The sequence below is a fragment of the Bradyrhizobium sp. LeoB3 genome, assembly GCF_055456055.1.
In genome coordinates this window covers 1-113,624 of record NZ_JBVBEF010000011.1, presented here as the reverse complement: position 1 = coordinate 113,624, position 113,624 = coordinate 1, and the positions used below count along the sequence as shown (strand labels likewise).

The 113,624-nt window shown below is 63.0% G+C and carries 107 protein-coding genes (1 of these 107 running past the window's edge); 72 read left to right on the top strand and 35 right to left on the bottom strand.

The features are described from left to right. Both ACZXDY_RS11340 and ACZXDY_RS11335 read right to left on the bottom strand, forming a co-directional pair. Positions 1-756: the 5' portion of a M56 family metallopeptidase gene (locus ACZXDY_RS11340; protein WP_464345535.1), read on the bottom strand. 72 nt of this gene lie to the left of the window's left edge; 756 of the gene's 828 nt are visible here — the first part of the coding sequence; the start codon lies at positions 754-756; the stop codon falls past the left edge of the window. Beyond that, positions 756-1,136: a BlaI/MecI/CopY family transcriptional regulator gene (locus ACZXDY_RS11335; protein ID WP_028168118.1), complete on the bottom strand. Its 381-nt coding sequence runs from the start codon at positions 1,134-1,136 to the stop codon at positions 756-758. The genes ACZXDY_RS11340 and ACZXDY_RS11335 overlap by 1 nt, the downstream gene beginning before the upstream one ends. A gap of 203 nt (positions 1,137-1,339) precedes the next feature. On the opposite strand from ACZXDY_RS11335, the gene ACZXDY_RS11330 reads away from it, so the two are divergent. Further along, positions 1,340-1,777, top strand: coding sequence for an acyl-CoA thioesterase (locus tag ACZXDY_RS11330; RefSeq protein WP_464345534.1), 438 nt, complete (start codon positions 1,340-1,342; stop codon positions 1,775-1,777). Between the two features lie 71 nt (positions 1,778-1,848). Here ACZXDY_RS11330 and ACZXDY_RS11325 read toward each other — a convergent pair whose 3' ends face one another. Further along, entirely contained in the window at positions 1,849-2,985 is a 1,137-nt protein-coding gene (locus ACZXDY_RS11325; protein WP_464345533.1) for a cupin domain-containing protein, read from the bottom strand. 243 nt (positions 2,986-3,228) lie between these two features. On the opposite strand from ACZXDY_RS11325, the gene ACZXDY_RS11320 reads away from it, so the two are divergent. Both ACZXDY_RS11320 and ACZXDY_RS11315 read left to right on the top strand, forming a co-directional pair. After that, positions 3,229-4,539, top strand: a complete 1,311-nt coding sequence (locus ACZXDY_RS11320; RefSeq protein WP_464345532.1) for a threonine/serine exporter family protein — start codon at positions 3,229-3,231, stop codon at positions 4,537-4,539. 97 nt (positions 4,540-4,636) lie between these two features. Then, on the top strand, positions 4,637-5,068 hold the full coding sequence (locus ACZXDY_RS11315; RefSeq protein WP_464345531.1) for a hypothetical protein: 432 nt from the start codon (positions 4,637-4,639) through the stop codon (positions 5,066-5,068). Positions 5,069-5,349: 281 nt separating this feature from the next. On the opposite strand, the gene ACZXDY_RS11310 is transcribed toward ACZXDY_RS11315, so the two are convergent. Continuing rightward, positions 5,350-6,606: a Spy/CpxP family protein refolding chaperone gene (locus tag ACZXDY_RS11310; protein WP_464345550.1), complete on the bottom strand. Its 1,257-nt coding sequence runs from the start codon at positions 6,604-6,606 to the stop codon at positions 5,350-5,352. 568 nt (positions 6,607-7,174) lie between these two features. Between ACZXDY_RS11310 and ACZXDY_RS11305 the strand changes: the two genes are divergently transcribed. Beyond that, positions 7,175-7,996: an alpha/beta fold hydrolase gene (locus tag ACZXDY_RS11305; protein WP_464345530.1), complete on the top strand. Its 822-nt coding sequence runs from the start codon at positions 7,175-7,177 to the stop codon at positions 7,994-7,996. A 108-nt stretch (positions 7,997-8,104) separates the two neighbouring features. Here ACZXDY_RS11305 and ACZXDY_RS11300 read toward each other — a convergent pair whose 3' ends face one another. After that, positions 8,105-8,842 carry a winged helix-turn-helix transcriptional regulator gene (locus tag ACZXDY_RS11300; protein WP_464345529.1) on the bottom strand — a complete coding sequence of 246 codons (738 nt, stop codon included), beginning with the start codon at positions 8,840-8,842 and terminating at the stop codon, positions 8,105-8,107. Between the two features lie 121 nt (positions 8,843-8,963). Here ACZXDY_RS11300 and ACZXDY_RS11295 point away from each other — a divergent pair, with 121 nt between their 5' ends. After that, positions 8,964-9,440 (top strand): cupin domain-containing protein, encoded by a 477-nt coding sequence (locus ACZXDY_RS11295; RefSeq protein ID WP_464345528.1) that lies wholly within the window; start codon positions 8,964-8,966, stop codon positions 9,438-9,440. A gap of 102 nt (positions 9,441-9,542) precedes the next feature. Here ACZXDY_RS11295 and ACZXDY_RS11290 read toward each other — a convergent pair whose 3' ends face one another. Further along, on the bottom strand, positions 9,543-10,505 hold the full coding sequence (locus ACZXDY_RS11290; protein WP_028165234.1) for an AraC family transcriptional regulator: 963 nt from the start codon (positions 10,503-10,505) through the stop codon (positions 9,543-9,545). A gap of 215 nt (positions 10,506-10,720) precedes the next feature. On the opposite strand from ACZXDY_RS11290, the gene ACZXDY_RS11285 reads away from it, so the two are divergent. From ACZXDY_RS11285 to ACZXDY_RS11270, 4 genes are all read left to right on the top strand, one after another. Further along, the gene (locus ACZXDY_RS11285; RefSeq protein ID WP_464345527.1) at positions 10,721-11,491 is read left to right on the top strand and encodes an alpha/beta fold hydrolase; all 771 of its coding nucleotides are present in this window, start codon (positions 10,721-10,723) and stop codon (positions 11,489-11,491) included. 108 nt (positions 11,492-11,599) lie between these two features. Then, a complete protein-coding gene (locus tag ACZXDY_RS11280) occupies positions 11,600-12,475 on the top strand; it encodes an alpha/beta fold hydrolase (protein WP_464345526.1) in 876 nt (291 codons plus the stop codon). Positions 12,476-12,538: 63 nt separating this feature from the next. Continuing rightward, positions 12,539-13,033, top strand: a complete 495-nt coding sequence (locus tag ACZXDY_RS11275; protein ID WP_464345525.1) for a DUF302 domain-containing protein — start codon at positions 12,539-12,541, stop codon at positions 13,031-13,033. 108 nt (positions 13,034-13,141) lie between these two features. Continuing rightward, positions 13,142-13,669, top strand: coding sequence for a hypothetical protein (locus ACZXDY_RS11270; protein WP_464345524.1), 528 nt, complete (start codon positions 13,142-13,144; stop codon positions 13,667-13,669). A 330-nt stretch (positions 13,670-13,999) separates the two neighbouring features. Here the strand turns inward: ACZXDY_RS11270 and ACZXDY_RS11265 are convergent, their stop codons facing one another. Further along, entirely contained in the window at positions 14,000-14,209 is a 210-nt protein-coding gene (locus ACZXDY_RS11265) for a hypothetical protein (RefSeq protein ID WP_028165239.1), read from the bottom strand. A 358-nt stretch (positions 14,210-14,567) separates the two neighbouring features. Here ACZXDY_RS11265 and glsA point away from each other — a divergent pair, with 358 nt between their 5' ends. From glsA to ACZXDY_RS11230, 7 genes are all read left to right on the top strand, one after another. Continuing rightward, a complete protein-coding gene (gene glsA, locus ACZXDY_RS11260) occupies positions 14,568-15,560 on the top strand; it encodes a glutaminase A (protein ID WP_464345523.1) in 993 nt (330 codons plus the stop codon). Between the two features lie 73 nt (positions 15,561-15,633). Beyond that, positions 15,634-17,283 (top strand): MFS transporter, encoded by a 1,650-nt coding sequence (locus tag ACZXDY_RS11255; RefSeq protein WP_464345522.1) that lies wholly within the window; start codon positions 15,634-15,636, stop codon positions 17,281-17,283. Between the two features lie 42 nt (positions 17,284-17,325). Next, entirely contained in the window at positions 17,326-17,889 is a 564-nt protein-coding gene (locus ACZXDY_RS11250; protein WP_028165242.1) for an HdeD family acid-resistance protein, read from the top strand. Between the two features lie 181 nt (positions 17,890-18,070). After that, positions 18,071-19,381: a metal-dependent hydrolase family protein gene (locus ACZXDY_RS11245; protein ID WP_464345549.1), complete on the top strand. Its 1,311-nt coding sequence runs from the start codon at positions 18,071-18,073 to the stop codon at positions 19,379-19,381. Between the two features lie 270 nt (positions 19,382-19,651). Continuing rightward, the gene (locus tag ACZXDY_RS11240) at positions 19,652-20,683 is read left to right on the top strand and encodes a peptidylprolyl isomerase (RefSeq protein WP_464345521.1); all 1,032 of its coding nucleotides are present in this window, start codon (positions 19,652-19,654) and stop codon (positions 20,681-20,683) included. 20 nt (positions 20,684-20,703) lie between these two features. After that, on the top strand, positions 20,704-21,162 hold the full coding sequence (locus tag ACZXDY_RS11235; RefSeq protein ID WP_464345520.1) for a hypothetical protein: 459 nt from the start codon (positions 20,704-20,706) through the stop codon (positions 21,160-21,162). A gap of 37 nt (positions 21,163-21,199) precedes the next feature. After that, positions 21,200-22,033, top strand: a complete 834-nt coding sequence (locus ACZXDY_RS11230) for a lytic transglycosylase domain-containing protein (protein ID WP_464345519.1) — start codon at positions 21,200-21,202, stop codon at positions 22,031-22,033. Positions 22,034-22,247: 214 nt separating this feature from the next. Here the strand turns inward: ACZXDY_RS11230 and ACZXDY_RS11225 are convergent, their stop codons facing one another. Then, the gene (locus ACZXDY_RS11225; protein WP_464345518.1) at positions 22,248-23,495 is read right to left on the bottom strand and encodes a multidrug effflux MFS transporter; all 1,248 of its coding nucleotides are present in this window, start codon (positions 23,493-23,495) and stop codon (positions 22,248-22,250) included. Positions 23,496-23,727: 232 nt separating this feature from the next. On the opposite strand from ACZXDY_RS11225, the gene ACZXDY_RS11220 reads away from it, so the two are divergent. Continuing rightward, the gene (locus ACZXDY_RS11220; RefSeq protein ID WP_464345517.1) at positions 23,728-24,561 is read left to right on the top strand and encodes a DUF1194 domain-containing protein; all 834 of its coding nucleotides are present in this window, start codon (positions 23,728-23,730) and stop codon (positions 24,559-24,561) included. Between the two features lie 251 nt (positions 24,562-24,812). Here ACZXDY_RS11220 and ACZXDY_RS11215 read toward each other — a convergent pair whose 3' ends face one another. Further along, complete coding sequence (locus tag ACZXDY_RS11215) at positions 24,813-26,549, bottom strand: ABC transporter permease (RefSeq protein WP_464345516.1); 1,737 nt, start codon at positions 26,547-26,549, stop codon at positions 24,813-24,815. A gap of 1,017 nt (positions 26,550-27,566) precedes the next feature. Between ACZXDY_RS11215 and ACZXDY_RS11210 the strand changes: the two genes are divergently transcribed. The 4 genes from ACZXDY_RS11210 to ACZXDY_RS11195 all read left to right on the top strand — a co-directional run bounded on the left by ACZXDY_RS11210 (position 27,567) and on the right by ACZXDY_RS11195 (position 32,405). Next, entirely contained in the window at positions 27,567-28,490 is a 924-nt protein-coding gene (locus ACZXDY_RS11210; protein WP_464345515.1) for a helix-turn-helix domain-containing protein, read from the top strand. Positions 28,491-28,701: 211 nt separating this feature from the next. Beyond that, a complete protein-coding gene (locus ACZXDY_RS11205; protein ID WP_464345514.1) occupies positions 28,702-31,038 on the top strand; it encodes a TonB-dependent siderophore receptor in 2,337 nt (778 codons plus the stop codon). Between the two features lie 9 nt (positions 31,039-31,047). Next, complete coding sequence (locus ACZXDY_RS11200; protein WP_464345513.1) at positions 31,048-32,211, top strand: PepSY-associated TM helix domain-containing protein; 1,164 nt, start codon at positions 31,048-31,050, stop codon at positions 32,209-32,211. Beyond that, a complete protein-coding gene (locus ACZXDY_RS11195; RefSeq protein WP_028165250.1) occupies positions 32,211-32,405 on the top strand; it encodes a hypothetical protein in 195 nt (64 codons plus the stop codon). Before ACZXDY_RS11200 ends, ACZXDY_RS11195 begins: the two co-directional genes overlap by 1 nt. Before the next feature lie 12 nt (positions 32,406-32,417). Here ACZXDY_RS11195 and ACZXDY_RS11190 read toward each other — a convergent pair whose 3' ends face one another. Then, positions 32,418-33,827: an aminotransferase-like domain-containing protein gene (locus ACZXDY_RS11190; RefSeq protein WP_245287354.1), complete on the bottom strand. Its 1,410-nt coding sequence runs from the start codon at positions 33,825-33,827 to the stop codon at positions 32,418-32,420. Between the two features lie 15 nt (positions 33,828-33,842). Here ACZXDY_RS11190 and ACZXDY_RS11185 point away from each other — a divergent pair, with 15 nt between their 5' ends. Then, positions 33,843-34,319 (top strand): DUF983 domain-containing protein, encoded by a 477-nt coding sequence (locus ACZXDY_RS11185; RefSeq protein ID WP_464345512.1) that lies wholly within the window; start codon positions 33,843-33,845, stop codon positions 34,317-34,319. A 500-nt stretch (positions 34,320-34,819) separates the two neighbouring features. Continuing rightward, positions 34,820-35,641: a class I SAM-dependent methyltransferase gene (locus ACZXDY_RS11180; protein ID WP_464345511.1), complete on the top strand. Its 822-nt coding sequence runs from the start codon at positions 34,820-34,822 to the stop codon at positions 35,639-35,641. 4 nt (positions 35,642-35,645) lie between these two features. Here ACZXDY_RS11180 and ACZXDY_RS11175 read toward each other — a convergent pair whose 3' ends face one another. Genes ACZXDY_RS11175 through ACZXDY_RS11160 form a run of 4 tightly spaced genes read right to left on the bottom strand, consistent with a single transcriptional unit; the run spans position 35,646 to position 39,309 of the window. Further along, on the bottom strand, positions 35,646-36,059 hold the full coding sequence (locus ACZXDY_RS11175; protein WP_464345510.1) for a hypothetical protein: 414 nt from the start codon (positions 36,057-36,059) through the stop codon (positions 35,646-35,648). Further along, a complete protein-coding gene (locus ACZXDY_RS11170; RefSeq protein WP_464345509.1) occupies positions 36,056-37,231 on the bottom strand; it encodes a glycosyltransferase family 4 protein in 1,176 nt (391 codons plus the stop codon). The genes ACZXDY_RS11175 and ACZXDY_RS11170 overlap by 4 nt, the downstream gene beginning before the upstream one ends. Before the next feature lie 9 nt (positions 37,232-37,240). Then, the gene (locus tag ACZXDY_RS11165; protein WP_464345508.1) at positions 37,241-38,515 is read right to left on the bottom strand and encodes a glycosyltransferase; all 1,275 of its coding nucleotides are present in this window, start codon (positions 38,513-38,515) and stop codon (positions 37,241-37,243) included. Then, the gene (locus ACZXDY_RS11160; RefSeq protein WP_028165254.1) at positions 38,512-39,309 is read right to left on the bottom strand and encodes a WecB/TagA/CpsF family glycosyltransferase; all 798 of its coding nucleotides are present in this window, start codon (positions 39,307-39,309) and stop codon (positions 38,512-38,514) included. The genes ACZXDY_RS11165 and ACZXDY_RS11160 overlap by 4 nt, the downstream gene beginning before the upstream one ends. A 141-nt stretch (positions 39,310-39,450) precedes the next feature. On the opposite strand from ACZXDY_RS11160, the gene ACZXDY_RS11155 reads away from it, so the two are divergent. After that, on the top strand, positions 39,451-39,672 hold the full coding sequence (locus tag ACZXDY_RS11155; protein WP_464345553.1) for a hypothetical protein: 222 nt from the start codon (positions 39,451-39,453) through the stop codon (positions 39,670-39,672). Next, positions 39,669-40,619: an endo-1,4-beta-xylanase gene (locus ACZXDY_RS11150; protein ID WP_464345548.1), complete on the top strand. Its 951-nt coding sequence runs from the start codon at positions 39,669-39,671 to the stop codon at positions 40,617-40,619. Before ACZXDY_RS11155 ends, ACZXDY_RS11150 begins: the two co-directional genes overlap by 4 nt. 8 nt (positions 40,620-40,627) lie before the next feature. Here ACZXDY_RS11150 and ACZXDY_RS11145 read toward each other — a convergent pair whose 3' ends face one another. The 10 genes from ACZXDY_RS11145 to ACZXDY_RS11100 all read right to left on the bottom strand — a co-directional run bounded on the left by ACZXDY_RS11145 (position 40,628) and on the right by ACZXDY_RS11100 (position 52,418). Further along, complete coding sequence (locus tag ACZXDY_RS11145) at positions 40,628-42,064, bottom strand: lipopolysaccharide biosynthesis protein (protein WP_028165256.1); 1,437 nt, start codon at positions 42,062-42,064, stop codon at positions 40,628-40,630. Between the two features lie 2 nt (positions 42,065-42,066). Further along, positions 42,067-43,116, bottom strand: a complete 1,050-nt coding sequence (locus tag ACZXDY_RS11140) for an acyltransferase family protein (RefSeq protein WP_464345507.1) — start codon at positions 43,114-43,116, stop codon at positions 42,067-42,069. Further along, positions 43,116-44,225, bottom strand: a complete 1,110-nt coding sequence (locus tag ACZXDY_RS11135) for an acyltransferase family protein (RefSeq protein ID WP_464345506.1) — start codon at positions 44,223-44,225, stop codon at positions 43,116-43,118. The genes ACZXDY_RS11140 and ACZXDY_RS11135 overlap by 1 nt, the downstream gene beginning before the upstream one ends. 4 nt (positions 44,226-44,229) lie before the next feature. Next, on the bottom strand, positions 44,230-45,303 hold the full coding sequence (locus tag ACZXDY_RS11130) for a glycosyltransferase (RefSeq protein WP_464345505.1): 1,074 nt from the start codon (positions 45,301-45,303) through the stop codon (positions 44,230-44,232). 20 nt (positions 45,304-45,323) lie between these two features. After that, positions 45,324-46,616: a VpsF family polysaccharide biosynthesis protein gene (locus tag ACZXDY_RS11125; RefSeq protein WP_051396845.1), complete on the bottom strand. Its 1,293-nt coding sequence runs from the start codon at positions 46,614-46,616 to the stop codon at positions 45,324-45,326. 80 nt (positions 46,617-46,696) lie between these two features. Beyond that, on the bottom strand, positions 46,697-49,015 hold the full coding sequence (locus tag ACZXDY_RS11120; protein WP_464345504.1) for a polysaccharide biosynthesis tyrosine autokinase: 2,319 nt from the start codon (positions 49,013-49,015) through the stop codon (positions 46,697-46,699). After that, positions 48,996-50,267: an outer membrane beta-barrel protein gene (locus tag ACZXDY_RS11115; protein WP_245287355.1), complete on the bottom strand. Its 1,272-nt coding sequence runs from the start codon at positions 50,265-50,267 to the stop codon at positions 48,996-48,998. Before ACZXDY_RS11115 ends, ACZXDY_RS11120 begins: the two co-directional genes overlap by 20 nt. Before the next feature lie 457 nt (positions 50,268-50,724). Further along, a complete protein-coding gene (locus ACZXDY_RS11110; protein ID WP_051396847.1) occupies positions 50,725-51,318 on the bottom strand; it encodes a polysaccharide biosynthesis/export family protein in 594 nt (197 codons plus the stop codon). 138 nt (positions 51,319-51,456) lie between these two features. Further along, positions 51,457-52,191 (bottom strand): metallophosphoesterase family protein, encoded by a 735-nt coding sequence (locus ACZXDY_RS11105; RefSeq protein WP_464345503.1) that lies wholly within the window; start codon positions 52,189-52,191, stop codon positions 51,457-51,459. A gap of 89 nt (positions 52,192-52,280) precedes the next feature. Continuing rightward, positions 52,281-52,418, bottom strand: coding sequence for a hypothetical protein (locus ACZXDY_RS11100; RefSeq protein WP_155255278.1), 138 nt, complete (start codon positions 52,416-52,418; stop codon positions 52,281-52,283). 560 nt (positions 52,419-52,978) lie between these two features. Here ACZXDY_RS11100 and ACZXDY_RS11095 point away from each other — a divergent pair. The 9 genes from ACZXDY_RS11095 to ACZXDY_RS11055 all read left to right on the top strand — a co-directional run bounded on the left by ACZXDY_RS11095 (position 52,979) and on the right by ACZXDY_RS11055 (position 63,704). After that, positions 52,979-53,740, top strand: a complete 762-nt coding sequence (locus ACZXDY_RS11095; protein WP_028165262.1) for a sugar transferase — start codon at positions 52,979-52,981, stop codon at positions 53,738-53,740. A 40-nt stretch (positions 53,741-53,780) separates the two neighbouring features. Next, positions 53,781-55,214: a mannose-1-phosphate guanylyltransferase/mannose-6-phosphate isomerase gene (locus ACZXDY_RS11090; protein ID WP_464345502.1), complete on the top strand. Its 1,434-nt coding sequence runs from the start codon at positions 53,781-53,783 to the stop codon at positions 55,212-55,214. 79 nt (positions 55,215-55,293) lie between these two features. Continuing rightward, positions 55,294-56,085 carry an FkbM family methyltransferase gene (locus tag ACZXDY_RS11085; RefSeq protein WP_464345501.1) on the top strand — a complete coding sequence of 264 codons (792 nt, stop codon included), beginning with the start codon at positions 55,294-55,296 and terminating at the stop codon, positions 56,083-56,085. Between the two features lie 45 nt (positions 56,086-56,130). After that, complete coding sequence (locus ACZXDY_RS11080; RefSeq protein ID WP_130227821.1) at positions 56,131-57,450, top strand: UDP-glucose dehydrogenase family protein; 1,320 nt, start codon at positions 56,131-56,133, stop codon at positions 57,448-57,450. Between the two features lie 434 nt (positions 57,451-57,884). Then, positions 57,885-60,200: a bifunctional salicylyl-CoA 5-hydroxylase/oxidoreductase gene (locus ACZXDY_RS11075; RefSeq protein WP_464345500.1), complete on the top strand. Its 2,316-nt coding sequence runs from the start codon at positions 57,885-57,887 to the stop codon at positions 60,198-60,200. Continuing rightward, positions 60,197-60,979, top strand: coding sequence for an SDR family NAD(P)-dependent oxidoreductase (locus tag ACZXDY_RS11070; RefSeq protein WP_464345499.1), 783 nt, complete (start codon positions 60,197-60,199; stop codon positions 60,977-60,979). The genes ACZXDY_RS11075 and ACZXDY_RS11070 overlap by 4 nt, the downstream gene beginning before the upstream one ends. Before the next feature lie 23 nt (positions 60,980-61,002). Next, on the top strand, positions 61,003-61,842 hold the full coding sequence (locus tag ACZXDY_RS11065; RefSeq protein WP_464345498.1) for an enoyl-CoA hydratase family protein: 840 nt from the start codon (positions 61,003-61,005) through the stop codon (positions 61,840-61,842). Positions 61,843-61,863: 21 nt separating this feature from the next. Further along, a complete protein-coding gene (locus ACZXDY_RS11060) occupies positions 61,864-62,259 on the top strand; it encodes a RidA family protein (protein ID WP_028165269.1) in 396 nt (131 codons plus the stop codon). Between the two features lie 203 nt (positions 62,260-62,462). Continuing rightward, the gene (locus tag ACZXDY_RS11055) at positions 62,463-63,704 is read left to right on the top strand and encodes a flavin-dependent oxidoreductase (RefSeq protein ID WP_464345497.1); all 1,242 of its coding nucleotides are present in this window, start codon (positions 62,463-62,465) and stop codon (positions 63,702-63,704) included. Positions 63,705-63,872: 168 nt separating this feature from the next. Here ACZXDY_RS11055 and ACZXDY_RS11050 read toward each other — a convergent pair whose 3' ends face one another. Then, positions 63,873-64,328 carry a cupin domain-containing protein gene (locus ACZXDY_RS11050; RefSeq protein WP_464345496.1) on the bottom strand — a complete coding sequence of 152 codons (456 nt, stop codon included), beginning with the start codon at positions 64,326-64,328 and terminating at the stop codon, positions 63,873-63,875. A gap of 16 nt (positions 64,329-64,344) precedes the next feature. After that, positions 64,345-65,511, bottom strand: a complete 1,167-nt coding sequence (locus ACZXDY_RS11045) for an ABC transporter substrate-binding protein (protein WP_464345495.1) — start codon at positions 65,509-65,511, stop codon at positions 64,345-64,347. 267 nt (positions 65,512-65,778) lie between these two features. Here ACZXDY_RS11045 and ACZXDY_RS11040 point away from each other — a divergent pair, with 267 nt between their 5' ends. From ACZXDY_RS11040 to ACZXDY_RS11030, 3 genes are all read left to right on the top strand, one after another. Next, complete coding sequence (locus ACZXDY_RS11040) at positions 65,779-66,273, top strand: MarR family winged helix-turn-helix transcriptional regulator (protein WP_028165273.1); 495 nt, start codon at positions 65,779-65,781, stop codon at positions 66,271-66,273. Beyond that, on the top strand, positions 66,270-67,082 hold the full coding sequence (locus ACZXDY_RS11035; RefSeq protein ID WP_464345494.1) for an alpha/beta hydrolase: 813 nt from the start codon (positions 66,270-66,272) through the stop codon (positions 67,080-67,082). The genes ACZXDY_RS11040 and ACZXDY_RS11035 overlap by 4 nt, the downstream gene beginning before the upstream one ends. Positions 67,083-67,214: 132 nt before the next feature. Further along, entirely contained in the window at positions 67,215-68,858 is a 1,644-nt protein-coding gene (locus ACZXDY_RS11030; RefSeq protein WP_464345493.1) for a benzoate-CoA ligase family protein, read from the top strand. 11 nt (positions 68,859-68,869) lie between these two features. On the opposite strand, the gene ACZXDY_RS11025 is transcribed toward ACZXDY_RS11030, so the two are convergent. Then, the gene (locus ACZXDY_RS11025; RefSeq protein WP_464345492.1) at positions 68,870-69,772 is read right to left on the bottom strand and encodes a LysR family transcriptional regulator; all 903 of its coding nucleotides are present in this window, start codon (positions 69,770-69,772) and stop codon (positions 68,870-68,872) included. 158 nt (positions 69,773-69,930) lie between these two features. Between ACZXDY_RS11025 and ACZXDY_RS11020 the strand changes: the two genes are divergently transcribed. The 9 genes from ACZXDY_RS11020 to ACZXDY_RS10980 all read left to right on the top strand — a co-directional run bounded on the left by ACZXDY_RS11020 (position 69,931) and on the right by ACZXDY_RS10980 (position 77,979). Continuing rightward, positions 69,931-71,151 carry an amino acid ABC transporter substrate-binding protein gene (locus ACZXDY_RS11020; RefSeq protein ID WP_464345491.1) on the top strand — a complete coding sequence of 407 codons (1,221 nt, stop codon included), beginning with the start codon at positions 69,931-69,933 and terminating at the stop codon, positions 71,149-71,151. 35 nt (positions 71,152-71,186) lie between these two features. Beyond that, positions 71,187-72,053, top strand: coding sequence for a branched-chain amino acid ABC transporter permease (locus tag ACZXDY_RS11015; protein WP_463327819.1), 867 nt, complete (start codon positions 71,187-71,189; stop codon positions 72,051-72,053). Beyond that, a complete protein-coding gene (locus tag ACZXDY_RS11010; RefSeq protein ID WP_464345490.1) occupies positions 72,050-72,985 on the top strand; it encodes a branched-chain amino acid ABC transporter permease in 936 nt (311 codons plus the stop codon). The genes ACZXDY_RS11015 and ACZXDY_RS11010 overlap by 4 nt, the downstream gene beginning before the upstream one ends. Next, the gene (locus ACZXDY_RS11005) at positions 72,978-73,727 is read left to right on the top strand and encodes an ABC transporter ATP-binding protein (protein ID WP_464345489.1); all 750 of its coding nucleotides are present in this window, start codon (positions 72,978-72,980) and stop codon (positions 73,725-73,727) included. The genes ACZXDY_RS11010 and ACZXDY_RS11005 overlap by 8 nt, the downstream gene beginning before the upstream one ends. Further along, on the top strand, positions 73,720-74,451 hold the full coding sequence (locus ACZXDY_RS11000; protein WP_464345488.1) for an ABC transporter ATP-binding protein: 732 nt from the start codon (positions 73,720-73,722) through the stop codon (positions 74,449-74,451). The genes ACZXDY_RS11005 and ACZXDY_RS11000 overlap by 8 nt, the downstream gene beginning before the upstream one ends. Before the next feature lie 45 nt (positions 74,452-74,496). Beyond that, a complete protein-coding gene (cnbZ, locus tag ACZXDY_RS10995) occupies positions 74,497-75,255 on the top strand; it encodes a 2-amino-5-chloromuconate deaminase CnbZ (RefSeq protein ID WP_464345487.1) in 759 nt (252 codons plus the stop codon). A gap of 191 nt (positions 75,256-75,446) precedes the next feature. Then, positions 75,447-77,042 (top strand): flavin monoamine oxidase family protein, encoded by a 1,596-nt coding sequence (locus tag ACZXDY_RS10990; RefSeq protein WP_464345486.1) that lies wholly within the window; start codon positions 75,447-75,449, stop codon positions 77,040-77,042. Next, on the top strand, positions 77,039-77,464 hold the full coding sequence (locus tag ACZXDY_RS10985; protein ID WP_464345485.1) for a c-type cytochrome: 426 nt from the start codon (positions 77,039-77,041) through the stop codon (positions 77,462-77,464). Before ACZXDY_RS10990 ends, ACZXDY_RS10985 begins: the two co-directional genes overlap by 4 nt. 23 nt (positions 77,465-77,487) lie before the next feature. Then, on the top strand, positions 77,488-77,979 hold the full coding sequence (locus tag ACZXDY_RS10980) for a RidA family protein (protein ID WP_464345484.1): 492 nt from the start codon (positions 77,488-77,490) through the stop codon (positions 77,977-77,979). Positions 77,980-77,995: 16 nt separating this feature from the next. Here ACZXDY_RS10980 and ACZXDY_RS10975 read toward each other — a convergent pair whose 3' ends face one another. The 3 genes from ACZXDY_RS10975 to ACZXDY_RS10965 all read right to left on the bottom strand — a co-directional run bounded on the left by ACZXDY_RS10975 (position 77,996) and on the right by ACZXDY_RS10965 (position 82,787). After that, positions 77,996-79,165: a PepSY-associated TM helix domain-containing protein gene (locus ACZXDY_RS10975; protein WP_464345547.1), complete on the bottom strand. Its 1,170-nt coding sequence runs from the start codon at positions 79,163-79,165 to the stop codon at positions 77,996-77,998. Positions 79,166-79,383: 218 nt separating this feature from the next. Continuing rightward, entirely contained in the window at positions 79,384-80,475 is a 1,092-nt protein-coding gene (locus tag ACZXDY_RS10970; protein ID WP_464345483.1) for a substrate-binding domain-containing protein, read from the bottom strand. 2 nt (positions 80,476-80,477) lie between these two features. Next, positions 80,478-82,787 (bottom strand): TonB-dependent siderophore receptor, encoded by a 2,310-nt coding sequence (locus tag ACZXDY_RS10965; protein ID WP_464345546.1) that lies wholly within the window; start codon positions 82,785-82,787, stop codon positions 80,478-80,480. Positions 82,788-83,121: 334 nt separating this feature from the next. Here ACZXDY_RS10965 and ACZXDY_RS10960 point away from each other — a divergent pair, with 334 nt between their 5' ends. The 10 genes from ACZXDY_RS10960 to hemC all read left to right on the top strand — a co-directional run bounded on the left by ACZXDY_RS10960 (position 83,122) and on the right by hemC (position 94,056). Further along, positions 83,122-84,546: a M20/M25/M40 family metallo-hydrolase gene (locus ACZXDY_RS10960; protein ID WP_464345482.1), complete on the top strand. Its 1,425-nt coding sequence runs from the start codon at positions 83,122-83,124 to the stop codon at positions 84,544-84,546. Between the two features lie 219 nt (positions 84,547-84,765). Further along, positions 84,766-85,638, top strand: coding sequence for an FAD binding domain-containing protein (locus ACZXDY_RS10955; protein ID WP_464345481.1), 873 nt, complete (start codon positions 84,766-84,768; stop codon positions 85,636-85,638). Further along, positions 85,628-86,119 (top strand): (2Fe-2S)-binding protein, encoded by a 492-nt coding sequence (locus ACZXDY_RS10950; RefSeq protein ID WP_464345480.1) that lies wholly within the window; start codon positions 85,628-85,630, stop codon positions 86,117-86,119. Before ACZXDY_RS10955 ends, ACZXDY_RS10950 begins: the two co-directional genes overlap by 11 nt. Continuing rightward, a complete protein-coding gene (locus tag ACZXDY_RS10945; RefSeq protein WP_464345479.1) occupies positions 86,116-88,458 on the top strand; it encodes a molybdopterin cofactor-binding domain-containing protein in 2,343 nt (780 codons plus the stop codon). The genes ACZXDY_RS10950 and ACZXDY_RS10945 overlap by 4 nt, the downstream gene beginning before the upstream one ends. Before the next feature lie 2 nt (positions 88,459-88,460). Further along, positions 88,461-89,573 (top strand): cyanuric acid amidohydrolase, encoded by a 1,113-nt coding sequence (gene atzD, locus ACZXDY_RS10940; RefSeq protein ID WP_464345478.1) that lies wholly within the window; start codon positions 88,461-88,463, stop codon positions 89,571-89,573. Next, positions 89,573-90,787, top strand: a complete 1,215-nt coding sequence (locus tag ACZXDY_RS10935; RefSeq protein WP_464345477.1) for an FAD-dependent oxidoreductase — start codon at positions 89,573-89,575, stop codon at positions 90,785-90,787. The genes atzD and ACZXDY_RS10935 overlap by 1 nt, the downstream gene beginning before the upstream one ends. Before the next feature lie 55 nt (positions 90,788-90,842). Next, a complete protein-coding gene (locus tag ACZXDY_RS10930) occupies positions 90,843-91,361 on the top strand; it encodes a VOC family protein (protein WP_130226190.1) in 519 nt (172 codons plus the stop codon). 72 nt (positions 91,362-91,433) lie between these two features. Beyond that, entirely contained in the window at positions 91,434-92,261 is an 828-nt protein-coding gene (locus ACZXDY_RS10925) for an aspartate dehydrogenase (RefSeq protein ID WP_464345476.1), read from the top strand. Between the two features lie 65 nt (positions 92,262-92,326). Then, positions 92,327-92,947, top strand: a complete 621-nt coding sequence (pncA, locus tag ACZXDY_RS10920) for a bifunctional nicotinamidase/pyrazinamidase (RefSeq protein WP_464345475.1) — start codon at positions 92,327-92,329, stop codon at positions 92,945-92,947. Between the two features lie 113 nt (positions 92,948-93,060). Then, on the top strand, positions 93,061-94,056 hold the full coding sequence (gene hemC, locus ACZXDY_RS10915) for a hydroxymethylbilane synthase (RefSeq protein WP_464345474.1): 996 nt from the start codon (positions 93,061-93,063) through the stop codon (positions 94,054-94,056). 343 nt (positions 94,057-94,399) lie between these two features. On the opposite strand, the gene ACZXDY_RS10910 is transcribed toward hemC, so the two are convergent. The 3 genes from ACZXDY_RS10910 to ACZXDY_RS10900 are packed head-to-tail and all read right to left on the bottom strand — an operon-like array spanning position 94,400 to position 96,959. Next, positions 94,400-95,092, bottom strand: a complete 693-nt coding sequence (locus ACZXDY_RS10910; RefSeq protein ID WP_464345473.1) for a DUF1045 domain-containing protein — start codon at positions 95,090-95,092, stop codon at positions 94,400-94,402. A gap of 20 nt (positions 95,093-95,112) precedes the next feature. Next, a complete protein-coding gene (locus tag ACZXDY_RS10905; RefSeq protein ID WP_464345472.1) occupies positions 95,113-96,306 on the bottom strand; it encodes an alpha-D-ribose 1-methylphosphonate 5-triphosphate diphosphatase in 1,194 nt (397 codons plus the stop codon). Continuing rightward, on the bottom strand, positions 96,303-96,959 hold the full coding sequence (locus ACZXDY_RS10900) for an LbetaH domain-containing protein (RefSeq protein ID WP_464345471.1): 657 nt from the start codon (positions 96,957-96,959) through the stop codon (positions 96,303-96,305). The genes ACZXDY_RS10905 and ACZXDY_RS10900 overlap by 4 nt, the downstream gene beginning before the upstream one ends. Before the next feature lie 186 nt (positions 96,960-97,145). Here ACZXDY_RS10900 and phnC point away from each other — a divergent pair, with 186 nt between their 5' ends. The 4 genes from phnC to phnE (ACZXDY_RS10880) all read left to right on the top strand — a co-directional run bounded on the left by phnC (position 97,146) and on the right by phnE (ACZXDY_RS10880) (position 100,865). Further along, positions 97,146-97,961, top strand: coding sequence for a phosphonate ABC transporter ATP-binding protein (gene phnC, locus ACZXDY_RS10895; RefSeq protein ID WP_028165301.1), 816 nt, complete (start codon positions 97,146-97,148; stop codon positions 97,959-97,961). A 162-nt stretch (positions 97,962-98,123) separates the two neighbouring features. Continuing rightward, a complete protein-coding gene (gene phnD / locus ACZXDY_RS10890) occupies positions 98,124-99,059 on the top strand; it encodes a phosphonate ABC transporter substrate-binding protein (protein WP_464345470.1) in 936 nt (311 codons plus the stop codon). Between the two features lie 76 nt (positions 99,060-99,135). After that, positions 99,136-100,020 (top strand): phosphonate ABC transporter, permease protein PhnE, encoded by an 885-nt coding sequence (gene phnE, locus ACZXDY_RS10885; protein ID WP_028165303.1) that lies wholly within the window; start codon positions 99,136-99,138, stop codon positions 100,018-100,020. Then, positions 100,017-100,865 carry a phosphonate ABC transporter, permease protein PhnE gene (gene phnE / locus ACZXDY_RS10880; protein WP_464345469.1) on the top strand — a complete coding sequence of 283 codons (849 nt, stop codon included), beginning with the start codon at positions 100,017-100,019 and terminating at the stop codon, positions 100,863-100,865. Before phnE (ACZXDY_RS10885) ends, phnE (ACZXDY_RS10880) begins: the two co-directional genes overlap by 4 nt. 173 nt (positions 100,866-101,038) lie before the next feature. On the opposite strand, the gene phnF is transcribed toward phnE (ACZXDY_RS10880), so the two are convergent. Beyond that, positions 101,039-101,770, bottom strand: coding sequence for a phosphonate metabolism transcriptional regulator PhnF (gene phnF / locus ACZXDY_RS10875; protein ID WP_464345468.1), 732 nt, complete (start codon positions 101,768-101,770; stop codon positions 101,039-101,041). 161 nt (positions 101,771-101,931) lie between these two features. Between phnF and phnG the strand changes: the two genes are divergently transcribed. The 10 genes from phnG to ACZXDY_RS10825 all read left to right on the top strand — a co-directional run bounded on the left by phnG (position 101,932) and on the right by ACZXDY_RS10825 (position 110,248). After that, positions 101,932-102,345 carry a phosphonate C-P lyase system protein PhnG gene (gene phnG / locus ACZXDY_RS10870; RefSeq protein WP_051396855.1) on the top strand — a complete coding sequence of 138 codons (414 nt, stop codon included), beginning with the start codon at positions 101,932-101,934 and terminating at the stop codon, positions 102,343-102,345. A 4-nt stretch (positions 102,346-102,349) separates the two neighbouring features. Next, positions 102,350-102,955: a phosphonate C-P lyase system protein PhnH gene (phnH, locus tag ACZXDY_RS10865; protein ID WP_464345467.1), complete on the top strand. Its 606-nt coding sequence runs from the start codon at positions 102,350-102,352 to the stop codon at positions 102,953-102,955. 2 nt (positions 102,956-102,957) lie between these two features. Continuing rightward, positions 102,958-104,061: a carbon-phosphorus lyase complex subunit gene (locus ACZXDY_RS10860; RefSeq protein WP_464345466.1), complete on the top strand. Its 1,104-nt coding sequence runs from the start codon at positions 102,958-102,960 to the stop codon at positions 104,059-104,061. Beyond that, positions 104,058-104,942, top strand: a complete 885-nt coding sequence (locus tag ACZXDY_RS10855) for an alpha-D-ribose 1-methylphosphonate 5-phosphate C-P-lyase PhnJ (protein WP_028165309.1) — start codon at positions 104,058-104,060, stop codon at positions 104,940-104,942. Before ACZXDY_RS10860 ends, ACZXDY_RS10855 begins: the two co-directional genes overlap by 4 nt. Beyond that, positions 104,935-105,732, top strand: a complete 798-nt coding sequence (phnK, locus tag ACZXDY_RS10850; protein WP_464345465.1) for a phosphonate C-P lyase system protein PhnK — start codon at positions 104,935-104,937, stop codon at positions 105,730-105,732. The genes ACZXDY_RS10855 and phnK overlap by 8 nt, the downstream gene beginning before the upstream one ends. 8 nt (positions 105,733-105,740) lie before the next feature. Next, positions 105,741-106,439: a phosphonate C-P lyase system protein PhnL gene (phnL, locus tag ACZXDY_RS10845; RefSeq protein ID WP_464345464.1), complete on the top strand. Its 699-nt coding sequence runs from the start codon at positions 105,741-105,743 to the stop codon at positions 106,437-106,439. Between the two features lie 10 nt (positions 106,440-106,449). After that, positions 106,450-107,601: an alpha-D-ribose 1-methylphosphonate 5-triphosphate diphosphatase gene (locus ACZXDY_RS10840; protein ID WP_464345463.1), complete on the top strand. Its 1,152-nt coding sequence runs from the start codon at positions 106,450-106,452 to the stop codon at positions 107,599-107,601. After that, positions 107,598-108,194: a phosphonate metabolism protein/1,5-bisphosphokinase (PRPP-forming) PhnN gene (phnN, locus tag ACZXDY_RS10835; protein WP_464345462.1), complete on the top strand. Its 597-nt coding sequence runs from the start codon at positions 107,598-107,600 to the stop codon at positions 108,192-108,194. The genes ACZXDY_RS10840 and phnN overlap by 4 nt, the downstream gene beginning before the upstream one ends. A 13-nt stretch (positions 108,195-108,207) precedes the next feature. Beyond that, positions 108,208-108,819 carry a pyridoxamine 5'-phosphate oxidase family protein gene (locus ACZXDY_RS10830; RefSeq protein WP_464345461.1) on the top strand — a complete coding sequence of 204 codons (612 nt, stop codon included), beginning with the start codon at positions 108,208-108,210 and terminating at the stop codon, positions 108,817-108,819. Positions 108,820-109,114: 295 nt separating this feature from the next. Further along, positions 109,115-110,248 carry a diguanylate cyclase domain-containing protein gene (locus ACZXDY_RS10825; RefSeq protein WP_464345460.1) on the top strand — a complete coding sequence of 378 codons (1,134 nt, stop codon included), beginning with the start codon at positions 109,115-109,117 and terminating at the stop codon, positions 110,246-110,248. Between the two features lie 328 nt (positions 110,249-110,576). Here ACZXDY_RS10825 and ACZXDY_RS10820 read toward each other — a convergent pair whose 3' ends face one another. Next, on the bottom strand, positions 110,577-111,761 hold the full coding sequence (locus ACZXDY_RS10820; RefSeq protein WP_464345459.1) for a helix-turn-helix transcriptional regulator: 1,185 nt from the start codon (positions 111,759-111,761) through the stop codon (positions 110,577-110,579). 318 nt (positions 111,762-112,079) lie between these two features. On the opposite strand from ACZXDY_RS10820, the gene ACZXDY_RS10815 reads away from it, so the two are divergent. Both ACZXDY_RS10815 and ACZXDY_RS10810 read left to right on the top strand, forming a co-directional pair. Further along, positions 112,080-112,439 carry a DUF1127 domain-containing protein gene (locus tag ACZXDY_RS10815; protein WP_464345458.1) on the top strand — a complete coding sequence of 120 codons (360 nt, stop codon included), beginning with the start codon at positions 112,080-112,082 and terminating at the stop codon, positions 112,437-112,439. 179 nt (positions 112,440-112,618) lie between these two features. After that, on the top strand, positions 112,619-113,209 hold the full coding sequence (locus ACZXDY_RS10810; protein WP_080663809.1) for an LGFP repeat-containing protein: 591 nt from the start codon (positions 112,619-112,621) through the stop codon (positions 113,207-113,209). Positions 113,210-113,624 lie beyond the last annotated feature (415 nt).

Genomic DNA, 113,624 nt, shown 5'->3' with positions numbered 1-113,624 from the left:
GCAGAACGCAGGCGATGATCGCCGCGCGCACCTTCCAGTCGATCTTTCTCGGCACACGCGTTTCCGCCAGGAGCTGTTCAACCCGCCGCGCGACGGTCTCCGCTCTCGCCTGTTGAGCCACCAGGCCAGCGGATTGAACCAGAACACGGCCTTGTTGATCGCCGCCAGCAGCACAAAATAGAAATCGCGTTGGCGCACATGCGATTCCTCGTGGACTATGATCGCGCGCCGGTCCAGGACATCCCAGGTGCCGTAATGCTCGGGCAGGAGGATGGTCGAGCCGAACGTTCCGGGCGCCTTGATCGCAGGGCTCGAGCGCACGTCCTTGCCTGCGGTCCAATCCTCATAAACCGGATCACCCGATATCTGCAGCCGCCAACCGAGCGCGGTGCCAACCGCCAGTCGTAGCAGAAGCCAGCCAGCAACCAACAGATAGATCGAGGCGGCAAGCAAACGCCAGTCGAAGTGCGGCGATATCGCGCCATGCTGCCCGGCGGAAGCGGGAGCAAGGTCGGAAGCGAGGGAAGAGATCGACATATCTCCCGTCAGGACAAGGAGAGCCGGTGGGATGTCAGCCCCGAGGGTGAACATCGGCCGGCCGACCATGAGAGGTGACGCAAGAGAGGCGATCAGCACCAGCCGCCATGTCGACATCTGGATATGCGGATTAAAGATGCGCAGCGCCTTCAGTCCGATCCAGATCGCCAGGATCAGCACGGACGAGCGGATCGCGGCTTCAATGACGATTGCCAACATCACTTCCTCTCGCTTTTTGCCTGTCCAATCTTCTTCGATAGTTGCTCGAGCTGCTTCTTGTTCAGCATCTTGGCGTCGACGATGCCAACGAGCACATCTTCGATCGAGCCGTTGCAGAACCAGTCGGCGATGCGCCGGACCGCCTTCGCCGCCACCTTCCGACGGTCCTCAACGGGACGAAACAGAAATGTTCGCCCCTCGACGTCGTGCGTGACGAAGCCCTTCTCCTCCAGCCTGCGCAGCACCGTGCGGACGGTGGATTCCTTCAGCGGCCGATCCAGCCGCTCCCGCACCGATTCCGCGGTGATCGGCGCGTGAGCCCAGACGAGCTGCATCACCTCGCGTTCGAGCTCGCCGAGCTCCGGCAGATCATCATCCATCATATTGCGACCTTTGATAACGTTACATCGTGTAGCATATAGCGACCGGATGGTCAACGATCGCGCCGAACCGTGCCGCGGCGCCGAGGCCTATGTCTCCGCCACACGCGCGCCAGAGCCATCACCGCAGATTGTCACGGGCAGCTCACATCCGTCGCGATCGTGATATCAGGGATGGACGATACTTCGTGGAAGGAGAAAGCATGCGCCAGGATTTCTGGTTCCATCATCCGTTTCGGGTGCGCTATTCCGAGGTCGATGCGCAGGCCGTGGTGTTCAACGCGCACTACCTGACCTATTTCGATACCGCGATCACCGAGTATTTTCGCGCGCTCGGCTATGATTATCTCGGCGAGGTCGCCAAGACCGGCATCGATTTTCACCTTGTACGGTCGGTCGTCGAATACAAGGCGCCGATCCGGTTCGACGAGGAGATCGATGTCTGCGTGCGCGTCGCGAGGATCGGTCGGTCCTCGATCACGCTGGCGCTCGCCATTTTCGCCAAGGGCAGCGATGATCTGCGCTCCACCGGCGAAATCGTGTGGGTGTGCACGGACCAGCGGACCCACAGCTCGGTTGCAGTCGCAGAGCCGTTGCGGGCTCTGATTGCAAGCCGCGAAAAGGCCCTCGCTCAGGCGTGATCCATAGAGGCCGGCTGACGCGCCAGCCGGCCAATCTCGCCGCCCGCTCTCAGGCGAAAGCTGATCTCGGATCAGCGCACGACCGCGCAGCGCTCGCGCTTCAGCGCCTTCATCGCGGTGTCGTCGAGGTTGAGATGGCCCTTGACGAGGTCAGGCGGAGTCAGCGCCATCCAGTTGTTGAGCGAGATGTCCTTGTAGCGCGGCCTGTTGAAGACGTTGATCAGCCGCAGCGTGGTCGGACCGATGTTCTCGATGTAGTGGCCCATGGTCCTCGGCACGAAGCCGACGTCTCCGGAAGTGTAGTTGAACGTCCGCGCCTTCGATGTGGCATCGAACACCGTCATCCGCGCCTGTCCTTCCAGATAATATTGCCACTCGTCGGCATCGGGATGCCAGTGCAATTCGCGCAGCGCGCCAGGCTCGATCTCCATGATCAGCGCCGACAGGGTGGTTTCAGGGAAGTTGGTGACGTCGATCATTTTCACCGATCCGCCCTTGTACGGGGTCGCTGGATGTTCGGAGGCGTGCCAGACATAGGGAAGCTTCGGCGGGCTGTCGGGAAGCTGCTTGCGCACGATCTCGAGCGGCGCCGGCACCGGGAGGCGGAAGATGTACTTCTCGGATTTCGGAATGTCGGCGAAGTGCTCGACACCGATACCGAAATTCTTGGCGAGGATGCCGGGCGGCGTATGCGCCATGAATTCGGTGATCAGCAATGTCTCGTTCTCGGAGAAATTGCCGTCGTCGAACACCAGCAGGAATTCGCAGCCGCCATCGAGGCCCTGGATCGAGTGGGGGATTCCGGCCGGCACCAGCCAGACGTCGCCCGGTTTGAGATCGTCCACCGCGACATTGCGGTCCTCGTCGACGACGGTCAGCCGGACATTGCCCTGCAGGATGTAGGCCCACTCGGCTTCCTTGTGCCAATGCAGTTCGCGCACCACGCGGGAATCGAGTCGCATGTTGACGCCGGCCATCGACTTGGCGACCGGCAGTTCGCGCACCGTCACCTCGCGCGCCCAACCGCCGTCCTCGAGGCGGTTGTGGGCCATACCGAAGGAGAATTTGAGGTTCGGGAGCGAACCGTTGTCGGTTTCCGGCGGCGTGAGGATGTCGGGGTTCTGGCTGTCGAGCAGGGCGTTGCGGGGACCCGGATCGGTTGCGCCTTTGGCGCCACGGATAGGCTGCCTCAGATGGCTGTCGGACATGAGCTAATCCCTGATGTGATGAACGATGACGTGCGAAATGCACTCGCTTCGCGGCGAGCGTCGCAAGCTACGCCGGGCAAGCAGGGAAATATTTCCGCGATGCACGCCTTTTGTTGAAACGCCACAATCGTGGCGTCGGGCCATTCGGAAAAACGGCTATGGAAATCGGAAAGACCATCCGCGAGGCGGGCGGTATCGCACTTTTGATACGCGTTCGATCGGAGATTGGGTTTTGTTGATGCGATGAGCCAGCCGCTTGATAGGGCAGCCGCCGCCCGAAGCCCGGATTGCGATCCGGCGCGCGCGCTCGACGTGTTGGTGACGGCTGCGATATTGCTGTTCACGAACGGCCAGACGAGCGAGCGCACGACCGAGTATGTCGAGCGGCTGGCGACAGCGCTCGGCTTTTCTGCGCGGGTCCTTCTGCGCTGGGACGGACTGACCATCGCGATCGAGAATGGCGGCGGAGTGGTGAGCACGACCGTCGAGGCGAGGCCGGTCGGCATCGAGATGGGAAAGGTCGCTGTCGCAACCAAGTTGATTGACGACTTCTGCGATCACCCCTCCACGCCAGAGCTGCTGCGCTCCGCGCTTGCCAGGGTGCAGGCCCGCCCGCCCGTCTCGCTCATTCGCTTCGCATCCTTCGCCGCCATCGGCGCCGCTGCGCTCGGCATCATCTTCGGCGCCGCGCATGTGGCAAGCCTGATCGTCATCGCTGTCAGCGCCGGCCTCGGCGCCTGCCTGCGCCGCTGGATTGCAGGGCGGAGCCATAACCCGTTCGCCCAGCCGCTCGCCGCCGCGCTGCTCGCCGGCGCGATCGGCGCGCTGGTCGTCGATCTCCAGTTCTCCTCCAGCCTGCAGCGGCTCGTTGCCGTCTGTCCCTGCATGGTGCTGGTGCCAGGCCCGCATGTCCTCAACGGCACGATCGACCTTGCGCGTGGACGCCTGGCGCTCGGGATCTGCCGGGTGGTCTATGCCAGCCTGATCATCTTTGCGATCTGCATCGGGCTGCTCGCCGGACTGTCGTTCGGCGGGACCAACCTGCCGGCAGCGGCGCCGTCGCCGCCGGTCCCGTTGATCTATGACGTGATCGCCGCGGGCGCTGCGGTGGCTGCCTATGGTACCTTTTTCTCCATGCCGTGGCGGATGCTGCCAGTCCCGATCCTGATCGGGATGTTCGCCCATGGCGTGCGTTGGGCCCTCTTGGCCAAGGCCGGCGTCAGCCTGGCGGGCGCCGCCTTCATCGCCTGCCTCATTGTCGGAGCGATCACCACGCCTGTGGCAGAACGTCTCAGGTTGCCCTATGCGGGGCTTGCCTTTGCATCCGTGGTTTCGCTGATCCCGGGGGTGTTCCTGTTCCGGATGGCGGATGGGCTCCTCGAACTCGTCGCGAGCGGAGGTAACGTTTCCTCAGGCTTGCTGCAGGCAACGCTCGCGGATGGAATCAATGCCTTTCTGATCACTCTTGCGATCACCCTGGGGTTGATCTTGCCGAAGATGCTGATTGGGTATCGTTTCAACAAACGGTTTACCGGGAACGGTCGGAGCGCGTAGAATTTGAATCGCATCCCTGCGCAAGACATACGCATTTGCAATCTGTGCATTATATTCAAGGGATGCCGCTATCGTAACGGTCGAGCAGGTGATTGGGATGCGCCTATTATTGCTTATCAATTTGACGGCTGTTGCCGTGGCGGGAGTCGCTATGGCTCAGACCGAAGAGCCGCCGATGTCCCTTCCGCCCGTAAGCGCCGATCCGCAGCGGAATAATTTGCCGCCGGCTCTCGACCTCGGGCCGCAGCAGGGTTCAGGAAACAACAGCGTCGCTCGCGGCAATTCCGGCAGCGCTGGCAATGCCAAAGGCGGCTATGACGATCTCAACAAACGCTTGATGGGCGAGGTCAACAAGGTCAATCCTCCGATCACGAATCAGCCGCCGCTCGATGCGCGATCGCCGGACACCCGCATTGGCGTTATCAACATACCGGGGGTTCGGCAGCAGTACGGGCAGAATTTCGGCATTTCGGCCCAGCCGTACCGCCCGCCGCCGCTTGTCTACTCGGCCCCTTTGGGACGTCACTAAACATTCACGCAGAAGGCGCCTGAGCGGCGCGGGTTGCTGCCGCTCAGGCTCGCCGGACATTCGGCCGGACGCCTAAGCTGAGAAGAGCCAGTAGCAGTCCGTTTCGTCCAGATCAGCGAGTGCTGCCGTCGCCAACGAGATGCTCGCGGAAGAATCTGAAGATGCTTGCGTTGAAGTCACGATGAAACGCTGTTCTGTCGAAGCCCGGTGGATCGGCGCAAATGCGACAGGGGATGCGAAATGCTGCCTTAGCCGATCAGCGCCGCTTGGGGATGGAAGAATCACATCCCCCGCTTCTTCGGCCCGAGCCCCTCGAACTGCGTCTTCTGCTCGTCACTCAGGTACCAATAGAAATCGTCGACCGCGTCGTTCACGCTTCCGATCGCCTCTCGCATCGCTTCCAACCGCGCCTTTGCGGCCTTAAGGCGGGCCGGCGGGGTGAGCGCGTCCTTTGGCGGGCATGCGTTTAAGGCTTCCATCGTGCCCATCGTGGTGTCCTGCACCAATTCGAGCGCGGCGCGCTCGGTATCGTTCAATTTTAAGGTGGCAGCGATGTCGTCGAGGGGCCATTGCTGGGCGACGAGCTGGCGGTATTGCTTTTCGGCCTGTTGCTCGTCCTGCGGTTCGCGGCTCGCCTGGCAGGCGGCGTCCTGCATCTCCTTCAGCTTCGCGACCGCGGCGTTAGCGCGGCGGTCGCGTTGGGGCGCGTTGAGCCGCGCCTTCTGCTCATCGTTCAGGAGATCGTAGAATTTTTGGAATGGCGGCTGAACGGCCTCAACTGCGCTCAGCATCGCGTTGACGCGGCTCTGCATGGCCGCGAGCCGTTCGAGCGCGGTAGTTGCGGCCTGTGCTGGACAAGAGGCCCGGATGGTGTCGCCGGCGGAAGTCCAGGCGCTTGCGAGCTCGTCGAAGGCTGTGCGTTGCGCCTCGTTCGCCGCGACCGCCCGGCCGATCCGTTCGAGGGGAAAGCCGGTCGTCTCGGCGGTGTCGCCGCCACAGAGCTCCTCCTGTACGGAGGGCGCTTTGCGATGCCGCCTCCCGGCGGGGCGCTCGGCCGCAAACGCTGAGAGATCGCTCGCAGCGTAAGGCGAGAAGATCGCGGCGTAGAGATCGCCGTAGCCATAGCCCCAGAAGCCGCTGCCATCACTGAGAAGCGCGTAGTCATAGAGATCGCTATAGGCGAACGGCCAGAACAGCGGACCGACCCAGCCGTATGAACCGTCGGCGTGCTGCCACCAGCCTTGCGCAGCTCGGCCGCCCTGCCAGCCGGCCAGCGCCGCGATGGCGGTGAGCTGCGCGCGCTCGCTCGGGCGGATCGACTCGGCGGCGGGGCGAAGATCTTGCGGTCTTAAGGCAGCCATTCGGACGCGGCTGTGGCGCGCCGCCATACGTGCGCGACGGAGACCTGCGACCGACAGCATGCCGGCCATCGCGAAGCGCGCGACACCGACGGGGCCGCCAACGCGCAGGCGCAAGCCCGCCTCGGCCGCATTCGGCAGCGCTCCTAGAACGACCAGGGCAAGGCCAGCCGCAGCCATTCCAAGGCGGGACGTTGGCATGATCACTCCCTTGGCTTCCCTCCTCCGCGGGCGGGCCGCACCCCGTCACAAATATGACTCGGAGCGAAACCGAAAGTTCCACCCGCGGTCGTTTTCCTTCGAGTGAACCTGCGGTCAGGTCACGGTGTCAAACCACCGAAGTTACATCGCGGCGCAATTTTCAACGGATGTCTTCTTAGAAATCGCTGATGCATTTTACGCGGGCGACGCGAGGGACGTTTCATCACGGACGTCCGTAGTGGCAATGAAAAGCTACGCAGAAGCAGAGAAGTCCAGAGATCACCTATCGCAAGAGGGTTATTCGATTTTCGAGTCTTACAACAATATCCCTCCTATAGCGGCACAAGACGGAAAATCGCCTGATGTCTGGGTCGGGTGAACACGACATCTCACGTAGAGGGTAGCTTCCGGAGCAAACCGGACATTCGGCCAAACCCGCATGTCTCAGAAGGGCTACATGCAGACCTTGGCCGCGAACCGATGCTTTGGTATCCTGCGATCGTAATCCGCCAAAGTCATATTTTCCTTATGCAAAAGGGAATTTGTCATGACAAAAAGTGGAATTAGTCGCCGCCGCATGCTTTGCAGTGCTTCAGCCGGTGGTCTCTTGGTAGCGACCGCTTCTGGCGCGATCAGGACCGCCCGCGCGCAATCGGCGCGGAAGACCTTCGTACTTGTCAGCGGCTCATTTTGCGGCGGCTGGATCTGGCGCCGGGTCGCTGACCGGCTTGAACAGGGCGGTCACAAAGTATTCGCTCCGTCACTCACGGGTTTGGGCGAGCGCTCGCATCTGCTTACCAAGGACGTCAATCTGGACACCCACATCGCAGATGTCGTCAACCTCATTCAATGGGAAAGCCTCGAGAACGTCCGTCTCGTGGCGTGGTCCTATGCAGGCTTCGTATGCTCGGGCGCACTCGAAAGCATCGGCGACAGAGTCTCATCGGTTGTATGGCTTGATGCCTTCATTCCGGCCGACGGACAAAGGGTGGCAGACTTCGCGGCCGAGGGGGTTCGCAAGTCCATACAAGCGGCCATCGACAAGGGCGAGGCTGGCGTTCGTGGATTAACGAAGATCTCGACCGCCGCTATCGTTGCCGAACCGGATCGGGCATTCGCCGAATCCAAAGCCACTCCTCATCCGGTAGGCACCTATCTCCAGCAGATCAAGGTTTCCGGGGCGCTCCAGAAGGTTTCGAAGAAGACATACATCCGCCTCCCCAAATTTCCGCAGCCGGCCTTTGACAAGGCACTTGCAGACTGCAAGAGCGATAAATCCTGGACCACATTCGAACTGCCGGACGTTGGGCACATGGCTATGCTCGATGCACCAGAAGGCGTCAGTGAGCTGATACTGCAAGCCGCCTGAGATCGATCTCCCTCAAGTGACATCACGCTGAAAAAATGCGTTATGTCCGCTGTGGGTAAAGCGGACATCTAAACGCTGACTGACTTGCCTGGGCAGCTAGTCTTGGACTCAGCCCGCGCGACGCATAATCCTGGTGACAGGTAGGGATTTTTTTGCAGCCACCCGCCTATCTGCGAACGTGCGGCGCACCGCATTTGCCATCGGACTCCAGGCAAACCAACCCGGAAAAGAACGCGCGTCCGCCGGTGCCGCATCCAGCCTTACCAGCTCTTTACACAAAGCTTCGGAAAAGCTCATGCGTCCCAGCCAAACTTGATAAAACGCCCCGATATCGGCCGAGACGATTACGTCGATCTCGAAGCCGGGATCCTTGAGACATACCGAAACGTCCCTACGTTCGATCAACAGCCAATAGCCCTGCCTGAGTCTGAAGTCGAACTGGATCACCACTCGACGTTTGCCTATGGCCTCGATGCAGACGCGGCGTCGCATCCACCATAGCAAGATGATGGGATCGAGCTCACTCTGCCGCGGATCGCCGAAAGCCCAGCGCGCTCCCCATTCTCCGAACTGATCGATGATGGGTTGCAGTTCGCGGCCAGCCGCGGTCAGGCGATATTCGGCTTGTTTACCTCGCGAGGCGATGCGTCGCTCCAGCACACGGAATCGCTCCAGGCGCCGCAGTCGCTCGGCAAGCAGTGTGCGGGACATGTGTGGAAGACCGCGTTGAAGCTCATTGAAGTGACCAACGTCAGCAAGAGGCTCGCGGACAATAAGCACAGTCCAGCGGTCGGCAAGGATTTCTGCCGCTCTCGCCACCGGACAATATTGCCCGTAGAGATGCATGACTGAACATATCATGCTGTGCGCCCGCAAAGTAGTCCGAACTTTGTACTAGTCCTGCCCTCGGTAGCGGATCAAATGGGGCTTCGATGCCAATCCAAAGTCCATAACGGGGGGACCCGTCATGACGAACGATGAACCTATCAGGCGCGACGTTCTGCAAACGATCGCGGCGGTGCCCCTTTTGGCGCTGCTTGCGCGGGCGGGCGTAGCTCGCGCGCAGACTGGAACAAGTCCGGTGAAGGTCGATACCAAGGGTTTGGTAGCCAAGATTAGGTTCGAGGCACCTCTTGAGGGGTTCCTCAAGGAAATCAACGGAAAGTACAAGCTCCGCGTAACCGAATTGACGCTCGGCCCCGGCGGATATGTGGGCGAGCACAATCATGAGGGCCCGGGCATCCGCCAAGTCACCTCGGGTTACATGACTTATGTGTTGCCGGACAAGACCGTCGTTTACGGCCCCGGCGAGTTCTTCTTCGAATCTGGCGACGTCAACCACACCGTCTTCAACAAGACGGACGCGCCCATGGTTCATGTGCTCTTTGAAATACTTCCTGTCAGCCTGGGTGGCCCCTCGTTGATCCCCGTCAGGCATCATTGAGGCGGACGGCTGTGCGAGCCTATGTGCCCCGTTTGGTGGAAAAGGAGTGCGATGTCCGATTCGGGGCCATAAGCGGACCTGCCGTAGATGGCCGCTACAAACCTAATCGGCGACCGCTGCTTCCTGAAAGTCGCCTTGCCTTTCGCCGCTGTCAGAGCGACGGGATATTCGGTACCGGCCAGGCGATACGCCGTGATGTCGATGGAATAACTTCGAAAACGCCGCCGCTGTCTCGTAACCGACCTTGCCGGCAATCCGTGCGATGGGCTCATCGCTGGTTTCCAGCAGGAACGCCGCTTCCGCCATCCGGCGTTCGATCACATAACGGTGCATGGACTGGCCGACGAGTTTGGTAAAGCGCGCCGAAAATACCGAGCGGCCGAGCCCCACGCGCTGGCCAAGGTCGCTCAGGGTCCAGGGCCGCTCCGGATTTTCGTGGATCAGCTTAAGCGCCGGTCCGATATGCGGGTCAGATATGGCCCCGAGCCAGCCGCCTTGCCCGGGACTGAGAGACGCGATCCAGCTTCGGAGCACCTCGACAAAGAGCACTTCCGTCAGTCGTGAAAGCGCGACGCGTTGGCCAGGACGCTCGAGCGCGAACTCGGTGACCATGCGGCGCAGGATTGCTTCAAGCCAACCACCGTCCGCCGTCGGCTTCAGGAGGAGCACGGGCGGAAGTAGCTCCAGCACACTGCCAAGCCGCGGCCGTGACACCGTGAAATTGCCGCAAATCATGGTCGAGAGCGGCTTCGCACGGCTGCCGTGACGGACGACGCCAAGACGCGGCGACAATCGATCGATATCCATAATCCGCAAAGGCTTGGCCCGGCGATCCGAATAAAACGCATGGGGCTGTCCGCGCGTGATGACGACAAAATCGCCCTCGGTCATCTGGATTTCCTGTCCATGTCCGAGCGCGAGGGTCGCCGAGCCTCGGCTGACATAGTGAAACAGAGCGTAGGGGCGCACCGGCAACTCAAGACGCCAGGGATGGCCGAGCTCGAAGTGAAAGAGCAGCGTCCCGCCGAGACGAACCCGATCGAGCACTTGGGCGAGTATGTCCATGCCGCCGAAATTAAACCGGTGGACGATCGGACACAACATCCGGACGATTGATCCCTACTGTCCGAAAGGTCCGCGCAATACGTCATGTCGCGGCGGGCCGACGTTACGAGCGGCAACCATTTCGCCAACGGCAGATGGAAGAACCGCGACCTTGTTGGAAACGCCTGTCCATTCCCCCGGACTGTGTTCGTCCGACATGCCAACAGGAACAATCGATGCGCAATATCCTTCTCTCAGCCGCCACCGTACTCCTGGCCGGAACGACTTTGGTCGGCTCCGCTCATTCAGCCGAACTGCCCAAGGGAGCTGTTCACAATATCGTCCTCGTTCACGGGGCTTTCGTCGACCAGTCAAGCTGGCAGCCCGTTGCCGACATCCTCACTAAGAAGGGCTACAACGTCACGCTCGTCGAAAATCCGCTCACCTCCCTTGCCGCTGACGTCGATGCCACCAAACAGGCGCTGGCGAAGCAGGACGGCAAGACCGTTCTCGTCGGCCATTCCTGGGGCGGCGTGGTGATCACGGAAGCCGGCAAGGATCCCAAGGTCTCGGCGCTGGTCTACGTCTCCGCTTTCGCGCCGGACGTCGGACAATCCCTCGCGACCCTCGCCAACAGCGGTCCTCCGACCGAAGGTGCCGCGGCGATACATCCTGACGACAAGGGCAACCTCTACATCGATCCCAAGGTATTTCCCTCGGCGGTCGCGGCTGACCTGGCCCCGAAGATTGCCGAATCCCTTGCGAACCATCAGATGCCGTTGAGCGTCAAGGCGTTCGAGACTCCGGTCGATACGGCCGCCTGGCGGGACAAGCCAACGTTCTACGTGATCACCACCAAGGACAGAGTGATCGCACCCGAGGCCCAGAAGTTTTTCGCCGACAGGATGAAGGCCCAGATAACGGACGTCGCCGGCAGTCATGCTTCGCTCGTCGTTCATGCCAAGGAAGTCGCCGAGGTGATCGAGAAGGCCACACTCGCGAAGTGACAGTACCGCTCCCGGCGTTTTCGCGCCGGGAGCGGGTCGCTCAAAGCATCGCTGTGCCGCACTTATCCCCCCACTCGATTATTTCATGCCAAGCATCCGGAGGATGACATGACTCAACTCGACATCGTGCGCCAGGACGTCGCCACGCTCGAAACCGCGCCGACCCGTTACGTCGAAGGCAACGGAATGCGCTTCGCCTATCGCCGGCTCGGCCCAGCTACCGGAACGCCGCTGGTTCTTCTGCAGCACTTCTCGGGCAACATCGATGCGTGGGATCCCGCCGTCGTCAACGCTCTCGCCACCGATCGCCCCGTCATCGCCTTCGACAACGCCGGGGTCGGTCGCTCGACCGGCCAAACGCCTGACAATATCGCAGCGATGGCGAAAGATGCAGTCGCCTTCATCAATCTGCTCGGCCTTTCCGAGGTCGACCTGCTGGGCTTTTCTCTTGGCGGCTGCGTCGCCCAACAGATCGCTGCCGAGCACGAACAACTGGTCCGCAAGCTCATCCTCGTCGGCACAGCGCCGAAAGGCGGAGAGGAACACCTGTTAGCGGTTCTGAAGCAGGCGTTTTCGCAAACCGATGCTCCGGACCCACGCCTGCCGCTCTTCTTCACGAAGTCGTCCGCCAGCCGGTCGTCCGGCTTGGCCTTCCTGAAGCGGACGAAGTTGCGTAAGGACGATCGCGACACCGACAATGGCAACGCGGTCACCGATCCACAGGCCAAGGCTCTGATCACCTGGTGCGCCACACCTGATCCCGAGCACGCCATTCTGCGCGCCATCCGCCAGCCCGCTCTTGTGGTCAGTGGCAGCCACGACACCATGCTGCCCGCGAACAACGCCTACGCAATGTTCAAGGAACTCAGTAGCGCTCAGTTGATCCTCTATCCCGATTCAGGGCACGGCGCCCTGTTTCAGTACCACGAGATATTCGTCAGCCACGTCCGCACCTTCCTGGATGCAAGGCCCTCGGCTGCGTGATCCCCCGGCGCGTTCTGATGCGATCGAGCCACTTCATCCATGAGAGTTGGTAAGGAAGATAAAATGACAATCGAAAACGTCGAAGTTGAGCGATTCCGCCTCACGAGTTCAAAGCCGTTCGACGCTGTCGTCGCTGCGCTCAAGTCGGCGATCGGTCAGCCTGACATTGTCGAATTTTTCAAGGCGACGAGGGCAGCAAAATCCTTCCCAGATTTAAAGCGCATTGTAGAAAGCGGCGTGGGCCGCACCGACCTTATGCTCTTCGCGGAGTTCGACTTGGGCGACATCTTGCGTCGCGAAACTGGATCCAAGACGCCTAAGATCATACGGCTTGTGGTTGGCAATCCACTCATCATGAAAGAAATGGTCAGGCACGTGCCCGATGCTGGATCTTACGTGCCGGTCACAATCCTCATTGATGAGCGTCCCGATGGCGTGCACATCTCTTATGACAAAATGGAGAGTTATCTGCTGCAGTATGGCAGCTCGGAAGCCCTTGCCGTCGCCCGAGCACTCGATACGAAAATCACAACCTTGCTACGCGAATGTGCGAGCTAAGACGTCCCGATGACGTCTTCGGCCGACGGAAGTGGGTAACTCATACCAATGCGGAATGCGACGGGCGTTGTCATGACGCGAGCCAGACGTTGGAAGGGAAATTCCTGTATGTACAAGACACTTGTCGTCACTCTCACTGCCTGGACTCTTTCCGCCGGGGCTGTCGCGGCTGCTCCTGCCGTCAGGAAAGAGCCACTGGATGCTGCGACCCTCAGCGCGATAAAATCGAAGTTCGGTACGCTGATGGAATTGGCCAACAAGCACGATTTCAAGGCTCTGCATGAGATGTTCTGGCAATCGCCCTCGACCTTGTTGGTGGCCAAGAGCGCGATCCAGTCCGAGGGGAACTGGGCCGGTTATTGGGGCAACGAGGCGATTGATCAGAAGCTGCATGATATTGGCAGCTCCGGTCCGGTCGTGCTCGAGCCAGATTATTCGAAGCTCAAGGTTGTCGGCCTGACCCGCGACGTCGCCGAGTCCTATGTGCCGATGAACATCACGGTCTCGTATGCGGGGCAGGATGGAACGGCCAGGCCGTTTCTGATGATCCTCAATTGGCTTCGCGTCGGGAAAGATTGGAAGATCGCTTCCGAAATCATTCTGCCGGTGCCGCCCGTACCGGCCGCGAAGGACTAGGCGCAAGGCTTCGACTGTTCGGCACCGACGCCTCCGGCAGCAGGTTCGCTCGGGGTCAAAATGCGACTTACATCCTGCATCTGCTCTTGGGGCAAAGCGGACTTCAAGGTCAGCAAGTCGAGAGCGGGTAGGCGGGGAGGGTCCTAGATTTGATTGACTCGCTATCGGCTTAAGCGACTCGCTCTTACCTTTAGGGCACATGTGCGGAGGCACGCGCCTGGTAACGCGGACTGCCGATCGTCAACAACCGCCCATTGTCCGAAGTGGCGAACGAAATGAACCGCTATCGCTGCGGGCTCATCCTTATTCTCAACGCCAACCGCAAGCCAGCTATCCGAGCGGGCTTCCTTGATTCCGTCTGATGATCTTGAGGGTGAGCAGGACGGCGCCAAGAACAAGAAAGAGAACGCCGACAGTCGTCGTGCTGGTGGATTCGAACGTCACGCCAACTGCCGTCAGCAGGCATCCGATGATAACCGCGACCAACCCACCAAGCTTCTTCACCAGCAGAAAGTGTCCGTCACTCGTACTTGCCACCATGATCAGCCTCGCTGTTCAGATGATGTCCCGCCTTCTCCAGTTTCTCGTCGCGTCCTTTTTTCTCAGGTCAGCGGCAGGCTCGCGTGAGTGACGCAATCGTACACTCAGGCGGCCACCTTGCAAATTTCCCGGCGTTCGGATTCTGCAGTCAATGGCTGCGCTTTGATTCAATTGCGTGCGTCGATTGCGACAGCGTGACTTACCTAACGAGTGTTGGAGCCTTGCGCGCGTGTGAGAGAACTCGAGCAGCCGGCACATTTGCTGGTCTATCAGCAAATTGCTGCATCGGTTGCAGATTGACTCGCATTAAACGTGGGCGTTAGATCAATGACATAGCCCGGTTCGGCGGAGTGGTGCGATGGTGTCACCATCGGCGATCGATGAACGGCCTTACGTTTCGACCGGTCATCTACCTAATCCCGAGATGGTGCAGTCGCTGGTGGAAGACGCGCACCGGCGTATTAAATCGAACGCCGAGGGCCACAATTCGCAGGTCTACCCGGCGCTCGCCCGAGTGCCCAGCGAGTTGTTCGGCGTTTGTGTCGTTGGAACCGATGGGCATGTCTACGGCGCGGGCGACATAGACTACGAATTCTCCATCATGAGCGTGTCGAAGCCATTTGTGTTCGCATTGATCTGCGAGACGATTGGCCCCGAAGAGGCACGCGCAAAGCTTGGCGCCAACGCCACCGGATTCCCATTCAACTCGCTTGCTGCGATCGAGCGCGGGGAGGGGCGTACCAATCCGATGGTGAATGCGGGCGCCATCGCGACGACGAGCCTCGCGCCGGGAACGTCCGCCGAGGCAAAGTGGGAATTCATCCACGGCGGGCTGTCGCGCTTCGCGGGCCGCAAGCTCCCACTCAACGAAGAGGTGTACGCCTCCGCGTCAGAGACCAATTTTCGCAATCGCAGCATCGCGCGGCTGCTCGAGAGCTACGACCGGATCTATTGCGATGCCAAGCGGGCAACCGATCTCTACACGCGGCAGTGTTCGCTGAACGTGACCGCCAAAGATCTCGCCGTGATGGGCGCGACGCTGGCGGACGGTGGGGTGAACCCGATCACGAAGCAACGCGTGGTCGACGCTGCGGTCTGTCATTACGCCTTGGCCGTGATGATCACGGCCGGATTGTATGAGACGTCAGGCGACTGGCTTTACGACATCGGCCTGCCGGGAAAGAGCGGGATCGGCGGCGGCATTGTCGCGGTTTCTCCCGGAAAAGGCGGCTTCGGCACGTTCGCTCCGCCGCTGGATGCGGCCGGCAACAGCGTGAGAGGGCAACTCGCCGCGAAATTCCTGTCGCAGCGATTGGGCATGGATCTGTTCGTTTCGCAACCGGAAGACTGACCAATGTTCACTGGACCGGCGTCCTATCCAGCTAGCCGATCCTGAAAGCCCGGGCAAATCGGAGGACGCCAGAGTGACACAGACAATCTCGATCGGCGGCATCCACGAGGAGGAACGCGCATCATGGATTCCCATGATCGCGATCGCGCTCGGCCAGATGATCATGTCGTTCAACGTCGCTTCGCTGCCGGTGGCGATGGGGGGAATGGTCAAAAGCTTCGGCGTTCCTCCGACCACGGTCGCGACCGGCATCGTGGCCTATTCCATGCTGGTCGCCGGCTTCGTCATGCTGGGTGCCAAGCTCGCGCAGCGCTACGGCGCGCTGCAGGTGTTCCGTGCGGCCGTCGTGCTGTTCTTCATATCTCAGGTCATGATGACGTTCAGCCCGACGGCAGTCGTGATGATCACGGCGCAGGCGCTGTGCGGCGCCGCCGGCGCCGTCATCGTGCCCTCGCTGGTGGCCCTCATTGCCGAGAACTACACCGGACGCCAGCAGGCAACCGCGGTGGGTGCGCTTGGTTCAGCACGTGCAGCGGCCGGCGTGCTCGCCTTCATCATCGGCGGCGTACTCGGCACCTATATCGGCTGGCGGCCGGTGTTCGGAATTCTCATCGCCGTTTCCGCGATCGTGTTTTTCCTCAGCTTCCGGCTCAGGCGCGATCACGGCCGGCCGGATGTGGAGATTGATCTCGTCGGCGTCATACTTGCAGCAGCCGCGATCATTCTCATCAGCTTCGGCTTCAATAATCTGAACAGATGGGGGCTCGTGTTGGCGAGCCCGAACGCGCCGTTCAGCTTTCTTGGCTTGTCTCCCGCCCCGATCCTGATCGTGGTGGGCATCGTGCTCGGCCAGGCGTTCCTGATGTGGACACACAGACGCCAGGAGGCAGGCAAGACTCCTCTGCTTGCGCTTCAGGTGATCGATTCGCCGGAAGAACGAGCGGCCGTCTACGCGATGTTCGCCGTCGTCGCGCTGGAGGCCGCGCTCAACTTCTCCGTCCCGCTCTACATTCAGATCGTGCAGGGTCGCAGCCCGATCGCCACTGCGGTGGCGATGATGCCGTTCAACCTTACAGTATTCTTTGCCGCGATGCTGATCGTGCATGTCTATGACAGGCTGACGCCGCGGCAGATCGGGCGAGCCGGCTTCATCCTTTGCACAGTCGCGCTGTTGTGGCTCGCATTCGTTGTGCGCAACGACTGGAGCGAGGTGCCGGTGCTGCTCGGGCTCGTTGTCTTTGGTATCGGGCAAGGCGCGCTCGTCACGCTGCTGTTCAACGTGCTGGTCACGGCTTCTCCCAAGGAACTCGCGGGCGATGTCGGATCGCTGCGCGGCACCACCAACAACCTCGCTGCCGCTGTCGGAACGGCAGTGGCGGGTGCGCTCCTTGTCGGTCTGTTGAGTTCGATCGCGCTGACCAGCATCGCCGCGAGCCCCAAGCTCACGCCCGAACTTCAAGCGCAGGTCGATCTCGACAACATCAATTTCGTCAGCAATGACCGGCTTCAGACTGTCCTTGCCGATACCAGTGCATCCCCGGCAGAGGTCGCCGAGGCGGTGCGCGTCAACACGGAGGCGCGTCTGCGCGCCTTGAAAATCGGCCTGCTGGTCATGGCTGCGCTGGCACTTGTGTCGATCATTCCGGCCGGGCGGCTGCCGAACTATCGACCGGGAGAGATTCCGAGCGACGAGACGGCGAGCGAAAGCGGGCGAACCGCCTGATGCGCAACGGGGTCGAGTGCTCTTGAAATCGAGGAGAATGACATGACCACCTATGACAATGGTTCTACGATGCGCCTGACCGGGCTGCCGACACCGCCTTTATGGGTGTGCATCCTGCTCGGAATCGTCATGATCGTCGCGGGCCTGCTGGTCCTGGGAGATCTCGCGCTGTTCACCGTGATCAGCACCATCTTCATCGGCTGGATGGCGATTTTCGCCGGTGGATTCGAGATCATTCACGCTTTCTGGACCAAGGGTTGGGGGGGATTCGTGTGGCAACTGCTGCTCGGCGCGCTCTATCTTGCATTCGGCATCGTGCTGGTGACCCAGCCGCTGACCAGCGCGCTGATCCTGACCCTTGTCCTCGGTCTGCTGCTTCTGATCTCGGGGTTCATCCGCATCCTGGTCGGCATCAGCCATTGGCAGCAGTTCGGCTGGATCATTCTGGTGTCCGGGCTGTTCGGTGTTGTGGCAGGTCTCATCATCCTCACGGGATTTCCGGCCACCGGGACATGGGTGATCGGATTGCTGCTCGGCATCGACCTCTTGTCTCACGGCATCGGATGGCTGACCCTTGCCTGGCTGCCGGCTGTCAGAACGGGGTAGCAGCCGTCGATCGACGAAGACTGGCAGTACGCCGCTAATCGCCCGCGATCACGTCGGGCGTTACCCTCCCGCACAACAAGAATGCGAACCTTGCGCTATGCGCCATTGGTGGAGATCAGTCATGTCAGGTTTGAGGAAGCCGGGTCGAGCTTTCATTGCAGCGCTCCTGGCTTCAATTGGAATGAACCTCGCGGCTTTGCCGATTGCGCAGGCTCAACAAGCGTCCGCCGTGCTGTTCCAGAACGTTCGCATCTTTGACGGAAAGAACGCCGCGCTCTCCGCGCCGTCCGATGTCCTGGTCCGGGACAACAAGATCGAGAAGATTTCGGTTGCAGCGATCAAGGCTGACGCTCAGGTGATCGACGGCGGCGAACGCGTGCTGATGCCCGGGCTGATCGACGCGCATTGGCATGCGATGTTGGTGCGCCCGACGCCGGCGGCTACTCTGGCTGACGACGTCGGCTACAACAATCTTCTTGCGGCAGCGGAAGCCACCGCCACGCTGATGCGGGGCTTCACCACCGTTCGCGACATGGGCGGGCCGAGCTTTGGGCTCAAGCGTGCGATTGACGATGGCCTCGTCGCCGGCCCTCGCATCTATCCGTCTGGTGCCGTGATCACCATCACCGGCGGCCATGGCGATTTCCGGCAGCTTACCGATCTGCCAAGAACGATCGGCGGCATGCTCAGCCGCATGGAAAGAATTGGCGGCAGCATGGTCGCGGACAGTCCGGATGAGGTTCGTGTGCGCGCGCGAGAGCAGCTCATGCAGGGGGCCTCACAGGTCAAGCTCACCGCGGGCGGTGGCGTCGCTTCGCCGTTCAGCCCGCTCGATGTGTCCACCTTCACCGAGCCCGAGCTGCGTGCCGCCGTCGAAGCCGCTGAAAACTGGGGCACCTATGTGGCCGTGCACGCCTATACGCCGGTTTCGATCCAGCGCTCGATTGCGGCGGGAGCAAAGTGCGTAGAGCACGGCCACCTGATGGACGAGGCTACGGCGCGCCTCATGGCGGAGAAAGGAATCTGGTTGAGCACGCAACCTTTCCTGGATCTGGCGGGCGCAAGTGCGCTCGGGCCGTCGGAGCAGGCGAAGATGCGGCAGGTGGTTGCCGGCACGGACAGAGTCTACGCGCTGGCAAAGAAATACGGAATCAAGACTGCCTTCGGCACTGACATCCTGTTCTCTCAGGCGCTGGCGGAGCGGCAAGGCGCCATGCTGGCCGACCTTACCCGCTGGTACACGCCGGCTGAAGCGCTGACAATGGCGACATCGACCAATGCCGAATTGCTGAGCCTGTCCGGGCCGCGAAATCCATATCCCGGCAAGCTGGGCGTGGTGGAGGAGGGCGCGCTCCCCGACCTCCTGCTGGTCGACGGCAATCCGATCGACAACATCAGGCTCGTGGAAGATCCGGCGAAGAATTTCCTCGTCATCATGAAAGGCGGAAAGGTCTACAAGAACCTTCTCGCCCGAGAGCCTTCTCGGCGCTGATCCGCAAGATACGTACAGAGATACCAGCAGCCGGCAAGATCGGTCGCGAACTGATGGACTGTTATGAAAGTGTGACATTTGGTGATGTAGTAGTCGCCAGCGAACCGCTGCTCGGATTCCGTCGCGTCGAGATCCAGAACCTGCTTCAGGACGACGGCGACAGGATCCTGAACCAGAAGATCGAGCCCTGAGGTCCCTATGATTGTCCATTGTTCTGCGTTTGAAGGTCCAGCACCGCGATACCGTCGCGATCGTGTCGGCCGTCACATCGTGGCTTTGGCGATCATCGGACTGGCCGGCGCACTGAGCGGCTCTGAACCCACCTTCGCGCAAAATCCTCCCCCGGCGGCACCGCAGCGGGTGGTGAAGCCGAAGGCGCCTGCCGCAGCACCCGCGCCTGTTGCGGCGGCCCAGCCGGCCGCCCCGGCGCCGCAGACCGAGGCGGCGGTGTCGGGCAACGAGCCGGTCGCGCGCGTTGGCGGACGTGACGTCTCCGCGTCGGAAATCCGCGCTTTCCTCGCCGCCGTCGGGCTCGAACAGCGCGCCGCGCTCGCCCGCGATCCCGCGCTTCTCAACCAGACGCTCCGCGCGATGTTCGCAAGGCAGCTCGTCCTCAAGGAAGCCACGGACAAGAAGTGGCAGGACCAACCGGCCGTCGTCGCTCAGCTTGCCAAGCTGCGCGAGGAGGCCATCTTCGAGACCTACCTGCAGTCGGCGTCGGTGCCGCCGGAGAATTATCCGGATGAGGCGGAAATCCAGAAGACCTATGACGCCAACAAGGGCGCGCTGATCATGCCGCGCCGCTTTCATCTCGCCCAGATCTATGTCGCGCTGGCGGAAGGAGCGGACGCCGCGGCCGAGGAGAAGGCCAAGGCGAAGGTCGCGGACATCCAGGCCAAGCTGAAGCAGCCGAAGGCGGACTTCGCCGAGGTCGCGAAGGACACCACCGACCAGCGGGAGCAGGCGGACAAGGGCGGCGATCTCGGCTGGCTGCCCGAGCCGCAGCTCGTTCCCGAGATCAAGAGCCGCGTGATGGGAATGGCCGTCAATACCGTGAGCGAGCCGATCAAGCTTGCCGACGGCTATCACATCGTCAAGCTGATCGAGACCAAACCGTCCGAAACCATGGCGCTTGCCGACGTGCGGGACACCCTGGTCCAGCGCCTGCGGGCGCAGCGTGCCGAGCTCAATCGCCGCGCCTACCTAGCGCGCGCGCTCGAGCAGAATCCGCCCGCGATCAACGAAATCGCTCTATCCCGTATCGCCGGCGAGCTGACGCAATCGGCAGGCGCTGCCCGCTAACAGCCTTCGGCACGGAAGCGATGGCATCGAAATCCCCGATAAACGGGAATCCCGGCAGGCTGCGGCGTCTGCTGCGTTCCTTCGGTCTCGTGGCGCTCGGCCTTTCCGCTGGGCGCGCGCCGGCTGCGGCGCAAAGCACGGACTTCAAGGCCGCATCCGAGGCGCCCGCCGCCTGGCGCGACTATGCGTCCCGGCTGCAGGGTGCCTTTCAGCAGCAGATCGATGCCGACGGCGACACGTCGCAGTGGCTTGTGACCTTCGCGGCGGGGCGAGAGAAGGAGAACAAGCCGCTGACATTCGTCGTGAGCGCCTCGATCCTGCCCGACGGCAGGATGGACCGCATCGCGTTCGACAGCAGCATGGATCCCGAGCTTGGCGGCCGGTTGCGTCCGCTGCTTGCCTCCGCCAATGCCGGCGCGCCGCCTCCCGACATGCTTCAGCCGCTGCGTCTTCGCCTGCGGCTCCGATCTACAGAGTGAGCGAGGCGGGGGCGTGCGGGGGCATCGGCAGACCAGGTTGTCGCGCGGTTGGTTGCTTGCACTGGCGACCGGTGTCGGCCTCGCGCTGACAAGCGCTCTCGCGTTCGCCGATACGTCACCCGCGGCGGCGGAGGAATCCCCCGCTGCCGAGGCGGCAAGCGAGCCTGAAAAGGAAGCTGCGCCAGCCGAAGCTGCGCCAGCCAAGGAAGCTGCGCCGGCCGAATCTCCATCGGCCATCGAACGGCGATGGCGCGAGAATGCCAAGGTCGGGTTGCCCCCGACGCGAGGCGGCGCGACCTCGACCTCGAGCGCGCAGCCTCGCTCCCGCTATCGCGAGCTGATCGAGAAGCAGACCGCCGGCACGGGCCTTGCGCCCGAGATCGCGGAAGCCGTGATGGGCGTGGAGAGCGGCTACAATGCGGGCGCGATCGGCGGCGTCGGTGAAATCGGATTGATGCAGGTGTTGCCCTCGACGGCGCGGATGCTCGGCTTCACCGGCACCAATGCCGAACTCGCCGTGCCCGAGACCAACATCCGCTATGGGGTGACCTACCTCGCCCAGGCATGGCGGCTCGCCCGCGGCGATCTCTGCACCGCCGTGATGAAATACCGCGCCGGCCATGGCGAGACGCGCTTCTCCCATCTGTCGGTGAGCTATTGCCTCGCGGTGCGCTCTCGGCTGATGGCGCGCGGCTTCCAGGTTACCGGCAGCGTTCCCGTCGCCACCTTCGGCGAGCCGGCCCGTGGTGGCGGCGGTGGTGGTGGATGCAAGCGCAGATGCTTGGCCGGCCTGGGCGGCCCCAATATCAACTATGCCAACCTGAACGCCCGCCTCAGCGCGCTCGTCGTCCAGGTGCGCGGCGGAAAATAAGGGCGAAGATGCTGGTGATCCTCCCTCTCCCGTTCTTACGGGGAGAGGGTCGGGGTGAGGGGCTCTATCCGCGAACACGATGACGGCTGTGTTTGCGGAGGCTCCCCCTCACCCGAAATTCAAGCTGCGCCTGAATTTCGACCTCTCCCCGCAGACGGGGCGAGGTGAATCCGACCCATTTGCTCGATACGAGAAAATCATCAGACCTGCGCGGCTACACCGCGTGATGATGCGGCCGGAACAGGCGGCCCTTTTCCGTCACAGCCGCGATGGCGAGTGCCGCCAGCGCGCAGAGAAAGAAGCCGGTCGAGAACGGCAGCAGCGTGCCGTCATAGCTCTGGCCGATCGCCATCCCGACGCCGATGCCGAGCAATGTCGTGATCGATCCGTACAGCGACGACGCGGTGCCTGCGATGTGGCCATGCGGCTCCATGGCGAGCGCCGTGAAGTTCGCCATCATCAGGCCGAAGGTGAACATCATCAGCGCCGACAGCAGCATGAACAACGGCAAGGGCAGCATTTGCAGCTTCACCGCCGCCAGCATGACGGCGGCAACCAGCAGAAATCCCGCCAATGCGCCGTGCGAGATCACGCGCATGCCGAGGCGGCCGACGATGCGGGAGTTGAGAAAGCCGGCGATGGCGACGCCGGTCGCGATGGCGGCGAATGCGAGCGGGAAGTAGTGGCCGAGCCGGTAGATATCGGTGAATACCTGCTGCGACGAGAACACGAACGCGAACATCGCGCCCCACACGCCGCCGCATGCCAACGCATAGCCCAGCGTCTGGCGGTTGCTGATGGTCTGCCGGAAGGCGCCAAGCACCTCGCCAAGCCGAAGCGACTTGCGCTCCTCCACCGGTAGCGTTTCCGGCATGCGCAATGCGCTCCAGATCAGCGCGATCACGCCGTACAGCATCAGCGCAATGAAAATGCCGCGCCACTGCGTCAGCAGCAGCACCGCCTGGCCGAACGACGGCGCGACCACAGGCACCGCGATGAAGACCATCATCGCGAGCGACATCACGCTCGCCATGCGTCGTCCTGCGTAACAGTCGCGAACGATCGAGGTGGCGATCACACGCGTTGCCGACGTGCCGAGGCCCTGCAGCGCACGCGCGAGCAGCAACGTCTCGAAGGATGGCGCCGCGATCGCGAGCAGGCTTGCGACACCATAGACGGCCATGCCGCCGAGCAGCACCGGACGGCGGCCGAAGCGATCCGACAACGGGCCCATCACGAACTGTCCGACACCGAAGCCGATCAGGAAGGTGGACAGCACCATCTGCGGATGGTTGGCGTCGGCAATGTTGAATGCGGCGCCGATGCTGGGCAGCGCCGGCAGCATCATGTCCATGGCCAGCGGGTTCAGCGCCATGATCGATGCGATCGCAATGACAAATTCGGGGAAGCCCATCGGGCGGTGGCCTGACGATACCCAGGCCTCGGCATTGATTTCAGACACGTAGCATCCTTTTGCGGAGCCGCAACATAACGATCGTGTTGCAATGCACAATCCCGCGTTTCGGAATGGCGGACCGGCGGTTCCAGACTGGATGGGCAGCGCGGCGCACTTTTAGGCAGTCATGGCTTGGCGAATTCCGAAATATGGATACCGAGTCGCCAATCTCTCCGCTTTGCCCTGTGAAACTTGCGTGTCACCATCATATCGGGGCTACCGATCGAGGAGGTCCGCGATGCGATGGTGCATCTCGATCGCAGCGGTGCTGGCCGCCGGCATGCTCGCGGGCGCCGCCGGCGCTGCAGCGCCTGATCAACCACCGGCACTTGCCGAGCGGCAGGGCCCGCCTTCCGTCGATATCGAACTTATCATTGCGGCCGACGTCTCCTATTCCATGGATACGGACGAGCTCACGGTGCAGCGCGAGGGTTATGCTGAGGCCATCGTTTCCAGGCAATTTTTGCAGGCGCTGAAGGGAGGCCCGAACGGAAAGATCGCCCTGACCTACTTCGAATGGTCGGCGTTCGGCGACCAACGGGTGATCATTCCCTGGCGCGTGATCGACGGCCCCGAGACGGCTGACGCAGTCGCCAGCGAAATCATGCAGGCGCCAATCCGGCGCGGGTCGCGCACCTCAATTTCGGGCGCAATCCTGTTCGGGACGCCGCTCTTCGACGAGGACCCTAACCGCGGCTTTCGGCGTGTCATCGATGTTTCCGGCGACGGTCCCAACAACAACGGGCCACCTGTCACGCCCGCTCGCGACCAGGCGCTGGCGAAAGGCATCGTCATCAACGGCCTGCCGATCATGATCAAGGAGCCGTCCCATTCAATGATGGATATCGACAATCTCGATTGGTACTACGAGGATTGCGTCATCGGCGGGCCCGGCTCCTTCGTCGTGACAATCAAGGATCGCGAACGATTCAAGGAAGCCATTCGCACCAAGCTGGTGCTCGAAGTGGCCGGACGTGATCCCGAGCAGAAGGTCGTTCCCGCCGCCGCGAAGGAACCAAGGATCGATTGCCAGATCGGCGAAAAGCTCTGGGAGGACCGTTGGGGACGCTAGAGCATGATGAGATCAGGTCGAATTGGCGCCACGTCGGAGGTGCCTTACCTCTCCCCGACGGGGAGAGGTCGGATCGCATGGCGAGATGCGATCCGGGTGAGGGGGATGAGCTCCATCGAGGAACCGCAACCCCTCACCCGGCGCTGCGCGCCGACCTCTCCCTATGGGAGAGGTGGACAACCGCGGTCACGCCGATTCAACCAAATGACATCATGCTCCAACCGATCTTCGAGGCTGAACGGCTCTGGATGTCAGCCGAGACGAAGACGACGCTCGCCGAAGGCATAGAGCTGCCGCCACAGCAGGCGATTGAACAGCGTCACCATCACGCACATGACGGCGATGCCGAGCACGACCTTCGGAAAATCGCCGGCTTCGGTCGCTCGCGCGATATAGGAGCCGAGGCCGATGGCGGTCAGATGGGTGTCGCCCCAGCTTGCGACTTCCGCGACGATCGAAGCGTTCCACGATCCGCCCGAGGCGGTGATCGCTCCCGTGACGTAGTAGGGGAAAATGCCGGGCAGGATCACCTTCACCCACCAGCGCCATCCCTTCAGATGGAAGCTGCCGGCGGCTTCCCGCAAATCGCTCGGGAAGGCGGCGGCGCCGGCGATCACGTTGAACAGGATGTACCACTGGGTGCCGAGGATCATCAGCGGGCTGAGCCAGATGTTCGGATTCAATCCGAAATGCACGATCAGCACGACAAACACCGGAAAGGCCAGGTTGGCCGGGAACGCCGCCAGGAACTGCGCGAGCGGCTGTACGCGTTCGGCGAGTTTCGGCCGCAGCCCGATCCAGACGCCGATCGGTACCCATATGATCGTTGCCAGCGCAATCAGCACGACCACGCGCGCGAGCGTGACGAATCCATATCCAACCGCAGTGGTCACGTCAGACCAGCCGAGCGTGGCGGAGAGATATTGATAGATCTTCCAGGTCGCGTAGCTCGTCACGGCGGCGACCACTGCCACCCATATGCCGTCGGCGAGGCGGGAGGGCTGGCTGCTCTTGCCTTGCGTCCGCAGTACCGCAGGCACGCTGATGCGGAGGGTCGAAATGACCTTGTTCGCAGCGCCAAGCGGATAGGTCAACGCGCGCAGCGCGCGCGTACGCCTGAAGAGGTCGAGCATCCAGGACGTCGGTGGCTCGGTGGAGGCAGTCTGCTCGAAGCGGAATTTGTCGGCCCAGGCCACGATCGGGCGAAACAAGAGCTGGTCGTAGGCGATGATGACGAGAAGCATGGTCATCAGCGCGTAGACGATCGCCGGCAGGTTCTGCTCTTGAATGGCCAGCGCCACATAGGAGCCGACGCCGGGCAGGGTGACCGTCGTGTTGCCCACGGTGATCGCCTCCGATGCCACCACGAAGAACCAGCCGCCGGACATCGACATCATCGCGTTCCAGATCAGGCCGGGCATCGCAAAGGGCACATCCAGTCGCCAGAACCGCTGCCAGCCGGAGAGGTGAAAGCTCTGCGTCGCTTCCTCGAGATCCTTCGGCACGCTGCGCAGCGACTGATACATGCTGAAGGTCATGTTCCAGGCCTGGCTGGTGAAGATCGCGAACACGCAGGCCAGCTCGGCACCCAGCACCTGCCCCGGAAACAGGTTCATGAAGAACACGACCGTGAAGGTCAGGAAGCCTAGGATCGGCACCGATTGCAGGATGTCGAGCAGCGGGATCAGCACGATCTCCGCGCGCCGGCTCTTGGCGGCGAGCGTGGCATAGATGAAGGTGAAGACCGTCGAGCAAACGATCGCCAGCAGCATCCGCATCGTGGTCCGCAGCGCATAGAGCGGAAGATTGCGCGGATCGAGCGTAACCGGCGTACGCTCGAGCTCCGACAGCGGCTCAATCGTCTGCTTGCCGCCATAGACGATCAGCACCAGGACGCCGATCAAGAGCAGCAGCGCCACGAGATCCCAGACATTGGGGCGAAGCGAGTTTTGCCCGAGGACGGCGCTGCGGATATCCTGAAACGTCATGAGCCACCTCTGGTCAGAACCCGGCGTGCACGCGGCCGAGAGGATCGAGACCGGACCGCGATCGCCGTTATAGGCAGGGTTCACGACGAGCCGATAGTGGAGGCCAGTCGTGGGCGGCCCGAGCCTGTGCGCGGAGTCACTTTTGGACGAATTTCATGAATTATTTCAATGTGATTGGCCCGGTCCAGCCTTGGCGCGAAAAATAAACCGCTTAACCCGTCGGGCAAATCAGTGATTTAACTCCGCGCGTCTCACGGCGGATGAGGGGCGGCTCGCGATCGTCACGAACGTTGCGGTGAGATGCGGTGGACGTGATGTGTGTGACTGACGAGCACGCGCATCACGGACGGCGAAGTCGTGTGGTCCTGGCGCCCCGACGCTGGCGCTAAGTTCTGTGGATCAAGCATCCGCAGAGTGACGGTGGCAAGAAAGCCCGGTCACCGGGGAGAGTACGAAGTAAGCCGTAAACCATCGCGCAGGGAAAGCCGGAATGCTTCGGTTGACCTGTGGTCCTACCCCCGTGCTTTTTGTTGCACGGGACCCACGGTGCAACCAGCACCCGGCTTTCCCTGCGCCCTCTGATATCGAGGAGGGTGGAAAGTGAAGCAAAGCTCGGGCAGCTCATGCCGCGAGAATGCGGAGTCACATCCCCACGCTGTTTGACATTCAACTCAGACCTGACCCCGTCATTGCGAGCAAAGCGAAGCAATCCATGCTTCCGCAAGCGGCGAGATGGATTGCTTCGCTCCGCTCGCAATGACGCCGTCGTCCTGGCGAAGGCCAGGACCCATAACCACAAGCGCTTGTAATGTGCTCCGCTGCAACCGCATGCTCGCGCCACAACACCTCCCTGTGGTTATGGGTCCCGTCTTTCGACGGGACGACACCGATGCGAGGTTCGACCCATCCCTACCGACTGCGGACACAGCGCGGCACTTTGAAAGCCTTCTAATTGCCTCGGCAACGGTTGAGAGGCAGATAGACTGATGATTCGCTGGCCGGCTCCAGGCAAAGGACGTGACGCACATCTATCATCGCATCTTCGATCAGTTCCGCGTCTTCGACTCCGAGGGAGTATCAAGGGAGGACGACTTCGAGGGGACTGCGCAATGGCTCGAATCTCCCGGCTGCCTGTTCCAGCGAAACAATTTCATCCTTGATCGCATGATACGCAGCGAAGGCGTGATCAAGGCCGGCCTGTTCGTCACCATCGTGTTGAAGGGCTCAGGCCAGGGAGGTCCGCATCGCGATGTCACGCGGTTCCGCTACTCGGAAAATTCGATTGTCGTGATGGCTTTGCGGAAACCGCAGCTCTGGAGCGGCGAGGCCTCCGGCGGAGTGCGTATGTTTGCCGCGGGCCTCGCGTTTCCCAAGGCATCGATCGATAGGCTCGGCCTGCAGCGCGAGTTCCTCGAGCTGTTTTCCTCGGCGGAGTCGGATGAATTCGTGGTCACGCTGAAGGCACCGCCACGCATCCTTGCCATGGCAACCGAAATGCTGTCTCCGACACTGGATGGACGCGCGGAAGAGCTGCTGCTGTCCGCGCATGCCATGGAAATTCTCGCGCGGGTCATATCGATCGCGGGCAAGCGCGCGAGCATGGAGATGGCCGACGACCACAAGCAGCGGCGGCTGCGCGCGATCCGCGACGCGATCGACGCGGATCTGCGGCGCCCGTGGAAAGTCTCCCAATTGGCGCGCGAGGCCGGCATCAGCCGTCGCTCCTTCAACACCCACTTCCGACGGGTGTTTGGCGTCAGCGCCTCCGAATATCTGCGGACGCGCCGGCTCGAATCGGCACGCGATGCGATCATCGAGCAGGGCCTGTCGATCAACGAGGCGGCCTATCTCGCGGGCTACGGCAACCCCGCCAATTTTGCGACCGCGTTCCGCAAGCATTTCGGATACGCCCCCAGTCGCTGCCGTCAGCCACCGAATTAGAATAAGAATAATTCTATGTAGTGGGCCGGCTGATTGCGATGTATGCACCAATCTAGCGAAGCGTGTACCGCGACGGAACGTCTCGGCGACAATCTGGAGCTTGTCGACAACAGATCAAAGAGTTTTTGCGCAATCGCAAAGGCGTCAGCTTCGCAATTCTTGCACTCACTCCCCTTGAGTCTGCGGGCGTTCCGCGACGGGGGATATGGCGATGGAATTCAAGCGAAAGAGCGAGTGGGGCCTCGCCCTTGTGACGATTTGTGGCTTCGCTGCGATGGCGTTCACGGACACGCCGGCACTGGCGCAGAGTCCGTCCGGCGCGGAGCAGCCGAGATCGAACACCGAATTGCCGCCGGTCACGGTCGATGCACCTCGCCAGCAGCGCAGCCGTGTGGCTCCGGTGCGATCGACGCGGGCTGCGCGATCCGGCCGCAACGTCGCGCGGCGGACGCCGGCCCCGGTGACGCAGGAAGCCGCCGCGCCGGGCGGAGCGGCCGGACGCTCAAGCGGCGAGAGGGGTACCGGTCCGGTGGTCGGCTATCTTGCCAAGCAAAGCGTGACAGCGACCAAGACGGACACGCCGATCCTGGAGACGCCGCAGTCGATTTCGATCGTCACCCAGGACCAGATCCAGGCGCAGGGCGCGCAGAACGTCGCCGAAGCGTTGCGCTATACGCCTGGTGTCACGGTGCAGAGCTTCGGGGCCAATGCGTTCTTCGACAACTTCAAGCTCAGAGGCTTCGATGCGCCGAGATATCTGGATGGCCTGCGGCTGCCGCTGGACAACACCACCTTCGCCGTGCCGCGGATCGAGACCTATGGGCTCGAGCGGATCGAGGTGCTGAAGGGGCCGTCGTCGGTGGTGTATGGCCAGTCCGAGCCGGGCGGTCTGCTCAACATGGTGAGCAGGCGGCCGACGGCGACGCCGCAATACACGATCGAGGGCACGTTCGGCTCATTCGATCGCTTCCAGGGCGCGTTCGACCTCGGCGGCCCGATCGACAAGAATGGCGAGTTCCTCTACCGCATCGTCGGGCTCGCACGCGACAGCAATACCCAGACCGATTTCGTGCATGACAACAAGCTGTTCATTGCGCCGAGCTTCACCTGGGCCCCGACGACGGACACCAGCTTCACGCTGCTCTCGCAGTACCAGAAGGCCGACAACAGGGGCTACCAGCAATACGTGACGGGCCAGGTGTCGTTCCTGCCCAACCCGAACGGGCACGTTCCATACAGCCGCTATCTCGGCGTACCCGGGGCTGACGGCTACAATCTCGAGCAGTTCATGGTCGGCTATGCCTTCGAGCACCGCTTCGACAACAACCTGCAGTTCCGCCAGAACCTGCGCTACACCGACGTCACCAACGATCTCTCTTCGGTTCGCACGGAAGGCATGGCGACCGACCGTCTCGTCAACCGCAGCTATAATTATGTGAAGGCAAGCGCCGCCAACATCGCTCTCGACAACCAGTTGCAGGCGGATTTCCTGACCGGACCGCTCGCCCACAAGGTGCTGTTGGGCTTCGACTACTTCAATCTCTGGTCCAACACCGACTATCGATCCGCCGGCATCGCTCCGATCGATGCCTACGCTCCGGTATATAATACCGCTGTTCCGCCCTTCGCATCATTGGCGCCGTTCATCCTGCGCAACGACAAGCTCAGCCAGGCCGGTCTCTATCTGCAGGACCAGATCAAGCTCGATCGCTGGACGCTGACGGTGAGCGGCCGCAACGATTGGGTGAGCACGGATTCGAAGAGCTTCGCAGTCTTTCCGCTCGCCGGCAGCTATTCCCGCGACGACCGGGCGCAGACGGGACGCGTCGGCCTCAACTATCTCTTCGATTTCGGATTGTCGCCCTATGTGAGCTATGCGACGTCGTTCACGCCGAACCTCGGCGCCGATCTCGCCGGCAACTCGTTCAGGCCGACCACCGGCGAAGGCACTGAAGCCGGCGTCAAATTCATGCCGAACGGATCGAACCTGATGCTGACGGCCGCCGTGTTCGAGATCAAACAGCAGGACATCCTCACCGCAAGCCCGATCAATCCGCTGTTCAACGTGCAGACCGACGCGGTGCGCGTTCGCGGCTTCGAGTTTGAAGCGAAAGGCAACATCACCCGCGAACTGGAGATCGTCGGCGGCTACAGCCATCTCGATCCGAAGGTCACTTCAAGCATTGCCGGATATGCCGGCAAGTACATGATGAACACGGCCCAGGACCAAGCCTCGCTCTGGGGCAAGTACACCTGGTACGATGGCCCGGTTGCGGGTCTCGGGCTCGGGTTCGGCGTGCGCTATGTCGGCGAGACCTACGGGGACAGCTTCAATACGTTCGTCATCCCGGCCTATACGCTGTTCGATGCCGCCGTGAGCTACGATTTCGGCTATCTGCGGCCGGACTGGAAGGGATTGAAGGCGCAGGTCAACGTGACCAACCTGACCGACCACTTCTACGTGGCGTCGTGCTTGACCGGCTTGCCCTATTGTGGCTTGGGGAATGGACGTACGGTGCTCGGCACGTTGAAATATAGCTGGAACTAGGACGGCAAAGTGACGGCGGCAACCAGGTCTCTTCGGCGATGGGGTTTCATCCACAAATGGACGAGCCTCATCTGTACGGTGTTCATGCTGCTCCTGTGCATCACGGGGCTGCCGCTGATTTTCCATGAGGAGATCGACGACCTCCTGCACAGCCAGGTGAAGCCGGCTGAGGTGGCGGCGGATGCGCCGCTTGCCGATCTCGATCATCTGCTCGCCAACGCAATCGCCAATGCAGCGGGACAGGTCCCGCATTTCCTGATCTGGGACCGGGACGATCCGAACGCGATGTTCGTCAGCGTTGGGCCTTCGATCACGTCCGATCCGAGCAAGAACCTCTTGATCCGGATGGACGCGCATACGGGCGCCTATCTGGACGCGCCCGACGTCACCGGCCGTTTCACCTACATCATGCTCAAGCTGCACACGGATATGTTTGCAGGTCTGCCGGGCAAGCTCTTCCTTGGCCTGATGGGCATCCTGTTCTGCGTCGCCATCATCTCCGGCATCGTCGTCTATGCGCCCTCGATGCGGAAGCTGAGCTTCGGCACGTATCGCGCCGGCCGGACGCGCGTGGTGCGCTGGCTCGACGTCCACAACCTTGCCGGCATCCTTCTCGTTGCGTGGACGCTGGTGGTCGGCTTCACCGGCGTCATCAACACATGGGCCGACCTGGTCCTGAAGATGTGGCAGTATGGGCAGCTTGCCGAGATGACCGCGCAATATCGCGATCGCTCGGTGCCCGCGAAGCTGACGTCGGTCAATGCAGCGGTCGAGGTGGCGGCGCACGCGGTGCCGGGGATGACGCCAAGCTTCGTCGCATTCCCCGGTTCGATCTTCAGCAGCAAGAGCCACTACGCGGTGTTCCTGCGCGGCAACACGCCGCTCACCTCGCGCCTTTTGAAGCCGGCCCTGGTCGACGCCGAGACCGGCACGCTCACCGACAGCCGCGACATGCCCTGGTACGTCTCGACCCTGTTCATTTCCCAGCCGCTGCATTTCGGCGACTATGGCGGCATGCCGCTCAAGATCCTCTGGGCACTGCTCGACGTGCTCACGATCATCATCCTCGGCACCGGCATCTATTTGTGGGTGCGGCGGCGAAGGGCAGGGGTCAGCGTCGATCGCGTGATCGCGCGCTCCTCCAACCTCGAAAGTCCCGCATTGTCGTCCTGATGACGTCGCGCAAACCCATGCATCGCACGCTTCGACAGATCTTTATCGCGCCCTTGCTGGTCGCGATCGTCAGCACGCTCGGCCTCGTCGGCGCGCTCGTGGGAGACGGTTGGTGGGATGCCCTCTCATGGGTCACCCTGGCCGTCCCGGTTGTCCTCTACTCGCTCTTCATCTGGTGGCGAAAGCCGAATTGAGCGGCCGGCGCCTCAGACGATCTGCGTTGCCATGACAGACAATTTCATGGCTGCCGCGAGCACCTGCATGGCCTGGCTGACATCGGCGCGGTTGCGCGCCGCGCCAAGAGAGACACGGATTCCGCGCGGCGGCTTGTCAATGACGGCGAAGGCATCTTCGCCGACAACGGCAAGCCCGTGGCGCAGCAGATGCGAAAGCAGGTCCATCCGATTCCAGGATGGCGGGATCTCCAGCCAAAGATGATGGCTGGTGGGACGGGATGCGAAAGCGATGCCCTTCAGGATACGTCCCGCCAGTTGCTGTCGTCCCTTGGCTTCGTTGCGCACCGCCTCGATGATCTCATCGGCGATGCCGTTTCGGATCCAGTGGGTGAGGAGCGCGACCATCAGGGGTGGTGACATCTGCATCGTCGCCTGCAATCCGCTGCGCATGGTCTGCGCGGCGGTGGGATCGGGTGCCAGCAGATAGGCGACGCGCAGTCCCGGAGCGATGCATTTCGACGTGCTGGCGGCGAAATAGCTCCGCTCGGGAATCAGGTTTGCGATCGGCGAAGCTGACGGCTCGAGCAGACCATAGGCGTCGTCCTCGATCAGGAAGGTCCCTGCATGGCGGATGATTTCGGCGATGGCCTTGCGGCGCGCCGGGCCTGCGGTGGCGGTCGTCGGATTCTGCTGCGTTGGCACCAGATAGACGGCCTTCGGCTTGTACTTGCGGCATGCATCCTTGAGCGCATCCGGCCGCGCGCCTTGTTCGTCCATCGGCAAGCCGATCAGGCGAACGCCCAATCGGGCGGCGGCTGTCTTCAGGCCGGGATAGGTGAGTGCCTCCGTCAGAACCACGTCGCCGGGCGAGGTGAGGGCGAGAAGCGCATTGAACACGATGGCCTGCGATCCCGGAAAGATCACGAGACGTTCAGCATCCGCATCCGTCACGCGATGGCGCAGCCAATTTGCCGCCATCTCGAGATCGAGATCGCTGCCGCCTGGTCTTGAATAGGTCAGGAACGCGCCGAAGCCGCTTTCCCTGCGAATCGTCTCCAACCCCTGCGCGATGCGAAGATCCAGATTGGCTTCCACCGGTTGAGGCGGAAGATTCATCGAAAGGTCGATCGTGACTTGCGCGGGAACGTGCGACGGCGAACGCACCGTCGTCTCCGAGACGAACGTGCCCTGACCGACCCTGGCGTCCAGCAGGCCGCGCCGGCGCGCTTCGCCGTAAGCGCGGGTGACGGTGGTGAGATCGATGCCGAGCTCGGTGGCGAGCGCGCGGTGCGTCGGCAGCCTTTGTCCGCGAACAAGCCGGCCGCTCTCGATGTCGGACGCCAGCGCATCGACGATCCGCATGAACAGGGGGCCTTGCCATTCGGAAAGTGTAGGGACCCAATCCATACAATAGGCCTGTTTGTCTTTGATTGTATCCATACATTCTCGTACTGTATGACATGCCTCAGGTCAAGGAATTCAGCGATGACACAGCCAGTTTCGCTTGCCCAAGCCGCATTGCGCGGCTTCACCATGCGATGCCCCAATTGCGGGAAGGGCCACCTTTTCCGCCGGTTCCTGAAGGTCGTGGATCACTGCGAAGTCTGCGGCGAGGACTACACGCCGCAGCGTGCCGATGACTTTCCCGCCTATCTCGTCATCGTCGTGGTCGGACATGTGGTCGTGCCGGCTTTGCTCGCCGTCGAGATGGCTTACGCGCCGCCGGCGTGGCTGCAACTCGCGATATGGCTGCCCTTTACGCTGTTCGCATCGCTCGCGCTGCTTCAGCCGACGAAAGGCGCGATCGTTGGCCTTCAGTGGCAAACGGGAATGCATGATTTCGCGCAATCGAAGAATCGAAGGTCGGCTAACTCCGCAAAATCCACCCCGTCCACCGACACCACTTCGCTGAAGAGGCAGGCGCTCACCTGAACGCTGCTCGAACTGGCCTGTGGGCAGAGAAGTTCCGTGAGCCATTTTCACGTAATGAGCCCATCACCAAGATCGTAGCAACAATCGGCGCGGCCATCGTGCTGACAATTTGAAGAAACATTCTCACGTTCGAAAGCGCGGGCCTGCGTCGATGCGTGGCCTGACCGGCGGCAGGCATATTGTGGCTTGCTGAAGGCAAGTCCATGCGCCCATCAGACAGAACCATCCAACCCCGCACGCGTTTGCTTGTTGCGTCGCCGACGTGCCGCAATCTGCAACAAAAAATCACAACTAGTTCCTAGGGCGGAACCCAGGAACATCGCTTGAACGAAGGGGCTTCATTGGATTCCTCTGTCACCGACCGATTGGACACGTGGGCGCAGACCGATTGGTGGCGGCGCGCGGTTCGCTGTCCCCGTTGTGCGGCGTCGCTGCGCGAGATCGACGCGCGGCTGTTCTGTTCCAACGCAACGTGTGAATACTCTAGAAGCGGGTTTCCGGTGGTCGAGGACCAGCCGGTGCTGATCGATTTCGCCGCCAGCGTCTTCGAGCGCGGAATGTATGGTGGTGGCAATGGTTCGGTCTTTCACCGCGACGTTTCGCGCCGCTCGATCAGCTCGCGGCTCCATCAGCTCACCTTCGGTGGCAATCAGGTGGCGCAATCCAACTGTGCTCGCTTCATCGAGCTCCTTAAGCAGGAATCGGAGCGGCCGGTCGTGCTCGTCATCGGCGGAGGTGCGGTTGGCGACGGCGCCGACGAACTCTACGCGGATGACTCCCTCGAGTTGATCGGGACGGATGTCTACGCGTCGCCCTACACGCTGCTGGTGGCCGACGCGCACCGGCTGCCGTTCGAGGACGGCGTGTTCGACGGCGTCTGGGTCCAGGCCGTGCTCGAACATGTCCTTGAGCCTGCGTCCGTCGTCAGCGAGATTCACCGCGTGCTTCGGCGCAGAGGCCTCGTCTATGCCGAAACGCCGTTCATGCAACAAGTGCATGAGCGCGGCTATGATTTCTCGCGCTTCACGCGGAGCGGCCATCGCTGGCTGTTCAAGCAGTTCGCGGAAATCCGCGCGGGCCGCGTCGGCGGCGCAGGCGTCGCGCTGGTGTGGTCGATCCGCTATTTCGCCCGTGCGCTCGGCGCCGGCGACAAGCTCTCGCGCCTGGTCGCGCTGCCGTTCTTCTGGATCCGCCTACTCGATCCGTTGACGCGCGGCCGCCCCGGATCGGATGCGGCGAGCGGCTTCTTCTTCCTCGGACGCCGGGCGGAGCGTCCGCTCGATCCGCACGCCATGCCGCGCTACTACGACGCGCAGAAGTGACGCTTCAGGTGAGGCCTTTGATCTTCTTGCAAGGTGTCGCCGAGGTCGAGGAAAGCTGCACGATGTCGACGACGGATTTCATCGTCAGCACTTCCTTGCTGGTGAGGAAGCGCAGCGTCGCGCTCGGATAGGCGTCGCAGAATTGCGACAATGTCGACGCCGTGGCAGGAACGGTGTCCTGTTTGGGAACGACCGCGATACCGCCGTCCCTGAGGATATAGGCGTCCTTCACATTCGTCATGCTGCTCGCCGCCATACAGATCTTGAACAGATCGTTGTAGGATTGGGGCGGCAACTTCAGATCGCCGCCGAGGCTACCCAACAAGTATTCGCGGCTTCGGCGGCAGTTGTCGGCGCCGGCGTGTGCCGTGCCGGTGGCGAGCACAAGCAGGATCGCCGCGGCAGCGATCCGCCTCATGCCGTCACCACCTCGGCCTGCGGCGCAGGCCGCTCGTTCCGAGCCAGTCCGTAGGTTGCGGCAGCGCATCGTTCCCAGGACAATGCGCGTGCATGGGCCAGCGCGCCTGCGGCAAGGCTCGCACGCAGTTCGTCATTCTCGGCGAACCTGGCGATCGCAGCGGAAATGCTGTCGATATCGGGCGCAACAAGAATGCCGCTTTGATCCGGCAGCACAGCGTCGGGAACGCCGCCGACAGCCGTCGCAACACTCGGCACGCCGCCGGCACCGGCCTCGAGGTAGACCAGCCCAAATCCCTCGACGCGGCCGGAGGAATCCGGAAGGCCCGTCAGGCAGAACAGATCAGCCGCGCCATAGATGTCGCGGATCTCTTCATTCGGCAGCGGACCGAGCAGGCGGACATCGCAGTTCGCGGTTTCGATCAAGCGCTGGAGTTCGTTGACATAGTCGGCCTCGCCATTCGGGCCGATCACGAGCCAGGTGATACGCTGGCGCAGCCGCTCGGGGAGGCGCGCCAGTGCCGCGAGCGTCAGATGATGTCCTTTGCGGTGGGTGATCCGCGCGACGGTGACTATGACCAGCCGCTCCGGCGCCAGCCCAAGGCCGGCGCGGATGTCCGCACGATCGCGTCGCTCGCCGAACCAGAAGTCGGAAACTCCGAGACTGATCGCGCTGATTTGTCCCGCGTCAACGGCAAACCGTTCTCGGAACAGATCCCTGGTGTAGCGGCTGTTCGCCACGATCTCCGTCCGCGGGCCGAACACGCCGGCGCTGCGGATTGCAAATCGCTTCAACGGTGTCTGGGTTTCGTTGATCTCGGTGCCGTGCACGGTCATCAGCACGCGTGCCCGCGTCTGCCAACGCGACAATGCGACGGGAATGAAGAACGGCCAATCGGCCGCATGGATCACATCGTATGGATGCTCCCGAACCTTGTTGCGTGCCAGCAGCATTTTCGCCGGCAGCTCCTTCATCGAATGCAGGCCACCGGCAAAGCGGGCCACTTCGAACGGCAGCGTGCGATCGCGGCCTGCATTGTCCTGTCCGTAGTCCGGCGCAACCACGGTGACGCGCGCGCCGAGCCGGGCCGCGGCGGCGGCGATCTCCCCTGCATAGGTGCCGATCCCGCCCATGGCGGGAGCAAACTCACTGGTCAGCAGCAGGATGTCCACGTCGATGCCTCAAGAGGCCGTGGCCGCGGCGAAGCCGCGGGCGTCCTGAATTTCCTGATGGTAGCGGTACACGCGCGCCAGTTGCGTGGCCGGCGTGAAGTCCTGGATCGCATCGGCGACCTGCTCGGGCGTGATCTTGCCGCCGTCGATGGCGTTGCGGACATCGATGAAGCGCTGTGCCAGAGTCTCCACCATCTCGTCGCGGCTGCCATCGCGCGTCACCAGATAGCCGCTCTGGCCGTCATGGATGACGGATTCGAGCTGCGGCAGGTGCATCGCGACAACGGGACGGCCGACCGCAAGCGTTTCCAGAACGCAGCGCGGCATGCCCTCGAATTCGGAGGTGAGGATGCCCGCATGCGCCTCCGCCAGCGTCTTCGCCATGCCCGTGGCATCCTTGAAGCCGTGGCGAATGGTGATGTCCTCGATCGCGGCAAACTCGCTGAAGCGATGCGGGTCGCTGGTGCCGATATAGTGAAAGCGGATCGGGCCGTTCAGCCGCTGTCGCAATCGCTCGATGGTGCGGAACATCAGCGGCGGGTCCTTGAATTCGTCGAGCCTGCCGGCGAACACGATCTGGAATGGCGACATGCTTTCCGGGAACGGCTGCGGCTGGAAGATGTCGGTGTTGACCCAGGTCCACAGCGTATCGATCTTGTCCTTGCTGCGCGGATAGGTCTTCTGCATCCGCTCGGTGATGAATGGATTAACGCAGAGGAACTTCTCGCTCATCGTCACGGCGAACCGCTCGCCGGTATTGTGCACGAAGGAATATTTCCGGAGCAGCGAATCCATCTGCAGTTTCGGCGCGCCCTCGCCATGCAGCATCTGCACGAAGGGGAGACGCAGGATCGCCGGCAGCCAGGAGAACTCAACGCGACGTAAATCGATCGAGCATCGCCGTGTCCGTACCAGCCGTGCGATCTGGCCGAAATGACGCAGCAGCGCCACGAAGAACTGGCCTGTCAGCGAGGAGCGAATGGTGCGCGCGGCTTCACGCGCCTGGGCATCACTGTAGCGAAGGATCGGAAGGAAATCGAAGGTGCGGCCGCGGAAGGTGACCCGGTGCACTTCGCCGAGGGTGAGGTCACCGATCGAATCCACGCCGACGAACAGGATGTCGGTGTTGTCAGGATGGAAGGTGATGAAGTCGCGGATATAGGTCTCGAGCCCGCCGACCTTTTGGCCGCGCGGATCGAACGGATGGAGCAGGCAGATCTGATAGCGCGGCCGAACGCGGCTTGCATTGCGGGCGCGCAGCGCCAGTGTGACGGTCGAGGTCATGCGGTCTTCCGGATTCGTGCGTTGATGATCTGGGGCAGCGTGCGCGCAACGAGTCCCGGAACGGCGGCCATGCAGCGGGCATAGCGCGGTCCGAGCCGGCTTGGGTTGTTCAGCATGCGCCAAGCCCATTCGAGTCCGGCCTTCTGGGTAACCGACGGCGCGCGCTTCTGCGTGCCGGCGATGAAATCGAGCGCCGCGCCGATGCACAACACACCAGTCCCATCGAGCTCGTCGAGACAGCGCGCGGCAAATACTTCCTGACGGGGCGCGCCGAGCGCAACAAAACAGAGTCTGGCACCGGACTCGCGGATCAGTTCGATCGCATGATCGGCCTCGGCGGAATAAGGATCGAAGTTGGGGCCGGGCGCATACCATCCCACAACTTGCAGGCCCTGGAACCGTTCCGAAAGACGTTGCGCGGTCATCTTCAATGTCGCGTCATTCGACCCAAGCAGGAACACAGGAAGGCCCTTCTTTCGCGCTTCCTCGCAGAGCGGTTCCACGAGATCGGCGCCGGTGGTCCGCTCGATATGCGTGCCAAGCAAACGCGACAGCACGACGATCGGGAACCCGTCCGCCGTTACAAATTTTGCACGACGATAGGCAGCACGGAAGTCAGGCCGCTGTTGCAGTTGAACGACATGATCGAGATTCAACGTGCACACGCTGAAGTTTTCGCCTTGCTGCGCAGCCGATACGATCGAGTTCACCGCTTCGGGAAGTGAACCAATGTTGATGGAGATGCCATCAACATTGAGATTGGATGTCGCAGGCTGCGTCTGTATTTCCGGCATGTCGATCTCCAGGTGCGAGAGAAGCCGAGGTGCGCTGATGGAAGTCGTCGGCATGCTCAATGCTTGTGCGATGGGAACTCGCATCTCGAAGACTCTTCCTCGACGAGCGACGTCACGAAATAGAACTATTGCGTCGCAACGATGGCGATGCCGCTGTGCAAAAATGATTCAGCGCAACGAATGCATTCACTTGATGGAGAGCAGCCATGCAGATGTCGCGACGAAGTGCACTTGCCATTCTCGCAGCCTCAGGCGTCGCTGCGCGTGCAGGAATTTCAACTGCGGCGCCGGCGCAAGGACAGAGTCTCGGTGCAATCGCTGCACAACATGGATTTGCCTTTGGCGCTGCCGCTGGCCCCGTGATCGACAAGGATCTTGCGTATCGCGAGCTTTACACAACGCAGACGCGCATCATCACAACTGACGTTGCGATGAAAATGGGCACGATCGCGCCACAACCTGGCCCCAAACGTTTCGAGAGCGCGGATCGTCTGCTGCAATTTTGTGCGAGCAATCGCATTCCGATGCGCGGTCATTGCCTGATCTGGAATGATTGGGTTCCGCAGTGGATCAAGAGCATGAGCAACGCGGAGCGTCAGGCGTTCTTCGACTCCTATATAGAAGAAGTGGTCAGCCGCTACGTCGGCAAGTTGCATTCATGGGATGTCGTCAACGAGCCGTTCTGGCCCGGCCATAAAGCGCCCGGCGGCTACAGATTAGGGCCGTGGTATGACGCTTTCGGCGGAACCGGCTACATCCGCCGTGCTTACGAACGCGCGGCGATGATCGACAAGAAAACCAAATTTGTTCTTAACGAGGCGCAGACCGAGCGCGATGACGAGGTGGGGCACATCGTGCGCAGCGGATTGCTGCGTCTTGTCGATGAATTGAAGCAGGCTGGCGTGCCGCTCACGGCCGTCGGCTTGCAGGGTCACCTGCAGCCGCGCTATCCGCATGATCCGGGACGGTTCGTCGAGTTCCTGCATGAACTCGCATCACGCGGCGTGGACATCTACATCACCGAATTCGACGTGCGCGACGACACGTTCCCGGACGATATCGCCATCCGCGACGCGATGATCGCCGAGACTGCGGAGAAATTCCTCAACAACGCGTTGCGGGTGCCGGCGGTCAAGATGGTGATCGCCTGGGAGTTGGCGGACAATTATTCCTTCTACACGGATGCTGCCAAGAAGAAGGATCCGCTGGCGCAACGCCTGCCGCGGCCACTACCTTATGATTCATCGATGCAGCGAAAGCCGCTGTGGTTTGCGATCGCGCGCGCGTTCGAGAATGCGAAGAAAGCGTAACAGAATCGTCATGCTCCGGAATGTTGCGGGCGTGCCCGCAGCATCTTCAGGAGTGACGGTGCGTACAGCAGCGCCAGCATTGTCAGATAGACCGCCGCCCCGGCTGCGATATGTGCCGCGAGCATGATCGCATTTCGCGCTTCCGGGAACTCGCGGAGCAGCGCCGCCATCGCGACGGTCGCAACGGCAATGCGCGCCAGGTGCGCAAACGGCAGCGTCAACCCGAACAGCGAGAAGCCGATGCTGAAGCTCGTGGCGGCTGCCGCAGTCGCAGCGAGAACCGTGGCGCCTGCCGCGCCGGCAAGTCCCCAGTAGCGCAGGCACACCACGCTGAGGATCACCGTCATCGTGGCGTCGATGGCGGAGATCGCCATCATCCAGCGCGTGCGGTTATGCAGCAGGAAGACCTGGTCGCCGAAATGGGCGCGAAGGTTGCGGATCGCGCCGGCGAGTGTCGCGAGCGGCAGCACGCTCAGCGTTGCCTGCTGGAACGGAACCGCGATCAGAAGGTGTACGATCTCGAGCCGCAGCATGAAGATGCCGGTCAGGCTTGGCGCGAGAATCGCAACGAGCAGCGCGGTGTTATCGGCAAGCTGCCGCATTGCCGCCTTGCTGCCGCTTTGCTCCATGCTCTTGACTGCGAGCGGAAAGGCGGCGGCCGTCACCAGCATGGCGGCGACCGCGGCGGCGCGTTGTCCCAGTCCGTAACCGACGGCGAACAGGCCGGCGGCGGCCACACCCTGCATCTCGTTGATGATGAAGCGCGAGGCATTGAGGCCGACCCAGCCGAGCCCGCCACCGATGATCAGGGGAACGCCGTAATGCAATGCGTGCACCACGATCTCGCGATCGATCGGCCACAGGCGGCGGCCGTAGGCGATCTTCGGCAGCACCAGCAGCGCAGCCGCGAGTTGCGCGACGGCGTATCCGGCCAGCGGCCATTCGGCGGATTGGCCGAACAGCTTGATCATCACGAGGCCAACGGCAAAGCCGAATGCGGGGCCGACCACCTGCTGGATCGTGTAGACCCAGATCTGCTGCTGGGCGCGGGCGCGCTCGCCGATATAGAGGTTCAGCGAACGGGTCACCACGTAGGCGATGGCCGCAAGCAGCATGCCGAAATGCGCGTCGGGTGAAATGACGAGGCGCAGCACGACGACGATGACAATGCTCTGCAGCAGGACCGACGCCAGCAGCACCGCATTTTCGGTGCGGTAGAAGCGCGGCGCGTCGCCATCCTTGTAGCGGCCGGAGAAGCGCAGTGCGTATTGCGACCACCAGGCCAGGAACGCGATCTGCAGGAATTCGTGTGTGGCGGTGACCAGCGTGATGATGCCGAGCGTGTGATCGTTGACCACATGGGTCCATACGATCATCGCGATCAACTGGAACAGCGGCCCGACGAACTGCGCAGGGAGGTAGAGCAGGGTATGGCGCAGCAGCATCGTTATGCTCCCAGCCAGCGGGCAACGCGCGCGGAGGAGAACTGCCTGACCGCGCCTAGCGCAGCGATGCTGACCAGTGCTGTCAGTCCGAAAGTGATCGCAAAGCTGACGGCGGGGCCGAACTGGCGCAATCCGGCGTGGTCACGCAGCAACATCACCATGAAGATGTGCCAGAGATAGATGAAATAGCTGCCCGAGCCGAGGCTCGCGAGCCAGGCTGCGCTCGGCTGCAACACCAGCAGCGCAAGGCTGAACAGCGCCGCGTACAGGAAGAACGCCGTCGAGTCGTAGACTGCCGCATCGCCGATTCCGGACAGGCGCACGGCCAGATACAGCAAATAGGCGAACAGCATGGCACCGACAATGATCGCGCGCATGCTCCGCGCGGCCACGCCGGCGAACGTTGCCGTCAGCGCGCCGACAGCCATGAACGAGAACCAGAAGGGGATATCGCGCATCCGGGCTTCATCGACGAAGGACTCGGCAAAGCCGAGATGGAACAGCAGGGGATCGAGGTAGCTTCCGGCGACAAGCCCGAAACCGATCGCAAGGGCGAGCAGGATTGTCATCCGCTGCTCCGTGTTCTGCCGGTCCGTTCCGGCGGCAGCATAGATCAGCCACAGCACGACGGTGCAGCCGACATAGACGAACACGTAGTAGTACACGAAGACATAAGCGAGTGCGAACCGCGCCAACGTCGTGGTTACGCGATGATCCATCGCGGGATTGTGCAGGGCCATGTAGAGATAGGCGGCGATGAAGGCGATCGTATAGGGGATCACCGCCGCCTTCAGCCGCTTGAACAATGGCACACGTCCGGCGCGCGCGGTCAGGTAACCGGACGCGAACAGGAAGATGGGTACGCAGGGCCGCAGCGCGGCATCGATCGTCTTGGTCCATGCAAGATCGAGCGGCTGCGGCAGGGAATGGATCCCGATCACCATCAGGATGGCAACGCCCCGCATGGTATCGATCACGGCGTCGCGGCTCGTCGCCCGCGCATCGGTGCGGGCGTGAACGATGTCTGCCTGTGCCGACGCCGCGAGCGTCATCACGCGATCTCCCGATGGGAGATCGGTGCCGCCACCGGCTTGACGAAGCGGCGGTCGTAGAGGTCGGTCAGGTAGCGCCGTGACGGCGTCTCGAAGTATCGGTAGGACAGCACACTCACGATGCCAAGGATGATGATCGACACGGGCGCCAGGATCAGCTTGGCATCGGGAGAGGCGAAAAGCATCAGACGCGAATCCAAGGTGATGATGACGGTTGCGATAGGCATGTGCAGCATATAGCTGGAATAAGTCAGTGGCGCGAAGTGATCGAGCTTGAGCATCGATAGCAACGTATCGCGGCCGCTGCAGTCGAGTTGGATCGCGAGGACGGCGATCACGTAGACCGCAACCAGCGCGGCCATTGGCGTCAGCCACGATCCGAACAAGATGAACGCAACAAGCGTCGAAATCAGGGCGCCGCGCGTTGCGGGCCAGCGCGCGATCTGGTCGCGGTAGAGGGAACAGGCAATGCCGAGGCTGAACGCGGGAACCGCGCGGAAGGCTCCGCCCAAGTTGATCCACTCGGACCATGGCAGGGTATCCATGGTCGCTGCCCAAATGCTGTTGGCAAGCGCAGACAACGCTACGAGCGCGATGATCAGTACTTTGCGCTGCAATGTGAGCGCAACGATCAGCGGAAACAGCAGATAGCAGAACATTTCCGCCGACAATGACCAGCTCGGGAAGTTGAACGTCAACCGTTCACCGACGAAAGCATGCAGCAACAGGAATTGCGCCGGCAGATCGGAGAACGAATAGCGCCCGGGATTGTCCGTGTGCGCGATGCCAAACGAAAGCGCGAAAGCAATGCCAATATAGAATGTCAGCGTGGCGAGATGCAGTGGATAGATGCGGGCGATGCGCCGCCAGAGGAAGCGTCCGATGGCGGGGCCGTCGCCGACGTCGTCATGATATTGACGCGCGATGACGAAGCCGGAAACCACGAAAAACAGGTCGACAAACAGGTTGAAATGCCAGACATGGGCGATGATGATGCGCCCGGTCGGCAGCTCCTTGAAATAATCGGAATAGTGCAAAATCACCACGGCGCAAGCGGCGATGATCCGCAGGCCGTCGAGATGCCGCATCGCGTTGGTGGTCGTGTGCAAAAGTTTAGATCCGCTTCGGGTTGAACTGGCGAGAGGAGAGGGGGTGGGCAGCAAGGCGCGAGATCAGGTCGATCACCGCCTCGCGGTCGCCATGGGCAAGCGCGTTCCAGCGAGCAAGATTCTGCTCGGCGAGCGCGACATAGCGCGTGCGCCAATTCTGGATCGACAGCGCGGCTGCAATCTGCGCCGCGGCGGCGGTGGGCTCGGCGGGATTGATGAAGATGCCGGAGGCGTCGAGCACCTCACGGAAGATCGGCGCATCGGGTGCTGCAATCGGCAGCCCGGCATATTGCGCTTCGAGCAAGGGCAGGCCGAGCCCTTCGTCATGCGAGGTGCAGACGAACAGGTCGGCCGTATCAAGCAATTCCCTGACGCGCTCGGTCGGTTGATAATCGTGCAGCGTAACGCCCGGCATGGTTTCCAGCGCCTGCCAGTCGTCGCCCCAGCCGCGCCGGCCGACGATATCCAGCGTGGCGTCGGCAAAACCTCTTCCGCGCAGTGCCCCGACGAGCGCGGCGGCCGCCTTGAAATTCTTGCGCGGCTCGACGGTGCCGAGGGCGACCAGCCGGAGCGGTCGCGGCGCAGTCGCGCGGCCGGTGCGCTGCTCCGACTGTAATCCGAACACGTTGCGCACGGAGGGACGGTACAACGTGATCTCGGCATCGGGTCGGGTATAGGCGGCGATCCGGCGCCTTGTATCGTTGGAGTTGGCAAGGAAGCGCGGATAGTGCCGCAGCGCCAGCTTGAAGGGACGCGCCATATAGAGCCGGGCACGTGCGTTCAGTTCGGCGGGCCTGGTCACCAGGAAATCATCGTGGATGTAGGGCAGCACGCGCGAGGCGAACGGCAGCAATAGCGGGCTCGGCGGAAAACCGGGGCACAGCAGTATCGCCGACGAGGTCGCAAGCCGCATCGGCAAGCCAAAGGTCTGCGTCGTCACCATCTGGCGCGTGCCGCGCGCGGTGACCGGCACCACATTGAGCGGAGCGAGCGCGGACGCGGAAAACAGTTCGAGCGTAATGCGCTCGAGTCCGGTGACGTGACGTCCGAGATGGGTGTTGTCGACGTAAATGTCCATACGATGTCCTGACGCCGGATTTACGCGGGAACAGGCCGGTAACGGCGCTGAGCGACGGGAGGCGGAGGGGCTGTCCGCCGATATTCGTCGCGCGGCAGCAGCACGGTGATCAGGACGATGAACTGTGCAAGCTGGATATTCTTGGACGAGAAGCTCACCGAGCTCGCAGCGATCGTCAACATCAGCAGCAGCATCGCCCAGACGCCGCGGTCGGCGCGTCGGATGATCTCGGTGAAGAGGCAAGCGAGCCCAATCGTCAGCGCAACGGTGTGGATGACGCCGAACTGCGCGATGCAGGAGATCCAGAAATTCTCGATACCATAGTCGAGGCCGAGCTGGCTCTGCAGTGAAGTCACCCGGACCGGATTGGGGCCGAGCAGCAATTCTTGCCAGTCGAAATACGACAGCAGGTGAAAGGTGGCATAGCGTGCCAGCGTGCTCCCCTTGTCGGAGGAGAAGCGCAGCAGCATCTTGTCGAAGATGCCGAGATCGAGCGCGGCAAATCCGACTGCGCCCGCTGCGAACAGCAGGCAGATGGCGAGGATCGCGGCCGAGAGCGGGATGCGCTTGCCCCGCAGCATGTGGAGCATCTCGATCCCGACAAGCAGTCCCATCACGATCAGCACGGTCACCAGCGCGGTCCGGCCGCCGAACGCCATGAGCGAGGCCAGGCTGAAGGCGATCAGCGGCACCCGTATCAGAATCGGAGGGCAGAGCGCCGGCCGCAGCAGCAACGCCAGCACATAGCCCGCGACCACGCCCGATGCTGTAAGGGGATGGCCGAGAAACGCCGAGGAGCGCCATTCGCCGAGGACGACGATGTCGCCCATTGTCAGCGGAATCAGGCGGTGACCTGAGAAATACTCATAATAGCCGACCACGATATTCACGAGAATCGTGACATGGATCGCCCAGGCGAGCGGCCGTCGTTGCGACGGCGAGAGCTGCCAGATCGCAAGACACAACACGACCGGCGTCAAGAACGTATCGAAGATCACCGTGAACGGCCGTTCCAGCACGAACATCTGCACCAGCAGGAACAGCCAGCAGAGCAGATAGAACAAGAGGAGCTTCGACTGCGAGAACATCCGGTCGATCTCGCCGATCGGCCCGCGGCTGCGCATCAGCAGCAGGAAAAAGGCGAGGAAGGTGAAGTACGTCGTCGGATGCAGCTTCTCGTAAAAATTTCCGCCCGCCGTCAGATAGTGGATCTTCACGTTGGTCAGCATGCCCGCCGAGAGCATGAACATCGCGACGACTGCGAGCACAAGAAAGCCCGTCGCCAGCCACTCGACAAAGGTGTCGAATGTCATCCCATGCGTCCGTGCTCCGGACGGCGTGTGCGACGCCGCGCCGGGCAGACTTAGAGGTTGGCTGGCAAAGCCGCGCGTGTTCACCGCGCCGCTCCGGGGCTGAGGCTCGCGGTTCCGTATGGTTTGAGATAGGCGGAACTGCGGTAGTAGTCGTAGAACTGCAGGCGACTGAGGTCGACGCGCGTGAGAACGGTGCCGAGAATGCGATCGGAGACCGGCGAGAGCAGGTCGATGGTGTGGGCCAGGACCTCGCGCGGGGTCTGATCCCAGGCCAGCGCCAGGATGATGCGGTCCGCAAGCTCGGCCAGCGCCCGGCCGTCAACCAGCGGCACCAGCGGCGGCGAGTCGACGATGATCAATTCGTAGCGATGACGTAAGTGATCGAGCACATCGACGATGCGGTCGGAGAACATCAGTTCGGTAATGATCTCGGCCTGCTTGACCGCGGTCGACGGCAGCACGGACAGTCCGGTGCTTTCGTCGGTCAGGATCGCCTGGTCGATAGCTGCGCGTCCCAGGGCCACGTCCAACAATCCGATGTCGGCGCGGGGGCAGAGCGAGCGGGTGAGTTGTGGGTTGCGGAGATCGCCGTCGATCAGAAGCGTCCGGATACCCAACGTCGCCAGCGACTGCGCCAGATTGCCGGCAAGCGTGGTCTTGCCTTCGCTGTCCAGGGCCGAGGTGACGAGCACGACCCTGACCGGCTGCAGCCGCATCGTCCGTTGCAGCGCCAGGCGAACCGAGCGAATCGCTTCCGCGAAGAATGTGGCGGGCTCGTCGATCGCATAGCGCATCAAAGGCGGTTGCAAGGCGGCCGGCAACAGCTTGACCGTTCTCGGATCGTGATTTTCGAGTTCGCCCCGTCCGCGCCGCCGCGCCAATCCTGCAAGCTCCCTTGTGCCGATCAACGGCACCGCGGCGAGCGCCGGCACGCCCGATATCGACTCCGCCTGCTCCAGCGTCTTGATGCGGCCGTCGAGATAGTCGGCCCCGAAGGCGAGCACGGTTCCCAAGCCGAGGCCGAGCATCCCGGCAAGGCCCAGGATCAGCATGGTCTTCGGCGAGGAGGGACGGATCGGAACGCTGGCTTTGGTCACCACCCGCGAATCCGGCAATTCGAGGCTTTCCTGCGACGTCGCTTCCTTCGAGCGCGCCAGATAGGATTCATAGAGAGTGCGGTTGGCTTCGGCCTCGCGCTGCAACTCATGCAGCCGTACCTGGGCCTGGCTCGAAGTATTGGATACGTTCTGCAACTGCTCCAGGCTCTGGCTCAGCGAGTTTTCGCGGGAGAGCGCCACGTCGTAATCGTGCTTGGTGCTCTCGAGGATCCGCTTGATTTCCTCGTTGATCAGCCGCTGGGTGTCCTTGAGCTGCGCGCGCACATTGGTGACGAGCGGATGCCGCGCGCCGTATTTGCTGGAGAGATCGGCCTCGTTCTTGGCAATATCGGCATATTGCGTCCGCAACTTCGTGATCATATCCGACGAAATCGCCGCATTGATGCCGCCGGGGTCGCCACCGGATTTGGCGATCTGCTGCACCTGGTCGTATTTGGCGCGCGCCTCCGCGGTCTGCACCCGCGCGGCGATCAGCTTGTTGTTGAGGTCGGTGATCTGCTGGTCGTTGACGGTCACGCCCTGCGACACCGTCAGATTGTTGGCGGATCGGAAATCCTCAACCGCCTTCTCGGAGGCGACGACCCTCGACTTGAGATCGTTGATCTGGCCGCCGAGCCAGTTAGCCGCGATGCGGGTCGCGTCATTCTTGGCGCGGACCTGATCCTCGAAATAGGCGTCCGCGACCGCATTGGCGATAATAGCGGCCTTCGACGGCGATTCCGAGCTGACATTGATATCGACCAGGAAGGTCGTGCCTTGCCGAGTCACCTTCATGCGCTTCTGCAGGATTTCGATCGAACGCGCGCGCGCCGCGTCTTGCGGATCCGCCGCGCCTTCGGGCGCAGCCGAGGCGAACAGCCGCTTGATCGGATCGAGGAGGCCTGGTGTCGGGATGAATTCCGGATCTTCCGTCAGCTTCAGCCTGCGGACCACACGGTCCAGGATCGCGATCGACTGGATCAGCAATGACTGGCTTTCGATGGTTGCATCATCGGTGCCATAGTTCGAAAGCGCGGTCTGGCTGTTGGTCTCGACAGCGGCGGCTCGGCGTGGATCGACCAGCACGGTCGCGGTTGCCGTATATAAAGTCGTGGCCAGCAGGCAGTAGGTCAGCCCGAGCGCGACCAGCACGACAGCGGGCAGGATGGCAAGCTTGTAGCGGCGGCGCAGGATACGCGCCATCTCGCGCAGATCGACGGTCGGAGCCTGCCAGCGACTTGCGGCAGGTTCCGTCCTCTCTTCCGGAGGGCGAGGCAGGTGCTCAGAACTGCGTTGTAACATTCAATCCCACCAGGTGTTTGTCGTAGCTGAAAGTCGGAATGTTGCTTTCGCGCGACGTGAAGCGGTAGTAGACCGCGATCGCGGCGAAACGATTCAGCAGATATTTGACGCGGGCATCGGACGTGGTGACCTGATCCTTGCGCGGCTGCCCGAAGAAGCGGTCGATCTCATAGGCGCCGTAGAACGAAACGATGACGTTGCGACGGAACTCATAGTCCAGCCCGAACTGCACGGCGTTGGCGAGCACGCCGCTCGCACTCGTGACGGAAGTCTCCGTGACGATCTGCTCGGCGTTGAAGTGAACGTCGATCATTCGCGTCGGGCTCCAGGTCAGCCTGGCGCGATAGGTCGGGCCTGCGATCGTGCCGATAGTCGGATCTACGAACTGTTGCTGCACATAGCCGAAGCCGATTTCGCCGGTGATCAGGCGCGCCAGTCCGAGGGTGACGCCGGTGAGCGCACGATAGCCCTGGGAGCTCAGCGGCTGGAGAGGCTGGCCGCGGAGGTCGCGCACATTGCCCTCGGCGCTGCCGAACCAGCCAAGGGTCTCGGAAAACGCATAATCGATCCGGCTATGGAGCGAGTAGATCTGTCCGTCGCGGGCATCCTGGTTGATGGTCCTGCCGTCCTGCGAGACGGTCGAGCCGTAGTCGTAGGAATCGGTGCTGAATCCGACGGAGGTGGTCAGCCGGTTGAATTCCTTGCGGAAGGTCAAATCGCCTGAGTACCAGTTATAAGGTGTCGGCGCGATGGCGTTGGCGGGCGAACTCAGCGAGCCGACGCCCTCGTTGAGATGCGCGATCTGGAAGCTGCCCAGCAGCGCCATGTCATGAGCAATGTCGATCCAGCCATTGCCCTTCAGGCTGGCATTGGTCTGGTTGAGGCTGGAGTTCTGCTTGTAGACCGTCTCCTGGACATCGAGCTTAAGGTCGAGACCGTGCCGCTCCCATAGGCTATGGGCGCGCAACTGCGGCTCGACTACCGCCGCAACGTCACTGCGGATGTCGGTATTCGACGCGAACACGTTGCTGTCGAAGAACCCGCCGGTGATCAGCGACGGATTGAACATCCACGAGCCCGAACGAATGCCCACTGGTTCATAGCCAGGCTGCAGGCGGCCTTTCACGGGCGTGTCCTCCGGCGGTATGTCCTCACGGGTGTCAGGATCGGTCAGCTTGGGTAGCGGGGATGGCTCGAAGATTTGTTGCGCATTCCATGGCGGCGCCACCTCCTCATTAGGCCAGGGGAGCACCTGTGCTTCCGCCGGTGATCCGAGTCCAAGCACAATCGCAGTAACCGGCGCGGGTACGATCGTCAGTCCGCGGCGACCGAACGCGACGAGCGAACGGGCTCGCCACCCACTCGTTCCAATCGCGTTCAACCAGCCAAATGCAGTCGTGCGTCCCATAATCCATCCCTTGCGGGAACTCTGGAGCGGTGAAGTTCTGAGGCCCGGCTGCCCGTGCTCACAAATTCACCGCGGACTGCGCATTGACATGGCAGCCCTTTGCACTTGTTACGCGCGCACGACGGAGCATTGCTGGTTTGATCAGAGAACGTCTTCCCGCGCATTAACGTGCGTCGCGGGAAAAAGTTTTCTGCATTGCAGAATAATACTCATCGCAAATCGACGACACTATGGCAGCGCGCATGACGTAAATGTTTACGCGCGTGATTTGCGAGCGAGATTGCTCCGTCGAACGAGCCACTCAGAAGTAGCGCTCGGGAACCCGGATGTTGTCGCCGGGAAACACCAGGATCGGTGCATCGAGCGCGTAGATCTCCTCCGCTGGACTGCCCGATCGGCGCAGATAGACCTTGCCCTCGTTGGCGCGATAGGTGAATCCGCCGGCACTGGCGACCGCATCCATCACCGTCAGACCAAGGCGGTACGGATACTCGCCGGCCTTCTTGACCTCGCCGAGGATGTAATAAGGTCTGTACGCGACGATCTCGACGTTCACCTTCGGATCACGCACGATGTCCTTCGATAGCGCGGATGTGATCGCGCGTTCCAACTGCTTGGTCGTCATGCCGGACGCCCTCATGCGTCCTGCAAGTGGAATCGAGACCTGACCGCTCGCGTCGATTTCATACTCTCCCGTGATGTCGGGCTCCCCATAGACCTTCACACGCACTCTGTCGTTCGGGCCGAGCACGTAGGTCCCTGTCGAGAACGCATGCGAGCCGGTTTGCGTTTGAGCCGACGCGCAAGTTGCAAAACCCGCGATACTCGCCAAAACGAACGCAAATAGAATATTGCGTGGCGCCGCGCGGGCGACACGGATTGATTGTTGCTGCATGACTGCATCCCCACGAAAGTCCCGTCAGTAACGGCGCGGAGCATAAGTGAGCAAACAAGGCGAAAAAATGTGGGTAGTGGTTCCGCGACAGCTCCATGCGGTTCCATGGTCGCGCAGCGTTAATGGCGCCATCGTCTGTCACAGGACCAGAATCGCTGTTCCTTCGATGGCGATGCAGGTCAGCGTCCCGCTTCTCCACGCGCCGGTGTCGATATTGATGCGGTTATGCCTGATGTCGGGATGGGGAACCGGGGTGTGGCCGTGCACGACATATTTGCCGTGATCTTCATCCGACCTGAGAAACTCCTGGCGGATCCAAAGTAGATCCTCCGGATGCTGTTGCTCGACCGGAACGCTGGGGCGCACCCCGGCATGGGCAAAGAAGAAGTCACCACAGATAAAGCTGTCGAGCAGGCATTGCAGGAACAGGACATGCGTGCGTGGGAAGACGTTGAGAAAGCGGCGTTGCAGGTTGACTTCGGAGACGGGCACGTCCCGCGGAAACACGCCATAGGAGGCGAGCGTCTGCATGCCGCCGAGCCGCCGCCACTGCGCGAACGCCGCCGGATCGTCAAGAAAGTGTTGCAACAGCTCTTCATGATTGCCACGCAGGCAAACCGCGTGGTTCCTGACGAGGCGAACTGCCAACAGATCGAGCACGGTCTTGGAATCGGGGCCGCGGTCGATATAGTCGCCGAGATAGATCTCGAGCGCGTAGCGGATCGGCCGCCGGGCTATGTCGTCGTCGATACGCGCAATGGTCTCGGCGAGCAGGTCGGCGCGTCCGTGAATGTCGCCGACCGCGTAGATGCGCGTGTCTGCGGGAGCCGAAGGTGCAACGTAGTGCGGATATGCAACTGGCGGCCGCATCATCGACTGCTTCGATCATGGAACCGTCATGAGGTCAATCGGCGGCGCCGCCGCAGCGGCACCTGTTCCCGTTTCCCTTGCCTGTATAAAGTCTAGAAGAAGATCATTCGGATGAGCAGAATGATCACGATCCAGGCAAGCATGTTCGTCAGGATGATGCGGTTCCTCAATTTACGCCCCGCAGGATCGAGTCGTTTTGGTTCAGGGCGATCCAAACGCGCCGCGATCATTGGCGCCTCCCTGGAAAATCTTTCCGAGACAAGCGGCTTCTTCGTTAAGGCCGTTTTCGCGTGTTGACGTCCCGCAATCATCGAGAAGACCATCAATTGAAATGATCGCGTCGGGGAGAGTACGAGTGGCGCTTTAGTATGCAGTGAAAGAAATCCTTCAAAAATGATCGCACAGATTAAGTGCTTGATATAGCCGTTGGGTAGCCATTTCTGAATCGAATCCGATTCGCGCGTGGTTCCAGGTTTGCGTTAATGCATGGCTGCATCGAAACACACGCAGCGCATTTCGCGTGCACTTCAACCTAAGCGCTTCCGAACAAAACGGATTCTTTGCATCGCACAAAGCTCACGATGCCGCGATGCAAAACCGCGCGCAACATTTTCGTTTTGCTGCCCCATTTCGCTCAAAGAGTTCGTAGAGTTATACCGCCGCGCGATCGAGACGCGTCTCTGCTACGCAGGAAAATTCGCAATTGCGAAGGTGCCCGCGAGACGGGCAGTGACGGTCTGCGTCGTCGCGCTTGTGACCTCTTTGGGTTCAACAGAGAGAGCGAGAGCAAATGGCCGCCATCGTCACAGCCAACTTCGACCAGGACAGTATCAGGTCGCTCCGCAACAAGCGGAGCACCATCTCGATGCGGCCGGTCGAATATGCCGGCAGCAATTCATATAGCCCCTATCGAGCAAAGCGCCCGCGCGGCGCGGTGCGGACTGAGCCGGGTTCTTCCATCTCAAAGCGCATCTTCGATATCGTAGTTGCAAGCGCAGCGCTGTTGTTCTTCGCGCCGCTCTTGATCGCGATCGCCATCGGCATCAAGCTGACGTCGCGAGGACCGGTGTTGTTTCACCAATACCGGTACGGCTATCGAAACCGGCGCTTCAAGATCTACAAGTTCCGCTCGATGCGGACCGACGCCGGCGACGTGCGCGGCGTCAAGCAGACCGTGCAGGGCGATTCCCGAGTCACCCCGATCGGCAGGATCCTGCGCAAGACGAGCCTCGATGAAATCCCGCAATTGATCAATGTCATCAAGGGCGACATGTCGCTGGTCGGCCCGCGCCCGCATGTCCCGGGCATGCTGGCCGCCGAGCTGCCTTATGAGGACCTCGTGCCGTATTACTTCCAGCGCCACAGCGCTCGGCCCGGGATCACCGGCCTTGCGCAGGTGAGCGGCTGCCGCGGAAGCACGGTTGAGGCCGGCCGCGCGATCTCGCGGATCGATTACGACCTCGACTACATCGAGCGCTGGTCCTTGCGCATGGACGTCATGATCATCGTGCGCACCGTCCGCCGCGAATTCCTGTCCGGCAGCGGCTTCTAGCCCGCCGACATCCAAGCATCACAACAAGGGGAGCGACAGAATGCTGCAGCCACGCGGCCGCATAGTCCCAGTTCTTTTGTCGGGCGGAACCGGCTCGCGGCTCTGGCCGCTGTCGCGCGAGAACCAGCCGAAGCAACTGCTCGCGCTGCTCGGCGAGAAGACCTTGCTGCAGCAGACGGCGAACCGTGTGACGGAGCCGTCGCTGTTTGCCGATCCGATGGTGATCGCCAATGCCGAGCATCGCTTTGCCATTGGCGAGCAACTGCGCGCGGCCGGCATCGCCAATCCGACCATGGTGCTGGAGCCGTTCGGACGAAATACGGCGCCGGCGGTCGCGATCGCGGCGCTTCTCGCCAGCGAGGTTGATCCCGGCGCGGTGATCCTGGTGACGCCGGTCGACCACTGGGTGCGCGATCACGCGGCGTTCCGCGCCGCGATCGCGAGCGGGCTACCGGCGGCGCGCCGTGGACAGTTTGTTCTGTTCGGCCTCAAGCCGACCGGGCCTGCGACCGGATATGGCTACATCCGCATGGGCGGCGGGATCGCCGATCTTCCCGACATCCGCAAAGTCGCGGGCTTCGTCGAGAAGCCCGACGCCGTGACCGCGGAGCGCTTGCTGGCCGGCAATGATCATCTGTGGAACAGCGGAATCTTCCTGCTGCCCGCACGCGCCTTCATCGATGAACTGGCGCGGCACGAGCCCGCGATTCTGGATGCCTGCCGCGCGGCGCTGGCCGGCGCGACGCGCGATCTCGATTTCCTGCGATTGGAAGAGAAGGCATTCGAGTCCTGCCCGTCCATCTCGGTCGACTACGCGGTGATGGAAAAGACCGACAAGGCCATGGTGGTGCCCGCCAGTTTTGACTGGAGCGACGTCGGAAGCTGGTCGGCACTGTGGACCATGGGCGAGAAGGACGCATCCGGCAATGTCGTGATCGGCGATGCGGTGGCCGAGGACAGCTCCGGCTGCTACGTGCGGGGAGACGGCCCGCTGGTTGCCGCCCTCGGCGTCGAGGATCTCGTCATCACCGCTTCGCCCGACGTGGTGCTGGTGACCAAACGCGAGCGCGCCCAGGATGTCGGCAAGCTGGTGGAGCGGTTGAAGGCCAACGGCCATCGCGCCGCGACGCAGACCCACAGCGTGCACCGTCCGTGGGGTTACTACACGTCGATCCATGCCGGCGACCGCTTCCAGGTCAAGCGCATCACTGTCAACCCGGGCGCCAAGCTATCGCTGCAGAAACATTTTCACCGCGCCGAGCATTGGGTGGTGGTGAACGGCACCGCGATCGTCACGCGGGACGACGAGGAGGTGCTGCTCCGCGAGAACGAATCGATCTTCGTTCCGCTCGGCTGCATGCATCGCCTGGAAAATCCGGGCAAGGTTCCGCTCAACCTGATCGAGGTGCAGTCGGGCACGTATCTTGGGGAGGACGACATCGTCCGGGTGCAGGATATCTACCACCGGGTGTGACGTGGCGGCCGCAAGCCAATCCGGCGGGCGGCGTCTCGGAGTATCCTATCCGCATCAACATATAACGGAGGGAATGGACATGGGTGCCAAGCAGCAGGCCAAGGATCTCTTGAAGGATGCATTCCCATCGATCTGGCTGCAGTGGCACTTCATGCATCGCCCGAAATCGGCGGAGCGGGAACTTTCCTATCTCGACAAGATTATCCCGGACGATGCGGTCACGGTCGACATCGGCGCCAATTGCGGGCTCTACACGCGAAAGCTGGCGCGGCTTTCCCGCGAGGTCCACGCCTTCGAACCCTCGCACGACATGGCGCGCCTGCTGCGGCGGACATCTGCTTCAAACGTCAGCGTGCACGAGATCGCGCTGTCGGACCACGAAGGTGACGCCGAACTCTTCATTCCGCGCGGCGACACGGGTCTGGTCCACGGCCTTGCCTCGCTTGAGCGGCGTGTGATGGCGTCGGCCGATCCGATCGTCGCCGCCCAGGTGCCGATGGCGCGACTGGATTCGGTGATGCATCAAGAGGTCGCCTTCGTGAAGATCGACGTGGAAGGGCATGAGCTCAACGTCCTCAACGGTGCCGTCGAGCTCCTGGAGCGCTGCCAGCCGGTGTTCCTGGTGGAAGCGGAGGATCGTCATCGGCCGGCCGCGACGGAATCGGTGTTCGATTTCTTCCGGCAACGGTTCTACCGTGGTTTCTTCCTGAAGGAAGGCGATGTGGTCGACGTCGAAAAGTTCGATGTCGAGGAGCTGCAGGATGCGGCGGCGCTCGAGGCGGATGGTGGCCGCAAGGAAGGGCGGTTCTACATCAACAATTTCTTCTTCTTCCCGCAGCATCTCGATGGCGAGTCGATGCTGGTCAAATGATGACCGGTGCGGCCGCTGCGATCATTTGGTCAGACAGGATAAGTCATGCATATCACGATGGTCGGCGCCGGTTATGTCGGACTGGTGTCGGGGGCGTGTTTCGCCGACTTCGGGCACTACGTCGTTTGCGTCGACAAGGATGAAAAGAAGATCGCAGCGCTGAACAAGGGCGAGATCCCGATCCACGAGCCCGGGCTTTCGGAGCTGGTGGCGAGAAACATCGCGCAGGGCCGCCTCGCCTTCGTGACCGACTTGAAGGGGGCGGTCAGCCGTTCCGAAGTCATCTTCATCGCGGTCGGCACTCCGTCCCGCCGCGGCGACGGCCACGCCGATCTTTCCCATGTCTACGCCGCGACGCGCGAAATCGCCGCGGCCTTGCCGGAGTCGGCAGTCGTGGTGACGAAGTCGACCGTCCCGGTCGGCACCGGAGACGAGGTCGAGCGCATCATCCGCGAGGAGAAAAAGGACGCAAAATTTGCCGTCGTCTCCAATCCCGAATTCCTGCGCGAAGGGGCCGCGATCCAGGACTTTAAGCACCCCGACCGCATCGTCATCGGCACGGAGGATGCCTTTGCGAGGGAGGTGATGGCGGAAGTCTACCGTCCGCTGCATCTCAACACCTCGCCGATCCTCTACACCAGCCGCCGCACCGCGGAGCTGACGAAATATGCCGCCAACTCGTTCCTTGCGACCAAGATCACCTTCATCAACGAGATCGCCGATCTTGCCGAGAAGGTCGGCGCCAATGTCCAGGAGGTCGCCCGCGGCATCGGGCTCGACAACCGCATCGGCTCGAAATTCCTGCATGCCGGTCCGGGCTTCGGCGGCTCCTGCTTTCCCAAGGATACGCTGGCGCTGATCAAGACCGGCCAGGACCACGAGGCCCCGCTGCGGATCGTCGAGACGGTGGTGTCGGTGAACGACCAGCGCAAGCGCGCCATGGCGCGCAAGGTGGCGAATGCCTTCGGCGGCAACATCCGCGGCAAGACCATCGCCGTGCTCGGCGTCACGTTCAAGCCGAACACTGACGACATGCGCGATGCGCCGTCGATCCCGTTGATCACGGCCCTGCAGGATATGGGCGCGACGATCCGTGCCTTCGATCCGGTCGGGATGGAGCAGGCCAAGAAGGTGTTCGAGAACGTCACCTTCTGCCGCGACGCTTATGATTGCGCGCGAGGAAGCCATGCGATCGTGATCGTGACGGAATGGGAGCAGTTCCGCGCGCTCGACCTGAAGAAGATGGCAACGATCATGGCAACACCCGTGATCGTCGATCTCCGCAACATCTATTCGCCCGAGGATGTGACGCGGAACGGTTTTCATTACTGCGGCGTTGGCCGGCCGAAGCCGCTGGCGTATTAGCGCAATCGCCGATCAGATTGAAAGGTCGCCCCAGCGAAGCTGCGCTCCCTCTCCGGCTTGCGGGGGAGGGCGGGGTGGGGGTGCCTCCGCATTGGGGCTCTCCGAGTGGAGAGAGCCCTCACCCGGCGCTACGCGCCGACCTCTCCCGCAAGCGGGAGAGGTGAAGATTCAGCGCCGACCTCCAATCCGTGGAGGCCGGCGTTTTGCTTTCGGCTGCGGCCCTGACTCCCAAGTCACTCCTCCGTCTTCATCTCCAGCCCCAAGTCGCGCCAAAATCGCCGTTCCCGGGCAAAAAGAACGGCACGATCACCCGTTTGCCGGGCTGGTGGTGTCTCACTCTCGCTTGACAAAACTATTTTAAGCATAAAATATCTCCTGACTTCGGCTCCTGGGAACGCTCAGATCCTCCGACGGCCGAAGGTGAGGAGACAGCCATGCGCATCGTCTGCATCGGGGGCGGGCCGGCCGGGCTCTATTTCGGCATCCTGATGAAGATGCTCGATCCGGCGCACCGGATTTCGGTGGTCGAGCGCAACCGCCCCTACGACACTTTCGGTTTCGGCGTCGTGTTTTCGGATGCGACCATGGACAACATGCGCAAATGGGATCCGGTCACGGCGGATGCGATCGAGCAGGCTTTCAACCACTGGGACGATATCGAGGTCCTGATCAAGGGCCGCCGGATGCGCACCACCGGCCACGGCTTTGTCGGCATCGGCCGCAAGCGCCTGCTCAACATATTGCAGGCGCGCGCCGAGGAACTCGGCGTTGAACTGGTCTTTGAGCGCGAGGTCGAGTCCGACCTCGAATTTCCGGATGCCGATCTGATCGTTGCCGCCGACGGCGTGAACTCGAAGATCCGCACGCGCTATGCCGATAGCTTCCAGCCCGACATCCTGATGCGGCCGAACCGCTATATCTGGCTCGGAACCAACAAGCGCTTTGATGCCTTCACCTTCGACTTCCGCAAGACCGAGCATGGCTGGTTCCAGGCGCATATCTACAAGTTCGAGGAGGGTGCGGCGACTTTCATCGTTGAGACCACGGAGGAGGCATTCCTTGCGCATGGTCTCGACAAGCTCGATCAGGACGACTCCATCGCGTTCTGTGAGAAGATCTTCGCCGAAATTCTCGATGGCCATTCGCTGGTCTCCAATTCGCGGCATCTGCGTGGCTCGGCCTGGCTTTCCTTCCCGCGATTGATCTGCGGCAAGTGGACCGCGTTCAACGGCAACAGCCATGTCGTGGTGATGGGCGATGCCGCGCATACCGCGCACTTTGCGGTCGGATCGGGGACCAAGCTTGCGCTCGAGGATGCGATCGAACTGACCAACCAGTTCAAGCAGCTCGGCGCGACGCCGGACAAGATTCCCGCGGTACTCGCGGCCTACGAGGAACTTCGCCGCGTCGATGTCGCGCGGATCCAGAATGCCGCGCGCAATGCGATGGAGTGGTTCGAGGTGGTCGGCGCGCGCTATGCCGATACGCTGGAGCCAGAGCAGTTCATGTATTCGCTGCTGACGCGTTCGCAGCGCATCAGCCACGAGAATTTGCGGCTTCGCGACAAGACATGGCTCGAAGGCTATGAGCGCTGGTTCGCTGAACGCGCCGGGCTGCCGGATTCTAATGATCGCGTGGCGCCGCCGATGTTGACGCCGTTCCGTATCCGCGGCTTATCATTGCCCAACCGCATCATCTGCTCGCCGATGGCAATGTATTCGGCAGAAGAGGGCGTGCCGAACGATTTCCATCTGGTGCATTTCGGCGCCCGCGCGCTCGGCGGCGCCGGGCTGATCTTCACCGAGATGACCTGCGTGTCGCCGGAGGCGCGGATCACGCCGGGCTGCTGCGGATTGTGGAACGACGAGCAGGCGAAGGCCTACAAGCGCATCGTCGATTTCGTCCACGCCAATAGCGCGGCCAGGATCGGCATTCAGCTTGGCCACTCCGGACGCAAGGGTTCGACCCGCGTGGCCTGGGAGGGAATGGACGAGCCGCTTGCCGAAGGAAACTGGCCGCTGGTGTCAGCCTCCGCTGTTCCCTATCTGCCCGATGGTCAGACGCCGGAGCCGATGACGCGCGCCGAACTGGTTGAGGTGCGCGAGCAGTTCGTCGCCGCGGCGCGGCGTGCGGTGCGGGCCGGCTTCGACATCCTCGAACTGCATTGCGCCCACGGTTACCTGCTGTCGAGCTTCCTCTCGCCGCTCACCAACCGCCGGACGGACGAATATGGCGGCGACATCGAGAACCGCGCGCGCTATCCGCTGGAGGTATTTCGGGCGATACGTGACGTGTGGCCGCAGGACAAGCCGATCTCGGTGCGCCTGTCATGCCATGACTGGGCCGAGGGCGGCAACACGCCGGATGATGCGCTTCAGTTCGCAAGGCTGTTCAAGCAAGCCGGCGCCGACCTGATCGATTGCTCCTCGGGCCAGGTCTGGGCTGACGACCATCCGGTCTATGGCCGGCTCTATCAGACGCCGTTTGCCGACAAGATCCGCAACGAGGTCGGCATTGCGACCATTGCGGTCGGCGCGATTTCCGAGGCCGATCACGCCAATTCCATCATCGCCGCCGGCCGCGCCGATCTCTGCGCTATCGCGCGCCCGCATCTTGCGGATGCGGCCTGGACGCTGCACGAGGCCGCCAAGATCGGGGTGAAGTCGATTGCCTGGCCGAAGCAGTATCTCTCCGGCAAGCCGCAATATGAGGCCAATCTGGAGCGCGCGGCAGCGGGAGCGAAAGCATGACCCGGAATTTCTGGCCCGACGCGCATGCGCTCATCACCGGTGGCGGCTCCGGCATCGGCGCGGCCACGGCACGAGCGCTGGCCGAAGCCGGCGTACGCGTGAGCGTTGCAGGCAGGAGGCCGGATGCGCTTGCCGAGACTGCGGCGTCCATTGGGGCGCGTGCCGGCGCGGTTCTGCCTGTCGATGTGACCGATGAAGTCGCGGTCGCCGAGGGCATCAAGCGGATCGAGGCCGAGGTCGGCCCGATCGACATTCTCGTCAACAATGCAGGCAAGGCATTGAGCGCGCCGTTCGAGAAGACGGATGCGGCTCTATGGTCGGACATGCTGGCGAGCAATCTCTCCAGCGTGTTCCTGGTGACTCATGCCGTGCTGCCCGGCATGGCGCAACGTGGCCGCGGGCGCGTCGTCAACGTATCGTCCACGGCGGGCCTGACCGGCTACGCTTACGTCTCGGCCTATGTCGCCGCCAAGCACGGCGTGGTCGGGCTGACGCGCGCGCTTGCGCTCGAATATGCGCGCCGCGGCGTCACCGTGAATGCGATCTGTCCGGGCTATACGGATACTCCGTTAGTGGCGGATGCGGCCGCCAACATCGTCGCCAAGACCGGCCGCAGCGAAGCCGAAGCACGCGCAGCCCTGGCGAAAGTCAATCCGATGCAGCGGCTGGTCACGCCTGAGGAAGTCGCGGACACCATTCTTTGGCTCGCTTCCTCTAGCTCATCGTCCATCAATGGACAGGCCATTGCCGTCGCAGGCGGCGAGGTCTTCACGGGATAAAAGAAACGCCCAAGGAAAAAATCATGTCTGAGATGAAAGCAAAGCTCCGGCCGTTCAAGGACTATCAGGCGCGCCATTTCAAATGGGCAACCGATGATGATGCCCGCGTCGCCACGATCACGCTGAATCGGCCGGACAAGAAGAATCCGCTGACGTTCCAGTCCTACGAGGAACTGCGCGATCTCTTCCGCGATCTCGCCTACGCCTCAGATGTCCGCGCCATCGTGCTGACCGGGGACGGCGGCAATTTCTGCTCCGGCGGCGACGTGTTCGAGATCATCGAGCCGTTGACGCGGATGGCGATGCCCGACCTGGTCGCGTTCACGCGCATGACCGGCGACGTCGTGAAGGCGATGCGCAAATGCCCGCAGCAGATCGTCGCCGCAATCGACGGCATCTGCGCCGGCGCCGGCGCGATGCTGGCGCTCGCCTCCGATCTGCGGCTGGCGACGCCGCAGGCCAAGACCGCCTTCCTGTTCACGCGCGTGGGCCTCGCCGGCGCCGACATGGGCGCGTGCGGATTGTTGCCGCGGGTGATCGGGCAGGGCCGCGCGGCTGAGCTGCTCTATACCGGTCGGGCCATGAGCGCGGAGGAGGGATTTGCCTGGGGCTTTCACAATCGCCTGGTGCCGGCGGCGGAACTGCCGACCGCGGCCTATGAACTCGCCCGTTCGCTCGCCGATGGTCCGTGGTTCGCGCATGGCATGACCAAGACGATGTTCAGCCAGGAATGGGCGATGGGCATCGACGAGATGGTGGAGTCGGAAGCGCAGGCGCAGGCGATCTGCATGGCGACCGGTGATTTCCGCCGCGCCTTCGAGGCGTTCGCCGCCAAGAAGAAACCGGTCTTCGAGGGGAATTGAGCCTTTGACGGGAATAAGCACATGATCGAACTCCTGCAGCCCGAAGGCTGGGCCCAGCCGGTCGGCTATGCCAATGGCGTTGCCGCGCGCGGCAAGATGATCCTTGTCGCCGGCCAGATCGGCTGGAACGCGCAATGCGTGTTCGAGACTGACGACCTCGTGGAGCAGATCGGGCAGACCCTGCGCAACGTCGTCGCGGTCGCCGCCAGCGGCGGCGCAAAGCCGGAGCATATCGTGTCGATGACCTGGTTCCTGCTCGACCGCCGCGAATATTCCGCGCGGCTGAAAGAGATCGGCGCCGTCTACCGCGACATCATGGGCCGCCGCTTCCCGGCGATGACGGCGGTCCAGGTCTCCGGCCTGATCGAGGATCGCGCCAAGGTCGAGATCCAGGCGATCGCGGTGGTTCCGGATTGAGGTGGTGAGAGCGTTAACCTAAGCACGCTCCACCTCCAACAAACCCGCTTGCGACGCGGGCTTGGGCCATGCGACGCTGGTGCGTCGAGCGAATGCTTTCGTCATGGCCGGGCTCGTCCCGGCCATCCACGTCCTTGGTTCAGCGCGGACGGCGTGGATGCCCGTCACAAGGCCGGGCATGACGCCGCGAGTGGAGTAGGGCGATGAAGGCGATTATCGTTGGCGGCGGGATTGGCGGGCTCACGACGGCGCTGATGCTGCGGGCTCGCGGCATCGCTTGCGAATTGTTCGAGCAGGCGGAGACGATCCGCGAGCTCGGGGTCGGCATCAACACCTTGCCGCATGCAATCCGCGAACTCGCCGGGCTTGGCCTGCTTGACGCGCTCGACAAGGTCGCGATCCGGACCCATGAACTGTTCTACCTGACGCGCCATGGCCAGCAGGTCTGGCACGAGAAGCGCGGACTGGACGCCGGCCACGACGTGCCGCAATTCTCCGTCCATCGCGGCCGTCTGCAGGGCGTCATCCATCAGGCTGTGGTCGAGCGGCTTGGCGGCGAGGCGATCCACACCGGCTGCCGGCTCGGCGCGTTCACGCAGGATGAAGGCGGCGTCACGGCCTATTTCTTCGATCGTGCGGGGGCACATATGCACACCGCTCGCGCTGATATCCTGATCGGCGCCGACGGCATCCACTCGAAAGTGCGCGAGACGCTGTTTCCGAACGAAGGCCCGCCGTGCTGGAACGGCCTGATGCTGTGGCGCGGTGCCGCCGACTGGCCCGCGTTCCTGACCGGCCGCTCGATGATCATCGCCGGGGGCCTGAACGCCAAGGCCGTGATCTATCCGATCGCGGAAGGCTCGAGCCCGGCCAGCCGTCTCACCAATTGGGCGGTGATGGTGCGGATCGGCGATGGCGCGTCACCGCCGCCGCGCCGCGAGGGCTGGTCGAATCTCGGCAGGCGGGAAGAGCTGATGCCGCATGTCACAGGCTTCTCGATCCCGCAGGTGGACTTTGCGGCGCTGGTCGGCGCCACGCCGGAATTCTGGGAGTATCCGTGCTGCGACCGCGATCCCTTGCCCTATTGGACGAGCGGGCGCGTCACCTTGCTCGGCGATGCCGCGCATCCGATGTATCCGGTCGGCTCCAACGGCGCCTCACAGGCCATCCTCGATGCGCGGTGCCTCGCGGACGCGCTGGCGCGCTCCGAACATCCGCGCCAGGCGCTGGTCGCCTATGAACGCCAGCGCCTGCCGATGACCGCCGACATCGTCGCCTCCAACCGCCGCGGCGGGCCGGAGGGCGTGATCGATGCGGTCGAGCAGATCGCCCCGCAGGGGTTTACGGATATCGACACCATCCTCAGCTACGAGGCGCGGGAAGCCATCGTGCGCGGTTATGCCGCCAAGGCCGGCTTCGCCGCCCGCGTGGTGGCGCGGCAGTAGCTCGGTGCCTACCTCTCCCCAGCGGGGAGAGGTCGGATCGCATCGTCAGATGCGATCCGGGCGAGGGGGGCGGTGTCCATGATGGAGCGAAACCCCTCACCCGGCGCTTCGCGCCGACCTCTCCCTTCGGGAGAGGTGGAAAGTGGCGCCCCATCCCGAGCTACGAACTTAAGCAGCCGCCGGCGGCGGCAGGAAGTGGATGTTGTACTCGGCCGCGAGCCGGACCACGTCATCCGGGTTCTGCTCCCGCATGTTGTGGATCGCCCAGAACAAATCGTAGAGCCGGCGCGTGGGCGACACCCAGAACAGCGTCTTCGCCGCCTGCTGTGACTTGTTGAAGATGCCGTGCGGCTTGCCCATCGGCAGGCGCACGAGATCGCCTGGCGTCGCCGATTCATCGGCGCCGTCGAGCATGAAGTCGAGCTTGCCTTCGAGGATGTAAAGATACTCGTCCTGGTCGGGATGGATATGCGGCGGCACGAAGGTGCCGGGCGGAAACGTCGCATGCCAGGAGAACGAATGCTCGGTGCGGTTCTTCGGCACATAGGTCTGGCCGAGGATGTTCCAGGTGATGCCCTGCATGCCCTCGTTGGCGCGCGTGATGCCCGCGATCTCGTCGTTCATTGTTCCACTCCCTCGCTTACTTGCCTGAGCAATCCTTGGCGTAACGGTCGCCGTAATTCTCGAACACCTTCTGTACGATTTCGGTCTGGAACTTTCCATCAGGACGTTTAGCGACCTGGGTCAGGTAGAAGTCCTGGATCGGATAGCCGTTGGTGTTGAATTTGAAGCTGCCGCGAAGCGAGACGAAATCAGCCTTCTTCAGCGCCGCCGCGACCGCCTCCTTGTTGGAGAGGTTGCCGTTCACCGCTTTCACCGCGCTGTCGATCAAGAGCGCCGCATCATAGGCTTGCATGGCATAGGTGCCGGGGACGCTCTTGTAGGTGGCCTCATAGGCAGCGACGAACTTCTTGTTCTGGGGATTGTCGAGGTTGGGCGCCCAGTTGGCGCCGCCGAACATGCCGACCGCCGCATCCTGCTGCGCCGGCAATGTCGATTCATCGACGGTGAAGGCTGACAGCACGGGCACGGTGGCGCCGGCCTGCTTGTACTGCTTCACCAGATTGACGCCCATGCCACCCGGCATGAAGGTGAACAGCGCATCCGGCTTCAGCGAGGAGATTTTTGTCAGTTCGGGCTGAAAGTCGAGCGTGTTAAGTGGCGTATAGGATTCGTCGACGATCTCGCCCTTGTAGTCGAGCTTGAAGCCGGCCACCGAGTCGCGTCCGGCCTGGTAGTTCGGCACCAGGAGATAGACCCGCTTGTAGCCGCGATCCTGTGCAACTTTGCCGAGGATCTCGTGCACCTGGTCGTTCTGATAGGAGGTGACGTAGAAGAACGGGTTGCATTCCTTGCCGGCGTAGCTCGAGGGCCCGGCATTGGGCGAGATCAGGAACGTCTTGTTCTCGGTCACGGGGCGATGGATCGCCTGCAGGATATTGGAGAAGATCGGCCCGACCACGAAATCGACCTTGTCGCGCTCCAGAAGCCCGCGCACCTTGGTCACCGCGCCATCCGGCTTGAGCTCGTCGTCGACATTCACGACCTCGACCTCGCGGCCCGCCATCTTGCCGCCGAGATCCTTGATCGCCAGCGCAAAGCCGTCGCGCGCCTGTTGGCCGAGCACCGCGGCGGGCCCCGACGTCGTCACGATGACGCCGATCTTGATCTTCTCCTGCGCTAGCGCAGGTCCGGCAGCAAGGGCGAACAGCGCCGCCAGTCCTGCCAACTTCAATGCCCGTTTCATGGTCTGTCCCCGCGCCAACAAAGATCAAAATCCCGCGCCACAGCTTATTCTGACGACGGCAAACGCCGCAAGCGAATGCCTCGCCGCGTCTCGACCGCCAGCGGATCGTATGCGGGCCCGCATGCAAGCGCCGCGCCAAATTGCTTGAAGCTTAAAGAGATCCCGCGATATCATGGGGCATCGCTCATTCGGCTTGCGATATGCCGCGAATTGCTTGAAGGTCAAAACGATCGGCTGCGATTGGCGCCGCGAAAGGCGTGACTACCCATGATGCTTGATTCCGAGACAAAAGCGGTCGAACTGCCGGAAGATCACGGCACCGAGCTTCGGCTCTGGCTTCGGCTCCTGACCTGCACCACCCTGATCGAGGGCGAGGTGCGCAGCCGCCTTCGCGAGCGCTTCGACGTTACGTTGCCGCGTTTCGACCTGATGGCCCAGCTCGACAAGGTGCCTGATGGCATGACGCTGTCCGATCTCTCCAAGCGGATGATGGTATCGAACGGCAATGTGACCGGTCTGGTCGAACGGCTGGTGGAATCCGGTCATCTCGATCGCCGCACCTCGGAGACCGATCGGCGCGTGCAGTTCATCCGGCTGACAAAGCTCGGCCGCGCCGAGTTCCGCAAGATGGCCGCCGAGCACGAGACCTGGATCGCCGATGTCTTCGCCGACCTCTCGCGCAAGGATATCAGCGAATTGATGCGGCTGCTCGCCAAGACAAAGGCGTCGGCGCAGCGATCGGCCAAAGCGCGGACGCCATGAGCGACGTCGACTACGAGGTCGAATACAACAACCGCGCGCGGGTACCGGAACATCCCGCGCTGATCGAAGGCTGGGCCAGGGACGCGGCCGCCTATCGCGCGCAGCATGCGCCGCGCCGCATCGCCTACGGCCCGGGCAATCGCCACACCATTGATTTGTTTGAAAGCAGCGAGGGGCCGATCGTCGTCTTCATCCACGGCGGCTATTGGCAGGCGCTCGACGGCTCCTTCTTCAGCCATTGCGCGCGCGGGCTCAATGCCCACGGGGTCACGGTCGCCGTGCCGAGCTACGATCTCTGTCCCGCCGTCACTATTGCCGACATCATCGGCCAGATGCGAGATGCCTCGCGCGAACTGGCTCGGCTCGGCCGACCGCTGGTAGTGAGCGGCCATTCCGCGGGCGGGCATCTCGCCGCCTGCATGCTCGCGACCGATTGGGCGAGGTTCGATGCGTCGCTGCCGAAACGGCCGGTCATATCGGCCTATTCGATCTCGGGTCTGTTCGAGCTCGCGCCGCTGGTCGAAACCTCGATCAACAAGGCATTGCGTCTGGATGCCGCGGCGGCCGAGGCTGCAAGTCCGCTGTTCTGGCGGCCGCCGGCCGGAACAGCGCTGGATGCGGTGGTCGGCGAAACCGAAAGCGCCGAATATCATCGGCAAAGCCGCGCCATCGTCGAACAATGGGGCGCGGCCGGCGTTGCCACCCGCTACGGCGCCGTCGCCGCAGCCAATCATTTCACCGCGATCGCGCCGCTCGCCGATCCGGACTCGGCGATGGTCGCGCGGCTGCGCGAATTGGCGCAGGCCTGAACATTCCGGCGAAGCGCAAAATCGGCTCTTGCGTGAAATTGTTTTAAGTATAAAATTGTTGCCGGATACGCTGCCGGGCGTCCTCGATGTGTGATCGTGAGCATTCTTGCTGGAAAGCGAGGGGCGATGGATATGGCAGTTCTTGCACCGAAGCTGGGCCCTTCCGCCCATGTCGACACGTTCACGCGCGATAATCTTCCGCCATTCCATCAATGGCCGGACCTGCTGCTCGACCGGCCTGAATTTCAATATCCAGAATATCTCAATGCCGCAGTCGAACTGACCGACCGCATGGTCGAGAAAGGCTTTGGCGACCACACTGCGCTGATCGGCAACGGCCGCCAGCGCACCTACAAGGAATTGACCGACTGGTCCAACCGCCTTGCGCATGCGCTGGTCGAGAACTACGGGGTCAAGCCCGGCAACCGCGTGCTGATCCGCTCCGGCAACAATCCGGCCTTCGTCGCCGCCTGGCTCGCCGCGACCAAGGCCGGCGCCGTAGTCGTCAACACCATGCCGATGCTGCGCGCCGGTGAACTGGCGAAGATCGTCGATAAGGCGGAAATCTCGCTGGCGCTAACTGATAGCCGTATCGCCGACGAACTTGTCGCCTGTGCCAAGACCAGCAAATTCCTCAAGCAGGTCGTCAATTTCGACGGCACGCAGAATCACGACGCCGAGCTCGATCGCGTCGCATTGAGCAAGCCGGTGCGGTTCGACGCGGTCAAGACTGGCCGCGATGACGTGGCGCTATTAGGATTCACATCGGGCACGACCGGCGAGCCGAAGGCGACGATGCATTTCCACCGCGATCTCCTGATCGTCGCGGACGGCTATGCGAAGGAAGTGCTTGATGTCACCGAGAACGACGTCTTTGTCGGCTCGCCGCCGCTGGCCTTCACGTTTGGCCTCGGCGGGCTTGCGATCTTTCCTTTGCGGTTCGGCGCCACCGCGACGCTGCTGGAAAACGCCGCGCCGAACCAGATGGTCGAGATCATCGAGACCTACAAGGCCACGATCTGCTTCACCGCGCCGACCGCCTACCGTGCGATGATGGCCGCGATGGACAACGGGGCCGATCTGTCATCGCTGCGCATCGCTGTTTCCGCCGGCGAGACGTTGCCGGCGCCGGTGTTCGAAAGCTGGACCAGGAAGACCGGTAAGCCGATTCTCGACGGCATCGGCAGCACGGAGATCCTGCACATCTTCATCACCAACCGGATCGGCGATGCCGTGGCGGGCACGACCGGACATCCGGTTTCCGGCTATGAGGCAAAAATCGTCGACGACGACATGAACGAGTTGCCGCCCGGCAAGGTCGGTAAACTCGCGGTGCGCGGCCCGACCGGGTGTCGCTATCTCGCGGATGCGCGCCAAACCAAATATGTGCGCGATGGCTGGAACCTGACCGGCGACGCGTTCGTGCGCGACGAGAATGGCAGGCTCTCCTTCGTCGCCCGCGCCGACGACATGATCATTTCTTCTGGCTACAACATCGCAGGTCCCGAGGTCGAGGCCGCGCTGCTGACACATCCAGATGTCGCGGAATGTGCGGTGGTCGGGCAGGTCGATGAAGAGCGCGGGCAGATCGTCTCGGCCTATGTCGTGCTGAAGCAGGGCTGCCGCTGCGACGAGTTGCAGGTCAAGCTCTTGCAGGATCACGTCAAGGCCAGGATCGCGCCGTACAAATATCCCCGCGCCATCAGCTTTGTCGATGCGCTGCCGAAAACGCAGACCGGCAAGGTCCAGCGCTTCAAGTTACGCGAAGCGAGCTGAGCTCGGACAATTCAGTCCTGCTCTTCCCGCATCCGGCCGATCAGGAGGTCGGCCACCAGCCGGCAGGACGGCGACAGGTTTCGGCTCGCCAGCCGGACCATGGTGACTTGCGTTGCCTCCAGCCGCTTGTCGCGGAGCGGCACGGCAACGAGCAGGCCCGCCTCCAGCGCCTGCACGGCTGCGACGCGCGGCAGGAAGGTGGCGAGATCGGTACGGGCGGCGAGCCTCTGTGCGAAGGCGAGCGAGTTGGTCACGGTGCAGACCTCGAGTCTCACCTTGGCCTGCGCGCAGGCGCGGTCGACCTCCTGACGGATGCCGAAGGATGGATCGGGGACCACGACGCGCAGGCCCGCGAGTTCCTTCACCGTGCAGCTCGCCTTGTTCGCCAGCGGATGGCGCGGCGAGACGATCAGGCACAGCGATTGCCGCATCCGCCCGAGCTCGATCAGGTCGCTGCGCGGCGCGCGGCCGAACACGAAGCCGAGATCGACATCGTTGTGGCCGACCTTCTCGGCCACGTCCCGCGAGCCCACCATCGTCATCGAGATCGAAATGCCCGGATATTGGCCGGCAAGGTCGACGGCGAAATTCGACAGGAAGCTCATCAGCATGCCCTCGACGGTAGCGATCCTGACCCGCCCACGCCGTGAGCTGTCGAATTCCTGCACCTTGACGCGGATGCCGTCGAGCTGATTGCGGTTCTCGACCGCGTAGCGATAGAGCAGGTGACCGGCGCCGGTGAGCTGCATCCCGCGTGGGCCGCGCTCGAACAGCTTCACCGAAAGCTCCTCCTCGATCGCCTGCATTTGCCGGCTGATCGCGCTCGGCGCGATCCGCAGCGAAGCCGCCGCCTGCTTGATCGAGCCGCATTGCGTGACCTCGCGGAAATATCGGATGGCGGCTGACTCGATCATGTGGATTGATCCTCCCCTTGCGGCCTGCCCAACAACGCGGCAGGCACTGACCAGGGGTCGAATTATTCGACCTCAGACCTCTAATTTCAATGCTTTTATTCGAATGCTAGATTTGCCATCATTTTCCATCCCGGCAGGTAGTGGTGGAGAATTGTTCTATGAATAAGTCTTGGGTCGCTCGTTACGCGCGTCTTGCAGCCCCGCTATGGGTGGCAGCGGTTCTCTGCGGCACGCTGGCGTCCAACGCGTCGGCCGAGGACGTCATCCGTTTCGGCGCCCCGCTGCCGATCACCGGCCCGCTCGCGCCAGAAGCGATCAAGCAGCAGCAGGGTTATGACCTCTGGGCCGAGGAGGCGAACAAGGCCGGCGGCATTTCCGTCGGCGGCAAGAAATACAAGGTCGAGATCGTCTACGCCGACTATCAGTCGAACACGCCGCGCGCGGTGCAGGCGACCGAGCAGATGATCACCCAGGGCAATGTCAACTTCATGTTCGGCGCCTTCGGCTCCGGCGCGGCCAAGGCCGCCAGCACCGTATCCGAGAAGTACAAGGTGCCGACGCTGGCGGCGACCGCATCCTCCGTCCAGGTCTACGACCAAGGCTACAAATATCTGTTCGGCACCTTCACGCCGAACGACACGCTGACGACGCCGCTGACCCAGATCATCAAGGCCAAGGTGCCCGAGGTGAAGAAGGTCGCCATCCTCGCACGCAACGACTTGTTCCCGCTCGCGATCGCGCAGGAAATGGAGAAATCGGCCAAGGCGAACGGCTTCGACCTCGTCTATTTCGAGAAATATGCGATCGGCACGCTCGATCACTCGGCGGCGCTGTCGCAGATCAAGTCGCTGGCGCCGCAATGGATCTTCGTCACCGGCTACATCAACGACCTGCTCCTGGTCCGCAAACAGATGGTCGACCAGGAGATGAAGGCGCCGGTCGTCACCATGATCGCCGGTCCCGCCTACCAGGAATTCATCGAGTCCGGTGGCAAGACCGCCGAGAACATCACCAGCGCCTCCTGGTGGCATCCGGCCGCGCGGTATGAGGGCAAGGACATCTTCGGCTCAACCGAGAATTTCGTGAAGCTGTTCAAGGCCAAGTACAAGAGCGAGCCGGACTATGGCCAGGCGTCGGCGGCGTTGTGCGGCGCGCTGTTCCAGATGGCGATCGAAAAGGCAGGCTCGCTCGATCGCGACAAGGTACGCGATGAACTCGCCAAGCTCGACGTGGTCACCTTCTTCGGCCCTGTGAGGTTCGGGGCCAACGGCCAGATCAACTCGCTCGACCCGCCGGTCTTCCAGATCCAGGGCGCCAAGCCCGTGGTGCTGTTCCCGGAAGCCATCAAGCAGGGCGATCTCAAGGTCGGTGTCAACTGATGACCACCGTCATTTAGCTCGATTAGGCATCCCTCATGCACGCAGCCCAGATCCTGGTGAACGCCGTCGTTCTCGGCTGCCTTTATGCCTGCATCGCGATCGGCTTCTCGCTGGTCTGGGGCGTGCTCAACGTCATCAACCTGATCCACGGCTCCTTCATCGTGCTCGGCGCTTATCTCGCCTACGGGCTCTACAACGCGCTGCACATCTCGCCCTGGTACTCGGTCGCGGTCGCTGCGCCGCTGTTCTTCGTGCTCGGCTACCTCCTGCAGCGGCTGTTGCTCAACCGCGTGATCACCGCCCCCGTGCTGGTGACGCTGACGATGACGTTCGGGCTCGACCTGATCCTGAACAACGCGATGATCTATTTCTTCAAGGCTGATTACCGCAAGCTGACGCTGACGCCATCGCTCGGCTCGGTCTCGATCTTCGATGTGGTGGTTCCGGTCGATCGTCTGATCGCGACGGTCTCCGCGCTGGCGCTGACCGGATTGCTCTATCTCCTGCTGCGACGCTCGCGCGTCGGGCGCGCCATTGTCGCGGTGCGGCTCGACCGCGACGCGGCGGTGTTGATGGGCGTCGACGTCAAGTCGATCTACGCGGTTGCGTTCGGCCTCGGCGCAGCACTCGCCGGCTGCGCCGGCGTGCTGATGGCGCTGATCTTTCCGATCTCGCCGTTGACCTCGTCGGGCTATCTCGGAAAAGCCTTCGTGGTCTGCGTGCTCGGCGGCCTCGGCAGCGTCTCGGGCGCGCTCGCGGGCGGGCTGCTGCTGGCGCTGGTCGAAGGGATCGGCTCGACGTTCTTCGGCCCGGCTCACGCGACTACGCTCTCCTTCATCCTGCTCATCGTCTTCCTGATCCTGCGCCCGCAGGGGCTCCTTGGCCGGAAGGGTTTTGAATGACGAAGTCGAATATCGCTCTGCTTGTCCTGCTCGCGGTTGTCGCATCGCTGCCGCTGTTTGGCGGCGCCTATGCGCTGCGGCTCGGCACCATCGCCTGCATGTATGCGATCCTCGCGCTGTCCTGGAACGTGGTCGGCGGCTTTGCCGGCTATCCCTCGTTTGCGACCGCCGCCTTCTTCGGCTTCGGCGCCTACACCACGGGCGTGCTGCTGGGCAAGGGATTGCCGCTCTGGCTTGGCGTCGTCATCTCCGCGGTCGCCGCCTTGTTGATCACGGCGGCACTTGGCGCGGCTCTGCTACGCCTGCGCGGACATTACTTTGCGATCGCAAGCCTCTCGCTGGTCGAGGTGCTGCGCGAGCTCGTCAATAATGCCACCGATCTCACCGGCGGCGGCATGGGCCTCAACATCCCCCTGGTGTCCGGCTCCGGCGTGCTCGCGGAAGCGATGTTCTTCTTCTACGCGATGTGGATCCTGCTGCTGCTCACCGCGCTGATGGTGATGGCCGTCGCCGGCTCGAAGCTCGGCTTCGGGCTCGCCTGCATCCGCCAGAACGAGACCGCCTCCAGCATGGTCGGCCTCAACACCACTCTTTACAAGAGCATCGCCTTCGGCCTGTCGGCCTGTTTCGTCAGCGCCGCCGGCGGCGTCTATGCCGCCTGGGTGCACTATATCGATCCGTCCGATGTCTTCGACATCCTCTATTCGGTGAAACCGATCGTGATGGCGCTGATGGGCGGCCTCGGTTCGCCGCTCGGCGTTGCCTGCGGCGCATTCCTCTATCTCGGATTAGAGGAGGTGGTCTGGCGCAACTACATCCAGATCCACACCGGCGTGCTCGGGCTGATCATCGTCCTCTTGCTGCTGTTCCTGCCGCATGGCCTGATCTCATTGCGGCCATCCAACCTTTGGCGACGGATCAAGCATGTCTGAGATCCTTCGCCTCGAAAACGTATCAAGGCAGTTCAGCGGCCTGCAGGCGTTGCGCGACGTCACGCTCACCGTCAACGGAGGCGAGGTGCTCGGCCTGATCGGACCAAACGGCGCCGGCAAGACCACGCTGGTCAACACCATCTGCGGCGTCACGCCGGCCAATTCGGGGAAGATCGCTTTCGACGGCAATGACATTACGCGCATCAAGACCTATCAGGCGGCGCGGCTCGGCCTGTCGCGCACCTTCCAGATCGTGCAGCCATTTGCCGAATTCACCGCGCTCGACAATGTCGCCGCCGCCGCGCTGTTCTCGCAGCCGGGTCAAAGCCTGAAGGTGGCGCGCGAGCAGGCAATGGCCCATCTGGTCTATGTCGGCCTCGAGTTGCAGGCCAATCACCCTGCTGCGACGCTGACGCTCGCCATGCGCAAGCGGCTGGAGCTTGCGAAAGCGCTCGCGATGAATCCGAAACTGCTGTTCCTCGACGAGGTCAATGCCGGTCTCAACAGCGCCGAGGTCGAGCGCGCGACCAAGCTGATCCATGAGCTTGCCGCCAGCGGCATCACCATCGTGATGATCGAGCACCTGATGAAGGTGGTGCTCAATGTCTGCACCCGCATCGCGGTGCTGCACAACGGTGCGCTGATCGCCGATGGCGCGCCGCGCGAGGTGATCGAGAATCCCGCTGTTGTCGAGGCCTATCTCGGCCAGCAATATGCCAAACGGAATGCCGCCCGTGGCTAGCTCCCTGATCCTCGAACTGAAAGGGCTGTGCGCCGGCTATGGCGAAATCCAGGTGCTATGGGGCATCGATCTCGACCTTCGCCGCGGCGAGATCACCGCGTTGATCGGCTCCAACGGCGCCGGCAAGACCACGCTGATGCGGGCATTGTCGGGCCTGATCCCGACCACGGCGGGCAACTATTTCTCGGAAGGCCGCGATCTCACCGGCGACACCGCCGCCGAGATCCTCGCCCACGGTATCGTGCATGTGCCGGAGGGGAGGCGGCTGTTCGGCGCGATGAGTGTCGAGGAGAACCTGCTGATGGGCGCCTATTTGCGCGACGCCGGCCGCGCCGAGATCAATCGCGACCTCGATCAGGTCTATGCCACGTTTCCGAAGCTGCGCGAGCGGCGGCGGCAGGCGGCGGCGACCTTGTCCGGCGGCGAGCAGCAGATGTGCGCGATCGGCCGCGGCCTGATGAGCGCGCCGCTGCTCTTGATGATCGACGAGCTTTCGCTCGGGCTTTCGCCCTTGCTGGTCGAACAGCTCGTGGCGGCGCTGCGCGAACTCAACGCCGGCGGCACGTCGATCCTGCTGGTGGAGCAGGACGTCACCATCGCGCTCGATCTCTGCCACCGCGCCTTTGTCATGGACATGGGCCGTATCGTGCGCAGCGGTTCGGGAAGCGAACTGCTCGCCGATCCGATCGTCCGCGATGCCTATCTCGGCGTTCTCCACGAATGACCGAACCCGGGCTTTTTTAGCCCCTTTACGTTGCAAAGAGGTGTCATGATTACAACCATCGAGGTTCAAGGCGGCGGTTACCGCTTCATGCCGGGCGTCAGCCAGTATTCCTGCGGCATCGGCGCGCTGCCCGGTTTCACCATCGAGCGCGTCCGTTTTGCCGATCCGGTGCCGCTGAAGGCGGGCTTTGTGCGGATCGCCGAAATCCTCAAGAATGCCGGCCGTCCTCTCACGGCGTTCGGCGCCTGCGAATTGCGGTCGCCCGCACCGTTCACCGAAGAGGGCTTTCGCGCCTTCAACGAGATCTACATCAAGACCCTGATCGAATGGGGCGTCATGAAGGACGGCATCAATCCGGTGGCGCGCAGCAATGTCTGCCCGAAGATCGATCCGCCGTCCGAGCCCTGCTTCCACGCCTTTTCCTACACGGTGCCGGCGCCGCAGGCCGCGTCGTCCTTCGTGGTCGCCGGCAGCGGCGAGTCGGTTGAAGGCAAGGCGAACTATCGCGATCACATCATCAGCCCCGGCGACGTCAGCCCGGCGGGTATGCTTGCCAAGGCGAAATGGGTGCTGGACGAGATGGAACGCCGCATGAGCGCGTTCGGCGGCACCTGGAAACAGACCACCGGCGTGCAGCTTTACACCGTGCAGGACGTCTATTCGATCCTGGAAAGCGAGCTCGGCCGGCGCGGCGTGTTCAGGAACGGCCTGACCTGGCATTTCAACCGCCCGCCGGTGGTCGGTCTCGACTACGAGATGGATTGCCGCTGCGTTCAGATCGAAAAGGTGATCGCGGTGGGATGACGCCTTCTCGCCGCCTTTTGCGAGGAGACACGGGAGAGAGGTGAGGCGCAGCTCACCTCTCGATCTCGCATCACCGCGCCAACTCGCATCAAAAGCGCGTGTTGGCGCGCGTTCAACCGAGCCGCTTCCTTGACAGGTCACGAGCCAAACCGTTTCTTTGCTACTCTCGATCTGGCCCGGCTGGGACGTCAATGCAAAGCGAAGCGGCAGTCATCAGGCGGCGTGATCTTTTCTCGTTGATCGGCGCGATGGCCGGCAGCGCGGCGATGTATCACGCGATGACCAGCCTTGGCTTTGCCTCCGACTCGACTTACAAGGGGCCGGTGAGGCTCGAAGGCGACCCGAAGGGCGCATCCGTCCTGATCCTCGGCGCGGGACTTGCCGGCATGAGCGCGGCGCTGGAGTTGCGCAAGGCGGGCTACAAGGTCCAGATCCTCGAATTCAACAACAGGGCAGGCGGCCGCAACTGGACGTTGCGCGGCGGCGACACGTTCGTCGAACTCGGCGGCTACAAGCAGACCTGCGAATTCGATCACGGTCTCTACATCAACCCGGGCCCGTGGCGGATTCCCTACCACCATCGTGCATTGCTCGATTATTGCAGGCGGCTCGGGGTTGCGCTCGAACCCTTCATTCAGTTGAACCACAACGCTTATCTCCACGCCTCGCGAGCGTTCGGCGGCGAGCCGCAAAAAATCCGCGCGATCAAGGCGGATTTCCAGGGCCAGGTTTCCGAACTGCTCGCGAAAGTGACCCAGCAGGGCAAGCTCGACGAAGCGGTGTCCAAGGAAGATCAGGAGATCCTGCTGCAGGCGCTGCGCTCCTGGGGCGCACTCGATTCCGACTACCGGTACAATGCCAATCTCCTCTCGGCCGAGTTCCGCGGCTATGCGCGCGAGCCCGGCGGGGGCTTGAGCTCCGCGCCGCTGCCGAGCGATCCCGTCACCTTGTCGGATCTCTTGCGATCACGCGTCTGGCGCTACTTGCAGAGTTTTGCGCGCTACAATTTCCAGACCACGATGTTCCAGCCGGTCGGCGGCATGGACATGATCGGCAAGGCCTTTGCAAAAGAGGTCGGCGACCTCATCCGCTATAACGCCAAGGTGACGCAGATCCAGCAGAACGACCGCGGCGTCACGGTGAGCTATGTCGACACGACAAATCCGTCGACGGTGCTGCACGCAAAAGCCGATTGGTGCATCTGCACGATCCCGTTGTCGATCCTGAGCCAGATCCCGATCGACGTCGGCAGCCGCATGGAGGCCGCGATCGACGCCGTTTCCTATGCCGGCGCGGTCAAGATCGGCCTGCAGTTCAAGCGCCGCTTCTGGGAGGAAGACGAGGCGATCTATGGCGGCATCACCTATACCGACCTGCCGATCCGGCAGATCGCCTATCCCAATGAAGGCTTCAATCGCGCCGGACGCGGCGTGCTTCTCGGCGCCTATCTGTTCGAGGGTGCGAATGCCTATGAGTTCACCGCGATGACGCCGGCAGAACGGATCGCAAGCGCCGTCGAGTTCGGTTCCGTGATCCATCCGCAATACAAACAGGAGTTCGAGAACGGCGTTGCGGTCGCCTGGCACCGCGTGCCCTTCACTCTCGGCTGCAGCGGCGAATGGACCGACGAGGGCAGGATGAAGCACTACAAGAACCTGTGCCAGATCGACGGCCGGATCGTGCTGGCCGGCGAGCATGCATCCGATCTGCCGGCCTGGCAGGAAGGGGCGATCCTGTCTTCGCTCGACGCCATCGCGCGATTGCACGAGCGGGTGGTGAAAACATGAGGCCGACGAAAGCCCATTTCGTTGCGTCAGGCGCTGGCGCCGTACTGCTCGCGTTCCTCCCTGCGGCCGCGGACTTCGCGCAGGACAACCCCGCCACGCGCCCGACCTTCAGCTCGGGTTACCGCTTCGTCGAAATGGCCGGAGAGGAACTGTTTGCCAATGTCTGCCAGGGCTGCCACATGCCCGATGCCTCGGGCGCCGCCGGCGCCGGGGCCTATCCCTCGCTTATCGCCAACCGGAATCTTGCGACCTCCAGCTATGCCGTCCATCTCGTCGTCAACGGCCGGCGCGGCATGCCGGCCTTCGGCGACATGATGACCGATGGTCAAGTCGCCGCGGTTGTGAATTATCTCAGGACGCATTTCGGCAACAGCTACACGGACGCGGTGACGGCCAGGGAAGCCGCGGAAGCGCGCCGGTGAAGCACTGTTAAACGGGGGATCAGATGAAATTTCGCACGATGCTGCCGATTGTCCTGCTCGCGGCGATGGCTTCCGCGCCCGCGCAGGCCGAGATCCTCAGACATCCAATTCCGAATTCGACATTTCCGATTGCGCAATCTGTGCAGGTCACCGGCAACGCCACGATCTACTATGTCAGCGGCCAGGTGCCGCCGGTGATCGACAAGGACGCCGATCCTTCGAGCCGGGACGCCTATGGCGACACCAAGACCCAGACCGTCGGCGTGCTCAACCGGATCAAGGGCATCCTTGACGGGCTCGGCCTCGGCATGGGCGACGTCATCAAGATGCAGGTGTTCCTGGTGCACAGCCCGAACGCGCCGATGGACTTCAAGGCCTTCATGGAAGGCTATACCCAGTTCTTCGGCGGCAGCCAGCCGAACCTGCCGGCGCGCTCAGTGGTCGGCGTCGCCTCGCTTGCCAATCCTGGCTTCCTGGTCGAGATCGAGGTGGTTGCGGCGAAGGACACTAAGTAATTCACGGCTGGGCGATTCACTCGCCCGGAACAAGGCTCCCGAGCGGCGGCCGCGAGAGACGCCGGTGCCTTCGCCGCGAAAGATACAGCAAAAGGCCGGTGACCACGAACAGTGGCATCAGCGCGGCGGCGAGCATGAATAGCAGCTTGCCCGGCCAGCCAAAGATGCTGCCGCGATGAATATCCAAGACGCTCGAAAGCATCCGCTCGCCGACGGGCTTGTCCGCGTAAATCTCCGATGACACTAGCCGGCCAGTGATGGCGTCGATGCGGAATTCGTCGCGCGCGCCTGGATGCGACGCATCGCGCGCCCAGGACCGCACCCGCACGACAGTGCCTGCATCAGGCGGCGCGAGTAGCGCCGTCGCGAAGCGGCTGCCTTGTTCGTGCAGGAATGTCGACCATACGCGATCGAGCGCAAGCGGCTTGGTCTCGGCTGCGCTGACGTCTCGCGCCGGCTTGGGCTTCATCGGTGCGGCGGCAGTCGAAGGACGCGACAGCAGCCAGGTGGCGCCGCTCTTGTACCAGTCGAACGAATACCACAGGCCGGTGAGCACCATCACGAGGTAGATCGGCAGCACCCAGGTTCCAACGACGGCATGGAGCGACCTGTGGAAGCCGCGACCGCGCAACGCCAGGTTCGGCTTCAGCCACATCTTCACGCTGCGGGCGCGATGGGGCCATCGCAGCACGATTCCGGAGATCAGCATCGCGATCAGGCCGATGGCAGCCACGCCCGTGATCGGCCGGCCATAGCCCTTGGCATCGCCGGGCAACAGCAGCCAGCGATGCAGCCTGCGGACGGTGACGAAAAACTCCTCGCCCCGCGGCGAGCCGAGCACACGCCCATCATAGGGATCGACATAGATCGAGGAAGGCCGCGAGCCATCCGCGCTGCGGGCAAACCGGATCCGCACCGCCGCGGACGGGTCACTGGCCATCGTCACGGACGCAACTTTGCCAGAGTCGGGATTGGCCTGCAGTCGCGCGATCAATTGGTCCGGCGTCAGCGTCGGAACCGCGCGAGCCTCGACCCGCGTGATCGCCGTATTCAGGCTGGCCTGGATTTCATCCTCGAAACTCATGATCGCGCCTGACATCCCGACCATGGTCAGCACCAGCGAAAGCGCAAGGCCAATGACGGAGTGGACCTGCAACAGGGCGGTCTTGATCGAGTACTTGCTCATAAATTGGAAGGAACTGGTGGCGGGATCAGCGTCGAAATCGGCGAAGGCCTGGTGATCACCGCCCACTCAACAGCGTTATCGGAACGATACCGAAAAGATATTCATCCCGCCACCCAAGCAAGGCTTACACAGTTTGTAATAGTTCTATGTTGTGTGCCGACGCGCGATTGAGCACGCACGACAATGTTTGCCGCGAAGAATAATGTCGTGTTCGCGCGCTATATGACAATTTTGTTTTCACCTTCCGATCCTCCGGTCGCGGCGTTTTCGGCCAGGGCGCTCACTCGTCGAAGTCGACTTTCTTGACCAGAGCAACCGCAGCCTGCTGATGCGCAGCAATGCGATCGATCGGCACCGCATCGGGGCTGAACGATCCGATTTCCTCGAGGATCGGATCGCGGTCCGCCGAGGCGAGCACGGGATATTCCAGTTCGGCCGCCGCATAGATTCGCTGTGCCGCCGGCGTCACAAGGAACTCGATGAATTTCAGCGCGGCGGCCATGTGGGGCGCATGCTTCGCAATGGCTGCGCCCGTCAGATTGACATGGCTGTCGCCGCCCTTGAACATCGTCGGGACGGGCCTTGACGGTTCGGGCCCATCCGCGCCAGTCGTTGCCTTCCCGCCCGTCCCGCAATTGCGCCAGTGCCACGGTATTGGCGATGCCGATCTCGCACGTTCCTTGTGCGATCTCTCGGATCACGTCATTGTCCTTGCCAGCCGGCTTGTGGACCAAATTATTCTTCAGGCCCTTGAGCCAGGCCTCTGTCGGTCCTTCTCCGTGATGAACGAGGAAGGCCGCGATCAGTGCGATGTTGTTCTGATGCAGCGGCGAGCGCATGCACAGTTTGCCGCGCCATTTCGGATCGGCGAGGTCTTCATAGGCGATTGCGGCGAGCGGGCTGTCCCCGCGCACCATTACGACGCGTGGCCGGATGGAGAGGCCGATCCATTGCGAGGACCCGCCACGCAGGTTCGGCGGCGCGGCTCGCTCGAGCGGCGGCGATGCAAAAGCCTGCGTCAACCCCTGGTTTGAGAGCTGGGTGGTCTTGTCCAGTCCGATCGTGATCAGTACGTCTGCCGGCGACGCATCACCTTCCGACGTCAGGCGCTTGACCAGGCTATCTTCAACAAAGACAGGATTGACCTTGATGCCGCTGGTTTCCGTGAAAGCTGATATCACCGGCTCGATCAGATTTATCTCTCTGGTCGAGTAAAGCGTGATCTCATCGGCGCGGCCTGCCGCCATGCCAGCAACGAAGGCGGAGGCCAGCGCGACCAGCAATCCGGTGGCTATCCGCGGCATGCTCATGGCTAGAACCTCACCGTCGCCGAGAGCGAGACGCGCCGTGCGTCGCCGATCGCGACGGCCAAATTGCTCACGGCGGAGGGATAGTAAACGGTGTCGAACAGGTTCTTGACGTTCAGTTGGTAGATCACCGGCAGGTTGTCGTATTTGGTCTCATAGCTCGCAAACACGTCCGCGACCACATAGGACGGCAGCACGAACGTGTTCGCTGCATCGCCAGGCCGGTCGCCGACATAATGCGCTCCGCCGCCCAGCCGGAGCCGGCCCGGCAACGCGGTGCCGAAATCGTAGACCAGGTAAAGCGAGGCCGTGTTCAGGGCGACGTTCTGCAGCGCCATGCCGGCCAGCGTCGGATCTTCTATCACCCGCGCGTCGGTGTAGCCATAGCTCCCGATCATGCTCCAGTTGTCGGTCAGCCTTCCGGTGACGTCGATTTCGATGCCGCGTGAGCGGACCTTTCCGGCGGTACGAAATTCGACGATTCCCGTGGCGCTGTTGAGCTGCGATACCAGCACGTTCTTCTTGTCGATATCGTAGAACGCCACCGTTCCCGAGAGCCGCTTGTTGATGTCGAACTTGGCGCCGGTTTCCCACGAGACGCCCTCTTCGGGTGCGATATTGGAGCCGATCACCACGCCGCCGGTGAGCGGCGCGATGGTCGAGGTCGGCTTCAGCGATTGCGTATAGCTCGCGTAAAGGGACAGCTCGTCGGTGAGCTTGAGGATGGCACCGCCGAGCGGGAGCACCTTGTCACCGGACAGATCGGTGTTGGCTTTGAATGGGCGTCCGCGCCCGGCCAACTGGTCGAAATCCATGTAGCGTACGCCGGCGACCACCGCGACCCGATCCGTGACATGCAACGTGTCCTGGAAGAACAGGGAGTATTGGCCAAGCTTGTCGGTCTGGTCGCTATCGCTGGCGGAGACCGTCGTGCCCGGGAAGACCAGCCCATAGACCGGATCATAGAAATTGAACGAGCGTGTCGACTGCCGGATCAGGTTCTTGCGGTAGATCGTGCGATACTGGCCATCGCCACCGAACAGCACATCGTTGCGCATGCCGCCGATCCAGAAGCCGCCCTGCAGGTAGGACGTTCCGTAGCTCACATTGCTGAGCGAACCCTGCGTGCCGTCATTGCTGCGCGTCTCGATGCCGGTCAAGGCATTGACGCCGGTGATGCGGAGCTGGTTGGCGCTGAATGCCTCGGTATTGTAGCTGTAGCCGGCGTAGAGCTTCCAGTCCTCGTTCAGCCGTTGCTCGACCGAGCCCTGCACCAAATCGGATGTGCCCCACATGTTGTTGAAGGGCTCGTCGAGCCGGCGGGTCGCGGGAATCGCCAGCGGCGCCTTGGTGATGGGATCGAATGCCGTGCCGCGATCGAACGGGTAGATAAAATCGCGATGCTCGTAGTTGAGCTGCACCGTCGTCGTGTCGCCGTACCACGCCAGTGACGGCGCAAGCAGCGTTTCGCGGTGACGCCCGAAATTGCGCCAATAGTCCTCGTTGACGCCATAGCCGATGAAGCGATAGGCGAGACCGCCCTGGCCGATCGGGCTGGTGATGTCGAAGGTCGCATCGGCGCCGTTCTTGCTGTTGCCGTAGCTCGAGCCGAGCACGGTGATCGATCCGTGCTGATAGAGGTCCGGGCGCTTGCTGATCGTGTTGACGATGCCGCCGGGATCCATGATGCCGTACAGCAGCGATGCAGGTCCCTTCAGCACCTCGACGCTTTCGACCGCGGAATTGAAGCTGCGGCCCTGGACCAGCGGCATGCCGTTGCGCATGATCGAGCCATCACGGTTATCGCCGAATCCGCGCCTGATGACGGCATCCTGGGTGCCGGCGAGCGTATTGGTCTGGGTGATGCCGCTGACATTGACGAGCGCGTCGTCGATATTGCGCGGCAGTTGATCCTTCAGCACCTGCTCGGGCACGACGTTGACGACTTGCGAGGTGTCGAGCGGCGAAGCGCCGGTGCGCAGCGTGGTCGAGCTGGGCATGGCGCGATAGCCGAGCTTGGCTTGGTACAGCGCCGCCGCTGCCGCCGCGGCGCGCTCGGACGGCGTAGGCTCCGCAGGCGTCACATTTCGGTTACGTTGAGGCGCCGCCGCTGCCTGGGTCCGACGCGCGGAGGGGGCCGCCGGGCGCGCCGGCTTGCGCTTCTGCGTTGGCGACTCCACTGTCACAGCCGGCAAGGTCACGCTCGATTGTGCCCGTGCGATCGTCACGGAAGAGGAGCAACCAGCCAGCAAGGCGACGGTGCCGATGAAAAAATGCGCGCGGCTGACGCCGGCTCGGTTTGGATGGTCTCCCACGAGACGGCAAACAGCACTGACTTTCACTTCGATTCACTTCCAGGACGAAATTAGCGCGGTGCCTTTAGCAGCCGTCGCGAACGGAAAGAACAGCGCTGGAATTGAATCGCTCTAAGAACGTACTTCGCTCGAATGATTTGCAGATCCGTCAGGCGATACAGCGAATGCCTCTCGCCGCATCGAGCAGCTTCTTCAATTTGTAGCGAAGGAGCAGTGGAATGCTTGACAGTTGGCTCCGAATAGGCCTCGCCGCCATCAGGCCTTGCATCTTGCAAAACCTCAGCGTTCCTGTCTGAATATCGCTCAACTGAGGCGAGTGCATCGGAGACCTGAGATGATTGGAAACGTCGGACCAAGGCTTGCAATCTTGCTGTCGACCGCGCTCACGGTGGTGATGGGAGCCGCTGCGGTTGCTGCGGAAGGACTGAGTCCCGAGCGGCAGTTCGCGCGCGACGTCTATCAGGAGCTGATCGAGATCGACACCGTCACCGCGACCGGCGACACCGCCAAGGCGGCGGAGGCGATGGCGGCCCGGTTGCGCGCCGCCGGCTTTCTGGAGAGCGATGTTCAGGTGTTCTCGCCGACACCGCGCAAGGGGAATCTGGTGGCACGGCTGCGCGGCAGCGGCGCGCGCAAGCCGATCCTCCTGCTCGCTCACATCGACGTGGTCCCGGCCAATCGCGAGGACTGGTCGGTCGATCCGTTCAAGCTGACCGAGCAGGACGGCTATTTCTATGCCCGCGGCAGCGGCGACGACAAATACATGGCCGCGGCCTTCGTCACCAACCTCATCAAATACAAGAAAGAGGGCTACAAGCCAGACCGCGATATCATCCTGGCGCTGGAGACGGATGAAGAAATCCTGGACGCCAACGGCCTCGGCATCCAATGGCTCTTGAAGAATCACCGCGACCTGATCGATGCCGAATTCGCGCTCAACGAAGGCGGCGGTGTCGGCCTGAAGGACGGCAAGCCGATCCGGAACAGCGTGCAGACCTCCGAAAAGGTCTCGTTGAGCTACCTGCTCGAAGTCAAGAACAAAGGCGGCCACAGCTCGGTACCGGTCAAGGACAACGCGATCTATCGCCTCGCCGAGGGACTGGTTCGCCTCTCGAAGTTCAGTTTCCCGATCAACTTGAACGAGACCACCCGGGCCTATTTCGAGCGCACGGCACAGTTCGAGAGCGAGCAGACGGCGTCCGACATCCGCGCCGTGCTGTCGGACAAGCCCGACCCCGCTGCGATGTCGTTTGTCCGGCTTGCGGCCAATCCTGCCTATAACGCCCAGCTCCGCACCACCTGCGTCGCAACGATGCTCGAGGGAGGACATGCCGTGAACGCGTTGCCGCAGCTTGCGACCGCCAAGGTGAACTGCCGCATCATGCCGGGCGAGCCGGTCGACGGTGTCAAGGCGACGCTGGAGCGCGTGCTTGCGGACGATCAAATCCAGGTCACTCAAATGGGCCAGCCCGTGTTGAGCGCGCCGTCGGCCCTGCACGAGGAGATCATGGGCGCAATCGATAAACTGTCGCACGAATTCTGGCCGACGGCGGCGGTGATCCCGACCATGAGCACCGGCGCCACCGACGGCAGCTATCTGCGCAACGCGGGAATCCCGACCTACGGCCATTCCGGCCTTGCCGCCGATATCAGCGACATCCGCGCCCACGGCAAGGATGAACGGATTCTCGTGAAATCATTCTACGAAGGCGAGGACTATCTCTATCGCCTGGTGAAGACGCTCGCCGGCGGGACGTGAAACCGTTGGGTGGGCAAGGGCGCGCAGCGCCGTGCCCACCATCTTTCTGCGTCGCCCAATGTTTATGCATGCGGTGAGAAGAATGAGCAGGGATTAGCTGCATTTCATGCAGTTCTGGCTGCCTTCGGGCTCGCCGACTTTTGACTGGCATTGTTAGACTGCAGATAGTTCTATCTCCTGTTTCGAGCCGATGCGGATGTGTTCGTCGAACGAGCCTTTATGAAGCCTGCTCCCTTCAAATACATCGCCGCTTCATCGCTGGATCACGCGCTCTCGCTCAAGGCCGAACATGGCGATGAGGCGAGATTCCTGGCCGGCGGCCAGAGCCTGATCCCTGCGATGAACTTCCGTTTGGCGCGGCCGGCGGTCGTGATCGATATCAACGGTCTGGATGAGCTGGCCGCCATCGATCACGGCGCAACTATTCGTGTCGGCGCGCTGACGCGCTATTGCGCGCTCGAACGGGATAGCGAGTTCCTCGGCTGCTGTGCGCTGTTCGCCGATGCGCTGCCGCATATTGCGCATCCGCAGATCCGCAACCGCGGCACGATCGGGGGCAATCTCTCGCATGCCGATCCGGCGTCCGAGCTTCCCGCGATTGCGGTGGCGATGGAGGCGCGGATGCGACTGAAATCGGCCCGCGGCGAGCGGGTGCTTGCAGCCTCGGAGTTCTTTCAAGGATCGCTCACCACGGACCTTGCCGCCGACGAGATGCTGGTCGATGTCGAGTTTCCGGCATTGCCGCCGCGCAGCGGCGTGTGCTTCATGGAAGTGGCGCGGCGCCGAGGCGATTTTGCCATCGCCGGCGTGGCCGTCATCGTGACACTGGATATGGAAGGCCGCTGCAGCAAGCTCCGGCTCGCGCTGTGCGGCGTCGGCGAGACGCCGGTCGATGCCAGCGAGGCTGCCGCGCCTCTGGTCGGTCAGGCTTGCGCCGATGGGCCGATCAAGGCTGCCGCTGCCGCCGTTCAGGCCGCGATCGAGCCCGCCGGCAATGTCCACGCCAGCGCCGATTATCAGCGGCATCTCGCCGGCGTGCTGGCGCAGCGCGCGATCCGCACGGCCTATCAGCGGGCGGCCCATGCAGCCTGATCGTCACGAGATCAGCGTCTCCGTCAACGGGACGGCTTATCGACGCAGCGTCGAGTCGCGGACGCTGCTGAGCGATTTCCTCCGCCACGATCTGTTGCTGGCGGGCACCCATGTCGGCTGCGAGCATGGCGTCTGCGGCGCCTGCACGGTCCTGCTCGATGGCGCGCCGATCCGCTCCTGCCTGATGCTTGCAGTGCAGGCCAATGGGCATGAACTCTCCACGATCGAAGGTCTCGCCTCCGATAGCGGCGAGCTGAGTCCGGTGCAGAGGGCGATGCATGAGCATCACGGCCTGCAATGCGGTTATTGCACGCCGGGCATCCTGATGACGATGACGGCGTTCCTGAAGCAGAACCCGTCGCCTTCGGAAGAAGAGGTGCGCGAGGCGCTGTCCGGCAATCTCTGCCGCTGCACCGGTTATCAGCACATCGTTGACGCCGTTATGGCCGCGGCGCAGGCGATGCGGGCGGCCGCACCATGACCACACGGTTCTTCGGCGCCCCCGTCAAGCGCAATGAGGATCGCAAGCTCCTCACCGGACAGGCGCTGTTCATCGACGACGTCGAGCTGCCGGGCATGCTGCACGCGGCTTTCCTGCGCAGCCACGCCGCGCACGCGCGCATCAAGCGCATCGATGTTTCCCGCGCGCTGCAGCGCCCGGGCGTCGTGGCGGTCTACACCGCCGATGATTACGGCGCCTATTGGCAGCCCGGTCCGCTCCTGGTGCCGCCGCCGCCGATCCCGCGAAGTATCTTCAACCTGCGCACGCAAGTGCCGCTCGCGAAGGACAAGGTCCGGCATGTCGGCGAGCCCTTGGCCGTCGTCGTGGCCGAAAGCCGCTACATCGCCGAGGATGCGCTCGACGATATCGACGTCGATCTCGAGCCGCTGCCGGCCGTCATCGATCTTGAAGCCGCGCTACGCCCCGGTTCAGCCCTGGTGCATGACGACCTCGGCTCGAACGTCTCCGCGCATGTGCATCAGAGCAAGGGAGACTATCGCGCCGCGGCTGCGAAAGCGCATCTGGTGATCAAGCGCCGCTTCGCCTACGAGCACGGCATCGCCTCGACCATCGAAACGCGCGGCGTCGTTGCGCATTGGGAGGCGCGCAGCCAGCATATGACGATCTGGGACACGACCCAGGCGCCGGTGTTCGTCCGCAACGGCCTCGCCGCCGTGCTCGGCCTCGGCGAGCGGCAGGTGCGGGTGATCGCACCCTTCGTCGGCGGCGGCTTCGGGCCGAAGATCATGATGTTCTATCCGGAAGAGGTCGCGCTGCCCTGGATCTCGATGCGGCTCAACCGCCCGGTGAAATGGATCGAGGATCGGCTAGAGCATTTCTTTGCCACCACGCATGAGCGCGGCCAGATCCATGATGCGGAGATCGCGGTAACGCGCGATGGCCGCATCCTCGGCGTCAAGGACGTGTTCCTGCACGACGGCGGCGCCTATGACCCCTACGGGCTGACGGTGCCGATCAACAGCCAGTGCACCTTGCTCGGGCCGTACGTGGTGCCATCCTACGATTCAACCTTCACTGCCGTCTTCACCAATCTGCCGATCGTGACGCCCTATCGCGGCGCGGGACGGCAGCATGGCGTGTTCGTGATGGAGCGGCTGCTCGATCTTGCCGCGCACGAGCTGAACATCGACCCCGCCGAGATCCGACGGCGCAATCTCATTCCGGCCGACGCGTTCCCTTACAAGAACGGGATCATCTACCAGGACTTTTCCCAGCTCGAGTATGACAGCGGCAACTACGAGCCGGTGCTCGACCAGACGCTGCAGGCGATCGGCTATGCCGAGTTCAAGCAGGAACAGGAGAAGCTGCGGGCGCAAGGCCGTCACGTCGGTATCGGCGTCGCCTGCTACGTCGAGGGCACCGGCATCGGGCCCTATGAGGGCGCGAAAGTGCAGGTACAGGCCAACGGCAAGGTCAGCGTCGCGACCGGCATCGGCACGCAGGGGCAGGGGCATTTCACGAGTTTTGCCCAGATCGCCGCCGACCAGCTCGGCGTCGATGTCACCGATGTCGAAATCGTCACCGGCGACACCGACCAGTTCTATTGGGGCGCCGGCACCTTCGCGAGCCGCGGCGCCGTTGTGGCCGGCAATGCCGTCAACGAAGCCTCGCGCGCGGTGCGGCAGAAGGCGCTGAAGCTCGCCAGTGATGCCTTCGAATGCGCCGAAGAAGATTTGGTGCTTGCCGATGGCAAGATCTCGATCGTCGGCATTCCCGAAAAGTTTCTCAGCCTGGGCGAACTGGCGCGGCGCGCCAACCCGATGCGCGGCGCGGTGAAGCCCGGCACCGAGCCAGGATTGGAATCGACGCAATATTTCGGGCCGCCGAGCGGCGCGACCGCTAACGGCGTACATGCCATGATCGTCGAGGTCGATCCTGATACGTTCGACCTCAAGATCCTGAAATACGTCGTCGTCCATGATTGCGGCACGGTGATCAACCCGCTGATCCTGGAAGGGCAGATCCATGGCGGCGTGGCGCAGGGCATCGGCAACGCCTTCTACGAAAAGCTGGTGTTCGACGACCAGGGCCAGTTACTCAACGCCTCGCTCGCCGACTATCTGTTGCCGACCGCGCTCGACGTGCCGCGCATGGAACTCGGCCACACCGTAACGCCGTCGCCGCTTAATCCTATGGGCATCAAAGGTGCCGGCGAAGCCGGCGCGATTCCCGTCGGCCCGCTGTTTGCGCAGGCGATCGAGGATGCGCTGCAGCTCAAGGAAAAGAACGTCGAGCTGCTGGAGATTCCCCTGAGCCCAAGCCGGATTTTTGAGCTGATCAAGGCGAGCGAGCCATGAGGATGGCGCGGGTTTTCCGGCTTTCGATGGCGCATCCCGGCGACCTGTCCGAGCTGGATCGCTTGATCGCAGGCGGCACCGTCCGCGCGGCCGACGTCGTCGCCATCATCGGCAAGACCGAGGGCAATGGCGGCGTCAACGATTTCACCCGTGGCTACTTCACCCAGACCTTGATGGCGCTGCTGTCGAAATATCTGAACAGGCCCGCCGAGCAGTTGATCCGTGAAATCCCCTGCGTGCTCTCCGGCGGCACCGAAGGCGTGATGAGCCCGCATTACAGCGTCTTCTGCATCAGCGAGGCCGAACCGGCGCCAGAGGCCGGACCGTCGCTCGCGATCGGCACCGCGTTCAGCGATCCGGTGCCCGCGGAGGATGTCGGCCGCCGCGCCCATGTCGACAGCGTCGCCGATGCCGTGCGCGCCGCGATTGACAATGCCGGGATCGAGCGATTGCAGGATGTCCACTTCGTGCAGGTGAAGTGCCCCTGCGTCACGGTCGCCCGCGCCGCGGCCGCGATCGCAGCCGGCAAGACCCCGCTCACCAGCGATCCCAACAGGTCGATGGCTTTTGCCCGTGCCGCCGGCGCATTCGGCGTCGCCGTCGCGCTCGACGAACTGGCCCCATCCGCCTTCACCGACGCGTCGCTGCTCAGCGACTTCTCGATCCAGTCGCCGCGCGCCAGCATTTCCTCCGGCGTCGAGGTCGAAAGCAATGAGGTCGTGGTGCTCGGCAACAGCCCGCTCTGGAGGGGTCCGCTGCAGATATCGCACCGTCCGATGGCGGACGCGCTCGACATCGGCGCTATCGTCGATGTGCTCGCCGATCTCGGCATTGCCGCCAATCCGCAAGTCTCCGCCGCGGATGCGGCGCGGATCGCGACTGTGCTCGTCAAATGCGAGCCCGACCGGGGCGGAAGGATTCGCGGCAACAGGCACACCATGCTCGACGACACCGATATCAACGCCCAGCGCCACATCCGCGGTGCGGTCGCCGGCCTCGTTGCCGGCGTGATCGGCGATGGCCGGATCTTCGTCTCCGGCGGCGCCGAGCATCAGGGCCCTGATGGCGGCGGCCTGATTGCCGTCATTGCTTCGCAAGAGGAAGGTTTGGCCTGATGCGCATTGTCATCATCGGCGCAGGCGTCGCGGGATGCGTGATGGCGCGCAGGCTCGCGCTGTTGGACGGCGTGGAGGTGACGTGCCTCGAGCGGGTCGCGCGCGACGATCATTCCGAGGCCGGCACCGGGCTCAATGTCGGGCCGAACGCCGTCAAGGCGATGAAGCTGACCGATCCGGAGCTGGCTGAGCGCATCACCGCGGCGGGCTTTCTCTGGAAAAATTGGCGGATTTCGCTCACCGACGGCACTGTGCTGTTCGACCTGCCGCTGCGGGAGGTGGCGGACGGACCGGGCTGGCGCATCCGCTGGTCGGAGCTGTATCGCGTGCTGCGCGAGGCCGCAGGGGACACGGTTTCCTATGGCTGCGAGATCGTCGAGGTCGGCCGTGACAGCGTCGATCCGCGCAAGACTTTTGTCAGTTGGAAGCAGGACGGCAAGACGCATCGGCTCGACAACATCGATCTCCTGATTGCCGGCGATGGCCGCTACTCGGAGGTACGCCGCGTGATCTCCGGCGAGCCGCGTATCACGCCGACGGGAGTGGCCATCTTCCGCGTGCTGGTGCCGGATACGTCGCACGGCCTGATCGACGATTACGAACAATGGTTCAACGGACCCAACCGTCTCTTGTCGTTCCGCGTGCCGCCGGACCACATCTATGTCGCCGGCACTTTCCCGATCGCCACAGAGGCGCAGATTTCCGAGAGCCAGAAGACGCCGGAGATTCTGCGCGCCGCCTACACGCCGCGCGCCGCGCCGCCGAGCAACCAGGCGCGCTGGCTGATCGAGACCGTCTGCAACAATGTCGCCGACACCCATTGGGCGCGGATGCAGGAGCATGAGGTGCTCTACCGCGCCGCCGATTGCAACGTGCTCTATCTCGGCGATTCCGCCCACGGCATGGTGCCGACATTGGGGCAGGGCGCGACCCAGGCGCTGGAGGACGCCGCCAATGCCGCCGCGCTGATCACGCAGCGCTACAAGACCGGAAGCCGCGATGTCGCAGGCTGGCTCACCGAGTTCGAGATGCTGCGCAAGGACCGCATGCGTTTCGTGATGGAGTTCTCGCTTGCCGCCACCGACACGATGCTGGCAGGCGCCGATCCCGTCGCTGGAACCCTGCACAAGAACGAAGCACCGTTCCTGAACAAGTTGAAGTCGCTCTATTGCGACGTCGGACTTCTCCCTCTCCCCGCAAGCGGGGCGAGGTGAAGAAACGTCATCACGCCGTGGAATGATCGGCCAAGGATTTGAGGAGATCTACATCATGACCGCAACCGAACCGACGTTGCCGATCGCAACGGTGCACGGCCTCTATCACATCGCCATCAAGACCGAGAATTTGGCGGCAACGCGGAAGTTCTACACCGAGATCATCGGGCTTCGCGAATTCCCGCGGCCTGACTTCGGCTATCCCGGCGCCTGGCTCGGCTGCCCGCAGCCCGGCGGGCTCGCGATCATGCACATCTATGCCGGCGGTCCCGCGCTCGGTCCCGAAGGCAAGGCGCCAGCGGGAACGGCGGCGATCGACCATGTCTCGCTGTCCTGCTCCGGCTATCGCTCATTCGTCTCGCGCTTCAAGGCAGCAGGGCTCGACTGGCGCGAATTCATCGTGCCCGGCACCACGCTCTGGCAGTTGTTCGTCTATGACCCCAGCGGCGTGCAGCTCGAACTGACCTTCGAGTGCGGCGGGGAGGGCGAGGAAAAGCCTGATATGTCGCCGGGCCGCAAATATGTTGCCGGCGCAAGCTTCTTCGACAAGGCCACCTATCCCGAGCTCGCCTGATCTTTCGAATCGGCGATTGACACCTGCCAGCTTGTGCGGGACAGGACAGACATCTGTCCTTGGAGCAGTCGAATGGTGGATTCGAACAGCACGCGACCCGCAGCGCGCGTGGCCGTTGCAGGCCTCGGTGCGATCGGCGCGAGCGTGGTGAGGGAACTGGATCGGGGCATCGAGGGATTGGTGCTCAGCGCGGTCTCGGCGCATAACGTCGCCAAGCATCAGGCTTGGCTCGGCGAATTGAAGGCGCCGCCGAAAATCCTGCCGATCGAGGAACTCGCCAGCGCCGCCGATATCGTGATCGAATGCGCGCCGAGCAAGCTGGTGCGGTCGATCGTGGCGCCAGTGGTCGAGCGCGGCAAGACTGCGGTCGTGCTCAGCGTCGGCGCGCTGCTCCAGAACGAGGACCTGATCGCGCTGGCGCGGAAGAACAGCGGCCAGATCGTGGTGCCGACCGGCGCCTTGATCGGGCTCGACGCCGTGACTGCCGCTGCGGAGGGCACCATCCATTCGGTCCGGCTGGTGACGCGGAAGCCGCCGCTGGGGCTCGCCGGCGCGCCTTATCTGGTCGAGAACGACATCAGCGTTGAAGGGCTCGCCGAGCCGCTGCGGATCTTCGAAGGAACCGCGCGCGAGGCGGCAAAGGGCTTTCCGGCCAACCTGAACGTCGCGGTGGCGCTCTCGCTCGCCGGCATCGGCCCCGACCGCACCCGGGTGGAAATCTGGGCCGACCCGACGGTGACACGCAACACCCACCGCATCGAGGTGGATTCCGATTCGGCGCGGTTCTCGATGACGATCGAGAACATCCCCTCGGAAAACCCGCGCACCGGCCGCATCACCGCGCTGTCCGTGATCGCCTGCCTGCGCAAGCAGCGTGCCTCGCTGCGCATCGGGACATGAGCTTGTCTGCTGCGGGGTTGCGTGTTTTGGGCTAAGCTGTCCGAACAGATACAGCCGAGCCGCCCATGCGAATTCACCCCGACGACCTGCTTCTCATCATCGACGTGCAGAATGATTTCTGCCCCGGCGGCGCGCTGGCTGTTGCCGATGGCGATGCGGTGGTGCCCGTCGTCAACCGGCTCTCCGAGCGGTTCGACCATGTGGTGCTGACGCAGGATTGGCATCCGCGCGGCCACAGCTCCTTTGCGACCTCGCACCAGAGCTCCGCGCCGTTCGAAACCATCACCATGCCCTATGGTCCGCAGACGCTATGGCCGGACCATTGCGTGCAGGGGACGACGGGTGCCGCGTTCCATCCGCAGCTTTCGACCGACAGAGCGGAGCTTGTGATTCGAAAAGGCTTTCGCTCCGCGATCGATTCCTATTCCGCGTTCCACGAGAACGACCGCACCACGCCGACCGGCCTCGCCGGCTATTTGCGCGAGCGCGGACTGAAGCGGATCTTCATGGCCGGACTCGCCACCGACTATTGCGTCCATTATTCCGCGCTGGATGCACGCCGCCTCGGCTTCGAGACCGTGGTCGTGGAATCCGGTTGCCGGGCAATCGATCTTTCCGGCTCGCTTGCGGCCGCGCATGCGGCAATGGCGGCGGCTGGCGTTAAGGTCGTGAGCGACCTGGATTGACGCGCCTCCCTCCACCTGCCCATTCCCTCCTGGAATCTACCGCGAAAACCGTTGTTTTGATTAGGCTTTTGCTCTAATCCCTCGGCTTTATCGACGGCTCGAACGGAGACATTGTGGCGGGACAGACCTTACGCATCGGCACGCGCAAGACGGCCATGGCGATGGCGCAGACCGAGGAGGTTGCGCGCCTGTTACGTGCGTCGGCTTCCGACCTGACCGTCGAGATCGTCAGGTTCGAGACCCGCGGCGATCAGGACCAGACCAGCAAGTTGCTGCGTCATGGCGGCAAGGGCGGCGCCTTCGTCGCCGAGATCCGCGAGGCGATGCGTGCGGGCGAGTTGCAGGCCGCGATGCATTCGCTGAAGGATGTGCCTGGTAATGAGGAGACGCCTGGCCTCGTGATCGGCGCGACCCTGCCGCGCGACGCCGCAACCGACAGCCTGGTGCTGCGTCCCGGCCTTTCGCTGGAAAGCTTTCGCGCCAGCGGCGGCAAGGGTTTCAAGATCGGCACCAACGCGGTGCGCCGCGCGGCTTACTTGCGCAGGCTGTTTCCGGAAGCAAGCGTGATCCATTTCCGCGGCGCCGCCGACACCCGGATTGCCAAGCTCGATCGTGGCGACAAGCAGCGCCTGCCTGATGGCGGCGAGGTCGGCCCAGCCGATGCGCTGGTGATGGCGCGCTCGGGGCTCGAGCGCATCGGGCGTGCATCGCGCATCGCCTATGACTTCCCGGTCGACGAGATGCTGCCTGCGGTCGGGCAGGGCATCGTCGCCGTCGAATGCGCGGCAAACGATTTCGCGACGCGCGCCCGTCTTGCCAAGATCGAAGACGCGCGATCGCGCCTTGTGGCCGAAGCCGAGCGCGAGGTGCTGTGGATCCTGAACGGTCACTGCAATTCGCCGATCGCCGGCCATGCCACGCTTGCCGGCAGCGAGATGATTCTGCGCGCCTCGGTGCTGGATGAAACCGGCGACCGCTTCATCGATGCCTCGCGCACCGGCCCCGCCGACCGCCCCCGCGAACTCGGCCGCGCCGTCGGACTGGACCTGCTCGACAAGGGCGCCGCCGAAATCATCGCCCGCACAAGGCCGGCAGAGACGGACGAGTAAGCGAAGAACGGTAGGGTGGGCAAAGCGCAGCGTGCCCACCCTTCGCGTGGGACGCTCTCTCCACGTCGTCCCGGCGAACGCCGGGACCCATAACCACCGATGTGGGTTGTGGTGCGAGGTCCGGGCGGCAAACTCCACCTCTCCCCTTGTGGGAGAGGTCGGAAATTCAAGCGTAGCTTGAATTCCGGGTGAGGGGTTCAGGTCCATCCGACAGCGCAAGTCCCTTGAGAGACCGGCCCCCCTCACCCGGATCGCATTCCGCTTCGCTGCATGCGCTCCGGCCTCTCCCACAAGGGGAGAGGCCGGTCCGAGCAAGCGGACGCACAGTAAGGGCGACGACGAGTTAGAGTGCTCGCAGCGGCCAATGCGCGATGATGCGGAAACGCGATGCGGCATCGTCCTGGCGAAACAATGCGAGCCGGTCGATCGCGAGCGTTACGAGCCGCACAGAGGCAAAGCGTTCCCGCAGCATCGGCACCACGATCTCACGGCGCTCGGCTTCCAATCGCCCGGTCAGCGTCATGTGGAAGCGGAATTCTTCCATCACGTAAGGATAGCCCCAGCGGTCGAGATACTCGACCTGTCGCAGCGTCAAGCGCTCGGGATTTCGCCGTGCGCGATCGATCGGCGTCAGCGGCGCGCGGAATGAATCGAAGTCGCGCGTGACGTCGGCCGCAAGCTGCTGCAACTCCGTCGACGGCTTTCCCGGGATCATCGCGATGAAGCCGCTAATCGAATCGATGATGGGGTCGATCACGGGAATTGGCCGCGGCGTATCGGCCAAAGCCTCGCATGCCCCAAGCAGATCGGCTTCGCTCTTGCCCTCCGCCAGCGCCATCGGCGCCTTCAGCGTGGCGTGAAAGCCGTATTTGCGCGGGTCCTGCGTGATCTCGCGCCAGTCCGGCGGCACGCCATCGGGAAAGGGCAGGTCGCTGCCACCATAGACATCGTAGCCGAGCATCTTGGCGCCGAAGCGATCAAGCGCACTGCCTGGTGCCGGCGCGTAGTAGAGAGCGTAACGCGGATAGTTGGCCATCGTCGTAAGACCTGGGAGCGTCAGGCGGCAGCAACCGCCATGCGCGGCGCTGTGGAATAGGTGAGCCGGCTGGCGTCGGCCAGATGCACGAGACGTCCCGCTGATATCACCGCGACAATGCGCGGCCGCAGCGGCACCTTGTCATCGACGATGATCATGTCGGCGCGCCGACCTTCGGCGAGCACGCCGCGGTCGTCGAGTCCGGCAGCACGTGCCGGCGCTCCCGAGATCAGGTCCCACGCCTTTTCCAGCGGCAGAATGCCGTCAGCGGCAAGCCGGAAGGCTGCGAGCAATTGTGCTGGATAGTAATAGTCCGAGGCCAGCACCGAGCAGAGGCCCTTGGCGATCATGTCGGACGCCTTGGTCCAGCCGGTATGGCTGCCGCCGCGCACGACATTCGGCGCGCCATACACTATGTGATCGCCGGCCGCCGCCGCCTCGCGCGCGGTCTCTTCGTTGACAGGGAATTCGGCGATGCCGACGCCCTGGTCGCGAAAGCCCTTGCGCATCTCGGGGCTGTTGTCGTCATGCGAGAGCATGCGGACATCGGCCGAGCGCGCCGCGCTGGCGAGACGGGCGACCGAGGCCGGCACATCGTTCGCGCGCGATACCACGTGCGTGACCAGCTTGTCGAAGTCTTCAGGCGAAAGGCCGGTGCGCTCCACCATCCGGTTGCGCTTGCGCGGCCTTGCCAGGTCCCCGATCGTCCCGTCCATGTGGTCGTTGAACGCGAACAAGTCGACGCGGCCCTCCGCGAGCCAGTCAATGATCTCCGGTTCGGCGTCGAGATTGTAGGTCTCGTGGCGCAGATGGAAGCGCGTGTCGGCGGCAAGCTGCGGACGCATCTGCTCGATTGCCTCCAGCAGTCTCCGCGCATTCTCGGCGCTGCGCAGGCCCGGCTCCCACGACCATGTGGTGGCGTGGAACACCGTCGTGATTCCGTTTGAGATCGCCTGCCGGTCACTGTCGGCGAGCGCCACGTCGATCGGGAAATCGACTCCAGCGCGCGGCATCATCTGCCGCTCGAAGGCGTCGCCATGCAGGTCAACGATGCCGGGCAGCACCAGGAGATCCCGTGCATCAATGCCGAGCGCGCTGCGGCCGTCTCCCTCTTCGCCGAGGGCTGCGATGTCGCGGCCCGCGGTCCGCAGCTGTGTTTCGACGAGTTCGCCGTCAACGAGCGCCTTGCCGCCTTCGATAACAATGTCAGTCACGTGATGGCACTCCGGCGGGTTGTTGGCGCGTTCAGCGCTTCATACTTGGCGAGGAAGTCTTCGACAACCTGCTTGCGAAAATCCGGCAGCGCTTGGCGCAACATTTCGTGATCCCAATCCCACCAGGCGAGCGCCGCAAGGCGGCTGATGATGCCATCGGGAAACCGCTTGCGGAGCGGCCGCGCCGGATTGCCGGCGACGATGGTGTAGGCGGGAACATCCTTGGTCACGATCGCGCCAGCCGCGACCACCGCGCCGGTTCCGATCGAGCGTCCGGGCAGGATGATCGCGCCATGCCCGATCCAGACGTCATGGCCGATATGCACGCGGTGCTCCCGGCGCCATGCGAAGAATTCGGCCTCGTCATGTTCGCCTGGGAAGTATGCGCTGGCGCGATAGGTGAAATGCGCCTGCGACGGACGATGCATCGGATGATTGCCCGGATTGATCCGGGTCATCGCCGCGATCGAGCAGAATTTGCCGATCGTGGTGTAGGTGAGCTGCGCGTCGTTCACGACATATGAATAGTCATCCATCGTGACGTCGAGCAGAACGCTGCGCGCTCCGACCTCGGTATAGGCCCCAAGCTGGCTATCGCGCACCGCGGCGGTGGGATCGACCGTTGGTACAACGGAAAGCATCTTGCCGGCCATCTTCTTCTTCGCCTCGTCGAATCGTTGTGGGGGAGCGCACGTCTTCGATGCGCTTCATAACATTAGCGTGACAGATGCGTGACATCGCCGGCGGTGTGGAGGATCGCCGCACTGCAGCGCGTTTGTCACACAACTGTAATTCAGCGGCGTTAGCCGTTACGCGACGTGACGGGTTCGGAGCACTGCATGCTGGTGGTTGAAGGTTTGACGTGCCGTTTCGGCACAAAAGCCGCGGTCGACAATGCTTCGTTCTCGGTCCAGCCCGGTAGTTTCGTCGGCGTGATCGGTCGCTCGGGCGCCGGCAAGTCGACCTTGTTGCGGATGGTCAACCGTCTCGCCGATCCGACCGAAGGCCGCATCCTGTTCGAAGGTGTCGACGTCACCGCGCTGCGCGGCAAGGCGCTGCGGCAGTGGCGCGCGCGTTCGGCGATGATCTTTCAGCAGTTCAATCTGGTCGGCCGGCTCGATGTGCTGACCAATGTGCTGATGGGCCGCCTTGCCGAAATCCCGGCCTGGCGCTCGTTGACCCAGCTTTGGCCCGAGCAGGACAGGGCGCTGGCGATGTCCGCGCTCGAGCAGTTCGACATCGCGCAGTTCGCCGCCCAGCGCGCCGACCAGCTCTCCGGCGGCCAGCAGCAGCGTGTGGCCATCGCTCGCGCTCTGGTGCAGGAGCCCGACATCATCCTCGCCGACGAGCCGATTGCCTCGCTCGATCCGCGCAATACCAAGATCGTGATGGATGCGCTGCTGCGCATCAACAAGCATTTCGGCATCACCGTGCTCTGCAACCTGCATTCGCTCGATCTGGCGCGCAGCTATTGCGACCGCCTGATCGGCATGGCGGCGGGCCGCGTGGTGTTCGATGGCCAGCCGTCGACGCTGACCGATCACATCGCCCGCGAGCTCTACGATCTCGAGGCCAATGATGTCATCGGCGGGGCGCCAATGCCCGCGCCCGATGCCGCAACAGCTCCGGCGCTCGGCACCGCAGCCGCGGCCTGAACGCCGTAACCTTATGCAGGGAAAGCCGCTGCAGGTGCAGTCGGCCTTTAGAGCATGGTCCGGAAAAGTGGAAACCGGTCGTGTTCAAACAAGAGATGAGATCGCGATCCCGTTGCGTCTCGGATCGTGATCCAGGCGCTATCATAACAGCAGGGGTAAACCATGATCACTCGTCGCATCGTTCTCGCCGGCGCTGCCGCGCTCGCGCTCACCGCGTCCGCGTCGGCGCAGGACTGGAAGGCCAAATATCCGGAGCTGACCTTCGCGGTCGTGCCGGCTGAAAACGCGTCCGGTGTCACCGAGCGCTGGACGCCGTTCGTCAACTATCTCTCCAAGGAACTCGGCGTGAAGGTCACGCTGCGCATCGCGAACGACTATGCTGCGGTGATCGAAGGCCAGCGCTCCGGCAATATCCAGATCGCCAGCTACGGTTCGGCCTCCTTCGCCCGCGCGCGGCTGACCGGCGTCAAGACCGACGCCTTCGCCAACGACATCAACGCTGACGGCTCGACCGGCTACTACTCGATGTTCTTCGTCAAGGCGGCCAGCCCCTACAAGACCATCGAGGACGTGAAGGGCAAGAACCTCGGCCTCGTCGATCCGAACTCGACCTCCGGCAACAACGTGCCGCGCTTCGAGCTCAACAAGAAGGGCATTCCGGACGCCGAAGCCTATTTCAGCAAGGTTGTCTTCACCGGCAGCCACGAGAACGCGATGCTCGCGCTGTCGCAAGGCACGGTTGATGTCGCCGCCAACCAGTGGACCAGCGACGACGACTCCACGCTCGCCCAGATGCTGCACAAGGGCATGCTGAAGAACGCCGACGGCTCGCCGATGAAGAAAGAAGATTTCCGTATCATCAACAAGTCGGCCGAGATCATCAACGGACCCTATGCCTACAACTCCGATCTTCCCGACGATCTGAAGGCCGCGATCGCGAAAGCCTTCTTCGAAGCGCCGACCAAGGACAAGGCGGCGTTCGACAAGCTATCCGACGGCCAGAAGAAGGGCTTCCATCCCGCGACCACCAAGGATTGGGACGGCACGATCGAGCTGATCAAGTTCGTCGACACCCTGCGCAAGAAGAAGGCGTCCTGATCGGGTGACACGAACCACGCAGGCCGGGTCGATTGCGACCTGGCCTGCTTTCCGTTGAGGGCAAGCAGCAGATCCGATGACTACCGCCGTATCCATCCTTCCCGCCCAGCAGCTCGCGGCGCTGAACGAGGCCTATCGCAAGGCGGTCGCGCGCAAGCGGCTGAAGACGATGCTGGCGGCAGCGGTGTTTGTCGCGGCGCTCGTCGTCGCTGGCATCGGCGCCGAAGTGAACCTGCGCACGCTCTTCGCCTATTTCGGCAACTTCGTCTCCTATTTCGACCGCATCCTCACGCTCGATAACGGCCAGCGGGTCTGGACCGATTTCGGCGAATGGTTCTGGGGCTGGAAGAATTGGCTGAAGCTGCTCGCCGAGACCATCTTGATCAGCTATGTCGGCACGCTGACCGGCGCCGTCCTTGCGCTTGCGTTGAACTTCTTCGTCGCCCAAAACACCTCGCCCGGGCCCTGGCTGCGCTTTGTCGTCCGCCGCCTGCTCGAATTTGCGCGCACCGTGCCCGCCATCGTGTTCGCGCTGGTGTTCGTGATCGCGTTCGGGCTCGGGCCGATGGCGGGCGTGCTCGCGATCGCCGTGCATTCCACGGGCGCGCTCGGCAAATTGTTCTCCGAGATCGTCGAGAATGCCGACATGAAGCCGGTGGAGGGCATCCGCTCGACCGGCGCGAGCTGGCTGTCCTGCATGCGGTTCGCCGTGCTGCCGCAGGTCTCGGCGGGCTATGCCAGCTATGCGCTGCTGCGCTTCGAGATCAATGTGCGCGAAGCGTCCGTGATGGGCTTTGTCGGCGCCGGCGGCATCGGGCAGGAGCTCGTGGTCGCGATTCGCAAATTCTATTATTCCGACGTCAGCGCCATCCTGGTCACCATCGTCCTAACCGTGTTCGTGATCGACATCACCACCGGCTGGCTGCGCGCAAAACTGTTCGGCAAGGAGGGGCGGGCATGAGCCAGTTGCCAAAGCCGGATTCGCAGGCGCTGCGGACGAAATACCCTGACGTTTTCGACCGCCCGGCCTCGGCGCGCCTCGCCACGCCCTTGATGCTGCTGGCGGCATTAGCGGTCTTCGCCTTCGGCCTGTTCGATCTCGATTTCTCGCCGACCAAGCTGGTGAGCGGCCTGCGTGAGCTCGGCTGGATCACGCTGATGATGGTCCCGCCCGATCCCGGCTCGTCGCTGCCGACCTATCTCTCCGCGCTCGGCGAGACGCTGTCGATCGCGCTGCTCGGCACGACGCTGGCCGCGTTCATGGCGCTGCCGGTCAGCCTGCTCGCCGCGCGCAACATCGTGCCCTCCGCCATCTTCCGTTTCCCGGTGCGACGTTTCCTGGATACGATCCGCGGCGTCGACACGCTGATCTGGGCCTTGGTGTGGATCAATGTCGTCGGTCTCGGCCCGTTCGCCGGCGTGCTCGCCATCGCGGTGTCGGATTTCGGCGCCTTCGGCAAATTGTTCTCCGAGGCCATTGAAGGCGCCGACAAGAAGCAGGTCGAGGGTATCAGAGCTTCCGGCGGCGGCGTGCTGCACGAGATTCGCTTCGGCCTGATCCCGCAGGTCCTGCCCGTGATCGCGGGTCAGGTGCTCTATTTCATCGAATCGAACACGCGTTCGGCCACCATCATCGGCATCGTCGGTGCCGGCGGCATCGGGCTGCAGCTCGCCGAACAAATCCGCGTGCTGGAATGGCAGAAGGTGTCGTTCCTGATCTTGATGATCCTGATCGCGGTCGCCGTGATCGACTGGATCTCGACCAAACTCCGCTTCGCCATCATCGGCCAGCGCGCGATGGCGTAGGAGTCACCTCGCCCCGCTCTTGCGGGGAGAGGTCGGCGCGAAGCGCCGGGTGAGCGGCCTCTCCGCGCACTCTCGCCTATCGAATTTGCAGAAGCAGCTCCTCACCCTAACCCTCGCAGAGTGAGCTTTGCTTGTCTCGCCCCCGCGAAGAGCGGGGAGAGGGAAGAACTGGATTACCCGTTCTCCACCAAGAACTCCACGCGCTCCGCCGCAAAACGCGAGCGCTTTATCACCAGCGGCTTGTCGTCCGGATCGACGTCGGTCGAGTCGACCACGAGGATCGGGCGGCCGAGCGCCAGGTCGAGCCGCGCGGCGTCGGTGGCGTCGACGATGCCGGCGGTGATCCGCGTCGAGGCGCGGCGATAGTCGCGGATGCCGAAATGTTCGAGCAGTTTCGTCATCGAGCGGACGCTGGCGAACACCTCTCCCGCGCCCGGAAAGCGCTCGGTCGAAAGCCAGGAGGTGGAGACGCAGATCGGCGCGCGGTCGGCGAACCGCAGCGACTCGATCCGGACCAGTGGCGCGCCGACCTTCAGTCCGAGTTCCCGCGCCAATTCCCGGCTCGCCACGTCTTCCGAGGCATCGATCAATTGCCCGCGTGGCTCGCGGCCGCCGGCGCCGACGATCTCCGAGAAACGCGTGCGCGAGCGCAGCGGATAGGCGATTTTCTGCACCTCGACATAAGTGCCGCTGCCGCGTTCGGCGCGCACCAGTCCGCGCTCGGCGAGCGCCGCCAGGGCGCGCCGCACCGTGTGCCGGTTCACGCGGTAGGTCTCCGCGATCTCCATCTCGCCCGGCAGCTTCTCGCCGGCGGCAAAGCGGCCTTCGGCGATGCCGCGCTCGATGCCGTCGGCGACCAGGCGCCACAGCGCGACGCCCGATGAGGCGGTGTCCTGCACACTCATACCGGAAACCCAGTCCTGTCGAAAATCATGCCTCTGTCATGAAACAGTCATGGCGTTTGCTTACCAAGTTGTCTAGTATCATAGACAACTTCAGTCAGGCAAGGTTCCGCGAGATGACGAAGACCGAGCAAGACAGCAGGCGGGCGCAGCGCCGGGCGGGAATGGCGGTGCTCGCGCAGTCGGACGCTGCCGACATTTCGGCCCGGCTCAGCGAGATGGCGCTGCCCGCTCACAAGACCCTGCGCGAGCCGGAAAACGGCCTCGTCATGGTGCGCGGCCGGGTCGGCGGCGATGGCGCGCCCTTCAATATCGGCGAGGCGACCGTCTCGCGCGCGGCGGTGCTGCTTTCGACCGGCCAGGTCGGTTTCGGCTACACGCTCGGACGCGACCATGAGAAGGCGCGGCTGATCGCGTTGTGCGACGCCATGGCGCAATCGGACGATTTTGCCGATGCGGTCGAGCAGGAGGTGATCGCGCCGCTGCGCACGGCCATGATCGCCAAGCGAGACCGGGTGGCCGCGGAGACGGCGGCGACGCGGGTTGATTTCTATACGATGGTGCGCGGTGAGGGCTGAAGACATGACGGCGATTGCCGAACTGCCGCCGGGCTTCTCCGACAAGGTCTTGTCGGCGCAGGCGACATTCCGTTCCGTAATGAACGCGACGGCGCGTCCGGGGAAGGTCGAGCGAATCGCGGCGTCGGTCGGCGCGCCTGATGGCGTGATGCACGGCGCGGCCGCGATCGCGCTGACCCTGTTCGATCACGATACGCCGGTCTGGCTCGATGGCGCGATGTCGACCCCCGAAGTCGCCAAATGGCTCAAGTTCCACACCGGCGCGCCCATCACCGGCGATCCCGCGAATGCAAGCTTTGCGCTGATCGGCGATCCCGAGAATCTTCCCGCGCTCGATCGTTTCGCGCTCGGCAGCGGCGAATATCCCGATCGCTCGACCACGCTGATCCTGCAGATTGGCAGCCTCTCGCAAGGCACGGCCTACGAACTGCGCGGCCCGGGCATCGACGGCTCCACCGTGCTGACAGCGACGATCGAGCCGCACGATCTGTTCGATCAACTCGCCGTCAACGCCACGCTGTTCCCGCGCGGCATCGACGTCGTGCTGGTCGCGGGTGATGAGATTGTTGCGATCCCGCGCACCACGCGGCTCGCTCATGGGAAGGACTGACGATGTACGTTGCGGTCAAGGGCGGCGAACGCGCCATCGAGAACGCCCATCGCCTGCTCGCGCATGAACGGCGCGGCGACCGGGAGGTGCCGGAGCTTACGCTTGCGCAGATCTCCGAACAGCTTGCGCTCGGCGTCGATCGCGTCATGGCGGAAGGTTCGCTCTATGACCGCGAACTGGCCGCGCTCGCGATCAAGCAGGCGCGCGGCGACCTGATCGAGGCGATCTTCCTGGTTCGCGCCTTCCGCGCCACGCTGCCGCGCTTCGGCGCCACCGAGCCGGTCGATACCGGCAACATGCAGATCCGTCGCCGCATCTCCGCGACCTTCAAGGACATTCCCGGCGGCCAGATCCTCGGCCCCACCTTCGACTATACCCATCGCCTGCTCGACCCGAAGCTTGCCGAGGGTTTTGTGCCGGAGGCGCCTGCGACCGGCGAAACATCGTCCGCCGAGACGCCGCGCGTCACCGACATCCTCGCTCACGATGGTCTGATCGAAGCGTCGCCGCCGGCAGAAGCGGACGCGCCGATCGGCGATCTCACGCGCGAGCCGCTCAGCTTCCCCGCCGACCGCGATCTGCGGCTGCAGAATCTCGCGCGCGCCGACGAAGGTTTCCTGCTCGCGCTCGGCTACTCCACCCAGCGCGGCTACGGCCGCAACCACCCCTTCGCCGGCGAGATCCGCTTCGGCGAGGTTGATGTCGAATTCTTCGCCGAGGATGCGGGTTTTGCCGTTCCGCTCGGGAGAATCGAACTCACCGAGTGCCAGATGGTCAATCAGTTCAAGGGCTCGGCGACGGAAGCGCCGTGCTTCACCCGCGGCTATGGCCTCGCCTTCGGCCAGAGCGAGCGCAAGACCATGTCGATGGCGCTGGTCGATCGCGCGCTTCGCGCGCGCGAGCTCGGCGAGGACGTGAGGGCGCCGGCGCAGGACGAGGAATTCGTGATGTCGCATTCCGACAATGTGCAGGCGACCGGCTTCGTCGAGCACCTCAAGCTGCCGCATTATGTCGACTTCCAGTCCGAGCTCGGCCTGCTGCGCAGGCTGCGCAAGGAATTCACTGACGCCAATGCATCGGAGCCGCTGCAGGAGGCCGCCGAATGAACGCGCCGTCGTATAATTTCGCCTATCTCGACGAGCAGACCAAGCGGATGATCCGCCGCGCGATCCTGAAGGCGATCGCGATCCCCGGCTACCAGGTGCCGTTCGCGAGCCGCGAGATGCCGATGCCCTATGGCTGGGGCACCGGCGGCGTGCAAGTGACCGCCGCGATCCTCGGCCCCGATGACGTCTTGAAGGTGATCGACCAGGGCTCGGACGATACGACGAATGCGATCTCGATCCGGAAATTCTTCGGCAAGACCGCGGGCGTCGCGACCACGACGTCGACCACGGAAGCTACCGTAATCCAGACTCGCCACCGCATCCCAGAGGCGTCGCTGCATGAGGGGCAGGTGCTGGTCTATCAGGTGCCGATCCCCGAGCCGCTGCGCTTCCTCGAGCCGCGCGAGACCGAGACGCGGCGCATGCATGCACTCGCCGAATACGGCTTGATGCATGTCAAGCTGTACGAGGACATCGCGCGCTTCGGCCATATCGCCACGGCCTATGCCTATCCGGTGAAGGTGAACGCGCGCTATGTGATGGACCCGTCGCCGACGCCGAAATTCGACAATCCGAAGATGGACAATTGCGCGGCGCTGCAATTGTTCGGCGCCGGCCGCGAGAAGCGCATCTATGCGATCCCGCCCTACACGACCGTGGTCTCGCTCGATTTCGAGGACCATCCGTTCAAGCCCTACCGCTTCGACGCGCCGTGCGCGCTCTGCGGCGCGGAGAATTCCTATCTCGACGAGATCGTCACCGACGACAAGGGCGGGCGGATGTTCGTCTGCTCCGATACCGACTATTGCGAGCAGCGCCAGGCCGAAGGCCATCGCGGCCACCAGAGCGCAGCGCCGCACAAGGAGAGGGCGCATGTCTGAGCCGGTGACCACGCCCGACGATCAGCCGCTCTTGATTGCGGACGGCCTGTCGAAGAATTACGGGCGGCTTGCCGCCTGCCGCGACGTGTCGTTCTCGCTCCATCCCGGCGAGGTGCTGGCGATCGTCGGCGAGTCCGGCTCGGGCAAGTCGACCTTGCTGCAACTCTTGTCGGCGCAGCTTGCGCCGAGCGCGGGCAGCGTGTCCTATCGCATGCGCGATGGCGTGCTGCGTGATCTTGCTTCGCTCGGCGAAGCCGAGCGGCGCTTCCTGTTCCGCACCGATTGGGGCTATGTCCACCAGGATCCCGCACAGGGCCTGCGCATGGCGGTCTCCGCCGGCGCCAATGTCGGCGAGCGGCTGATGGCGATCGGCTGGAATCACTATGGCCGCATCCGCGACACCGCAACGACATGGCTCGAGCGCGTCGAGATCGACGTCGGCCGCATCGACGATGCGCCGAAGACCTATTCGGGCGGTATGCGGCAGCGCCTGCAGATCGCGCGCAACCTCGTCACTGCGCCGCGGCTGGTGTTCATGGACGAGCCGACCGGTGGGCTCGACGTCTCCGTGCAGGCCCGCCTGCTCGACCTCATGCGCAATCTCGTCAGCGAGCTCAACCTCGCCGCCATCGTCGTCACCCACGACCTCGCGGTGGCGCGCCTATTGTCACACCGGGTGATGGTGATGAAGGGCGGCCGCGTCATCGAGACCGGTCTGACCGACCAGGTGCTCGACGATCCACGCGAGCCCTATACCCAGCTGCTCGTTTCCTCGATCCTGCCGCCATGAGGGCACCGATGACTGCGATGATCGAAATCTCCAACGCGGCAAAGACCTTCACCATGCATCTGCAGGGCGGGGTCGAACTGCCTGTCGTGAGCAACGTCTCTTTCCATGTCGAACCGGGCGAATGCGTCGTGCTGTCCGGGCCATCGGGGGCCGGCAAGTCGTCGATCCTGAAGATGATCTTCGGCAACTATCGCTGCGATGCCGGGCGGATCCGCATCCGCCACCAGGGCAAGGTGATCGATCTCGCCAGCGCCGAGCCGCGGCAGGTCCTGAGCGTGCGCCGCGCCACCGTCGGTTATGTCAGCCAGTTCCTGCGCGCGGTGCCGCGGGTCGCGACCATCGATGTCGTGGCCGAGCCGCTGGTCGCGGGCGGCACGCCGCGTGCCGAGGCGCGCGACAAGGCCGCCGCGCTGCTCCGCCGTCTCAACATCCCCGAGCGGCTTTGGGCGCTGCCGCCCTCGACCTTCTCCGGCGGCGAGCAGCAGCGCGTCAACATTGCCCGCGGCTTCGTGTCGGATCTGCCGATCCTGCTGCTGGACGAGCCGACGGCCTCGCTCGATGCGGCCAACCGCGCCGTGGTGGTAGAACTGATCGGCGAGAAGAAACGCCGCGGCGTCGCAATGGTCGCGATCGTGCATGACGATGAAATCCGTCATCTGATTGCAGATCGAATCGTGGATGTCACGTCATTCGCCGCGGCGGCATGAGAGGGGTGAGATGACCGCAAGAGAGACCATCATCAGCAATGCGCGCCTTGTGCTGGCCGATCGCGTCATCGAGCGCGGTTGGGTCGCGCTCGCCGATGGCCGCATTGCCGAATTCGGTGAGGGGAGCGCCCCCGATGGCAGCGAGGATGCCGGCGGCGATCTCATCATGCCGGGCATGATCGAGCTGCACACCGATCACCTCGAAGCCCATTACGTGCCGCGCCCGAAAGTGTTCTGGGATCCGGTTGCTTCCGTCATCTCCTATGACGCGCAGCTTGCGACCTCGGGCATCACCACGGTCCTCGATTCGCTCCGGGTCTGGCGCGAGGACGGTGCCGAGGATGTCGACGGCCGCGCCGGCATTCTGGCGGCGGCGATCTCGGCGGCGCGCGAGGGCAATCTGCTCCGTGCGGATCACTTCCTGCACCTGCGCTGCGAAATCCCGATGCCCGATGTGGTGGCCGAGGCGAAAGAGCTGATCGACCGGCCCGACGTCCGCCTGATGTCGCTGATGGATCACACCCCGGGCCAGCGCCAGTTCCGCGACGAAGTGAAGCTGCGCGACTACTATCGCGGCAAGGGCGGCGGCATGACCGACGCCCAGCTCGACGAGCTCTTCGCGCGGCGTTTCGCCAACCAAAAGGCCTATGCCGCCACCAACATGCGCGCCATCGTCGCGCTCGCGCATGAATACAATATCCCGCTCGCGAGCCACGACGACACCACCGAGGAGAACGTCGTCGACGCCGTGCGCGACCGCGTCTCGGTCGCGGAATTCCCGACCACGATGGAAGCCGCCCGTGGCCTGCACGCGGCCGGCATCGACATCCTGATGGGCGCGCCCAACGTGGTGCGCGGCGGCTCGCATTCCGGCAATATCGCCGCCGTCGATCTCGCCCGTGAGGGGTTGCTCGATATCCTGTCGTCCGACTACATTCCTTCGAGCCTGTTGATGGCGGCGCTGCAATTGCCGCGGCATGTCCCGGCGATTGATCTCGCCTCCGCGGTGCGCACGGTCACGAAGACGGCGGCCGAGGCGGTAGGGCTCACGGACCGCGGCGAGATCGCGGTCGGCAAGCGCGCCGACCTGATCCGCGTGCACATCGCGCGCGACCTCCCGGTGGTGCGCAGTGTCTGGCGGGAAGGGGAGCGGGTCGCATGACGGACGCACAGGCAATCGCAATCGACACACCCATAGCCATCGGCCCCGGCCGCCTGGTGCTGGTGGTCGGCCCGAGCGGCGCCGGCAAGGATACGCTGCTCGGGCTCGCCAAGGCGGCCTGTGCCGAAGACGGCAATGCCGTCTTCGCGCGCCGCGTGATCACGCGCGCCTCCTCGGCATCCGAGGACAATGAGGAGGTCAGCGCGGACGCGTTCGCCGAGGCAGTCGCGCGCGGCGACTATGCCATGCATTGGGAGGCACATGGCCACAGCTATGCGCTGCCGCGCGCGGTCGACGAGGATCTGCGCGCCGGCCGCACCGTGATCGCCAACGTCTCGCGCACGGTGATATCGGTGGCCCGCCGCGCCTACGCCAATGTCGTCGTGGTCCAGATCACCGCGCCGCCGAACGTGCTGGCCGAACGGCTCGCAATGCGCGGACGCGTGAGCGACGGACGGATCGAGCATCGGCTCGGCCGCACCGTCGATGAGACGACGGCCGCTCCCGACTTCACCATCGTCAATGTCGGCACCGCCGACTATCACGCGGGCCAGCTCGCGCGGATCATCAAGGGCAGCCGCTGGGACGAGTAAACAAGGGAAGCCGATGACAAATATCGCGACGATCGAGCAATTGGAGGCGATCTACGGCTTCCCCAACGATGCTTCCACCGTCAAGGTCGCCGATCGCGTCACGCCGCCCTATCGCATCCTGATCGAGACGTCGCCCTTCGCGGCGCTCGCCACCGTCAGTCCCGAAGGCATCGATTGCTCGCCGCGCGGCGACCTGCCCGGCTTCGTCCGCATCCATGACGAGAAGACGCTGATGATGCCAGACCGCCGCGGCAACAACCGCGTCGATTCGCTCCGCAACATCGTCCGCGACCCGCGCGTCGCGCTCTTGTTCCTGATCCCCGGCGCCGGCACCACGCTGCGCGTCAACGGCAGTGCCCATCTCTCCATCGATCCCGATTTGCTTGCCTCCTTCAAGATGGAAGGCAAGGCGCCGCGCTCCGTCATCGTCATGACCGTCGACGAGATCTACTTCCAGTGCGCCCGCGCGATCGTCCGCGCCGACCTCTGGAATCCCGACAAGCGCGTCGATCCCAGGACGTTGCCGACTCCGGGCCAGATCCTCGCCGGCATGAGCGAGGACAAGGTCGGCGGCGAAACCTACGACCGCGAATGGCCAGAGCGCGCCCGCCAGACGATGTGGTGAGGTAGCCCCGCACAAAGCTCGCCGTCATTTCGGGGCGATGCCACTGGGTCCGCGCAAAGCGCGGCCCGATGACAGGCTCCGCATCGAGCCCGGAATCCATTTCTCCGCCTGCGTATGCGGCCCGATGGATTCCGGGTTCGCGCTTTGCGCGCCCCGGAATGACGGCGTTCCAGAACGGAGCTCCTGCTGCGGCTACCGCCGCCTTGATGGTCCCTTAAGCCTGTCATGAAGCAGGCAATGACCGGACCAATCCGCCTCACCGTTTCTTAGCAACTCCACGGCATGGTGCCGGTCCATGAGACTGACAGCCTTGTCCGGCGCCGTGCAGCCAGGCATTCGCCGCGAACTGATCAAATTGCTGTACACGTCGATGCCGCAAGTCATGGCGATCACCGTGACATCGGGCACCGGTGCGATCGCGCTTGCCCTGGTCAGCGGCGATATCGGCTATGCCTTGATTTCCTGTCTCATTCTGATCACCGCTGGCGCCCGGCTGTACAGCCTGCATCTCTATAAGCTGCGATCAACAAATTTTTCCGACGCGGACGTGCTGCGCTGGGAGCACATCTACGGCATCGGCGCGGTGGCGTTCTCGGTGGGGCTCGGCTTACTGTCATACCGCGCGCTCCGGCTCGGCGATGCGGCCGGGGCGTGGATCAGCTTCGGACTGTCGATGTCCTTCTGCGTCGGCATGGTGTCGCGCGCGGCGGTGCGTCCGTGGATCGTGCTGTCGGCATCGGCCGTGCTGTTCGCGCCGACCATCGTGGCGGGCCTGCTCCGGCCGGAGCTCGCCTACAAGCTCGGCTCCTGCATGCTGTTCCTGTTCTGGATCACGCTGCGCGAGGCCTCCCGCCATCTCAGCAAGGCCTTCATCGAGCGGCTGGAGGCCCAGCAGGCGCTGGCGCGCCAGGCCCATCATGATTTCCTCACCGGATTACCGAATCGTGTCGCGTTTCTCTCGGCGCTGGAGCAGGCGGCGGGGCGCATCGCCATCATCGCCATCGATCTTGATGGTTTCAAATCGGTGAATGACCGCCTCGGCCATCACGCCGGAGACGCGCTGCTCCGTCAGGTCGCCGAACGATTGACCCAGTGCATCGGACCGCAGGGCACCGTTGCCCGCTTTGGCGGCGATGAATTCATGCTGCTGCGTCCGGTGGAAGAGGGGCCGGCGGGGAAGGATGCGGCCGTGGCGCTCGCCAAGCGGGTGGTTGAGGCGCTGTCGCTGCCCTTCTTTGTCTCGCACGAGCCGGCACGGATCGGCGCCAGCGCCGGCATCCTGGTGACCGAGCTTGCCTCGGAGTCCGCGGTCGGCACGGCATCGTTGCTGGAGCAGGTCGACCGCGCGCTCTACGCCGCCAAGCGCGCCGGCGGGGGCCGCTGGCAATGGTCTGGCGATGAGGCGACTGCGCTGAACGAGGCGGTTTGAATCCTAGATCAGTTCGAACTGCATCGGTGCGCGAGACACCAGGACGTGTACTCATAAATCCCCGCGCCGCCGGTCAGCGCGATTGAGTTCTGCTGCGCCCCTGATAGCTGCCGCGATATCGGACCGCACTAGAGGTCCGAGTTGGGCCAGTAGGCGACATTGCCGCAATCTGTAGCTTCGCCTTCACGAGTTCGTAGCCGCCGCGCTCGGGCGGGCTACGCGTGTTATCGCTCGCAGATTCCTCGCCCTGTCGCCTTCCTCCGTCAGAAGAAGCGGGAATGCTCTCAGAAGAAAATGGGTGCCACCGTCGAGCACGGAGCGATCATGCTCAACGCAGTAATGCAGTCGAATAACCAGCGACCAACCTGACCAGCTCCGTCTGCCGGGTCGTATTCGTCTTACCGTACAAGTGGTGGAGATGGGTCCTCACGGTTCCCTCCGAAATGCCCAGTACTTCCGCCACCTCCGAGGCATTGCCGACCTCGATAATGGCGAACAGCACGCGTAGCTCAGCGGGGGTCAACCGAAACTCTCGTGCCAGCGCCTCCGGCGGGGATGGCATATCGAGCGTTGCTCTGTGCACGAATACGACTGCGGTCGCAGAATAGACAGCGCCAGCGTTGCGCCGTGCCCCGGACGTGAGAGGCAGCACGTTGGCGACATAGCGCGCGCCGTCGCGCGCCTTCAGGGACATGGCAATACCCCTCCGGCCCACGGCCGCGTCGCCCTGGGCGGATCTGGCAAAGGTTTCCTGCAAGGCATGGTTGGCGACGGGGTCGATGGCGCCGAGTCGGCCGCCGGTTGCGCGCAGGACGCTCGCTTCACGCAGCAGCATCTGGCCGCTGGCATTGGCGTAAGCGATGTGTGACATCGCGTCGACGAGGAACATGCCGGCAGCCAGTGTATCCAAGCTATCGGCGAGCTGCGCCGCCTGCACCTTGTGCAGATCGATCACTTTGCCGATCAACAGTGCGCGACGAACATGCGGTGTGATTAGCTCGAAGCGTCGTCGCATCTCGTCGTCGACGAAGCCATCGTTCATGTGGCGAAACACTGAAAAGACAGCGCAACTTGTTGCGGACTTGTCCACGATGGTGAAGAGGCCATCGATGTGCCCCTGAGGCATCAACCATTCCTTGGCAAAGCGTGTCCGGCAGAATTCCTCGCGCGGGACGCAATCAGGAAAACAATGGGTTTCCCCCACGCCAAAAAGCAAGATTGTTGGGAACACCGGGTTCAGTTTGCAATATTTCTCGAGATAGAGCTGCGCATAGGGGGGCTCGGTACCCCAGTCGAAGTAGACGTGTGCGGTTTTGCTGACCGTATCCTGCGAAATAACGGTCGCCGTGCTGGCCTGAACGTATGCTCCGGCCTTCTCGAACACCGTCGGCCATAGCCCCGGGTCGAGCGAGGCGTCGTAGATGTCTCCAATAAGCCGCGAGACTCGCTCAACCTCTTCCATCAGCCCTCCCTTGGGTTGATGCTTCTTGCTGACCGCTGCCGCGCGCAGCATCCAGTCGCCCACAGAACCCTAGCATAGCCACGCGCTCTGTGGAACGTGGCCATGTGGTTGACACGCTGTAACTTTCGGGCACGGCGCCGAGCTCTGGCCGACGCCGACCCGCCGGCTTTCCTCCGGATCAACGGTCTCTACGGTTCAGTAGATGCGCCCGACCAGCGAAGCCAGCTATTTACCCAGCAAGTCAGCGACACACCACTCTTTACAGCGCTTCGCCCAACGGATGATGCGCAAGCTTATGCGCGATGGAACGATTGTCGATCGTTGACGCAGACATGCTGCGGTGAACACAAACAGACGGAGGAGCAGGCAATGACGAAAGTCGACACCAGGGTGCCCGAGGCAAAATATAGAGACGAAGCAATAGAAGCTGGCGTTACTCGTGCACTTTCCGAACTTTGCCTGGTGAAGCAGTCCAGACAGGACACCGCCATGAGCACAATCCACAGGACCACCGAGTTGCGACCGGCAACCCCACAGCTGCAGGTCTACAGTCCTCTCGAAAAATATTGGAATGCATTTCAGGAGTGGCGCAAACGGGAAAAGCTGCGTACCCGATTGTGTCGCCTGACGGATAGCGAGCTTGCGGACATCGGTATCACGCGCGGTGAGATCGACTACGTTGCATCGCACCGAGGCATAGACCCGCGAAGCATCCGATCCGCCGGGTGAACGTCGTTGCCGGCCGGCCCGCAAAAGGCGGTTTTTCACCTAGGGCGATCACGCCTCCAAATCTCCGGCTTGGGTCATTCGCGTCGTTCTAGCCATCCGCCGATCAATTCCGGTCTACTCCGAAAGATATTACTTCACATAAACCTCAATTTTACGCCTTAACTCAATGGAGAGAACCCATGCCAGCAGTCTGTGGTGCGATCGGGGCTAAATGGCATCAACTTGGCGGACCAAACTCTTTCTTGGGCGAGCCGGTAGAAGACGAAACGGATTTCTCCGAGAATGGTCGCATCAGTGTTTTTCACGGAGGCAGTATCGTTTGGTGGCCAGACGTGGGGGCTTTCGCGATTGGTGAAATGTTTATCCACTACACCGGACTAAATTGCTTCCACGACACCAGCGGCGTCGGCTCCGATGAGCCCTATGCAGTTCTGGGTGTTTCGGTCCCCAATATGCCCGATCGATCGTTCAGAACCGTCATACATGGCGACGTCGACGGCAGCGACACGCGACCAGAGGTGATTGAACCTTACGGGGGACAGCCAAGGGGCATGGCAATTTCGTACTCACTCATGGAGCATGACAGCGGCAATCCTGAACAATATCGCGACGCCATGCGTGGAGTGGCGTCGGCAGCGACAGGGGCAGCAGCCGAGGCTGTAAAATTTATCCCAAAGATTGGGCCGATCCTCGCATCAGCTGCTGGACCCTTGCTCGCGTTGCTTAATCCAACAATCTCCGATGCTCTCGTTTGCTTGGGCTGGCGATGACTTGATTGGTGAAGGCTCAATCGTGCTTTCGGCCAAAGAGATGGCGTCGAGACCAAATCAGGTCGAGAAGAATGTCGGGTTTAAGATTCCTTCGCCGCTTTTGCTCGGTGATGGCGGTAGCTACAGGATTTACTTTGGGGGTGTAATTGCGCCCTAGCGAGCGCTGATCGCGACGTGCTGCAGTTCCGGGCGCCCGCAGAATGACATCTCTCTGCTGGCGCCTGCTGACCCATTCCGCTGCCCGCGGTGGCAGCTTCATCCGAATAGCTCAGAGCGACTGGGATGTCCGCTCCCTACTCGATCTTGGCCATCGGGCGAGCCTTGGAGATGCCCGCAACGGGTGTGCGCCGTGACAAGGCGGCGCTTTCCAGTGGGTGCAAGTCCCACCCGGCAAACGCTCCAGCCGGAAGCAATC

Coding starts and splice junctions, on each gene's coding strand:
- ACZXDY_RS11245 (WP_464345549.1), top strand. CDS start 18,071: ATGAACCTCGCGGCTTTGCCGATTGCGCAGGCTCAACAAGCGTCCGCC.
- ACZXDY_RS11045 (WP_464345495.1), bottom strand. CDS start 65,511: ATGAAACGGGCATTGAAGTTGGCAGGACTGGCGGCGCTGTTCGCCCTT.
- ACZXDY_RS11280 (WP_464345526.1), top strand. CDS start 11,600: ATGACTCAACTCGACATCGTGCGCCAGGACGTCGCCACGCTCGAAACC.
- phnH (WP_464345467.1), top strand. CDS start 102,350: ATGACGGCGATTGCCGAACTGCCGCCGGGCTTCTCCGACAAGGTCTTG.
- ACZXDY_RS10925 (WP_464345476.1), top strand. CDS start 91,434: ATGGTGGATTCGAACAGCACGCGACCCGCAGCGCGCGTGGCCGTTGCA.
- ACZXDY_RS11030 (WP_464345493.1), top strand. CDS start 67,215: ATGGCAGTTCTTGCACCGAAGCTGGGCCCTTCCGCCCATGTCGACACG.
- ACZXDY_RS10930 (WP_130226190.1), top strand. CDS start 90,843: ATGACCGCAACCGAACCGACGTTGCCGATCGCAACGGTGCACGGCCTC.
- ACZXDY_RS10990 (WP_464345486.1), top strand. CDS start 75,447: ATGCAAAGCGAAGCGGCAGTCATCAGGCGGCGTGATCTTTTCTCGTTG.
- ACZXDY_RS10950 (WP_464345480.1), top strand. CDS start 85,628: ATGCAGCCTGATCGTCACGAGATCAGCGTCTCCGTCAACGGGACGGCT.
- phnL (WP_464345464.1), top strand. CDS start 105,741: ATGACTGCGATGATCGAAATCTCCAACGCGGCAAAGACCTTCACCATG.
- ACZXDY_RS11265 (WP_028165239.1), bottom strand. CDS start 14,209: ATGGTGGCAAGTACGAGTGACGGACACTTTCTGCTGGTGAAGAAGCTT.
- ACZXDY_RS11220 (WP_464345517.1), top strand. CDS start 23,728: ATGCGATGGTGCATCTCGATCGCAGCGGTGCTGGCCGCCGGCATGCTC.
- ACZXDY_RS11025 (WP_464345492.1), bottom strand. CDS start 69,772: ATGATCGAGTCAGCCGCCATCCGATATTTCCGCGAGGTCACGCAATGC.
- ACZXDY_RS11165 (WP_464345508.1), bottom strand. CDS start 38,515: ATGACCTCGACCGTCACACTGGCGCTGCGCGCCCGCAATGCAAGCCGC.
- ACZXDY_RS11055 (WP_464345497.1), top strand. CDS start 62,463: ATGAAGGCGATTATCGTTGGCGGCGGGATTGGCGGGCTCACGACGGCG.
- ACZXDY_RS11160 (WP_028165254.1), bottom strand. CDS start 39,309: ATGCCGGAAATACAGACGCAGCCTGCGACATCCAATCTCAATGTTGAT.
- ACZXDY_RS11250 (WP_028165242.1), top strand. CDS start 17,326: ATGACCACCTATGACAATGGTTCTACGATGCGCCTGACCGGGCTGCCG.
- phnK (WP_464345465.1), top strand. CDS start 104,935: ATGTCTGAGCCGGTGACCACGCCCGACGATCAGCCGCTCTTGATTGCG.
- ACZXDY_RS11110 (WP_051396847.1), bottom strand. CDS start 51,318: ATGCAGCAACAATCAATCCGTGTCGCCCGCGCGGCGCCACGCAATATT.
- ACZXDY_RS11190 (WP_245287354.1), bottom strand. CDS start 33,827: ATGGATACAATCAAAGACAAACAGGCCTATTGTATGGATTGGGTCCCT.
- ACZXDY_RS10815 (WP_464345458.1), top strand. CDS start 112,080: ATGACGAAAGTCGACACCAGGGTGCCCGAGGCAAAATATAGAGACGAA.
- ACZXDY_RS11215 (WP_464345516.1), bottom strand. CDS start 26,549: ATGACGTTTCAGGATATCCGCAGCGCCGTCCTCGGGCAAAACTCGCTT.
- ACZXDY_RS11035 (WP_464345494.1), top strand. CDS start 66,270: ATGAGCGACGTCGACTACGAGGTCGAATACAACAACCGCGCGCGGGTA.
- ACZXDY_RS11195 (WP_028165250.1), top strand. CDS start 32,211: ATGACGTCGCGCAAACCCATGCATCGCACGCTTCGACAGATCTTTATC.
- atzD (WP_464345478.1), top strand. CDS start 88,461: ATGGCGCGGGTTTTCCGGCTTTCGATGGCGCATCCCGGCGACCTGTCC.
- phnD (WP_464345470.1), top strand. CDS start 98,124: ATGATCACTCGTCGCATCGTTCTCGCCGGCGCTGCCGCGCTCGCGCTC.
- ACZXDY_RS11085 (WP_464345501.1), top strand. CDS start 55,294: ATGGGTGCCAAGCAGCAGGCCAAGGATCTCTTGAAGGATGCATTCCCA.
- cnbZ (WP_464345487.1), top strand. CDS start 74,497: ATGATTACAACCATCGAGGTTCAAGGCGGCGGTTACCGCTTCATGCCG.
- ACZXDY_RS11205 (WP_464345514.1), top strand. CDS start 28,702: ATGGAATTCAAGCGAAAGAGCGAGTGGGGCCTCGCCCTTGTGACGATT.
- ACZXDY_RS11270 (WP_464345524.1), top strand. CDS start 13,142: ATGTACAAGACACTTGTCGTCACTCTCACTGCCTGGACTCTTTCCGCC.
- glsA (WP_464345523.1), top strand. CDS start 14,568: ATGGTGTCACCATCGGCGATCGATGAACGGCCTTACGTTTCGACCGGT.
- ACZXDY_RS10825 (WP_464345460.1), top strand. CDS start 109,115: ATGAGACTGACAGCCTTGTCCGGCGCCGTGCAGCCAGGCATTCGCCGC.
- phnE (WP_464345469.1), top strand. CDS start 100,017: ATGAGCCAGTTGCCAAAGCCGGATTCGCAGGCGCTGCGGACGAAATAC.
- ACZXDY_RS11275 (WP_464345525.1), top strand. CDS start 12,539: ATGACAATCGAAAACGTCGAAGTTGAGCGATTCCGCCTCACGAGTTCA.
- ACZXDY_RS10980 (WP_464345484.1), top strand. CDS start 77,488: ATGAAATTTCGCACGATGCTGCCGATTGTCCTGCTCGCGGCGATGGCT.
- ACZXDY_RS11040 (WP_028165273.1), top strand. CDS start 65,779: ATGATGCTTGATTCCGAGACAAAAGCGGTCGAACTGCCGGAAGATCAC.
- ACZXDY_RS10945 (WP_464345479.1), top strand. CDS start 86,116: ATGACCACACGGTTCTTCGGCGCCCCCGTCAAGCGCAATGAGGATCGC.
- ACZXDY_RS11075 (WP_464345500.1), top strand. CDS start 57,885: ATGCGCATCGTCTGCATCGGGGGCGGGCCGGCCGGGCTCTATTTCGGC.
- ACZXDY_RS11320 (WP_464345532.1), top strand. CDS start 3,229: ATGAGCCAGCCGCTTGATAGGGCAGCCGCCGCCCGAAGCCCGGATTGC.
- ACZXDY_RS10910 (WP_464345473.1), bottom strand. CDS start 95,092: ATGGCCAACTATCCGCGTTACGCTCTCTACTACGCGCCGGCACCAGGC.
- ACZXDY_RS11130 (WP_464345505.1), bottom strand. CDS start 45,303: ATGGACATTTACGTCGACAACACCCATCTCGGACGTCACGTCACCGGA.
- ACZXDY_RS11105 (WP_464345503.1), bottom strand. CDS start 52,191: ATGATGCGGCCGCCAGTTGCATATCCGCACTACGTTGCACCTTCGGCT.
- ACZXDY_RS11285 (WP_464345527.1), top strand. CDS start 10,721: ATGCGCAATATCCTTCTCTCAGCCGCCACCGTACTCCTGGCCGGAACG.
- ACZXDY_RS11060 (WP_028165269.1), top strand. CDS start 61,864: ATGATCGAACTCCTGCAGCCCGAAGGCTGGGCCCAGCCGGTCGGCTAT.
- ACZXDY_RS10935 (WP_464345477.1), top strand. CDS start 89,573: ATGCGCATTGTCATCATCGGCGCAGGCGTCGCGGGATGCGTGATGGCG.
- ACZXDY_RS11100 (WP_155255278.1), bottom strand. CDS start 52,418: ATGATCGCGGCGCGTTTGGATCGCCCTGAACCAAAACGACTCGATCCT.
- ACZXDY_RS11155 (WP_464345553.1), top strand. CDS start 39,451: ATGGCGATGCCGCTGTGCAAAAATGATTCAGCGCAACGAATGCATTCA.
- ACZXDY_RS10810 (WP_080663809.1), top strand. CDS start 112,619: ATGCCAGCAGTCTGTGGTGCGATCGGGGCTAAATGGCATCAACTTGGC.
- ACZXDY_RS11185 (WP_464345512.1), top strand. CDS start 33,843: ATGACATGCCTCAGGTCAAGGAATTCAGCGATGACACAGCCAGTTTCG.
- ACZXDY_RS11050 (WP_464345496.1), bottom strand. CDS start 64,328: ATGAACGACGAGATCGCGGGCATCACGCGCGCCAACGAGGGCATGCAG.
- ACZXDY_RS10900 (WP_464345471.1), bottom strand. CDS start 96,959: ATGGCCGGCAAGATGCTTTCCGTTGTACCAACGGTCGATCCCACCGCC.
- pncA (WP_464345475.1), top strand. CDS start 92,327: ATGCGAATTCACCCCGACGACCTGCTTCTCATCATCGACGTGCAGAAT.
- ACZXDY_RS11305 (WP_464345530.1), top strand. CDS start 7,175: ATGACAAAAAGTGGAATTAGTCGCCGCCGCATGCTTTGCAGTGCTTCA.
- ACZXDY_RS11090 (WP_464345502.1), top strand. CDS start 53,781: ATGCTGCAGCCACGCGGCCGCATAGTCCCAGTTCTTTTGTCGGGCGGA.
- ACZXDY_RS11080 (WP_130227821.1), top strand. CDS start 56,131: ATGCATATCACGATGGTCGGCGCCGGTTATGTCGGACTGGTGTCGGGG.
- ACZXDY_RS11010 (WP_464345490.1), top strand. CDS start 72,050: ATGACGAAGTCGAATATCGCTCTGCTTGTCCTGCTCGCGGTTGTCGCA.
- ACZXDY_RS10860 (WP_464345466.1), top strand. CDS start 102,958: ATGTACGTTGCGGTCAAGGGCGGCGAACGCGCCATCGAGAACGCCCAT.
- ACZXDY_RS11330 (WP_464345534.1), top strand. CDS start 1,340: ATGCGCCAGGATTTCTGGTTCCATCATCCGTTTCGGGTGCGCTATTCC.
- ACZXDY_RS11335 (WP_028168118.1), bottom strand. CDS start 1,136: ATGGATGATGATCTGCCGGAGCTCGGCGAGCTCGAACGCGAGGTGATG.
- ACZXDY_RS10985 (WP_464345485.1), top strand. CDS start 77,039: ATGAGGCCGACGAAAGCCCATTTCGTTGCGTCAGGCGCTGGCGCCGTA.
- ACZXDY_RS11290 (WP_028165234.1), bottom strand. CDS start 10,505: ATGGACATACTCGCCCAAGTGCTCGATCGGGTTCGTCTCGGCGGGACG.
- ACZXDY_RS11140 (WP_464345507.1), bottom strand. CDS start 43,116: ATGACGCTCGCGGCGTCGGCACAGGCAGACATCGTTCACGCCCGCACC.
- ACZXDY_RS10955 (WP_464345481.1), top strand. CDS start 84,766: ATGAAGCCTGCTCCCTTCAAATACATCGCCGCTTCATCGCTGGATCAC.
- ACZXDY_RS10970 (WP_464345483.1), bottom strand. CDS start 80,475: ATGAGCATGCCGCGGATAGCCACCGGATTGCTGGTCGCGCTGGCCTCC.
- ACZXDY_RS10840 (WP_464345463.1), top strand. CDS start 106,450: ATGACCGCAAGAGAGACCATCATCAGCAATGCGCGCCTTGTGCTGGCC.
- ACZXDY_RS11300 (WP_464345529.1), bottom strand. CDS start 8,842: ATGCATCTCTACGGGCAATATTGTCCGGTGGCGAGAGCGGCAGAAATC.
- ACZXDY_RS10830 (WP_464345461.1), top strand. CDS start 108,208: ATGACAAATATCGCGACGATCGAGCAATTGGAGGCGATCTACGGCTTC.
- ACZXDY_RS10820 (WP_464345459.1), bottom strand. CDS start 111,761: ATGCTGCGCGCGGCAGCGGTCAGCAAGAAGCATCAACCCAAGGGAGGG.
- ACZXDY_RS11005 (WP_464345489.1), top strand. CDS start 72,978: ATGTCTGAGATCCTTCGCCTCGAAAACGTATCAAGGCAGTTCAGCGGC.
- ACZXDY_RS11015 (WP_463327819.1), top strand. CDS start 71,187: ATGCACGCAGCCCAGATCCTGGTGAACGCCGTCGTTCTCGGCTGCCTT.
- ACZXDY_RS11235 (WP_464345520.1), top strand. CDS start 20,704: ATGGCATCGAAATCCCCGATAAACGGGAATCCCGGCAGGCTGCGGCGT.
- phnE (WP_028165303.1), top strand. CDS start 99,136: ATGACTACCGCCGTATCCATCCTTCCCGCCCAGCAGCTCGCGGCGCTG.
- ACZXDY_RS11020 (WP_464345491.1), top strand. CDS start 69,931: ATGAATAAGTCTTGGGTCGCTCGTTACGCGCGTCTTGCAGCCCCGCTA.
- ACZXDY_RS11095 (WP_028165262.1), top strand. CDS start 52,979: ATGGCCGCCATCGTCACAGCCAACTTCGACCAGGACAGTATCAGGTCG.
- ACZXDY_RS11310 (WP_464345550.1), bottom strand. CDS start 6,606: ATGGCTGCGGCTGGCCTTGCCCTGGTCGTTCTAGGAGCGCTGCCGAAT.
- ACZXDY_RS11120 (WP_464345504.1), bottom strand. CDS start 49,015: ATGTTACAACGCAGTTCTGAGCACCTGCCTCGCCCTCCGGAAGAGAGG.
- ACZXDY_RS11145 (WP_028165256.1), bottom strand. CDS start 42,064: ATGCTGCTGCGCCATACCCTGCTCTACCTCCCTGCGCAGTTCGTCGGG.
- ACZXDY_RS11315 (WP_464345531.1), top strand. CDS start 4,637: ATGCGCCTATTATTGCTTATCAATTTGACGGCTGTTGCCGTGGCGGGA.
- ACZXDY_RS11325 (WP_464345533.1), bottom strand. CDS start 2,985: ATGTCCGACAGCCATCTGAGGCAGCCTATCCGTGGCGCCAAAGGCGCA.
- ACZXDY_RS10975 (WP_464345547.1), bottom strand. CDS start 79,165: ATGAGCAAGTACTCGATCAAGACCGCCCTGTTGCAGGTCCACTCCGTC.
- ACZXDY_RS11125 (WP_051396845.1), bottom strand. CDS start 46,616: ATGACATTCGACACCTTTGTCGAGTGGCTGGCGACGGGCTTTCTTGTG.
- phnN (WP_464345462.1), top strand. CDS start 107,598: ATGACGGACGCACAGGCAATCGCAATCGACACACCCATAGCCATCGGC.
- ACZXDY_RS11065 (WP_464345498.1), top strand. CDS start 61,003: ATGTCTGAGATGAAAGCAAAGCTCCGGCCGTTCAAGGACTATCAGGCG.
- ACZXDY_RS10855 (WP_028165309.1), top strand. CDS start 104,058: ATGAACGCGCCGTCGTATAATTTCGCCTATCTCGACGAGCAGACCAAG.
- ACZXDY_RS11070 (WP_464345499.1), top strand. CDS start 60,197: ATGACCCGGAATTTCTGGCCCGACGCGCATGCGCTCATCACCGGTGGC.
- ACZXDY_RS10960 (WP_464345482.1), top strand. CDS start 83,122: ATGATTGGAAACGTCGGACCAAGGCTTGCAATCTTGCTGTCGACCGCG.
- phnC (WP_028165301.1), top strand. CDS start 97,146: ATGCTGGTGGTTGAAGGTTTGACGTGCCGTTTCGGCACAAAAGCCGCG.
- ACZXDY_RS11175 (WP_464345510.1), bottom strand. CDS start 36,059: ATGAGGCGGATCGCTGCCGCGGCGATCCTGCTTGTGCTCGCCACCGGC.
- ACZXDY_RS11295 (WP_464345528.1), top strand. CDS start 8,964: ATGACGAACGATGAACCTATCAGGCGCGACGTTCTGCAAACGATCGCG.
- phnF (WP_464345468.1), bottom strand. CDS start 101,770: ATGAGTGTGCAGGACACCGCCTCATCGGGCGTCGCGCTGTGGCGCCTG.
- phnG (WP_051396855.1), top strand. CDS start 101,932: ATGGCGGTGCTCGCGCAGTCGGACGCTGCCGACATTTCGGCCCGGCTC.